Below are 115,343 nucleotides of genomic sequence, written 5' to 3' on the forward strand. Positions count from 1 at the left end.
ACGCGAGAAGGATTCATCTTTCAAACCGTGGATTTCGATCTATGCCGAACGCGATGAACAGTGCGTGCGCCTGTGGGTCGAGGACAACGGGGGCGGCATCGATCCGCGTTTGCTGGAGCGGATTTTCGAGCCGTTTTTCACCACCAAACCCATCGGCGTCGGCACCGGGCTGGGGCTGTCGGTGAGCTACGGCATCATCGACAACATGGGCGGCGAGTTGAGCGTGCGCAACTCGGTCGAGGGCGCGCGGTTCTGCATCGAGTTGCCGGTTGCCGTGGACGCCTAGATCACCAGATAGGCCTTGCCGGTCTGGCCGCAGGTCATGTTGGCACCGACGTCGACATCCATCAGGTTAATGCCCAGGCCTTTGAGCAGGTTGTTCAGCAGCGGGTCGAGCAACGGGCTGACCAGGTTGGTCACCACCGGCAGCAGTTTGCTGGTGACATCACTGATCAACGAGGCAACGCCGGTAACAACGGCCCCCAATGGATTGCTGCCCTGGGGTTTGTAGACGATTAGGTTGATCCCCGCGAGGGTGTTCGACAAGCTGCCGACGATGTTGTTGGTCGGTACGGCGGGCAGCACGCTCGGTAGCAATTTGAGGTTGGCCGGGGTGGCGAACGGTGTGCCGCTGGAGAACACCAGATCCTGGGTGTTTTGCGCGACGCTGGTGTCGAGCATGATCGCAATGCCGCCAGCGCCGTATTGAATATGGGTGGAGGGGTCGCAAGTTCCGATGCCCAGGATCTTGTGGCACGTGACGATTCCCAGGTCAACCAACGGTAATGGCGTGACAGTCGGTTCGGCGGCCGAGGAAAAGGCGTTGGCAGGGTCGATCTTGCCGAGTTTGAGGTCGGCAATGGATGTGATGGTGTGGGCAGTCAGGCTTTTCGTGCCTGTTGTCCCGGTTGGGCAGCTGTAATCGGTGACATAGCTTTTCGCGCCACCAGCATCCAGGCTGATGTCAATTTCGGGGGATGGCAATAGGAGTGGGTCGAGTTGCTGGCAACCGGCGCAGGCGACCGAACTCAGGACTGCTACCAGATTCAGACTCAGGACCGCATTGAGCGTCGGCGTCAGTCCCGCGACCAATCCCAACACCGCATTGGTCAGCCCCGTGACCCCGGACAGCACCGGCAGGCTCACCGACAACATCGTGCGCACCTGCGCCGTACGCACATAAATCCGGTCCGGCCCGGTCGGATTGACCTTGGCCCGCGCCGGATCGCCAATGGCGGAAAACTGCGGCGGCTCGATCACTTTCACCCGCACCGTGACATTCGCCAGCCCGAGCACGCTGATCGGCAACGTCGCCGCCACCGCACTCTTGCTGTTGGCCAGTTGCACCACGCCCTGAATCAGTTGCAGCAGTTGCAGATTGGCGTCCAGCCCTGCTGCCGTGGTCCCGGTCTGCAATTGCAGGATGTCACCCAGTTTGACCGGCGCCGCGTTGATCGCGGCCACCTGCAATTGGCCCAGCGCAGTGATCACCTGGGCGGTCGCACCATTGAGTTGCACCACCGTCGCGGCGGCCTGAATCAGTTGCGTCACCGTGGCCTGGGTATTGAGCAACTGCGTGTAGTTGCCGGCCGCGACGTTGAGATTGATCGCCAACTGATCAAGGTATTTCAGTAAGTTGATATCAGTGTTCAGCAGGCCGTCCCAGCCCAGTGCCGTGAGATTGACATTACCACCGAGCAGCCCGGAAAACAGCGGATTGAGGATGTTCGACTGGGCTGTATCGATGCTCGTCAGCGTGCTGCGAATATTCAGTTGGGCGACCGTTGGCTGCGGTTTGGCGGCAACCGCCGAGGCGTTCAGCGTGGTATTGAGACTGACCGGTGTGCCGCTGAACAAGGCCTGTACACCGCCGGCAAAACTGGTGACCACCGTGCGACCGGCGACGACTTTGACCGCAGCCATTTGCGTAGCATCCACGGCGAACGTGCGCAAACCGCTGGCGGCAGTCACCAGGGTGCCGCACGTGGTGGCGAGGGTGTTGCTGGCGTCGACAACGTAGCCGTTGCGCACGGCGCTTTGCCCGGCGTAACTGGCAGCGCTCAGGCCCGGCAGGCAATCGCCGCCACGACTGACGGCCTCGAGGGCGGCGTTGTCCACCACCCGCTGCAATTTGCGTTGCTCCATGTATAAGCGGCCGGTGTCGACCACCAACAGCAGCATCACCACCACCAGACTGAGGGTGGCTGCCGCCATCAAGCCAATCGCCCCGCGCTGCCGGGCCGGGCTGGTGAATCGCGAACGAGGCGACATGGCGCACTCCTTTGCCGCAAGCTCCATTGGTGCAACTGAGTGTAGACGCGCAATCCCCCGTAGGAGCTGCCGAAGGCTGCGATCTTTTGATCTTGGCCTCTAAAAAGCAAAATCAAATGATCGCAGCCTTCGGCAGCGCCTACAGGGGGTCGTCGCAGGGCCAAAAAAATGGGAGCTCAAGGGCTCCCGTTTTTCCTGAACAGATTCAGCGCGGTGGATAGTTGGCCAGAATCCGCCCGACCGTCTCGCGGATGGCATTGCTGCGATCCTGCGGATTCGGCCGGCTGGCGAGCATCTGCTCATCGCTGCCGCGCCACACCAGTTTGCCGTCCTTGCCGTCGAGCAGGTCGATCTGGATGGTCGCGACCTTGTAGGTGATGTTGCGCGTTTCGTTGTACATCGGTGCGCCCCAGTAACCATTCCACGGGCCACCCCAACCACCGCCGTAATTGGTCGTCACTTGTTGCTGACGATCTTCGACAATCAGATAGGTCTGCACACTCAAATCACCCTTGGCCCCCGCCGCCGCAGGACGCAAACCGCGCTGGTCGAGCTGATCGGCCACAGCCTGGCGGATGCGCTGTTCGGTCAGGTCGCTTTTGATTCGTGGATCATCGGGGCGATATTGCAGGGCGGGGTCTTTCCAGCTCCAGCTGCGATAGGCGGCAAAGTCGCGGCTGGCATCGAAGTCGTGGTTGACCTGGTTGGCGGCGCAGGCGCTGAGCAGCGCGGCCATGGCCAGTAGAGCGAGACGGCGGAACATGGTTTTTCTCCGGTTGAAGACATGAACCTGCGGCAGCTTCCCCGTTGGCAGAAAGCTAACTCGGAGGATACGCCGACATGGCCTTTTCCACAGCTTCGCGGATCGAATCGGTGCGATCGATTTCGCTGCCCTTGTTCGCGGTTTCGGCACTGGCACTCCAGACCGGTTGCCCGCTGCCGGCGTCGAACAGATTGACCTGCACTACCACGACCTGCTCCGAATACGTGCGCACGATCGGCACCGTGTTGTACATGCCGTAACCGCGGCCGTAGCGATCATAGCCGCCGTATCCGCCGCCGTAATAACCGTAGTCGTCCTGGACCTGCCGCAAACGCGTTTCCAGCCGCAGATCGGCGCTGACCAACAGGTCGGCCGGGCGGTTGTCGTGCAACGGTCGCAAACCGCGCTGATCGAGGGCATTGCTCACCGCTTCGGCCACTTGCGCCGAGTCCGCCCACGCCGTACCCGGCGGCAACTGCCCGTTGAGCCAGGCCCAACTGCGATAGCGTCCGTAGTCACGCGGTGGCGCCGGGTAAGCGCTACGGTCGAAGGTGGTGGCGGCTTGCGCTGGCGCCGGCGGCAGGGGCCGCGACTGCGCCACGTAGGGGTTGCTGCCCTGGCAGGCAGCCAACCCCAGACAGATCAGCAATAACCCGGATTGAGCTTTCATGTCGCGCTCCGATCAGATCGGCCGGCAGATCCAGTGCAAGTAGCGCCCAAGCCCGGCGAAGCTTGGGTGACGGCGGTGAGCGAGCTCCATCTCGAGCAAATCCGCGAGTTCGGCGCGGGCCTGGAATTCCACCGGCATGTAGTCGTGGAAAACCCGGATCCCGCTCTGGGTTTCGACCTGCCACAAGCCTTCGAGTTGCGTTGCCAATTCCCGCGGATCGAGGGGCTGTTGCGGGGTCAGGCTCTGCTTTTCCCCGGCCATGCTGTTCTTGCGCATTTTCTTGAAATGGCCTTTGAGCAGGTTGCGGTAGATCAGCGCGTCGCGATTGTAGAACGCCAGCGACAACCAGCCGTCGGGCTTGGTGAGTTGATGCAGCACCGGCAGGATCGCGTGAGGCTCGGCGAGCCATTCGAGCACGGCGTGGCAAATCACCAGATCGTAAGGTTCAGTGAGTTGCCCGAGCAGTTCCTGCCACGGCGCCTGGATGAATGTTGCGGTTTGCCCGGCGTCGGCGAAGCGCTGGCGCGCGCCGTCGAGCATCGGTGCGGCGGGCTCGGTGAAGGTTACGTCATGGCCGCGCTCGGCCAGCCACAGCGACATGTGGCCGAGGCCGCCGCCAATGTCGAGCACTCGCAACGGACGATCCGGCAGTGCCTCGATTAGGTCGGCCTGCAACACCGCGAGGCGAATCGCGCCTTTGGCACCGCCATAGATTTTTTCGGCGAACCGCGTCGCCAACTGATCGAAATGCCGGTCGCTCATCAGCTGAACCGCCGTTCGCTGTCGGCAAGCTTGGCGCGCACCACTTCATTCATGTCCAGGCCCAACTCGCTGCACAGCAGCAACAGATACAACACGATATCGCCGACTTCCTGCCCGGCGTGGGCGAGTTTGTCGGCGGGCAACTGGCGCGACTGGTCTTCAGTCAGCCACTGGAAGATTTCCACCAGTTCAGACATCTCAACGCTGGCGGCCATGGCGAGATTTTTCGGGCTGTGAAATTGCCGCCAGTCATTGCGGTCGCGAATGGCGTGCAGGCGTTCGGTCAGTTCAACAAGGTTCATCGGGCTCTCCTGAAGGCGTATAGCTTCGGGGGGATACCCACCAAAGGCAAGCGGCGCAGGTGATCTAATGTGGGAGCGAGCCTGCTCGCGAAAGCGGTGTGTCATTCAAACCCATCAGTTATCTGATCCACCGTATTCGCGAGCAGGCTCGCTCCCACACAGAATGGGTGCAAACCTTCTATCATGCAGGGAACTCGGCCACCCGCGTTGTGGCCCAAGGCTCAGCTCTTTCATCAGGATGCACACATGCAGGTAGAAAGCTTTTTCGAATGGCTCGGGCAGGCGCTCGGTTCGGTCATCCGGTTTATCGTCGATGGCCTCAGTGGCTTGTTCAACATTCTGAGCAATGCCGGTGGCAACTTTGTCGACGGGCTGGCCAAAACCCTGGGCATGGACACCTCGATCATCAGCATCATCGCCCTGATTGTCGGATTGATGCTGTTGTGGTCGGCGATTCGCGCGTTCATGAATGCGTCGATCATTGCCGGGATCATCTGGTTGTTGCTGGGGTTGTGGTTGCTTAGCTGGATTATTCATTAGCGCCACAAAACCTTGTAGGAGTGAGCCTGCTCGCGATAGCGGTGTGTCATTCGAAGCTGTTTTGACTGAACGGACGCTATCGCGAGCAGGCTCACTCCTACAGTGAATCGCGTTTCAGGCCAGAGGAATCGCTACAATGCCGCTCCCCAAGGAGCCCGCATGTCCACTCTGATCGCCGACTGGCGCGACCGCCCGACGCACCGCAAGGTCTGGGCACTCGCCGCGCCCATGATTCTGTCCAATATTTCCGTACCGTTGGTGGCGCTGGTCGACAGCACCGTCATCGGCCACTTGCCCCACGCCCATCAATTAGGCGCGGTGGCGGTCGGTGCCAGCCTGTACACCTTTCTCGCCTGGGCCATGGGCTTTCTGCGCATGGGCACCACCGGGTTTGCCGCGCAAGCCGCCGGGCGCAGCGACGGTGCGGCGTTGCGGCAGATTCTGTTGCAGGGCTTGCTGCTGGCGATGGGACTGGCGCTAGTGCTTGGCACTTTGGGTGTGCCGCTGAGTGGTGTTGCGTTGCACTTCATGCAACCGTCGGCGGAGCTGGATCAGCTCACTCGGGACTTCTTCCACACGCGGCTGTTCGGCCTGCCAGCGGCGCTGGCCAGTTATGCGCTGGTCGGCTGGTTCCTCGGCACACAGAACGCCCGGGCGCCGCTGGCGATTCTTCTGACCACCAACCTGATCAACATCGTCCTCAATCTGTGGTTCGTCATCGGCCTGGACTGGGGCGTGGTCGGTTCGGCGCGCGCCTCGGTGATCGCCGAATGGAGCGGCGCCCTGCTCGGCCTGCTACTGACCCGCAAGGCGCTGCGCGCGTACCCCGGGCACATCGCTTGGGCAGCGCTGAGAATCTGGCAGAGCTGGCGCCCGTTGCTGGCGGTCAACCGCGATATCTTTATACGCAGCCTGGCGCTGCAATCGGTGTTTTTCCTGATCACCGTGCAAGGCGCGCGACTGGGTGATTCGACGGTGGCCGCCAACGCGCTGCTGCTCAATGGCTTGCTGCTCACCGCGCATGCGCTGGATGGTCTGGCCCATGCCGTCGAAGCCTTGTGCGGACACGCCATCGGCGCCCGTGATCGTCTGGCCCTGCGTCGCTCGCTGGTGGTGGCAGGCGGCTGGTCACTGATCGCCAGCCTCGGCTTCGCCATGCTGTTCCTGCTGGCCGGGCACTTGTTCATCGAGATGCAGACTGACATCCAGAGCGTGCGCGACACCGCGCTCGTCTACCTGCCCTACCTCGCCGTGCTGCCGCTGATTGCAGTCTGGAGCTACCTGCTCGACGGTTTGTTCATCGGCGCCACCCGCGCGCGGGAAATGCGCAACGGCATGCTGATCACCGTGGTGCTGTTATTGCCGTTCGCCTGGGCGCTGCAAGGTCTGGGCAATCACGGGCTGTGGATATCTTTTCTGCTGTTCATGGTGTTGCGTAGCCTGACCCTCGGTGCGCAAGCCTGGTGGCTCAAGCGCAACGATGGCTGGTTCAGTGGCGGCGTTCACTGACTCGGCGTGTGGGCGATAAACCCGACCACCTGATCGAGCACCGGCGCCAGACGCCGCAACGGCCGCGACAGGGTCGCTACCAAGGTTATGTGGCTGGGCCGCGAGTAATACAAATCCTGCGCCGGCACACCGGCCTCGCGCAGCTTGCTCGCAAGGCCACCGGTGTTGCGCGTCGGGTTGACCAGATCATCCCGGCTTGCCGCAATCAACAGCGCAGGCGGTGCGCCGCGACTGACATGGTTGATCGGCTGCGACTGCGGCGGTGAATCCGGCCAGAAGAACACCGGACGCACCTCGGGATTCTTGATCGGCAGAAAATCATACGGCCCGGCCAGACCGATCCAGCCTTGTACATCCCTGGGCGACATGCCCACCGCCGCGAGCCATTCGCTGTCCAGCGCGAGCATTGCCGCGTTGTACCCGCCCGAGCTGTGTCCCATCAGATACAAGCGCTGCGGGTTGCCGGAAAACTCGTGGATATGCGCTTTGGTCCATGCCACCGCACGCGCGCCGTCTTGCAGGAACAGCGGATAGCGCACCTGTGGATACAAACGGTAATCCGCCACCACGGCAACAATCCCTCGGGATGCCAGCGCTTCGCCGACAAAGCGGTAGTCGACGCGCGAACCGCTGTTCCAGCTGCCGCCATAGAAAAACACCACCACCGGCGCGCCGGGCATCGGCTGATGCGGCACATACACGTCGAGCTTCTGCCGAGGATCGTCGCCATAGGCGATGCCCACGGTTTTGGCGTACGTGCTGTCCGGAGTCAACGCATTGAGCACCTGCACCGGCGAACAACCGCCCAGCACCAGCAGCAACACGATCCCCCACCCTTGCCGGAATAAACCTGCCATACGCGCCGAACCTCGCCTCAGGACTGATCGCTGCGCCACTGGCGCCGTACATGGTCAAGCCGCTGCTGCTGGGTCAGCCCCACCGGCGGTGGCACCAGCACGGCTCGCGGATGCAGCAAGCGTAGCCATAACCAGCCATCGAGCACGGTGCGGTCGCTGAATCCCAGCGTCAGGCCTTGATGCACATGGGAGGCCATCGTCGCGTAATCGGTTCCCAGCGATTGGCACCAGCGCCAGATATGCTGCTCCAGCAAGCAGGTTTGCAGGCGTTCGCGCTGGCGCCGGGTCAGGCTTTCTTCGATGCTCAGCGGCTCGACGGCTAGCCCCGGGTTGCGCAACTGCTGCCAGCCCAGACTGCCAATCGCCCGGTCGGCCCAAGTGCCACCGAACCAGCGCAGTTGACGGATCGGCCCGAGCCAGCGGCTCAGCTCAGCAGCATCGCAGGCATCGAAAAAATAGCTCGCGGTCTGCCGGTTGTAATAGCTGAGCAAAGCCCGGTGATTCAATCCAAACGACACCGTGAGCATGCGCTGCAAGTGACTCAGCAGTTGTTGCGCCGAAACCTCACTGCCCAGCAACAGCCCGCGCCAGGTGTTTGGGTCGCTGTGACACAACGCAGCCAATGCCGGGCAGTCACGCAGCTCGATCAACACCGGGCCATGCTCGCTGACCGGTTCGAACTCAGTGCCTTCGAACAGGCTGAAACACTGCACACCGGCAAAAGCCCGGTGCAGGGTCAGCAAGGCCTGCGGTGCATCCGGGCCATCGAGCAGCAGCCACTGCGCCATGGGCTCAAGCGCCGCGCCATTCATGTTGCGCCGCTCTGTTCAAGCGCGGTGACCAGTCGGCAACTGCACACCGATTGAGAGCAATGGTTGAAACTGCCGCCGCCGGGGATCAGGCACAACAGCAGCAACGGTTCACCGCAAGTCAGCAGTTGCTGCAAGCCGTCACTCACCAGGCTGTCGGGCAGAGGCAACGGCAGGTCATCATCGGTGTCGACAACGGCGGATGGCGGCTGCAGCACACCGCTGATCATCGGCTGATCCGGATCCCCCTCGAAGAAACTCACAACCACCTCGACACCCTCGCTCAGCGCCGCCATGGACACCTGCGCCAGGGACGGCGCAAGCGGTAGCCAACAATGACTCGGAGCGGCCCCTTCGCCCTGGTAGAGCCAGTCGAATTGCACCGCCACCGGGCGCATCCGGTCAGGCTGCGGTTCATCGACCGCCACCACCCAGGCCCGTTGCAGGCTGTGCATGCGTAGGCGCGATGGCGCTGTAGCCGATGTGTACGGCACTTGCACCGTGCCGAACAGGCGGTTGACGTAGGGAGGTTCACGGGATGGATCGGCGCGATGTTCAATGCGTGTCAGCAACCACGGCCGATTGCATTCAGCGAAGGGATGACCGGCCAACCGCAGCCAGTGACCGCTGCGCAACGCTGGCAGTTCACTCTGGCCTTCAGCCCGTTGCACACCCGATAAACTGGTCTCAATTGCACTTTGCAATTGCCATTGCCGCAACGCGGGAGACGTATCTTGCCCGTCGTCCCCGCGCGGATACTGCGCGGCACCGGCCACGGGTAACTGCGCCGGATCATCGGCGAACACCAGGCAATGCCGGTCGCGATCGTGTTCAAAGTAATAGTGAATCCGCGCCTGCGCGCACAAGCGCTGGAGCAGTTGCAGATCGGACTCGCGATACTGCGTGCAGAACGTCCGGGCCGGGTAGCCGCCAGACAGATCGAAGCGGCACTGGGCGCCGGCAATCCCGTGCTCCCTGAGCACTTGTTCGATGATCTGCGGCACCGAACGGCCACTGAAGATGCGTTGACTGAAGCGCAGCGCGAGGCAACCGAGTTTCGGCCCCAGACGGATCCGGCTCAATCTCGAGCCCTCTGCGTGTTCATGCTGGACAAGGCTCTGCAATTGCCCGTGCACGCCCTCCCCCGACGGCCCGAAACAGAGGAACGCCGAACGGTATAGCAGGCCGGCGAGATCCAGGTGCGGATCGTCGATCAACACATCGATCTCGAACGCAAAGGATTCGCTGAGGGCTTCGCTACCGGTAAAGGCCAGGACTTCGAAAGGGTCGGACAGGCCCGCTACATCGAGACGAAAGGACGACTCGTTGACTGGTTCGAACATGGGCGGATCTCTACAGGAGGGGCGGTCGGGGATTCTCGCCGAGAGCCATGGCCGAGTAGAGAGCTGAAGTACAACTTAGGAAATGACCTACGCGAAAAGCAGACCGGATGACTTTGCTGGCCAGGAATGCCATGGATTTCGCGAAGATTTTGGGAGATATCCCACCGGGTCATCCGAATTTTCCGCCACGCTCAGGAAAAATTCAGACAACCCGGCAAGATCGCCACCTGGCCTCAGGAAGACAGGTAGGAGGAGCGGGTCAGGCCCAGACGCAAGGCATCGAGAAATTGCGTGCGCTCGCTGGCACTGATGCGGGCACTGGCGCACTTGTCGCGGTAGTGAGTCATCAGTTCTTCCGGCGACAAGTGCACGTAACGCAGCATGTCTTCGATGGTGTCGTGGGTCTCGATACCGGCGTGGTACACGCTGCCATCGGCGTTCTGGTAGATGTTTACCGAGTCGGTGTCACCGAACAGGTTGTGCATGTCGCCGAGGATTTCCTGATAGGCGCCGACCAGGAACACGCCCAGCAGGTAGTCTTCACCTTCGTTCAAACCGTGTACCGGCAGGCTGGTCTCGATGCTCTGCTCGTCGACGTACTGATTGATCTTGCCGTCGGAGTCGCAGGTCAGGTCTTGCAGCACCGCGCGACGCAGCGGCTCTTCGTCGAGACGGTGCAACGGGATGATCGGCAGGACCTGATCAATCGCCCAGGTGTCCGGCAGGCTCTGGAACACCGAGAAGTTGCAGATGTACTTGTCGGCCAGCTTGTCGTTGAGTTCGTCGAGCACTTGGCGGTGCGAACGCTGACGGGCTTTCAGCGAGTTGTGCAGGCGACGGCAGACGGCGAAGTAGCACTGCTCGGCCAAGGCTTTTTCAGCCAGGGTCAGCTTGCCATCGGCGTATTGCGCGGCAACGTCGCTCATGTAGTGGGTGGCGCGCCAGTAGGTTTCGGTGACCATTTCGATGTCGGTCGGGCCGAGCAGGTCAACCAGCCACTGCACGGTTTCCGGCAGCGACTCTTTGTTTTCGATCTGCGGGATCTCGTCGTTGTGCTTCTCGACGTCGGTTACCTGCACCACCAGCATGGCGTGGTGCGCGGTCAGCGAGCGGCCGCTTTCGGAGAAAATGTGCGGATGCGGCAGGCTCTGCGCGTCGCAGAATTCCTTGAGCATGCCGACCACGACACCGGCGTAATCGTCCATGTCGTAGTTGATCGAGCTGGCGTTGCGCGAGTGCGTGCCGTCGTAGTCGACGCCCAGACCGCCGCCGACGTCGATGTGATCGACCGGCAGACCGAGATTGCGCAGCTCGCCGTAGTAACGGATCGCTTCCTTGAAGCCGTGCTGGTAGTCAGCCAGGTTGGCGATCTGAGAGCCCATGTGGAAGTGCAACAGGCGAATGCCCTGATCCAGGCCAGCCGCGCGGAAACGCTCGACCACCGACAGCAGTTGTGCTGCCGACAGACCGAATTTGGATTTCTCGCCACCGGTGTCCGCCCACTTCGACGACGCCAGCGACGACAGACGCACGCGCAGGCCGACCTGTGGCTTGACCTTGAGCGAGGCGGCTTCTTCGATCACCAGACCGACTTCGGATTCTTTCTCGATAACGATGAAGACATTGTGGCCGAGCTTCTGGCCCATCAGCGCCAGACGGATGAACTCGCGGTCCTTGTAACCGTTGCAGACGATGGTGCCGCCCTTCGGCGCCAGCGCCAGCACGGCCAGCAGCTCAGGCTTGGAGCCGGCTTCCAGACCGATGGAGACGTCCTGGGTGGCGATGATGTTCTCGATCACCGCTTCTTGCTGGTTAACCTTGATCGGGTACAGCGCGGTGTATTTGCTCTGGTATTCCAGGCGCTCGATGTTCGAATCGAAGGCACCGGTCAACTGACGGACGCGGTCTTGCAGAATGTCGGGGAAGCGAACCAGCAACGGCAAGGACAAACCGCTTTTGCGCAGTTGGTCGACTTGTTCGAACAGGTCGATAGGCGAGCTGCTCGGACCGTTCGGACGAACTTCGACGCGACCGGCGTCATTGATCGCGAAATACCCGGCCCCCCAATGGCGAATCCCGTAAACACTGCGGCTGTCCGCAACTGTCCATTGGCTGCCATCGTCTTTGCGTGTGCGTCGTACGGACATCGAAGTCCCCTATAAAGAAGTCATAGTGCGTCGCCTGATCTCAGGCCGGCGCATTCTAAAGAATGAAAATGACGGTTTGTCAGCGCGGCGGTAGACCGCACTGACTGCGTGGAGTTTAGAAACCGGTCATGAACAGGCTCTGTGAAAACCATGGAGACGACGCCGGATCTGAAGTGTTTCAGCGCCGGATCAAGCCGCAGGTGGTTTTCACAGAGGCTGCTAGCCGCCGGACTTCTTCGCTTTGAAACCGTGCTTGATCAGCTCAGCCAAGAGTAGCTCGACATGATCGCCCTGGATTTCGATGATCCCGTCTTTCAACGCGCCGCCGGTGCCGCAACGTTTCTTCAACGTTGTCGCCAGCTCCTTGAGCGCGTCTTCGGCCAGTGGCACGCCGGTGATGGTAGTCACCGTTTTGCCGCCACGGCCCTTGCTCTCGCGTCGCACGCGGGCAATGCCGTCGCCAGCCGGGATCACGGTTTGTTTGCAGATACAGGCGTCCACCGGCTTACTGCATTCCGGGCAATGACGACCTGCGTCGGTGGAAAATACCAGGCCGCCCAGGGCGGCGAAGGATGCGGCTTTTTTGGCCACCGGCAATCCTCTCGGGAGGACAAAGACTGATCGCGACCTTGGGCAAGGTCATCGACCGCGAAGCCCCACTCAGGCAGGGGCAGCGCTACTGCACCGATAAAGCGCCAAATGTAGGAGCTGTCGAATGAAACGAGGCTGCGATCTTTTGATTTCGACGCCAAAACAAAAAATCAAAAGATCGCAGCCTGCGGCAGCTCCTACAAAAAGCACTCGCGGTGCAGCTTGAAAAGGTCGCGCAGTGTAACGGCAAAAATCCCGATTGCTAAGTGCCAATCGGCGCCAATTTATGTGTTCTTTGCGACGTCGCTTTGTTGCGCCTTGAGATAGCGCTTCAATGCGGCCAGAGAGTCCGGGCAATAAGGCTTCTGCTGGATTTCCTGCAGCACCTGCTCGACCGGAATAAAGCGCGCTTCCAGCACCTCTTCCGGTTGCAGTTTCAACGGGCCGTCCCATACGGCAGAAAACGCCGAGCACCACAGGCGATTGCCGGTGTCCTCAAAATAGAAATGGTCATGAGCCTTCAGTTCGACGCCGCTGACGCCCAATTCCTCTTCCAGTTCACGGGCCGCTGACTCGGCGTAGGTTTCGTCTGCCTGGACCATGCCGCCCGCCGCGACGTCCCAGTAGCCGGGATAAATCGCCTTGCTCAAGGTGCGCCGGTGCACGCACAGCTCACCGGCGGAATTGAACAACATGATGTAGGTGCCACGGCCAATCAGTCCGCGCTCGCGCAAATCGGCGCGCACGAGCGCGCCGAGCAGGTTGTCCTGCTCATCGACCCAGGCGATCTGTTCGGCATCCGAGGCGGCGCGATGGGCCGCCTCTTTGGCGTTGTGGCTCATGAATCAGCCCTGATTGAGCAGTTGACGCAAATCGATCACCGCGGCGTTGGCCCGGGAAATATAGTTGGCCATGACCAGCGAGTGGTTGGCCAGCACGCCGAAGCCGCTGCCGTTAAGAATCATAGGACTCCAGACCGGCTCCTGCGAGGCTTCCAGTTCACGGATGATCTGACGCACGCTGACGGTGGCGTTCTTCTTCGCCAGCACATCGGCGAAATCGACTTCAATGGCGCGCAGCAGGTGCGACAGCGCCCAGGCCTGACCGCGGGCTTCGTAGAACACGTTGTCGATCTGCATCCACGGGGTCTCGACGACTTCTTCGTCAACCTGCGGCACTTCGCCGATCGCCGGCACTTCGGTTTTCAGCGCGGTATTGAGTTTGACCCGGCCTACGCTGGCCGACAGGCGTTGCGACAGCGAACCGAGACGGGTGCCGACATCGCCCAGCCAGTTGTTCAGGTTGTCGGCGCGAGCATAGAACAGCGCGTTTTTCTGGGTTGGATCAGACAGGCGCGCCTGATAACGACTCAGCGAGTTGATGCCCTCCTGATATTCCGACTCACTCGACGGCAGGATCCAGCTCTTGTTGTCGAAGTTGAAACGCGGCTCGGCCTTGGCCAGATCGGCATCTTCCGCCGACTGCGACTGCGAACGGGCAAAGTCTTTACGCAGGGCACGGGTCAGGTCACGCACCTGTACCAGCACGCCGTACTCCCAGCTTGGCGTGTTGTCCATCCACAGGCCCGGCGGGAAGCGGTCGTTGGAAATGTAGCCGCCCGGCTTGTTGAGCAAGGTGCCGGCAACGGTCTTCAGGGTTTCGACGGTGGTGTAGCCGATCACCATCTGCTTGCCTTCTTTCTCGGCCGCCACTTGCGCGTTTTGTGCGACCGGAAACAGCGCCGGCTCCTGGCTCCAGTACCAGCCAAGGCCAATGGTCACCAGCAGGTAGATGCCGATCAGCGTGGCCAATGCACGGCTGAACAGCAATCCGCCAACATAGCTGCGGGTGGCCGACTTGGGTTCGGCGGCACGTTCAGGCGCGCTGCCCGCGCGGTTTTTCCAGTCCAGCATGGCGATATCCTTTCAATCACTTGGGTTCAACGGTTCGACCACAACCATACAACAACGTGCCGAGGCCGGGCACCCGCGCGTAAAGATAAGCCGCAATTCGTATGGGCGAATGACGCTTCGACGATGACTAAGGGAATCCCCGATGCCCATGCTTCAGCCCATCGGATTGAAAACCATCGCAAAGGTCATTCACTGCACGGATAAAAGCACCACTGCCCCGTCATCCTGATCACCCAGCTTAGTCAGGGAGTGCGCGGCCGACGGGGACTTGTCAGACACTCAGGTCAAAAACAAAACCGTACGGTCAGAAACTGAATGGTGACGCATTGCAGATTATTGACGTACGACACTCGTGTAAGGGAAAAGAGGTGCTAGCATAGAGCCACCAGTCGATCTCAGCATGCAGCCTAACTAGTAGTCAGGATATGACCGAGCCAGAAGACCCCAGCCGTGAGCGTCTCAAGCACCACTTTGCCCAGCGGGTAATTCATCAGGCACGTCAGATTCTTGAGATATGGCAGCGCCTGCAACGCACTGAGTGGTCCAATGTCGATCTCGCCGAACTGAGCGAGGCCAACCTGCGCCTGCTGCGTTTTGCCGAGCGCTTCGAACAGCCCGAACACACGCAGCTTGCGCGCCATATCAGCCAATCGCTGGAAGCGGTGGACGCCAATCGCGGTCGCCTGAGCAGTGGCTTGATCACCGACCTCAATCGCTTGATGCAGCGCTTGTCACGCACCGGCCTGCGCCATGGCGATCAACTCGACCAGACTTTCCTGCCACCGCTGCGCAAACCGATCTATGTGATGCTGCAAGATCACGACCGCGCCGAACGCCTGGCCAAACAACTGGAATTCTTCGGTCTGAGCGCGCAGGCGCTGGACAGCGTTTCGGCGTTTCGCTCCTCGATGGTCGAGCGCCTGCCCGCGGCGATCGTCATGGACGTCGATTTCAGCGGCGCCGGCATCGGCCTGAAACTCGCCGCGGAGGCTCAGGTCGGTTTGGAAGAACCGCTGCCGCTGCTGTTCTTCAGCCTGCACGAAACCGACACGCCAACCCGTCTCGCCGCCGTGCGCGCCGGCGGCCAGGAGTTCCTCACCGGCACCCTCGAAGCGTCGAGCCTGCTGGAAAAGATAGAAGTCCTCACCTGCGTCGCCCAGTACGAACCTTATAAAGTGCTGATCATCGACGACTCGCGTGCGCAGGCCTTGCACACCGAGCGCCTGCTCAACAGCGCCGGCATCGTCACGCGTACCTTGATCGAACCGATTCAGGCGATGGCGGAACTGGCCGATTTCCAGCCCGACCTGATCATCCTCGACATGTACATGCCAGCCTGCACTGGCACCGAACTGGCCAAAGTGATTCGCCACAACGATCGCTATGTCAGCGTGCCGATCATTTACCTGTCTGCCGAGGACGATCTGGACAAGCAGCTCGACGCCATGAGCGAGGGCGGCGATGACTTCCTGACCAAACCGATCAAGCCGCGCCACCTGATCACCACCGTGCGCAACCGCGCCGCCCGCGCACGCAACCTCAAAGCACGGATGGTCCGCGACAGCCTCACCGGTCTGTACAACCACACGCACATTCTGCAATTGCTCGAAGACTGCTCGTTCCGCGCCCGCCGCGAGAACAAGCCATTGAGCTTTGCGATGCTCGACATCGACCATTTCAAACGGGTCAACGACAGCCACGGCCACCCGATGGGCGACCGGGTGATCAAGAGCCTCGCGCTGTTTCTCAAGCAGCGTTTGCGCAAGACCGATTTCATCGGCCGATACGGCGGCGAAGAGTTCGCCATCGTCATGCCCGACACTGATATAGAAGCCGCGCACAAAGTGCTCGACGAGATCCGCCAGCGCTTCGCTGAAATCCATTACCCGGCGCAGCCGCAGGATTTGTGGTGCACCTTCAGTGCCGGCGTGGTGGAAATGCACGATGACTGCGACAGCCTGATGATGGCCAGTCAGGCCGACGAAGCGCTGTACCGGGCCAAAGGTGCCGGGCGCAATCGCGTGCAGACCGCGCGCGAATCAAAGCAAAGTGCCACTTTTTCATCGGATTCCACTGATTCGGTCATAACCCTGTAACAGAACCGCAATAAATTCAGGCGCTTACCATTTCTGCCGTTGGTAGCCGTCATGCGCCTGAAGTTGCTCACCAATCTCAATACCCTGCTGTTGGTCGCCGTGTGTCTCGCACTCGGCGCGACGCTGTGGTGGTCGCAAAAAGCCCTTGAGCGCCCGTACCTGTTGATGGAGCGCTATCTCGGTCTGTCGCAACAATTTCAGAACGAGGTGGCACGCAACGTCGAGGATTACCTCGCCAGCGGCGACGCCTTGCGCCTGAGCAGTGCCAGTCAGGCCATCGACAATTTGCAGAAAGAACTCGGCGAATTGCCGCCAGCGCTGGCCGACACCCTGCGCCCGAGCCTGTCGGGCCTTGATGAATTCAGCAAGACCGACTTGCTCGCTGCCGGCAAACTGGCGGGCGACCCGCAGGCCTTGCTGTTGCAGGCAGAGCGCGAACTGAGCGCCAGCCTCGATCAGCTCAGCACTTACGCCAACGGCAACGCGGCTTATCTGACGCCGTTGCTCGTCGCCTCTCAGCACTTAGGCAAACTGTCACTGGCGCGGGACAAACTGGTCAGCAGCGGGCGCAGTGAACTGGCCGCCGATGTTGAGCGCGAAGTCACCAATATCCGCTCGCAAGCTCAGGTAATTGAGGCCCTGCCCTTGCTCGGTGTTGTCGCCAAAAGCGAATCGGGCAGTGATGACTTTGCGGCAATGATGGGCATCGAGAACAGCGAAAAAACCGTCGCCGAAGACGCTGGTGTCGGGCTCAAACGTGAGCTCAACAGCTTGCTCGGACGCTATCCGGCGGAGCTGGCACGCACACGAGATCAGATCCAGAAACGCACCGACCTCAGCACCGCCACCCACCAGAAAATCGCCGCCGTGCAGCAGGCCATCGCCGGACTTGAGCCGGTCGTGCGCGCGCAGCACGGGCAAATTCAAGGCGAAGTGCGGCTGATGCAAGGCGTGATGATCGGCTTGATTCTGCTGATTGCGTTGCTCATCGACACCTTGCAGCGGCGGCTGGCCCGCACGCTGACCAATCTCGCTCCGGCGCTGTCGAACTGGGCCGAAGGCGATTTCAGCCGCGACATTCATTTGGGCAAAACCAACCGTGAACTGCACGACATCGAGGCCTCGCTCAATCGCTTGCGTGCCTACCTGGTGGACTTGGTTGGGACAATTCGCGGCAATGCCGAACAAGTCGCAGGCAGCAGTCGCACGCTCGCCGAACTAAGCAACGACTTGCACAGCGGCGCCGAACATCAGGCCGGTGATACCGCGCTGATCCGCGATTCACTCGGCGAGTTGGAGGCGACGATTCAGCAGGTCGCTGGCGATGCGCAGCAGGCGGCGGATGCCAGCCGTCATGCCGGACTGGCGGTCGAGCATGGCCAGACGGTGATTGGCCAAAGCCTCACCGGCCTGCACGCGCTGGTCGGTGAGGTTCAGGGCAACGCGCAAATGATCGAGCATTTGGCCGAGGAGTCAGCGACCATTGGTGGCGTATTGACGGTGATTCGCTCGATTGCCGATCAAACCAACCTGCTGGCGCTTAACGCGGCGATCGAAGCGGCGCGTGCCGGGGAAATGGGTCGAGGATTTGCCGTGGTGGCTGAAGAAGTGCGCTCGCTGGCACAACGTACAGCCGGCGCAACTGCCGAAATTCAAACCCTGATCGCCGGCCTGCAAACCGCTGCTCGTCAATCGGTCGAAGGCATGCGCGCGCAGGTCGAGCACGCCGAAGCCACGGCCAATCAGGCGCAAGCGGCGGATGGCGCGCTGGATAAAATCGTCGGCGCGATCCAGACCATTTCCGACACGGCGATCCGCATTGCCGACGTCACGGCGCAGCAGAGCGGCGCGGTCAGCGAGATTCGCGATCACAGTGAGCGGATTCATCAGTTGGGTGGGGATAATCTGGTGCGGATCGGCCGTGGGCGCGAACAAGGCGAGAACTTGCTGGCATTGGGCGGGCAATTGCATACAGCCGTGCAGGCCTTCCGCGTCTGACGAAAATCCCTGTAGGAGCTGCCGAAGGCTGCGATCTTTTGATCTTGCTCTTGAAAATCAAAAGATCGCAGCCTGCGGCAGCTCCTACAGGGGGTTCACCACAAGTGACCGGATTAGGACCCTCAGTCACATATTTCGCGCAAACATCGGCCATCGTGCTGGCTATTGCATAGAACTGGACAGTCACAAAGTCTTTGCGGCATAGTCGCCGGGTTCTGACGATTGCTCATTCATAACAAGGACTACGCAGATGGCGACCCTCCTGGTGCTGCACGGCCCCAACCTGAACCTGCTCGGCACCCGCGAACCCGGCACTTACGGTTCAACGACCCTGGCGCAGATCAATCAGGATCTGGAGCGCCGCGCCCGTGAAGCCGGTCATCATCTGCTGTATCTGCAAAGCAATGCCGAGTACGAATTGATCGACCGCATCCACGCCGCGCGTGGCGAAGGGGTCGATTTCATTCTGATCAATCCAGCAGCTTTTACGCACACAAGTGTCGCATTACGTGACGCGTTGCTGGGAGTGAGCATCCCATTCATCGAAGTGCATTTGTCCAACGTGCACAAACGCGAACCTTTCCGCCATCACTCTTACTTCTCCGACGTAGCGGTGGGAGTGATCTGCGGCCTTGGCGCCAGCGGTTACCGACTGGCCCTGGAGGCTGCGCTAGAACAGCTTGAAACACAGGCAACGGCTTGAACTACAAGCGTTAAACGCCCCTGACCGACCCTTGGGAGTTGATGATTCATGGATATCCGTAAAGTTAAGAAACTGATCGAATTGCTGGAAGAGTCCGGCATCGACGAGCTCGAGATCAAGGAAGGCGAAGAGTCCGTACGCATCAGCCGTCACAGCAAGACCCCGGCTCAGCAGTACTACGCGCCGGCTCCGATGCACGCTCCGGCTGCCGCACCTGCCGCCGCTGCTGCTCCGGTTGCTGCCGCAGCCCCGGCTGCCGCTGCTGCACCAGCGCTGAACGGCACTGTTGCCCGTTCGCCGATGGTCGGTACCTTCTATCGCAAATCTTCGCCAACCTCGCCGTCCTTCGTTGAAGTCGGCCAGACCGTGAAGAAAGGCGACACTCTGTGCATCGTCGAAGCCATGAAGATGATGAACCACATCGAAGCTGAAACCAGCGGTGTGATCGAGTCCATCCTCGTCGAAGACGGCCAGCCGGTTGAGTACGACCAACCGCTGTTCACCATCGTTTGAACTGCGGAGAGCCTTTGATGACTGCGAAGTTGGAAAAAGTTCTGATCGCTAACCGCGGTGAGATCGCCCTGCGGATTCTGCGTGCCTGCAAAGAGATGGGCATCAAGACCGTCGCCGTTTACTCCAAGGCCGACAAAGAGCTGATGCACCTGGGTCTGGCAGACGAATCCGTCTGCATCGGCCCGGCTTCTGCCGCTCAGTCCTACCTGCACATCCCGGCCATCATCGCTGCCGCTGAAGTGACTGGCGCTACCGCCATTCACCCAGGCTACGGTTTCCTCGCGGAAAACGCCGATTTTGCCGAGCAGGTCGAGAACTCCGGCTTCGCGTTCATCGGCCCGAAAGCCGAAACCATTCGCCTGATGGGTGACAAGGTCTCGGCCAAGCACGCGATGATCGAAGCAGGCGTGCCAACCGTTCCAGGTTCCGACGGCCCGCTGCCGGAAGACGAAGAAACGGCATTGCGCATCGGTCGTGAAGTCGGCTACCCGGTGATCATCAAAGCCGCTGGCGGCGGTGGTGGTCGCGGCATGCGCGTGGTGCACAAGGAAGAAGACCTGATCGCCTCGGCGAAACTGACCCGCTCCGAAGCAGGCGCGGCGTTCGGCAACCCGATGGTCTATCTGGAAAAATTCCTGACCAATCCGCGTCACGTCGAAGTGCAGGTCCTGTCCGACGGCCAGGGCCACGCCATCCATCTGGGCGACCGCGATTGCTCGCTGCAACGCCGCCACCAGAAGGTTCTCGAAGAAGCGCCGGCACCGGGCATCGACGAGAAGGCTCGCGAAGAAGTGTTGGCTCGTTGCGTCAAGGCGTGCATCGACATCGGTTACCGTGGCGCCGGCACCTTCGAGTTCCTCTACGAAAACGGTCGCTTCTACTTCATCGAAATGAACACCCGTGTTCAGGTGGAGCACCCGGTTTCGGAAATGGTTACCGGTATCGACATCGTCAAGGAGATGCTCAGCATCGCCGCTGGCAACAAGCTGTCGTTCACTCAGGATGACGTGGTTATTCGTGGCCACTCGCTGGAATGCCGGATCAACGCTGAAGACCCGAAAACCTTCATGCCGAGTCCGGGCACGGTCAAGCATTTCCACGCACCAGGCGGCAACGGCGTTCGCGTCGATTCGCACCTGTACAGCGGTTATGCGGTTCCACCGAACTACGACTCGCTGATCGGCAAGCTGATCACTTACGGCGCGACCCGCGACGAAGCCATGGCCCGCATGCGCAATGCCCTGGACGAAATCGTGGTTGACGGGATCAAGACCAACATCCCGCTGCACCGTGACCTGGTTCGTGACGAAGGCTTCTGCAAAGGTGGCGTGAACATTCACTACCTCGAGCACAAGCTGGCCAAGCAGTCGTAAGACTGACCTGGCGTGGAAAAACCCGATCCCTGTGGATCGGGTTTTTTTATGCCTGCAACCAGCGCATCAGTTCATCGACACCAAGGTAAAAGCTTGCCCCTGAATCATTTCAGGGGTTGCCCGGCGCCCGTTCTGGTCGACTACAGCGCCAGAGGCATCTTGGTGCAATGGCTTTCGACGAAACCGCTCCATGAATACCTGTGCGCGTTTCGACACCGGATCGCTGGCATATCTGGCCCGCTGCAAAACCGGCGAATACAAGCGCTCAACCTGGCTGGCGGAAGTCTTGAACACCGTCGAAACACCGTTGTTCAGATTCAACGAAACAGCATAGGTATTACCCAGACAGGAAGAATACGACCAGTAATCCCATGTCGGCCTCAGCCCCTGTTGACGCAATACACTCCTGACCGGTCCACCGATGTCGGTGCCGGTCAGCCAGTCACCGCCCACCAGCGTGACCCGAACATCTTTGGGCGAGCCTCCCAGACGCGTCATCGCATCCTTGACGGTGTGGTTGATCAGCGAGCGAACGTTGTGATCGAAATGAATGACTGCGCCGACCTTTGTCGTCGGGTTGTACATCGAGGCAATCACGCAGGTCTGCGCATTCAGCGAAAACAGATAATTGTCCATAGACCCGGCGACAAACTTCGCCACCACAGCCTCGCCCTGCAACGCACCACGGTTCAGCACTGGCTCGACCCGGCCGGGAAACGCATTGCGCAGATTGTTCACTCGACCAAGATTACGTACCTGATCATTGCCGCCGCGCAGCCCGACCCGGTCATGCGTCCATTTGCCACTCGCAGTCAGACGTACGGGGCGCTGATAAATGGCTTCGGGGCGCCGGGCATCGATCAGGCTGAGCCCCCCGAAATGTGGGTTTTCCCTGACCTGGAAGTACTTGCCTCTGTTGCGGATGTAATAGGTCGGCTGGGGCTGTGCAGCACTGGGCGGACTGCGCCATGTGCCAAAAAAGACACCTTCTTCAGTGACCTGCTGCAAATTATCCGGCTTGTTGCTGACGGCCTGTCTGGCGTGAAAACGCACCTTGCGAACCGCCGGCAGCGCTTCCTTGCGAATCGGAGCCACGGTGCTCAAGCGTTCGGTGAGCAATGAGACCGGCCGCGTCGTGTGCTTCAGATTTCTGACCGTGCGCCCGAGTAACTTGACCGTACTGCCGGCGCCAACCATGGCAAACAGCGCGCCCCACGACGCCTCAAGCCAATGGCCGAGCGCGCCATCGACATCGCCTTCCAGATGCGCCGCGACGGCATCACCGGCACTGACAGCGATGAACACCACGTCCAACAACAAGGCGAAGGGCGGAAACACCATGCAGAATGGCGCGGCGGCGAACATCAGTCCCTTGACCACCTGTCTTTCGATCATTTTCGCGCGGCTGGTCGTGATGTCGTGCACATCCGTAACCGAGCGCTCGATGTAAGCGTTGAACTCAACCCGCGCGTCGCTCACTCGCTGCGCTTCGTACAGCGTATCGACGCGCTGATTTTTTACCGCTATCGCATGCAAGGAGAGCGAAACGGTTTTGCGTGCAGCAACCGCCGTGCGCGCCATCAAGTAGTCATGCAGCTCGCCGGCGATGTCGCCAAACAGTGAATGGTACGGGCGCACCGCAAGGCCGTCAGGAGCATCCGGGGTATACAACCACCAAGACGGCTCGGGATCGAAAGCGGTAAAAACATAAACCCCGAGTACGACATGACCACGCACAGTAAACCTGAATACGCCGTCAGTCGTGACCCTGCTGGCGCCCGGCAAATGGCCCCCTGACGTTGGCAATTGACTCAACAGCGAGACCTGGCGGACGAGCGCTGTATACACCGTGTCGCTTAGCCGTGCCTGACCTCGCGCAACCCGCAAGTCACGATCCATTGTCGACAGCAGCACATTGCGCCAGGCAAACCGGCGCGGCTCGTAGTCCGCATGGCGAGCGTCGAGATATTTGCCTCGGATCTCGCTGGCGTACTTCTCACCCAGCCAGGCCCCGCGCAGATACAACGCCAGATCGGCGCTGCGCACCTCGCTCAGATCCTGGCCAACGGATGAGCGCACGCCCTTTTTCGGATTGTCGATACCAGCGTTGTCGTCGTAGCCGTAGATCGCCAGATCGAGCAGGCTGGCTACCGACTGTTTCCTGCGATCGGCGATGCCGGCGTTGTAATCGATCAACACGGTGGCCGGATCAACCGGTTCCAGCACCTGTTTGCTGCGCATATAAGGCGCGATCTCTGCGGCCACCGTGCGTCTGGCAAAGTCGACAAAGACTTCGAAACCGCCCAGCAACTCATTGAAGACCTGCTGATGAACAACCAGCTCCTGATTCAGGCTGCTGAGGCGTCGACGCGCATCCAGGGTCAGCGTTGAGTTCCAGCGCAGTAAATTGTCCTCTTCGACCTGCTGCAGGTTTTTGGCCAGGCCCATTTTTACAGCCGCTTCGACGCACTGAGCGAACGGCAGGGGCGCACGCCGAATATCACTGCTCATACCCCAACGGCCAGGGTCGGCAGCCACGGCGACAAGATACTCCCGCGCTCGGCGATGGGCAGTGGGAGAAAGCTGCTGCAAAAGATATTCGCGACCGGACTCGCTCTGCGTCCAGCCCCAGACCTCTCCGGTCAATGCCGCCAGCGAAGGCAGGCGCACCCACTCCTGGCCGTCTGGCTTGTTTGGCGCGTACAGCAGCAGATCGCTCACCGCTGGTGCAGGCTCTTGCCGGTAAAACACCAGAAAGTCGGCACACTGCATGCCGTTGGGTAAAGCCAGTGCGGCGACGCGCAAAGATTCGCCCATGGCTTCCCCCGCCCACATCGATTCGAGACGATCATGATCGTCCACCGCCAGATGCCCCGCACAACGCGCAACGAACGCGCTTTGCTTGAGTCGCGCGACAAACCAGTCGATCAAGGCCTTTTGTACGTCCTCGCGCTCATACTGCCCGGCGAGGGCTCGCAGGTACCCGACCGGATAATCCTGGCAGGCCAGCATGTCGGCGATGAATGCCGGCTCCAGCGGCTGATTGCGTCGCGAAGGACCACTGGTGACTTCCAGAACGGCAGCGAAATCCGTACCGATCGGCCCCGCCGCGAGCAACTGGCTCAAACTGCGGTTCTGCGTCGGCTCGCCGACCGCTGAAAGCCACCTCAGGCGGACATCGATCCGGTCCGGTTCCACCTCCATGTCGAGTTTGAGCTGGATATAGTCAATCGCCTGTTGCCGGGCATAGGCGCGCAACGAGCCGTAGCCTTCCAGCAGATCATCGAGCGCTGCCTGGGCCTGCGACGTCTGTTCTTGATAACGGCGCAGCCTGGCACGCTCCGGTTCGTTCAGCACCCGCAGCCAATGCGGCAATTGCGCGTATGACTGCGCTTCGAGCCTCTTCTTTTCCGCACCCGTTGCCAGTGCGGTCAACCGATAGCGGCGAGCGCCTCGTTCCTGAACCTTTTCGATTTGCCTGCGCAATCGATCCGGCGTCAGTCGCACGAGCCGGTCAGTGTGGAACAGCGCGTCGATGTCATCGATATAACGCTGCAATTTGCGCAAAACCAACTGATCGAACGCAGCCTCCTGCCCCTTGGTTTCCCAATGTGTTCGCAGGTAGTTTTTGTATTGATCAAGGAAATGCTCAGAAACGCTCTCCACAGTCTGGATGACCGCTTGACGATGGCCGAGCGGAAATCCCCGGTCAGCAGCACCCGGCCAGCGGTACGGAGCGTCCTGAATCGCCAGGTACATCATCGGCTTGCCGTCGATGATTTTCTGCAGAATCGAATCGAGCAAAGCCAGCACAAAACCCGGATCGATATTGCCGTGCGGGTAATGATTGCGCAGCTCGGTCAACGCGAAAGCTTCCATGGCCTCCAATAAGGTCAGCTGACTGCTCAGGCGCTTGTCGATGAGTACCTGCCAACGCGTGATCCGCAGCAGAATCTCCTGGGCCGTTCCTGTGGGCGCAGCGGCTTCCGGTGGTTTTTCTTCTACAATCCCTTGTTCACTCGCCATATCGTCCAGCCCGCTTGCGTAGAAATGAGCTTTCACTCTATTTGCCGGCAACCGCGCTCCGGGGATACATATGTATATCGCGCCGGCGAATGTGTAACAGCCAAGAGGCGTGTCCACTTTGCCGGCGACCTGGCGTAAACTGCGCGCTTTTGCAGCTTCGGGCTGCCCCACAGATTTTCAAAGGTGCCCGCCATGCCTTGGCTGCAAGTCCGTCTCGCCATCACCCCCGAACAAGCCGAAACCTACGAGGACGCATTTCTCGAAGTCGGCGCCGTGTCGGTGACCTTCATGGACGCCGAAGACCAGCCGATCTTCGAACCGGAACTCAACACCACCCCATTGTGGTCGCACACCCACTTGCTGGCGTTGTTCGAAGGCGGCACCGAACCAGCCCCGGTACTGGCCCACCTGGAACTGCTGACCGGCAGCCCGCTACCCGAACACCACAGCGAAGTCATCGAAGATCAGGACTGGGAGCGCAGCTGGATGGACGGTTTCCAGCCGATGCGTTTCGGCCAGCGCCTGTGGATCGTGCCGAGCTGGCACGCCGCGCCGGAACCTGATGCGGTCAACCTGCTGCTGGATCCGGGCCTGGCGTTCGGCACCGGCACTCACCCGACCACCGCTTTGTGCCTGGAATGGCTCGACGGCCAGGACCTGAAAGACTGCGACGTGCTCGACTTCGGTTGCGGTTCGGGAATTCTGGCGATCGCCGCCCTGTTGCTCGGTGCGAAAGAAGCCGTTGGTACCGACATCGACGTGCAGGCACTGGAAGCCTCGCGCGACAACGCCGGTCGCAACAATATTGCCGACGAACTGTTCCCGCTGTACCTGCCGCAAGACTTGCCGCAGGTTCAAGCTGACGTGCTGGTCGCCAACATTCTTGCCGGTCCGCTGGTTTCGCTGGCGCCGCAACTGTCTGGCCTGGTCAAATCCGGCGGTCGTCTGGCCCTGTCGGGCATCCTCGCTGAACAAGGTGATGAAGTCGCTGCCGCTTATGCACAGGACTTCGATCTCGACCCGATCGCCAATCGCGATGGCTGGGTGCGCATCACCGGCCGTCGGCGCTAATATGTCCGCCTGCATAATCCGGATCGCCGCATGACTGACAGCTTCGTCACCCAGTGCCCGCATTGCCAAACCAGTTTCCGTGTCAGCCATGCTCAATTGAGCGTGGCCCGCGGGGTGGTTCGCTGCGGCTCCTGCCTGCAAGTGTTCAACGCCGCCAAACAGCTGCTGGAACAACACGCTGGCAAGGACGCGGTGACGCCGGTCGCGCCTTCGCTTGCCGAGCCACCGCCGATTGTCGAGTCGACGCCAGCCGTCGAACCCGTAGCCATCGTCGAGCCGCCGGCACCGCGCGCCATCAGCCAAAAGCAGTGGAGCGCCTCGGAGCTGGATCTCGACAGCCTCGATCTGGACCAGGAACTTGCCCGCCTCGAGCAACGGGAAATCCAGCCGACCACCGAATTCGGTCGTCCCCGCGAAGATTCCCTGAGCGCCCGGCGCGACATGCCTGAGCCGGACGAAACCGTCTGGCGCGACAGCCTGTTCAGCGAACATGCCGATGAGCACTCGATCGAGCCCGACGACGAGGCAGAAGTCTCGGAGATCGAACCGGCCAAAGCCGCGCGCACTGAGCCTTCGCTGACTTTGGAACCGGTAGATCTCGACGACGAGCCGGCGATCCCGCAACTGCGCCTTCACGACCCGATCGATCCGAACGCCCGTCGTGAACGATTTTCTGCCAGCGACGATATCGATGACGGCGACGAGTTGCCATCGATCGAGCCGCTGCGCAAAAAGCGCGAGCGCGCAGAACCCGGTGTACGTGCTGAAGTCCTGCAGGACCTGAGTGACGACCCGCTGCAACTGGACTGGCAGAAACGCCGCTCGCCGTGGGGACGCCGTTTGCTCTGGTTGCTGTTGGTGCTACTGGCGGCGGGCGGACTGGCTGCCCAATACATCGCCTATCATTTCGACGAACTGGCCCGCCAGGATCAATACCGTCCGTGGTTCCAGCAAATCTGCCCGCAGATCGGCTGCACGGTGCCGTCCAAGGTCGACATCGCCCGGATCAAGAGCAGCAATCTGGTGGTGCGCAGTCATCCGGAGTTCAACGGCGCATTGGTGGTCGACGCGATCATTTATAACCGCGCGACGTTCTCTCAGCCCTTTCCATTACTGGAACTGCGTTTCGCCGACCTCAATGGCCACTTGATCGCCAGTCGTCGCTTCAAACCCGGCGAGTACCTCAGAGGGGACCTCGAAGGTCTGGCGGAAATGCCGCCGCAAACGCCGATCCACATTGCGCTGGATATCCTCGACCCAGGCCCGAAAGCAGTGAATTACAGCCTGAGTTTCCACTCGCCCGAGTGAATCCCTGCGGCGGTTTGCAATTGACGGCGGTTTTCTGACTTTGCCACCCACAACCAAACCTGTGGCGATAACGGAATAACTGTTCAGATTTTGTTCAATTCAGCCTTTATCCAGTCATCGAGAGCGGGTATCATGCCAACCCTTTTTCGAACTCTCATGATCCGGCCCCACCTCAGGGAAGTCCTATGTCGGCGGTACGCATCGGCCCATACACATTGCAGAACGGCTTGATTCTCGCCCCGATGGCGGGCGTCACCGACCAGCCCTTTCGTCAGCTGTGCAAGCGTTTGGGCGCAGGGCTTGTAGTCTCGGAAATGGTCACCAGTGACATGAGCCTGTGGAACACCCGCAAGTCGCGCATGCGCATGATCCACGAAGGCGATCCCGAGCCCCGCTCGGTGCAGATTGCCGGTGGCGACGCGCAGATGCTGGCGGATGCGGCCCGGGCCAACGTCGAATTGGGCGCGCAGATTATTGATATCAACATGGGTTGCCCGGCAAAGAAGGTCTGCAACAAGGCCGCCGGTTCCGCGTTGTTGAAGGACGAAGCACTGGTGACCGAGATCCTGCAGGCCGTTGTGGCTGCGGTTGATGTGCCGGTCACCTTGAAGATCCGCACCGGATGGGATCGCGACAACAAGAACGGCCTGACCGTGGCGAAGATCGCCGAGCAGGCCGGGATCACCGCGCTGGCAGTGCATGGCCGCACTCGCGCCGATCTGTACACCGGTGAAGCCGAGTACGACACGATTGCCGCGATCAAGCAGGCGGTGTCGATGCCGGTGTTTGCCAATGGCGATATCGATTCGCCGGAAAAGGCCCGTTACGTGCTCGACGCGACCGGTGCCGATGGCCTGTTGGTAGGCCGCGCCGCCCAAGGGCGGCCATGGATTTTTCGCGAGATCGAACACTTCCTGCGTACCGGCGAGAAATTGCCGGCACCGGAACTGATCGAAGTGGAACACATTCTGCTGGAGCATCTGGCCGCCCTTCACGCTTTCTATGGGGATGTGATGGGCGTGCGCATTGCGCGCAAGCATGTGGGCTGGTATCTCGCAACCTTGCCGGGCGCCAGGGAGTTTCGCGCCCACTTCAATCGTTTGGATGGTACGGAAACACAATGCGCCAACGTTCGGGAGTTTTTCGCCGAGCGTTACAAGAGCCTGACAGGGGACGAAGAAGGGGTGGCCGCATGACGATGATGACCGAGACTTTAGTGAGTGGAACAGCACCCGTGAGCGACAACGTGAATTTGAAACAGCACCTCAATACCCCGAGCGAAGAAGGCCAGACCCTTCGCGGGAGTGTCGAGAAGGCGCTGCACAATTATTTCGCCCACCTTGAGGGCGCGTCCGTCACGGATGTGTACAACCTGGTGCTCTCCGAAGTCGAGGCTCCCCTGCTCGAAAGCGTGATGAACTACGTCAAGGGCAACCAGACCAAGGCCAGTGAGCTGCTCGGACTTAACCGCGGCACGCTGCGCAAGAAACTCAAGCAGTACGATCTGCTGTAAGCATTCAATCAAACCAGAAAGGCGCCCGCGTAAAAAACGGTCGCCTTTTTTGCTGACTTCCTTTGCTTTTGATGGAAATTGAGATGACCGACCAGACTACCCGCCTGCCGATCCGCCGCGCCTTGATCAGCGTTTCCGACAAGACCGGGATCCTCGAATTCGCCAAGGAGCTTGAAGCTCTGGGCGTCGAGATCCTCTCCACCGGCGGAACGTTCAAGCTGCTGCGCGACAACGGTGTTGCCGCAGTGGAAGTCGCGGATTACACCGGTTTCGCCGAAATGATGGACGGTCGGGTGAAAACCCTGCACCCGAAAATCCACGGCGGCATCCTCGGTCGTCGCGGTATCGACGACGCAATCATGAGCGAGCACGGCATCAAGCCGATCGATCTGGTGGCGGTCAACCTGTACCCGTTCGAAGCCACCATCAACAAGCCAGGCTGCGACCTGCCGACCGCCATCGAGAACATCGACATCGGCGGCCCGACCATGGTCCGTTCGGCAGCGAAAAACCATAAAGACGTAGCGATCGTGGTGAATGCCAGCGATTACGCCAGCGTCCTGGAAGGCCTGAAAGCCGGTGGCCTGACCTACGCGCAGCGTTTCGACCTGATGCTCAAGGCCTTCGAACACACGGCCGCCTACGACGGCATGATCGCCAACTACATGGGCACCGTGAATCAAGCGGCTGAAACCCTGAGCACTGAAGGCCGCAGCGAATTCCCGCGCACCTTCAACAGCCAGTTCATCAAGGCCCAGGAAATGCGCTACGGCGAGAACCCGCACCAGAGCGCGGCGTTCTACGTGGAAGCCAAGCCTGCCGAAGTCGGCATCGCTACCGCGACCCAACTGCAAGGCAAAGAACTGTCGTACAACAACGTGGCTGACACCGACGCCGCGCTGGAATGCGTGAAGAGCTTCGTCAAGCCAGCCTGCGTGATCGTCAAGCACGCCAACCCGTGCGGCGTGGCGGTCAGCCCGGACGCTGAAGGCGGCATCCGTCAGGCCTATGAACTGGCTTACGCCACCGATACCGAATCGGCGTTCGGCGGCATCATCGCCTTCAACCGTGAACTGGATGCCGAGACCGCCAAAGCGATCGTCGAGCGTCAGTTCGTTGAAGTGATCATCGCCCCAAGCGTCAGTGCAGAAGCCCGCGCCATCGTTGCGGCCAAAGCCAACGTGCGCCTGCTGGCCTGCGGCGAGTGGTCGGCAGACCGCGCAGCCGCGTGGGACTACAAGCGTGTCAATGGCGGACTGCTGGTACAGAGCCGCGACATCGGCATGATCAGCGCCGATGACCTGAAAGTCGTGACCAAACGCGCGCCGACCGAACAGGAAATCCATGACCTGATCTTCGCCTGGAAAGTGGCCAAGTACGTGAAGTCCAACGCCATCGTCTACGCCAAGAACCGTCAGACCATCGGTGTCGGCGCTGGCCAGATGAGCCGCGTAAACTCGGCACGTATCGCCGCGATCAAGGCTGAGCACGCCGGTCTGCAAGTAGCGGGTTCGGTGATGGCATCGGACGCGTTCTTCCCGTTCCGCGACGGCCTCGACAACGCGGCCAAGGTCGGCATCACTGCAGTGATCCAGCCGGGCGGCTCGATGCGTGATGCTGAAGTGATTGCTGCTGCCGATGAGGCTGGCATCGCCATGGTCTTTACGGGCATGCGTCACTTCCGTCACTGATTATTGCTTGATCGTACCCACGCTCTGCGTGGGCACGCAGCCCGGGACGCTCCGCGTCCCTTGGACGCAGAGCGTCCGTAGAGGCATTCCCACGCAGAGCGTGGGAACGATCAGCCCCCACAGAATTAGCGTCATCCGAGGTTTTTGAAATGAATGTTTTGATCATTGGCAGCGGTGGCCGTGAACACGCCCTGGCCTGGAAAGTGGCTCAGGATCCGCGCGTACAGAAGGTGTTCGTCGCGCCGGGCAACGCTGGCACCGCCATCGAAGCCAAGTGCGAGAACGTCGCCATCGACGTATTGGCTCTTGAGCAACTGGCCGACTTCGCCGAGAAAAACGTTTCCCTGACCATCGTCGGCCCGGAAGTGCCGCTGGTCGCTGGCGTTGTTGATCTGTTCCGCTCCCGTGGCCTGGACTGCTTCGGTCCGACCGCCGGCGCTGCGCAGCTGGAAGGTTCGAAGGCCTTCACCAAGGACTTCCTGGCTCGCCACAAGATCCCGACCGCCGACTACCAGAACTTCACCGAGATCGAGCCGGCCTTGGCTTATCTGCGTGAAAAAGGCGCACCGATCGTGATCAAGGCCGATGGCCTGGCGGCCGGTAAAGGCGTGATCGTCGCCATGACCCTGGCCGAAGCCGAAGACGCCGTGCGCGACATGCTTGCTGGCAATGCGTTCGGCGACGCCGGTTCGCGCGTGGTAATTGAAGAATTCCTCGACGGCGAAGAAGCCTCGTTCATCGTCATGGTCGATGGCAAAAACGTCCTGCCGATGGCCACCAGCCAGGACCACAAACGTGTTGGCGACGGCGACAGCGGCCCGAACACTGGCGGCATGGGTGCCTACTCCCCTGCCCCGGTGGTCACTGCCGACGTGCACCAGCGCGTGATGGATCTGGTGATCTGGCCGACCGTGCGTGGCATGGCTGAAGAAGGCAATGTCTACACCGGTTTCCTCTACGCCGGTCTGATGATCGACAAGGCTGGTAATCCAAAGGTTATCGAGTTCAACTGCCGCTTCGGCGACCCGGAAACCCAACCGGTGATGCTGCGTCTGCAATCGAGCCTGGTGCTGTTGGTTGAAGCCGCTCTGGCGCAAGCGCTGGACAAGGTTGAAGCACAGTGGGATCCACGCCCGAGCGTCGGCATCGTGCTGGCCGCTGGCGGCTACCCGGGCGACTACGCCAAGGGCGCGGCGATCAACGGTCTGGACGCAGCGGCGAGCCTGGAAGGCAAAGTCTTCCACGCCGGTACCGCGCTGAAGGATGGTCAGGTTGTCACTGCCGGTGGTCGCGTACTCTGCGCCACTGCAATGGGCGCCAGCGTCGGTGAAGCTCAGCAGCAAGCCTACAAGCTGGCAGCAGCCATCGACTGGGAAGGCTGCTTCTACCGCAAGGACATTGGCTACCGCGCCATTGCCCGTGAACGTGGCGAAACCCAGGAATAAGCTGTCGATCGAGCCCGGCGAGGGATACCGTTCCTCGCCGGGCTGTTCCGCCGCCGCGCATCGTTATATTCTGGCATCAACCTACGAAGGGATTTCGCCGTGCGCTGGCTCAGGATTGCCATAAGCTTCACCGTCACGTTGCTGACCTTGCTCTGCATGCTCCCGGCCCAGGCCGCGCAAGGCAGTGGCTGGTCGGTATTGCTTGACGATCAGGGCAGTCTGCAACTGAGCGATATCCGCTCCGCTCGCTACACCAATCAATTCAGCCCCATCGACCTCGACCGCCTCACTGCGGCCGAGCCCGATGGCGCCCTGTGGTTGCGCTTCAAACTGGCGCCGGGCAAGCACGAACAAGTGCTACGCATCTTTGCCCCCGACCTGTCACAGCTCAATCTCTACGTACTCGACGGTGACAAGCTGATCGAGCAACGCAACACCGGCACCGACCAGCCACAGGCCGAAAGGCCGTTGCCGAGCAGCGACTTCATGCTGCCGTTGCCACAGACCGACAAACCGCTCGATGTCTATCTGCGCCTGGTCTCCGATCACCAGTTGCGCCCGCACGTCACCCTACAATCGGCGGTGATGAGCGCGGCCAACCACAATCAGACGCTGATCTTCGGCTTGCTGTTCGGCTGTCTCGCCATGCTGCTGTTGCACAACCTTGTGCGCTACGCCTACTCCCGCTCGCGCAGCAGCCTGTGGCTGGCGGTCTGCGAGGGCCTGCTGGGCCTCAGTCTGTTGCTGCTGCTCAACCTCGCCGGCCCCTGGCTGCCGAACTGGCACGCGGTGCAGACCCCGGGCGCCTATCTGGCGTTGCTGCTGACCGCTCCCGCAGGATTGATGTTCGCCTATCGCTTCTTCGCGCCGCTCGGCCCGCACCCGCTGAACAAACTGTTGATTGGCGACATCCTGTTTATCGTCACCTGCAGCCTGTTGCTGCTGTTCGTCAATACCCTGCCGCTGAACATCATCACCTATGCCCTGGTGGCCCTGGCCGGCCTGAGCATGTTGTTTGTCGCCTTCTATCACTGGCAGAAGGGTTACCGCCCGGCGCGCCTGTTCGTCGCCGCAATGGTGGTGTTCAACATCGGCACCTTGATCATTCTTCCCGCGTTGCTGGGGCTGACACTGGTGTCGCCGCAGGGTCTGATCATGACCCTGATGGCATTCATCTGTATCAGTGGGCTGCTGATGAGCATCGCCCTCGGCGAGCGTCAGCGCAGCATCACCGAAAGTCGTTTCAGCGTCAGCCGCGACCTCGCCGCGAGCAATGCCGAGATCAACGCCAAAGCCGAGTTCCTCGCCAAGATCAGCCACGAAATCCGCACGCCGATGAACGGCGTGCTGGGCATGACCGAACTGCTGCTGGGCACGCCACTGTCGGTCAAGCAACGCGACTACGTGCAGACCATCCACAGCGCCGGCAACGAATTGCTGACGTTGATCAACGAGATTCTCGACATCTCCAAGCTCGAGTCCGGGCAGATCGAACTGGACGATGTGCAGTTCGACCTCAATGCCTTGATCGACGACTGCCTGAGCATCTACCGGGCCAAGGCCGAACAGCAGAACGTCGAACTGATCAGCTTTATCCAGCCGCAAGTACCGCGGGTGATCAGCGGCGACCCGACCCGCCTGCGCCAGACTCTGCTGAGCCTGCTGGAAAACGCCCTGAAGAAAACCGATGAAGGTGAAGTGCTGATCGTCGTCGCCCTCGACGAGCGCAGCAACAAACCGCGTCTGCGCATCGCCGTGCAGGACAGCGGTGAACCGATGGATCAGGAAGAGCGTGACGCACTGATGCACGCCGAACTGCACAGCAAGCACTTCCTTTCGGCCAATCGTCTGGGTGGCAACCTGGGGCTGGTGATCGCGCGACAACTGATCCGCTTGATGCATGGCGAGTTCGGCATCAAGAGCGGCGCCAATCAAGGCAGCACGTTATGGCTGACTTTGCCGCTGGACCCCGACCGCCTCGAACACCCGACCTCCGATCTCGACAGTCCGCTGCAGGGCGCGCGGGTCCTGGTGGTCGACGACAACGACACCTGCCGCAAAGTGCTGGTCCAGCAATGCAGTGCGTGGGGGCTGAATGTCAGCGCCGTACCTTCAGGCAAGGAAGCGTTGGCTCTCCTGCGGACCAAGGCGCACCTGCGTGATTACTTTGATGTGGTGTTGCTCGATCAGAACATGCCCGGCATGACCGGCATGCAGCTCGCGGCCAAGATCAAGGAAGACCCGAGTCTGAACCACGACATCCTGCTGATCATGCTCACCGGCATCAGCAATGCGCCGAGCAAGATCATCGCGCGCAACTCGGGGATCAAACGCATCCTCGCCAAACCGGTGGCCGGCTACACCCTCAAGACCACCCTGGCCGACGAGCTCAACCAGCGCAACAAAGGTCAGGTGGTGTTCCAGCCGCAAGTGGTCACCCCGGCCACGGCGGCGAAAGTGCCGAGCGATTTCCGCATCCTCGTCGCCGAAGACAACACGATTTCGACCAAAGTGATTCGCGGCATGCTCGGCAAGCTCAACCTGCAACCGGACACCGCCGCCAACGGCGAAGAAGCCCTGCAAGCGATGAAAGCCCAGCGTTACGATCTGGTGCTGATGGACTGCGAAATGCCGATCCTCGATGGCTTCTCGGCGACCCAGCAATTGCGCGCCTGGGAAGTCAGCAATCAACGCATTCGCACGCCGATCGTGGCGTTGACGGCGCATATTCTCGCCGAACACAAGGAGCGCGCGCGTCAGGCCGGGATGGATGGGCACATGTCCAAGCCGGTCGAGTTGTCACAATTGCGCGAGCTGATCGAGCACTGGGTAGCCGAGCGTGATCAGCAGAACCGTGCCACGACGCCCACCTCCTGAGCCGACAGACCCCGTAGCGCCTGATAGACTCCCCCACGAATTCCCTCGCCAGTGAGCTTGCACCATGCTCCATGTGTTGTTCAGCGTTTACCTGAAGATGCTGGTGCTCTACAGCCCGTTCTTCGTGCTGTCGTGCTTTATCAGCCTGACCCGCGGTTATTCGCGCAAGGAACAACGGCGGCTGGCCTGGAAAGTCGCCGTGGCCACGCTGGTCTCCAGCGTTTTACTGTATTTGTTCGGGCGGGTAATTTTCGATGTGTTCGGCATCACCGTGGATGCGTTTCGCATCGGCGCCGGCAGTGTGCTGTTCATTTCGGCACTGGGGATGGCGCAGGGCAAACCGGCGGTACAGGCCGACAATGTGCAGCAGGACGTCACCATCGTGCCGCTCACCATCCCGCTGACCGTCGGCCCGGGCACCATCGGTGCCTTGCTGGTGATGGGCGTCAGCCAGCCGCACTGGGACGACAAACTCACCGCGATCATGAGTATTGCCCTGGCCAGTTTTACCGTCGGCGTGGTGCTGTACCTGTCGAATCGTATCGAGCGGATTCTGGGCGATCAGGGCTTACAGATCGTCAGTCGTTTGATGGGATTGTTTGTTTGCGCTTTGGCGGCGCAGATCATTTTTACAGGGGTCAAAGGCTATTTGGTGCCCTGAACAAGCGCATCGAATACGTCCGTACACTTCTTGCAAAGGGCCGTGAATTTATTCTTCACGGCCCTTTTTGCTTCTACATCGGTTTTGAGTTCAAAGCGCTGCCTCAATCAGCACGTTCAGACTGACCACGGCGTTATCGCCCTGCAGCCGTGCAAAACGCTGCAACCAATCGGTAAGGGTAAACGTGCAGTGGAGCCGCTCATTGAGCCGGACTGTTATTTCCATTGGCGTGTTTTCCTCGCCGCCCTGCGGCTCGACATCCCGCACAATCAGCGTGCTTGCACTGTCCGGGTCGGCAATCACCAGATGCCCTTCAACCCGCGACATCAAAAGGCGCGCGCAATCAGCCATGTCGAGAAACAGCAGGTTCGTGCCCGAACCATCGTCGTCCGCTGCCAGCCGCGTATCGACCACGATGCAGTCCAGACGCTGCCAGGTTTCGTCGGTGATGCGATACCCGGTTTCCCGGGAACCGAAGGCCAGAATCAGTGTGTCGATGCCATCGGGCAATAATGCGCGGACATCGGTCACCTCATCGCTCAAGGACAGGGACAACACCTCGCCTTCGCGGTGCGCGTGGCAGCCCGGAATCCAGACAGGATCAGGATCGACCGGGCCTGCGCTGAAGACAAATCCGTCAATTGCGTCGAATAGCAGCGCAGCGGTGTTTTGGCGCGTGCCAAGAAACGTCGGCCACTGTCGCGCATGGCGGGCGGTGACCTCAAACAAGCGATCCGTTGCAGGCAGGTAATACGTGTAGCGCGTGCCGGTGTGCTCGACCGGCAGAACCTGCGCGTGGAGCTGTCCCGCGAGCAATGCTTTCAAGCGCGTACGCCACTGCTCGGCCGTCTGCCCCTGCACGTGCGACCAGCGATTCTCCACGCTGATGATCCGCGCTGGCTGCTGATCGTGCAGCTCGACATTGACCCCGTCGCGGGTTTGCCCGAGCAGACCTTGTCCATGCCTCAGCACGTGAACAAATGACCATTGCGGCCAGACCTTTTCTGCCATGGGCAACTGCCCGGGGTTCACGCGCTGCGGCCCAGCAGCAAACGCGACGCGCAATGCCTCGATGGCAATCGTCGGCTGGCGATAAAGCCGCCCGGTCGAACCCTCCAGCAACCATGCGGCCTGTTTGTCCGGCGTCAGTCCCAACGGCGTCAACTGCACTTCAGGACCGATGTTCGACACAACGAATTGCTCCTCGATGCACCACGCCGGCAGAAATGCATGACCCGCCCCATTGCCCAATCCGATGAGCGGAAAAGGTTCGGCTTTGTAGACTTTTGCCAGCGCCGGCAAAGCGTCCAGCCAGTCGGAGTTGAGCTGTAGCCAGCGCTGGCCGAGGCCGGCAAATTTCAGAATATTCGGTGTGGGAATGCCGCCCATCCACTGCTCATCTTTAAGGTTGGTGTCGACCTCGAAAAGGCGGCCGTCGGCCTTGGTGGCAATGTAGCTTCCGAACGTTTGGGTGACGTCGACAATATCGCGCTCGATGACCCGATTGATGAATTGCCCCACCCTCGGCTCCACCCCTTGACTGATGGTCTGCGCTTGCTTGCTGTAGAACAGCAGCGCACCGCTCTGCGGATCGGCCGGCATCAACATGACCATGTCCGCCTCACTGCCCAACCCCGCCGAAAAATAGTGGCCCGTGCGTTTGTTGACCCAGGCACGCCGGCGCAATCCTTCGAAGTAGTAGGTGCGCGCGTAAACGAACGATGCATATACCCAGGTGCTGATGGCATTGGCCATGCCCGGGGTTTCATCGTTATACGCGCCGAAGGTCGTGAAGTGATGCAAGTCGCCCTGCCCGGGGCGCGCGGTGGGTTCCTCGATAAACGACGACTTGATGCCCGTCAGGACCACGGCCGCATCGCTGAGGCGATACTCCAGTGTGGTTTCGGTTTCAGTTATCCGGGCGTCGATCAGCAAGCGTTGCAACACTCGCAAACTGCCATCGGCGTCCTGGACACAACCCATGATGTGCGACCCGCTCGCGGGGTTCATCAAGCGGTAGCGATGCACAACCGTGCCGGTGATCGTGTCGACACGCCAGACCGTCGCCCGTTGCGGATGGTAGAACCAGGCATGGCGGGCACCGGCGCCGCCCAACAGCAGCCCCTCGTTCACCGCGCTCGGCAGATTGCGTGCGTACAACAAACGATCACTGGTCGCGTCATACCAAGCGGTGGTCACCACCATGGCGGCGGGCACCCGGAATTTGTACAGCGCCACAGCATTTGCGACCAATCGGCCTTCGCGGGCGTGCTGGCGCAGCATCGCCAGTATTTGCGGCAGGCGGCTTTGCTCATCAAGGGTGACCGACTGCAAGCGAAGGCAGCGCTCCCACCCATCGACCCGGAACAGGCCCTCGGCCAGTTCGATCAAGCCATCGAAAACCGACAGCACCGTGCCATCAACCATCAGTTGGACTTCATCATCATTTTCCCGATCCGCGGCGGCAAATCTGACCTGCTCCAGGCAAGCCCAGGTCGCCTGCACGATCCACTTGGCAGGGCCATTAAATCTGACCGAGACGATGCCGGGTGCAAGCCTGATCCGGTATTGCCCCTCGGGTGCGCTGATTGCGTAGGAAATCCTGTTGTGCACCAGCGTTTCCAGGGTCGGCACCACCAACTGGCGTACCTGACTGTCCAGCACCACGCTGATGTCTGTCGGTTGATAGACCGGATGCAGCTTGTACAGAATGTGCGGCAGCGACGGGTTGCTGGTGAGATAAAAGCGCCGGTTTCCGTGTTGGTCATACTCCAGCGTGTCCGCCATGCGATCCGTCACTTGCGGGTAGCGGGTTTCAGCAGGGATGTCGCCAGCGTCCCCGACCTCGCCGGGAAGGGGGTCGTAGGTGTACCCGCCCAGCCCCTTCAACTGATACTCGTAACCGTAATGGCAGATCGGCGTGCACGGCAGCACCAGCGTCTCAAGCCTATCGGTTTCGTCACGGTAAAGATGAACAACCTCGGGCAGCCCCAGTGCCTGGCGGATATCGAGGGACAGGTGAATAGCCTGCGGGTCATCGTTGTACTGCGGCAGTTCCAGTGGCCCGCCCGTCCAGGGGTAAAACTTCTGGCTGTCGAAGCGCACGTCATTGGTTTGCAGGTTCAGCCTGACGATGACCGCCTCTGCGGGAAATTGCAGCACGCCATCCTTCAAGGTGTAGGCACCGCGCCGGTAAGCATGACCGATCGCACGCAGATGATTGCCCACCGCCGTCGCCTTGTCCCTGATCTGTCCCAGGTTGCTGGCAATCGCCGTCACCCCAATGCCGACACCCAGCAGCGGCACCGAGAGAACGGCCGCTGCCGTGCCCACCGCCCCGCCAGCCGCCAAAGCAACAACATCCACCCCCAATGCTGCAACGTTGAACACCAGTGATGTGGAGAACCGCGAGCGTTGCTCGTGGTTCTCGGCCACCGACAGGTTGTGGAGATCGAAGCCGATGTTGGCGAGCGAAAATACCAATCCGCCTGCCGTGGTGGCACGCCCCAGCACACGCCCGGACAACGACGACTGACCAAGCGTCAATGCCCGTTCGCTGGCCGCCACCTGACGCACCAGATTGATCGTCTGGGCCGTGTCGCTCAATACGCCGAAACCCAACTGCGCATAGTTGAAATAGACCTGCACTTGCAGGGCTATCGACAAAACCGGCGCCCGCTCGCCATCAGCCTGATAGTCACGATGGCGCATTTCAGTGACCAACGCCTGGATCGCGAAGGCGAAACTCAGACGACTGCCGCCGTCGGCTTCGACCGCGGTACTCGGCTTGCCCGTCAATGTGACAACCAAACGTTGAAGGTGTTTTTTAAGCCTGTCGAACCGCGCATCGGCGGTGCCGACTGTCAGTGATCTGGCCGGGTTCTGCACATCCACCAGCGTCAGCGAATAACCCGCGTCCGGGTTTGCCTTGAGCGTTTCCAGCAGCGGCAGATAGTCGCGACCCAATGTGTGTTCAGCGCGCAATTGCCGGGTCGCCTGATCAAATTCCTGCGCCCAGTAACGCGCGTCCAACTGCGCGAGGCTAGCCCCCAGCCGCGCGTTTTCACTGAGTGAGCGCGTGCGTGCGACAGCTTGCCTGGCCCAGACCGAAGCCGCCTGAGGGTCGGCGATAGCTGCGGTTTGCAAAAAACTCTCGACGCGCAACCCGGACGACAATGTCCGCTCGGCGAGCGCTACGGTGTCCAGTTCGATTACATCGAACTGCGCAGTGCCGATGTCAGTCAGGCCGTACAACTTCGCCAAAGTGTTGCCGTCGTCACTTAAATAGCGTGCCAAGCCCTGCTTCATTTCTGCGCTTGCGGCAAATCCATAAATCGCAAAATTGGGATCATAAAAGCGATAGAACGTTTGCTCATCCACTTGCACTTTAGCCACCAGCAAAGCGTGATTGCCTGTGTCGAGCAGCAGGGCGCCGGGGGCGGTTTTCGCTTCCAGTGTCTGCATCACGCTGTCGAGATTTTGCCGGCCACGAGCCTGTCCGATCGCACGCCCGGAGACCTCGCCCAGCTCATCCAGCGCACTGAGCAACGCCCGCGAATCAACGTCTTCCGGCCTCAGGCTGGCATTCGCCACACGTCCGATCAGTGCACGCTCGGCCAACCCGCCAGCCGCCACGGCGGCGCCCATCAACAACGCCAGCGGATAGCAACGGCGTCCCGGGTCGCCCGTGCTGCGCCTCAACAAATCCTGCGGCAGTTGCCTGACGGACACGGCGCCGGACTGGAACAACGCCTCCCGCACCTGGCCACCCCGCTTGAAAATATGCCTGTGGTATTCACGCTGTGCCGTGCGATTGATCTGTCCGATGTGCTCGCCCCACTGTTTCAGCGTCAGCGGTTCGCTCATCGCCAACGCCTTGAGTTCGCGCGCCGTGTGCGTGCCGTGGATGCTCGCGCCGGCAAGCCCCGCCTTGAAGTTCGGCGCCGCCTGCTGAATCAGGGCCTTTTCGATCGCGTGGTAACGGGCGAACAAACCACCCTCAGCGGTTCCCCGAGCGATGTCCATAACGCTCTGCCAGACCGGGGCAAACCCGGCGGCATCCAGACTGTTTGCCCCCAACATCCCGCCGAGGATGACGCGTTGCAACGGACTGAGTTGCTCAACCGCCAGCGAGCCATGGGCAACGAGGGTGAACAACTCATTGAGATTGCGGGTAGGCTCCGCGCCATGGGAAAGCGGAATCGCACGGACTGTTTGCGCGCGAATCTGCTCACGGCTGTCGAAACCGATGGAGATCGCTGAATTGAACGTCATGTCGCCGCTCAACTTCTCCTGCATCGCGCGCAGGAACGGCTCGCCCAGATCGTCCATCAGCGGCTGCAATACCGAGGTCAACATCACCGGTTGGCCTTCGATGACCGGCCAGCCCTGCTTGAAGGTTAGCGTGTGCGCTTTCAGCAGATCCGCCAGTTGGCCGACGTAGCGCGATTTCAGTTTGCCGTTCTGCCACTTCTCCCGCTCTTTGAGCAACCATTGCTCGGCCTTACCGTCGACGGTCCAGCCGGAGATCATCTCCTCCTCGGTGTGGGTGTTGTAGCCTTCGAGCAACTTCAGGCGCTCACGGATCTGCACATGTCGATCGGGTTGCAGGTGCTGCTCTATGTATTTGAGCAGCGCGGCCGCGGCGGCCCCTGGGCCCGTCAGGGTGATGGTGCCGCGGGCTTCAAGGCGAATGCCATCGCGGTAATAGGTAAAAATCGCGTCGATCAGTCTGGAGCGGAACACCTCGCCTTGCGCTTCAGGCAGTTTGCCCTGCGCCTGAGCTTCGTTGACCACATTCTCGACCACATCAAACATCCGCGCCTGATCCGTCGCGTCGATGCCGGCGAGCGCCGCACGCCGCTCCACTTCCAGCAGGCAGTCATAATTGAGGCGGATCATCTGCATGTACGCCAGGGTCATGGCACTGCCGGGATGGGCCAGCATATGCGCATTCATTTCCGCCCAGTCCGGCAAGCCATAGGCCGTGCCCAAACGCATCGCGTCCTGCGGCACCGCGTGATCTTGCGGTGCGACAAAGATCTCACTTAGCGGGTGTTGCTCACGGGCAAACGCCGTCAATGCCTCGAGGTGTTCGGGCGGGATTTTGTCAGTGCGGTCGAGATAACGCTGGCGGTCGCGTCCCGGCATCAAGGCTTCATTGTGGTTCAACAGCAACTGCAAAACGCCGATTCGGCCTTCTTCGCCGACGCTGAGAATATCGACACCGGCCAGCGTGTCCGCCAGTGGCGGCAAGTAATCCATATCACTGTAACGGCCACCTTCGAGGTATTCGGCCTGCAGGCGCACGACATCGCTCGCCGCGGCAAAATTGCCGCGCATGGCCACCTCGCGCTGATAGACATCCTGCAAAAAGTGCCCGGCAAATTCGTCGCCGACATCGCGCAATTGCAGGTCCGCTCCGAGCATCGCCTGATGCGTCTGCAGGCAGCGCTGGCGAAAGGCTTCAAGCGTCGCCCGATCCTTGCCGTAGGCACGCACCATCAAGTCGATACGCGCTTCGTCGGCTCGCCCCCGCCACTGTGCTTGCTGAAGGTGGGCGAACATCTGCTGCTTCAACACCCGCGCACGGTCCTCGATCATCTGCGACAACTGAAAAGCCTTGCTGACCTTGTCACCGCCCGACTCCAGCGCATCCACTCTGGCGCTGTCGAGGATCACCCGGTTCATTTCAAAGGCCAGCAACGCATCACTGTCGTACCAGAGGTTGAAGCGGTAACCCTGCGGCTCCAGCACCTGGCGCCAGATGTTCATGTAGTCGCGCTGATTGGCCCCGACTTCACTGCCGCCCACCCAGACAAAGTGCATGATTTTCGCCACGGGCCTGGCCACGCCATGGAGCATGGCGTGTGTGTCCTCCAGCCTGGCGACAGACTTGACCAGATCCGATCTGATCTGGCTGATGGCTTCGGAAACGGGCTGAGTCCTGCGTTGGAGCAACGACTCCAGGGCCTCCTGAAACAGCTTGATCAACAGCAGTCGCTGCGGGTCATCAGCGGCTTGTCTGGCCAGTTCATAGTGCGACAGCAACGCCTTGTATTCAGCGCTGCCGGCAAACTCGCTCAGCGCCCGCTGCAGTTGCGAGAAGTCTTTGACGGAAAGGATTTCGTACGGCTTGTTGGTTTTCATCGTGGCACTTCTTCCATAACGGCTTCGTTCGCCACGAAACTATTGAACTGGAGTACCACGCTCAAACCCGAACAAACTCAAACGATGTCCAGTGAAACAGCCAATAACACTCGGGGTTTGTGCTTGAACCATGTGGCAATGAATTGCCTGTTTTCTTACCTGCGCACAAACGCACAAGGCCGCCAATCCAGAAGATTGGCGGCCTTGTGTTCGAGCGGAATGATTCAATCCGAAGCGTTAACCGGATATCACGTCTCACGCAGTTGCTTACAACTGCGCTTGACGCTCAACACGACTTTCTCACGCCCCGGGTTTTTCACCGTACCAGCGCGGGGTGTAAACCCAGACGCCGCCGTCACCGCGCGGGAAGGTGCAGGTAGTCGAAGAACCAATCAACACCATGGTGCGCATATCCACTTGCTCGGGGGTTAAGGCGCCGAGTGTCGTGGTGCGCAGGGTCTGGCCCGGACGGCCGATGTCGCGACCCAACACCACGGGGGTTTCAGGTGCGCGATGCTGCGCGACAATCTCCAGCGCCCGGCCCAGTTGCCACGGACGCGCCCGGGAGATCGGGTTGTAGAACGCCAACGCCAGATCCGCTTCAGCGGCCAGATCCAGACGTTTTTCGATGATCGACCAAGGCTTGAGATTGTCCGACAGCGACATCACGCAGAAGTCATGGCCCAGTGGCGCCCCGGCCTGTGCGGCGGTGGCCAGCGAAGCGGAAACACCCGGGAGAATTTCCAGGTCGATGCTGTGCCACGCCGGGTCCGTCGACTCGTGCAAGGCTTCGAGCACCGCCGCCGCCATGGCGAACACGCCGGGATCACCCGAGGACACGACAATCACCGAGCGCCCTTCGGCAGCCAGCCGGAAGGCGTGACGGGCGCGCTGCATCTCTTCGCGGTTGTCGGTGCAGTGCTGCACTTGATCGTCGCGAAACGGCCCGGCCATGCGTACGTAGGTTTCGTAGCCGAGCACATCGGTGGCGCGGGCCAGTTCGGCCTTCACCGCTGGCACCATCAGTTCGGCAGCGCCGGGGCCGAGGCCGATCACGGCGAGACGGCCGCGTGGCCGGCCAATGCTGGAAACATCCAACGGCTGTTCGGCGACCGCGATTGCCATGCCGTGGCTGACCACAACTTTAGCCTCAGGCACTGCGGCACGTGCCAGAGTTTCGATGTCGCTTTGCGCCGCAACGAAGCGCAGCGGCACACCCAGCTCAAGCGCCGCTTCACGCAAAAGTGGCGAAGCCATTTGCGTCTCGCTGGCCAACAGACAGGCCAGCGACTGCAAGGCGATTTTCGCCTGCTGCAACGCGCGGCGAACGGCATTCGCCAGGTCAGCTGTTTCGGCACTCACCGCCACCGCGACGCTGCGTGGATAGATCAGCAACTCACTGGCACTCGCCTCACGCGCGGCACTGCCGACATGAATCGAGCGCTGCGCCTGCGGATCTTCCGGCAATTGCGCCTGATCCAGCCACGGCGCCGCGCCTTCGATGCGCACGCTGTGACCGGCCAACAGGTCGGAGACAAAACACTTGCCCAGTTCCAGATCGCCCAGGGCATAACCGCTCGGAGGGTTGAGCAGGCACGTGCCAAAACGCAACTCGCCACTGGTGGTGATCGCGGCTGCGACTTGCAGCCCGGCAGCGATGTCGCGCGCCATGACATTCACCCCGCCGAGGCCACCCAACAGCGGCACCACGGCGCTGCCGTCTTCGGCCACGGCGAGTACCGCAGGCTCGGCGCCCTTTTCCAGCAACAGCGGCGCCAGCGTACGGATGACGATGCCGGCCGCGCACAGAGCAATGATCGGCGTGTCCTGCTGATACAGCGCACGCAGGGTCGCGCCGAACTCCTGATAGGTGCAATCGGCGCCTTCGACGCGCCCGGCGAGGCCGTGGATCTGCGCCGCCGGATAGACCTGCTGAATGCGCCGTGCGGTGGCCAGGCTACCCTGGCCGAGAATGACGATGGCTGGCGTAGATTGAGTCATCAGCCTTGCCACCGTTCGCCCGGCACAATGATCAGCGAGAAGTACGGCGACGACATCGGCTCGACCTGATCCATCGGCACGATCTTCTGATTGGCCATGGTCGCACGCTCGACATACAGCGCGCGTTCGGCCAGACCCAGTTCTTCGAGGACCTGACGCACTTTGGGGAAATTGCGCCCCAACTTCATTATCACCGCCGCGTCGGCATCGGCCAGACGCCGCTTCAACTCTTCATGGGGCAACACGCCCGAGAGCACCGACAGGCTCTGATTGCGATACACCAGCGGCGCGCCGAGCACCGAAGCGCCACCCAGCATCGAGCACACGCCCGGCACCACTTGGGCTTCATAACGAGTGGCGAGGCGATCGTGCAGGTACATGTAGGAGCCGTAGAAGAACGGATCACCTTCACAAATCACCGCCACATCGCGACCGGCATCCAGGTGTGCGGCGAGCGTCTCGGCGGCTTCGTCGTAGAAATCGCTGATGACCTGCTCATAGGACAGCGGCGCCGGCAGCGCTTCTGTGGTCACCGGATAGACCAACGGCAACAGGTTCTGCGCCTGTTGCAGATGCGCTTCGATGATGCCGAACGCGTTGCCCTTTTTGCCCTTGGCGACGAAGTACGCCACCACCGGCGATTCGCGCAGCAGGCGCAGGGCTTTGACGGTAATCAGCTCCGGATCCCCCGGGCCGACGCCCAGGCCAAGCAAACGTCCTTTGGCCTGCATCATTCGATCTCCGTGGCGAGGGCGTTAACGGCGGCGGCGGCCATGGCGCTGCCACCGAGGCGGCCTTGCATGATCACGAACGGCACGCCACGGCTGTCGGCGGCCAGGGCGGCTTTCGACTCGGCGGCACCGACGAAGCCGACCGGGAAGCCGAGGATCAGCGCCGGTTTCGGTGCGCCGGCGTCAAGCATTTCCAGCAGATAAAACAGTGCGGTCGGCGCGTTGCCGATTACCACGACGCTGCCTTCCAGATGCGGACGCCACAGCTCCAGTGCGGCGGCGGAACGGGTGTTGCCCAGCTCGCGCGCCAGCTCCGGCACGCTCTCGTCACGCAAGGTGCAGATCACTTCGTTGTTGGCCGGCAGGCGCGCACGTGTCACACCTTCGGAGACCATCCGCGCATCGCAGAGGATCGGCGCACCGGCGGCGAGCGCATCGCGCCCGGCCTTGCCCGCACCTTCGGAGAACTGCAGACCGTCAATAGCCTCGACCATGCCGCAGGCGTGAATCACCCGCACCGCGAGTTTTTCCAGATCGGCCGGGATGCGCGCCAGATTGGCCTCGCGGCGAATGATCGCGAAGGAGTTGCGATAAATCTCCTGACCATCGCGGATGTAATCAAGCATCAAAGGGACTCCGAGAGCGGGCGGCGAGCAGGGTCGCGGCCGCTTCAATAGTAAGGTTGCGTGCGTGCAGCGCGCCGAAACCCGGCAGCGTCGCATCGCGAAAATAGAGGTCGTAATGACCGGCACTGACGGCCAGCAACGTCGCCGGGGCACAGTGGGCGGCAGCGCAAGAGCGCGTGCAGCCACTGAGGTGGACGTTGAGGGCCGAGGGCAGCAACGTCGCCAGATGGCGGGCGTCCTGCTTGGTGTCGGCCAGGCCTTTGCCGCAGCCACTGGCACCGGTGCAAGCGATCAGGCGTGAGAGGGGCTCGGTAGCGCGGGTCAACAGGTTCAGTTGCTCAAGACCTTCCAGCACCTGAGCCGCATCACTTGCTTTGACGCCCGGCACCAGCAGGCTTTGCCAAGGCGTAAAACGCAGGCTGCCATTGCCGAACTGGCGGGCCAGTTGCGCAGCCCCGCGCAGCATCGCCGGATCGAGACGGCCCAGCGCCGGCACCGCACCGATATACACCTGACCCGCAGTGTTTTGCGGATGAACTCCGATGTGCAGATTGTCCGCCACGGCGGTGCGCTGCCAATCGCTGATCGGCTTGATCGGCAAACGTGCGCTCAGTTGTTGCAGAAACGCCGGCATCGGCAATTCATCGAGCAAATGACGCATGCGCGTCTGCTCGGGACGTGCCAACGCCAGGAACAACTCCAGCACCGCCACCACCAACGCATGGCCGTGCTCCAGCGCCACCGCGCCGACCGCGCGATCCGTCGGGCACCCGGCCAGGCCGAACGCCAGCCAGGTTTTACCGTCACGCGCGAACGCCGACAACCACAGGTCGTGGGGATGTTCGAGCATCGCCAGCGCTTCACCGCCATCCAGTTGCACGGCGAATTTGGCGCTCAGCTCGTGGAACCGTGGATGGCTTTGCAAAGTATCGAGGATCTGCCCGGCGAGGCCGCGCGTGTCGATCTGCATCTGCCGATCAATGCCGGCAGCGGGGCTGAGCATCAGGTTGCGCACATCGTCACCGGCCGCCGTGCGCGGGCCGAGACCGGCGGCGAGCAAGCGTTCGATCAGTGCCGCAGATTGCTCACCGATCCCGCGAATCTGCAGATTGGCACGGTTGGTCGCCTCGATCGCCGCGCCGAACTGTTCGGCGGCATCGGCCACCGCGTCGGCCTGATCGACGCTGATCGAACCGCCATTGAGCTTGATCCGGCAGATGCCGCCGTCCAGTGCCTGGACGATACGCAGTAACCCCGGGCAGGCCGAGGGGCGTAAGGCGGTGGACATCGGGCGTTCGTTCAAGGGGCTGACCGGCTGCGTGGGAAAGGCGCTTCGCGGGCGAAGGCGCGGTATTATGCCTGCTTTGTCCGCTGGCATGAAAAGACTGCCCGTCGGAACGGCGTGTTTAGAGGAATATAGATGTCACCCTGGCTGACGGTAGTGGGAATCGGTGAAGACGGCTTCAAGGGCCTGGGCAAAAACGCCCGGCGTGCCCTGCTGGGCGCCTCGCGGATCGTCGGTGGCCAGCGTCAACTGGATTTGCTGCCGGTGTGTATTCGCGGCGAACGCCAGTTGTGGCCGAGCCCGTTCTCCCTCGCGCCGGTGCTGGAACAGCGTGGCGAAGCAGTTTGCGTATTGGCCAGCGGTGACCCGATGTTCTACGGCGTCGGTGCCAGCCTCGCCCGCCAGGTGCCAAGCGAAGAGATGCTGATCCTGCCCGCCCCGTCGTCCTGCGCGCTGGCCGCCGCCCGCCTCGGCTGGCCGTTGCAGGAGGTGGTGACGCTGTCGCTGGTGGCCCGACCGCTGGCGGCGCTCAATGCGCAATTGTTCAGCGGCGTGCGCCTGTTGTTGCTGAGCAACGATGGCCAGAGCCCGGCAGCGGTGGCGCAATTGCTCGGCGAGCGCGGCTTCGGTTCGAGTCGCATGAGCGTGCTTGAGCATCTTGGCGGTGACGCCGAACGGCGCATCGACAGCACCGCCAATGCTTGGAATGCCGCGTCCGTGGCCGACCTCAATGTCATCGCCATCGAATGTCTGGCCGACGCACAGGCCCCGCGCCTTTCGCGTCTCGCCGGACTGCCGGATTCGGCCTTCCAGCACGACGGCCAGTTGACCAAACGCGACGTGCGCGCCATCACCCTCGCCCGCCTCGCCCCGACCCCCGGCGAATTGCTTTGGGATGTCGGCGCCGGCAGCGGTTCGATCGGTATCGAGTGGATGCGTACGCATCCGAGCTGCCGCGCCTTGGCCATCGAAGCCGATGATGGTCGCCAGCAATTGATCGAGCACAACCGCGATGCACTGGGCGTGCCCGGTTTGCAACTGATTCGTGGCAAGGCACCGCAGGCACTCGCGGGACTGGAACGCCCGGACGCCATCTTCATCGGCGGCGGCGTCACCCGTGAGGGCGTATTCGAAACCTGCTGGGAACAGCTCAAACCCGGTGGCCGTCTGGTCGCCAACGCGGTGACGCTGCAAAGCGAAATGGCCCTGATGAACTGGCGCGAACGCTTCGGCGGCGAGCTGACGCGTATCCATGTCGCCCAGGCGCAGCCGCTCGGCGAGTTCGACACCTGGCGCCAGGCACTGCCGATCACCCTGCTCGATCTGGTCAAACCCCTCGATGCGTGACGAAACCGCGGAACAACCCGCGCCCCTGCGCAGCGGCCTGACCACCGGTAGCTGTGCCACCGCGACCAGCCTGGCCGCCGCGCGCCTGTTGCTCAGCGGACTGGCGGCCGATGCGGTGCAGATCGTCTTACCCAAAGGCAAACAGGTGCAGATGCGTCTGGAGTTCTGCCGCTTGACCGATGATGGCGCCGAGGCCGGGACGATCAAGGATGCTGGCGACGACCCCGACGTGACTCACGGCGCGTTGCTCTATTCGCGTGTTCGGCTGCTGAGTGAACCGGGGATTCGTTTCAATGCCGGCGCCGGCGTGGGCACCGTAACGCGGCCGGGACTGGTGCTGGGTGTCGGCGAGCCGGCAATCAACCCGGTGCCACGCAAGATGATCAGTGATCACCTGACACTGCTTGCCACCGAAACCGGTTATGCCGGCGGCTTCGACGTCACGGTCAACGTCGAGGGCGGCGAAGCGCTGGCGCTGAAAACCATGAATCCACGGCTGGGCATTCTTGGCGGTTTGTCGATCCTCGGCACCAGCGGCATCGTCCGGCCATTTTCCTGCGCGGCTTACATCGCCTCGATCCATCAAGGCATCGATGTGGCGAAAACCAATGGTTATCTGCACATCGCCGCGTGCACCGGCAATGCCAGCGAAGACACCATGCGCCGGGTCTACAACCTGCCGGAAATCGCCCTGATCGAAATGGGCGACTTCGTCGGCGCGGTGCTCAAGCATCTGCGCAAAGTGCCTGTGGATAAACTCAGCCTGTGCGGCGGCTTCGGCAAGATCAGCAAACTGGCCGCCGGGCACATGGACCTGCACTCGCGGCATTCGAGCATCGACCTGCCGCAACTGGCTGACTGGGCCGCGGCGATTGGCGCCGACGAGGCATTGCAGCAAGGCATTCGTGAGGCCAATACCAGTCAGCAGGCGCTGGCCATGGCCAGTGCGGCGGGGGTTGGCCTCGGTGATGAGGTCTGCCGCCATGCCTTGAATTTCGCTCGCAGCGTGGTGCCCGCGCAGGTGCAGGTCGAGGTGTTTGCAATTGATCGTCAGGGCGGGATTGTCGGGCATGCCGGAGGTTTTGCATGAAGCGGATTTTGCTGCTCGGCGGCGTCACTGAGGCACTGGCGATTGCCCGCACGCTTGGGCCAGAACATATCTACAGCCTCGCCGGTGTTGGTCGGGTGCCGACGGATCTGACCTGTCAGGTCCGCGTCGGTGGTTACGGTGGCGCTGAGGGTCTGGCGCAATTCATTCGTGACGCAGGCATCGAGCTGTTGCTCGACGCCACGCATCCCTATGCCGCACAGATCAGCCAGAACGCCGCGACCGCCGCGCGACTGACCGACATCCCCTGCTGGGCGCTGCGCCGTCCGGCCTGGCAGCCGCAGCCCGGTGATGACTGGCGCGAAGTCAGCGACTGGGCCGAGTTGATCACTGCCCTCAAGCCGTTTCGCCGACCGCTGTTCACCCTCGGCCGCGAACCGCTGCAGCACCTCAATGAAATCCCTCAGGACCAGTTCTGGACTCTGCGCGCCCTCGACGTCTACCCGGGCAATGAACGCTGCGAAGTGATCGGTGCGCGTGGGCCGTTTCTGCTTGGGGATGAGCGCGCACTGTTCGAGCGGCGGCAGATCGATGTGTTGATCAGCAAGAACAGCGGCAGCACCGCGACCGAGCCGAAGCTTGAAGTGGCGCGCGAACGTGGGGTGCCGGTGATTGTGTTGAAGCGTCCGGGGTTGCCGGGGGTTGATCGGGAGTTTCGATCAGCGTCTGAAGTCCTTGAAGCCCTGACGTCGTAAGACTTTTCATCATTTCGTATTTATCTGTGAATTTACCTGCAAATTTTGAGGACGCAGCCGACTGTTCTTCACTACACCCTCACTCCAATACTTCGGTTCCTTTAATCCCTACAAGCAGCCAGCCGAGAAAAGCGGCTTGCCAGCTTGTATCCCAAGGAATACGATCCCGACATGATCTCTTTTGAACGATCCCGCATATTTTCCGAATGGCTCGACTCCTTAAAAGACATCAAAGGGAAAGGCCGAATCATCTCCAGGATTAAAACAGCCGAACATGGCAACTTCGGCGATTGCGGCTTCGTCGGTGACACCGTTTATGAAATGCGTGTTCATTACGGCCCTGGTTACAGAATGTACTTCACACGTAAAGGCGAAGTGATTTATCTGCTGTTGATCGGGGGCGACAAATCGACACAAAAGAGAGATATCAAACGCGCCGTGCAAATGGCTCATAACATCGGAAATGAGGAGTAAATCATGACCGAAGAATTCACCCGTTTTGACGCCGTCGAGTACCTTAAGACTCCCGAGGATATGGCGGCATATCTGGATGCCTGTTTTGACGACGATGAAGGCGATGGCGTTCTGATTCGTGCAGCACTCAATGACATCGCCCGAGCTCAAGGCATGACACAAGTGGCGCGGGATGCAGGTTTGGGCCGCGAAAGTCTTTATAAAGCGCTCAGTAGCACTGGCAATCCCGAATTCGCAACTATCATGAAAGTCATGAAGGCTCTGGGTTTGCGATTGCATGCCGTAACACTGTGAAGGCGCTGCGACACCAAACCGCACGACGCTTTTTTACTTATCGGCCCTGATCAGGCTAAATAGCCGCGCCTGATCGCCCACCCAATGGATCTGTCCCATGAACCGACACCGGCTAGCAATTGCCTGGATCGCCTGCTTTGCAGTGCTGTTCAACATGCTCGCCATGCCGATGACCGGGGCGATGGCGCAGGCGGCCAATTCACCGGCCGAGCAATTGCTCTGGAGCAGTTTCTGCACCGGCAGCGGGACCAAGATGGTGGCGATCAACATCGGCACCACCGAGCAAAAAGCCCCGACCAACGATACACATTCGAACATGCAGCATTGCTGGTGCTGCTCAGGCTCGGCGCCATTGGTCGCGTTGCCGGGACATTCGCCGCAGTTGTATTTCGCTCGCTATGAAAGCAATCGCAGTGTGGCGCCGGCCTCCCTGCAAACACCTACTCCGCGCCAGCAATGGCCAAGTCTCAATCCCCGTGCATCCCCTCTGGTTTGATTTGTTCGCGCAATTGACCTGCGTTTCAAATCGTTCTGGAGAACTGCCATGTTGAACAAACTCATCATCGTCGCTGCGCTGCTGTTGCCGGCGTGCTTTGCCCATGCTCACGAATACAAAGCTGGGGAACTTGAGATCGCCCATCCGTGGTCGCAAGAGTTGCCGCCGAATGCACCGACGGTCGCCGCCTATTTCATCATTCACAACGCCGGCAAGACGGACGACCGCCTGCTCAGCGTCGACTCGCCCATTGCCCCCGAAGCGCAACTGCACGAACACGTGATGCAGGGCGATCTGATGAAGATGCAGCAGGTGCCGAGCGTGGAAATTCCCGCTGGCGGCAACGTGACGTTTGCGCCGATGGCCTATCACGTGATGCTGCTTAACCCGACCGATCGCAGCCTGCTCAGCGACGGCAAGCGCTTCGCGCTGACACTGCATTTCGAGAAGGCTGGTGACGTCACCGTCGAAGTCTCGGTGCAGAAGAAGCCGCCGGAAACCACGCAGGCCCACGCGCACGCCCAGTAAGCCTTCCGGCAGACTCCGCCCATGCGCCCGCTGAGCGTCAGGCCGCCAATGCAACGCCGTCAGACTCAACACCTGACTCGCGGCAGCTGGATCGCCCTGTTCGCCATGTTGATGATCTTCATCGGCCCACTGATTTCTCAGTCGATGCCGATGGATCAACACGCCTCGACATCGATGCCGATGAGCATGGACATGTCGATGGACATGCCGGGCATGGATCACGCGGGCCATGATGCAAAACCGAGCGCCGAACACTGCCCACCGCAATCCTCGCACCACGTGCTGTGGGAAAAATGTGGCTATTGCAGCCTGCTGTTCAACTGCCCGGCGCTGACTGGGGGCGGTGATTTCGTCGCCTTCAACATCCCGCCGCTGAACACCTTCACCCCGCCCTCCCCGCGCCTGGGCCACGCCCGGCAGACCTTCTTCCCCGGCGCCCGCACCCGCGCCCCGCCCATCGCAGCGTAAACACGCACCTTTGATTGCACACGGTTGAGAAGACAGCTTCAGGCTGCCGGCCGTGTCGTTTACGACTGCTTGATGGAAATTGTCATGTCCAGGTTTACTGCTGTTCCACGCTCGGGCGTTGCCCCGGCGTCCTTCGCTCTGAACGAATCGCGGGTTCGTTTCAGGCACGCTACCGCCGTCCTTTGCGGCGTCCTGCTGTCCCCGCTGGTGCTGGCCGATGATCACGCCGGTCACAACGAAGAACTCAGCCCGACAGTGATCACCGCGATCGCCCCGAGCTCACCGCTGACCATCGTCACCAACCCCAAAGACCCGCGCCAACCGGTGCCGGCCAGTGATGGCGGCGATTATCTGAAGACCATTCCGGGCTTTGCGCTGGTGCGCAATGGCGGCACCAACGGCGATCCGGTACTGCGCGGCATGTTCGGTTCGCGCCTGAACATCCTCACCAACGGCAGCATGATGCTCGGCGCCTGCCCCGGCCGAATGGACGCGCCGACTTCGTATATCTCGCCGGAAACCTACGACAAACTCACCGTGATCAAAGGCCCGCAAACGGTGCTTTACGGCCCCGGCGCGTCGGCGGGTACGGTGCTGTTCGATCGTGAGCCAGAGAGCTTCGGCGAACTCGGCACCCGCGTGAACGCAAGCATTCTGGCCGGCTCCCACGGACGTTTTGACAAGGTTGTCGACGCCGCTGCCGGCGGCCCGTTGGGCTACGTGCGCGTGATCGGCAACACCGCGCATTCCGACGATTACCGCGATGGCAACAACGACATCGTCGCCTCACGCTACGACAAGTGGAACGGCGACATCGCAGTGGGCTGGACCCCGGACGCCGATACCCTGATCGAACTCACCGCCGGCAAGGGCGACGGCGAAGCGCGCTATGCCGGACGCGGCATGGACGGCTCGCAATTCCTGCGCGAAAGCCTCGGCCTGCGTTTCGAAAAATCCAACATCACTGACGTGCTGGAGAAACTCGAAGCGCAGGTCTACTACAACTACGCCGACCACGTGATGGACAACTACACCCTGCGCACGCCGTCCGGCACCGGAATGATGTCGGGGCCAATGGCGTCCAACGTCGACCGACGCACCCTCGGCGCACGGATCAAGGCCACCTGGCGCTGGGCTGATTTTCAGCTGATCACCGGCCTCGACGCGCAGACCAACGAACACCGCCAGCGCAGCGGCATGGGCATCGATACCTACAAGGATCAGCCGTACAGCAAGGACGCCGATTTCCATAACTACGGCGTGTTCAGCGAAATGACCTGGTACGCCGCCGACCGTGATCGGCTGATCAGCGGCGCCCGCATCGACCGCGCCTCGGCCAAGGATTATCGACAGGCCACTGGCTCGGGAATGATGACTCGCCCCAACCCGACCGCCGACGATACCCGCGCCGACACCCTACCCAGCGGGTTCATCCGCTACGAGCATGACCTCGCCGCCAGTCCGACCACGCTCTATGCGGGCCTCGGTCACGCGCAACGCTTCCCGGATTACTGGGAGCTGTTTTCGCCCAAATCCGGCCCGGCAGGATCGGTCAACGCGTTCGATTCGATCAAACCGGAAAAGACCACTCAGTTCGACTTTGGCGTGAACTACAAGAGCGCCGAACTCGAAGCCTGGGCCTCGGGTTATATCGGCGTAGTGCGCGATTACATCCTCTTCGACTACACCCCGGCAATGATGGGCATGAGCACCTCGCGCGCCGAGAACATTGACGCGCGAATCATGGGCGGTGAACTCGGTGCCGCGTACAGACTCACCGACCACTGGAAAGCCGATGCGACCCTGGCCTACGCCTGGGGCAAGAACAGCAGTGACGGCAAGGCTCTGCCGCAGATGCCGCCGCTGGATGCGCGTTTCGGCCTGACCTATACCGAAGACAACTGGAGCGCCGGTGCACTGTGGAGGGTGGTTGCCGCGCAAAATCGTATCGATCAGAACAAGGGCAACGTGGTCGGCAAGGATTACGACAAGAGTTCGGGCTTCGGCGTGTTCTCACTCAACGGTGCCTACCGGATCAACAAGAACTGGAAGGTCAGCAGCGGCGTCGACAACCTGTTCGGCAAGGCTTACGCCGAACACCTGAACCTGGCGGGCAACGCCGGATTCGGCTACCCGGCCAATGACCCGCAAGCGATCAATGAACCGGGGCGCACGCTCTGGACCAAGGTCGACATGAGTTTCTAACAAGAAAAGTCAAAAGATCGCAGGCTTCGCCAGCTCCTACATGGGAGCGCATACCCCCTATCGGAGTTGCCGAAGGCTGCGATCTCTTGATCTAAAAAATTCGCCAAGCGGAGCACACGTGATGAAACAGCCCAAACCGAATTTCTACAACCTGGCCTGGCGTTGGCATTTTTACGCCGGTCTCTTCGTCGCCCCGTTCATGGTGATGCTGGCCCTGACCGGCATCATTTATCTGTTCAAACCGCAGCTCGATTCGCTGATGTACAGCAGCTTGCTCAATGTCCCCGCCGGCCATCACACCGTCCCGGCCGAGGACTTGCTGCAACGGGTGAAAAGCGCTTATCCACAAGGCCAGATCACCCAGTATCTGCCGCCGGTGAACGCCGAGCGCAGCGCACAGTTTGTGGTGAAGAACGCCGGCCACGAACTCAACGTATTCGTCGATCCATACCACGGCGATATCCTCGGCGAACAGGATGCCAAACAGAACCTGCAAGCCATCGCCCGCGCCATCCACGGTGAATTGATGATTGGCACCGTCGGTGATCGGCTCATCGAAATGGCCGCCGGGTGGGGCGTGGTGCTGGTGGTGTCGGGACTTTTCCTGTGGTGGCCACGCGGTCAGGCCGCGGGGATTTTATGGCCACGGCTGAACAGTCGCGGCCGCGTATTGTGGCGTGATCTGCACGCGGTCACCGGGTTCTGGGGTGCAACACTGTTGCTGGTGATGTTGCTCAGTGGCATGACCTGGACCGGTTTCTGGGGCAAGCAATACGCCCAGGTGTGGAACGTCTTTCCAGCGGCGATGTGGGACAACGTGCCGACCTCCGATGTCGAGGCGCGCAGCCTTAACAGCGCCACCCGCCAGACCGTGCCATGGGCGATGGAAAACACGCCGATGCCAATGTCCGGCGACCACGCCGAACACATGAACCACGGCGCCAGCAACGCCGGCCCCGCAGCACCCGACATCCGCCTGCAAGACGTGCAAAACATTGCTACCCAACGCAAGGTCGAGCCGGGCTACAGCATCACCCTGCCGACCACCGCCACCGGTGTGTTCACCATCGCTGTGTTCGCCGATGACCCGCGCAACGATGCGACCCTGCATGTCGATCAGTACACCGGCAAGGTCCTCGCCGATGTGCGTTTCGAACATTACGGCACTGTGGCGCGGGCCACGGAAATCGGCGTGATGCTCCACGAAGGCAAGATGTTCGGCACCTTCAACCAGATCGTCGTGCTGCTGATCTGCCTGATGATTCTGCTCAGTGCCGTCAGCGGGGTGGTGATCTGGTGGAAGCGCCGGCCACAGGGCAAATTCGGCGTACCGCCGCTGCGTCATGACTTGCCGAAATGGAAAACCGGCGTGGTAATCATGTTGGCGCTGGCGGTGGTGTTCCCGTTGGTGGGGGCTTCGCTGGTGGTCGTCTGGTTGCTGGATCGATTGCTGCTATCGCGCTTTGACCGGCAACCTGAGTCTGCCTCGACGTAAATCCGACTCAATGTGGAGTGGCCGCCGACGGCGGCACACTCCTGCCGTGTTGCCGCTGGTTCGAGCGTTACAACTCGTCCCTGACTCGCGCACCACCCTCCGTTACAGGCTGCTGGCGACGCACTCTCCAGCCGGCGCCCATTCGTCCGGTCTGACGCCAGTAATGCCCGGCGAGCAGCACCCTGAATTCACCCAGTTCCATGAGTTGTGAAACAAACTCGCCCGGACTCAGCCGGCTGACCCAGCGCCCCGCTTCGAAATCCACAGGCCGGGCCAGCAGCAAATCCCTCTCGGCCTGCGAGTAAACGGGTGTGTACCTGATCAACACGTGGTTCGGCGTTGAGTAGTAATAATCCTGAATGTCGAAACCCTGGTTCTTCAGTTCATGCGTGTGCGCATGCACCCGCGCAGGCGAAGCGAAATTTGCTCTGACATCATCAGTGTCCGGTGCGAGCGTGGTATTGCCCGACAGATGGAACTGGTGGCTGGCCACGAGTGTGTAGCCATTGGGGTAACGCGCCGCCGGATTGCGCCAACTGATCGTCGGATCACTCGACGAGCGAAATATCCGCAGGACAGGGTCCTCGGCATGGGCAGACCAGACTATTGGCTCGAGCGGAACAAATCGACTGCTGGTCGACCGCGCCAGGATCGCGCCTTCGTAGCCGGTTTCACTGTGACCGGAATCGTCCGTGCGTTGTTGCGCATAGCGGGCGGCATCGTCAGGGTGATGAAAAATCGGTCCCAGCGCCGGCACCGGGCTATCTCGCCATCGCTGCTCGTTGGAAGTATCGGCCATACGCGGTTGCCAATGCTCATCCACTTGACCCTGCCGCGACCAGTAATCGCTGGTTTCAATCACGTCGAGCCGGCCGGCCTTGGCCATCCGGTGCACGTAGTCTTTAAATCTGAATCGGCCACTGGCAATGTCACGTTCATCGATCGCTGCCTGTTCACGCGATACAAACGCATTGGGGCGCAACTCAACCTGCCCGAAAGCGTCGTAGAACACGCCGGGTTCAAACGCATGCAATTGCAGCTTCAACAATGCGTCATCGGCACAGGAGATATAGATCGGTCTGTACCCCCGCGGCGTACTGGCCTGTCGGCAGGCTTGCTGAACATCGTTGGGAAGTACAAAGACATTTCGCATATCGTCAGGCCGTGCGCCGAGCGGAGGCAGCGCTGCGCGCAGATAAATCGAATCCTGTTCAAACCCTGAAGGCAGTCTTGCCTGTTCGAATACTCGATCCACAGCCAGGCCAGAGCGTTGCACATCAACGGGCAGGCTGGCGAGGAACAAGCCATCCCGAGAGCGCAGTATGAATCCGAACGTCTGGGTGTCCCTGCTCACCGAGACTTCATGAACATACCGGGCAACAGCATCTGCTTGAACGAACACTGGGCTGCAAAGTGGTGCGCTCGCGGCTCTGGTGTAATCCATTAGAGGCTGCAGATCAGCAAAGAAAGGAACCCAGCGACTGATCTGGCGGGGCAAACCCCAGATTTCACTGCCGATGACAATTTGCAAGTAACCGGCCTTTGCCAAGGCGTCGACCCATTCACTCGGTTTCAGCTTGGCGCTACGTATGTTCTGTTTTATCGCATCGCCATCAAGGGACGCAGGAAGCGTTTTGTAATCCGTCAGAGCTGCCAAGAGATCTGCGCGCAGACGATCCCATATTCCTGGCTGATAGCGGATCAACGAACCGTCGGGTCCGAACAGGTATTCATCCCATGCCAGTCTTGGTAGCCGCTTGAAGGATGAGTACACGGTGTCGACAGACAGCATGTTCAGATAGATCTGCTTCTCAATACGAGAAAAAATGACCGACAGCTCCCTGGCCACTCTGGATCGATAACGCGCCGTGATACTGCAGCCAGCAGGAAATACCCCGGCGCCATTGCTTTCATCCGGAAAAATCTCGGTGATGTCGAAATCCTCCCGCGACACCTTGATGGGCGCAGAGGCTACGTAAAGGCCGTCGGGGCGTTTCAGAATGACGCCGCCAAAAGGTTTGTCCGTGACCAGCGGCAAGCTCGATCTGGCAAACGCTGCGGCATCGTCAGCACTCTGAAAAACCGGGCCGAGCCAGCGCCGCTGCAGATTCGCGTAGGGCTGCCACGTTGGCCTGACCATTCCTGACCGATCCCAGCACGCGCTTGTTCGCAACACCGAGAGTTCGCCGCTTTCAGCGACCGTATGGACGAAATCCGTCGGCAGCCACTCGCCGGACGCGAGCCCTCGCTTGATCGAGTCGAGTGTTGTCTGAGACGTGTCGTCATGGAACAACTTGCTTGCCTGACTCCTCGTATACTTGAGCAGAGCACCGTCCCGAGTGGCAAGATAAAACGCGGCGGGGCTTGAAGCGATTACAGGCCGACGGCGACCGTAGTACATGGCTGTTGTCAGGATGTCTGGCGAAACAAAATACTGCGCCAGCCAGTCTTCAGGGCTGCTCGAAGATGCTTCTACTTTCTGATGCGCATAAAAGCTCCCATACATGTCGAAGCCTTCCGGGTATTGATGCCACGGCGCCGACCGTCGAGAGGCGAACACCAACGCCTGCCGAAAAAGATTGCTGTCTTGACCGCTGACTGGAAACAGTTCCGTGCCGATGTATTCCTCCCGATCCTTGTGCTTGAGGATGAATCCGAACCAGGCACGGTTCTCATCGTGCAAACGCCTGTCGCCAGCAAACAGATACTGTGCCGCATCGTCCGCCGAAGAACAGACAGGACCGTACATGACGAACTCAGGCCGCTTCCATGGCAAAGGCCGAGGAGAAGATGGCCGGGGCGAAGACGACGAAGGATACGGGGGCAGCGACGGCTGAGGCAGGGACGGCGTAGGGAGTGCAGGTATGGGGTGACGTCGGTTCTGCGGAGGTTGACCCGGCGGATTCTGACATGCTCCAGCCCGGTAATATTTGGCCGCGATGGCCCCACAACTCGTTGTCCGTCAGGTTGAACAGCCAGCCGGCGGCGGCCTGCTCCCTGATGAAGTCTTGCGGTCGCTTGCTGCCCTTGTCCAGACCTAGAGCCAATGGACCGGGATGCACGCGTGTTCCCAGGCGTCGCGCCAGATCCTTCGAAGCCGGGGTTGCGTAAGGTGCAAACCTGACCAGACTGTTCATGGCAGCAGAGCAATACAGAACGGTGTTATCGAGCAATACCTGCCGGACCTCTTCTACACTCAACATTTGCAGGCTTAGTAACGCCTCCTGGAGCGTCCACTGCCGGGAACTGATATTGACCGGCTCAAGCTGCGTGAGCGCGACGTGGGAGACATATCGGGCATGCACCACGTGGTCGTCAGGGAAAACCGGACGCCCTCGATTATCCCGAGGATAAAGTCGCCCCTGGTCCAGCACATCGATATCCCCTTCCAACGGCTCGGTGACCACAAAGCGTGTGTCGCTGCGCTGAAATACATAGCCTGCGTACTGGCGGTCACGGCGAATGCCGACTTGTTCGTGGGCATACCGAACGGCGTCATCGGCGGATAAAAACGCCTGACTCAAGGGCGGCCAAGGGAAGTTCGCGAAGGGTATCCATTCCAGGCCCACCCTCCCCAAACGTGCCCAGAGCGCGCTGCCCCGCAACACCTCAAGCCGGCCCGCCAGTATCAGCATCGAGACAAATTCCCGTGGCGACAATGCTCCAGTCAGCAACCTGGATTGCACCCCGGCGTCGGTGATCGACCCGTCGGAATGCTCGACGCTCAGTGCCGCTTCTATCTCGCTGCCGCTGAAGCTGTACTTCAACATGGACGCATCGCTGGCCTGCATGTACAGCGACAAAGGTCGACCGGCCACAGCCAATTGCTGACTCCTCTTGTGACACGAAATGGCCAGAGCAATGTCCTGTGGCGTGAAGAAATTCTCGTAGAGCCACGGCTGAGCAGGAGTGAGCCGCGAAGGGTCAGGACGGGAGGCGTAGTAAAAACCTTCCAGCCTATAGCCTTCAGGCAACCGTAATTGACCGTCATCACCCGCCGCAAAGTTCTTCGCTGGATCCCATGACGCGAGCCCGAACGGGCGTGCATGGGTCGCGACATACTCATTGCCAGCAGTCTTCTTCAGCAGTAACCCCGAGTCCTGTGCACCTCTTGATTTCAGTGCAGCGAGTACCGCCCGCTCGACAGTGGAGCAAATGCGGGTCATCAAAGGTAATTCGGTCACCCTGCCCGTTGAAAAACCCTGGCCTGGTTGCCAGTCCGGCGGTACGACACCCACCGAATGCCCCCAGTCTGCACTTGAAACGAGGACTTTCAGTTCACCGACAGATGCAAGCTTATTGATGATGCTCATCACGTCACGAGTCCACGGCTCACGCCCTGGTCGTGCACCTGCCTCGTGCCAACGGTAGTAATCGAGTTCCGCTTTCGAACCACTGGGCGAATACTTGAGCAATGTTCCATCGGGGCCGGAGAGGTATGAACTACGAAAATAGGCGCGCCCATCCACATCCCCCATGAAATCGCTACTGGAGAAGAAGTTGATGAAGAGTCGCAGGTTCATTTCATCCAGTTCTGGATAGGCCTCACCTACGACATCGTGAAGAGCGGCATGGCTGTGAATGTTTGCAGCAAACCGATACCCCTTGGGCGGCTCCAGCTCTCCCAGCGCATCAAAGTCGATGATGGTGCTCAAATCAAAGGTGGTGGCCTCTCCGGGTATCGGTGAAGTGGCCACGAATTTCCCATCCGGCCGCAGCAAAATCACGCTGCCATATTCCATTTCCGGCTTTGGCGGTATGCGCGTATGAACCCAATACGCAGCATCCTCCTCTGACAGAAACGGCGGACTCAGGGGAGGTAGCCTGGATTTTCGGGACTCGGTTGCGGCACGTCTGGATCGGACTGAACTATTACTCATGATAGAAACCTGCGAAGAACAATCGGGATAACGATCAAATGAGTGTGTTGCTGCACGCGCCGTGAGCCGAGGTACATGTTTATCGTTTATGTATCTTCATCTTCCCGCTCAGTAGTGCGCCCCAATCTGGCGCGCCCGGACGCACCAGCGCCCGCCAGATGTCCTCTACTGGTGCGCGCCCCCACCTTACAACCGCTCTAACACGACATTTTCCTACCCGATCCCGACCGGGCACAGCCCTTGCAAAACACACCTTCAGTCGTCCGCATCTGCCAACCAGAAAAATTAAATGTTCATGGAGATCGCACAATGAAGCGTCGCAGTTTGATCAAGGCTTTCACACTCACGGCATCCATTGCCGCGATGGGCATGACCTGGACTGTCCAGGCTGCCGAGACCATCAAGGTCGGGATTCTGCATTCGTTGTCCGGCACCATGGCGATCTCCGAAACGTCGCTCAAAGACATGGCGCTGATGACCATCGACGAAATCAACGCCAAGGGCGGTGTGAACGGCAAGATGCTTGAGCCAGTGGTGGTTGACCCTGCATCCAACTGGCCGCTGTTCGCCGAAAAGGGCCGACAGTTGCTGACCCAGGACAAGGTCGCCGTGGTGTTCGGCTGCTGGACTTCGGTGTCGCGTAAATCGGTGTTGCCGGTGTTCGAAGAGCTCAACGGTCTGCTGTTCTACCCGGTGCAATACGAAGGCGAAGAAATGTCACCGAACGTCTTCTACACCGGCGCTGCGCCGAACCAGCAAGCGATCCCGGCGGTTGAATATCTGATGAGTGAAGAAGGCGGCAGCGCCAAGCGCTACTTCCTGCTCGGCACCGACTATGTCTACCCGCGCACCACCAACAAGATCCTGCGTTCGTTCCTGCACTCCAAAGGCGTGGCCGACAAGGACATCGAAGAGGTCTACACGCCGTTCGGTCACAGCGACTATCAAACCATCGTCGCCAACATCAAAAAATTCTCCGCCGGTGGCAAGACTGCGGTCATCTCGACGGTCAACGGCGACTCCAACGTGCCGTTCTATAAAGAGCTGGCCAACCAGGGTCTGAAAGCCACCGACGTGCCGGTGGTAGCGTTCTCGGTCGGTGAAGAAGAACTGCGCGGCATCGATACCAAACCACTGGTGGGCAACCTCGCGGCCTGGAACTACTTCGAGTCCGTGGAGAATCCGGTGAACAAGAAGTTCGTCGATGACTGGAAGGCTTACGCGAAGAAACACAACCTGCCGGGTGCCGACAAAGCCGTGACCAACGACCCGATGGAAGCCACTTACGTCGGTATCCACATGTGGGCGCAGGCGGTCGAGAAAGCCAAATCCACTGACGTCGACAAAGTCCGCGAAGCCCTCGCCGGCCAGACCTTTGCCGCGCCGTCGGGTTACACGCTGACCATGGACAAGACCAACCACCACCTGCACAAGCCGGTGATGATCGGCGAGATCCAGAGCGACGGTCAGTTCAACGTCGTGTGGCAGACCGAAGGGCCGATTCGCGCACAACCGTGGAGCCCGTTCATTCAGGGCAACGACAAGAAGCCGGATTATGCGGTGAAGAGCAACTGAGTTATCCCGCTCAACCTGATCGTTCCCACGCTCTGCGTGGGAATGCCTCAACGGACGCTCTGCGTCCGCTTTGGGGACGCGGAGCGTCCCGGGCTGCATTCCCACGCGGAGCGTGGGAACGATCACTACGCAAGGCCACGCATATGCGCACTGCCCTCTACCGCTTGCTTCTAGCCATCGCACTATTGCTGCCGATGGTGGCCCATGCCGGCGATGCCGAAGACTTCGTCGCGGCCAATCCCGTGCAACAAGCCAAACTGTTGGAAACCTGGGCCGCGCAGCCCGATCCGGCGCGTATCGAACTGATCAACACCCTGCAACAAGGCGAGTTGACCATCGACGGCCAACCCAAAACTCTGCGCCTGAACAATCGCCTGCGGGGTCTGATCGATACCGCCATGGCCAGCCACCAATTGCTCGCCGCCGACGCCAAAATCCGTCTGACTGCCGCGCAGCAATTGCAGAAAAGCGCGAAACCCGCGCAGCTGAAATTCCTCGACCAGCAACTCGCTGGCGAAAAAGACGAAAGCGTCCATGCCGCTCTGAGCCTGGCGCTGGCCAATCTGCAACTGGTCGATAGCGACCCGGCGGTGCGCCTCGCCGCCGTACGCCTGCTCGGCGAAACCGGCGACCCACTGGCGCGTACGCGCCTTGAAGGCTTGCTTGAACCCGGCGTCGAGAGCGATGCCGGCGTACGCACCGCCGCCGAAACCAGCCGCGCGCAAGTCAAACGCAAACTGCTGATCGGCGAGATCCTCGGCCAGGCGTTCAGCGGCATGTCGCTCGGCTCGATCCTGCTGTTGGCCGCGCTCGGTCTGGCGATCACGTTCGGCCTGCTCGGCGTGATCAACATGGCCCACGGCGAAATGCTGATGCTCGGCGCCTACTCGACGTACGTAGTGCAGTTGATGTTCCAGCGCTACGCACCGCAAGCCATCGAGTTCTACCCGCTGATCGCCCTGCCGGTGGCGTTTTTTGTCACGGCGGCAATCGGCATGGCCCTGGAGCGCACGGTAATTCGCCACCTCTACGGCCGGCCACTGGAAACCCTGCTCGCCACCTGGGGCATCAGCCTGATGCTGATTCAGCTTGTGCGTTTGTTGTTCGGCGCGCAGAACGTTGAAGTCGCCAACCCGGCATGGCTGTCGGGCGGGATTCAGGTTTTGCCGAATCTGGTTCTGCCATACAACCGCATCGTCATCATCGCCTTCGCCTTGTTCGTCGTCGTGCTGACTTGGCTGCTGCTGAACAAGACCCGCCTCGGCCTCAACGTTCGCGCCGTCACTCAGAACCGCAACATGGCCGCCTGCTGCGGCGTGCCGACCGGGCGCGTCGATATGCTCGCCTTCGGCCTCGGCTCGGGCATCGCCGGCCTCGGCGGCGTGGCGCTGAGCCAGATCGGTAACGTCGGCCCGGACCTCGGCCAGAGCTACATCATCGACTCGTTCCTGGTGGTGGTGCTCGGCGGCGTCGGCCAGTTGGCCGGTAGCGTGTTCGCGGCGTTCGGCCTGGGCATCGCCAACAAGATTCTTGAACCGCAGATCGGTGCGGTGCTTGGCAAGATCCTGATCCTCGCGCTGATCATTCTGTTTATCCAGAAACGTCCGCAAGGCCTCTTCGCACTGAAAGGACGGGTGATCGACTGATGAACCAGCCTCTGTTAGTCACGGCCACACAAAAGGCCGGACCGAAAATCACGATCGCGGTCGGCGCGGTGATCCTCGCGCTGCTGATTGCCTTGCCGCTGCTGTCGTTGTTGCCGGCGGAAAATGCCCTGTCGGTCTCGGCATACACGCTGACGCTGGTCGGCAAAATTCTCTGCTACGCCATCGTCGCGTTAGCGCTGGATCTAGTCTGGGGCTATGCCGGATTGCTGTCACTGGGCCACGGTCTGTTCTTCGCCCTCGGCGGTTATGCGATGGGCATGTACCTGATGCGTCAGGCCGCCGGTGATGGCTTGCCGGCGTTCATGACCTTCCTGTCGTGGAGCGAATTACCGTGGTACTGGACCGGAACCAGCAGTTTCCTCTGGGCGATGTGTCTGGTGGTGCTGGCGCCGGGATTGCTGGCGCTGGTGTTCGGTTTCTTCGCCTTCCGTTCGCGAATCAAAGGCGTGTATTTCTCGATCATGACCCAGGCCCTGACGTTCGCCGGCATGCTCCTGTTTTTCCGCAACGAGACCGGGTTTGGCGGCAACAACGGCTTCACCAATTTCCGCACGATTCTCGGTTTCGGCATCACCGAACCGGGCACCCGCGCGGTGCTGTTTCTGGCCACGGTGTTGCTGCTGGTGGCAAGTCTGTTCATCGGCTGGCGCCTGGCGCAGAGCAAGTTCGGCCGGGTGTTGACAGCGTTGCGCGATGCAGAAAACCGCTTGATGTTCTGCGGCTACGACCCACGCGGTTTCAAGTTGTTCGTGTGGGTGTTGAGTGCGGTGTTGTGTGGCCTGGCCGGGGCGTTGTATGTGCCGCAAGTCGGGATCATCAATCCGAGCGAAATGTCGCCGACCAACTCCATTGAGGCGGCGGTATGGGTCGCCCTTGGTGGTCGCGGCACGCTGATCGGGCCGCTGCTCGGCGCCGGTGTGGTCAATGGCATGAAGAGTTGGTTCACCGTGGCGTTCCCGGAATACTGGCTGTTCTTCCTCGGCGCGCTGTTCATCGTCGTGACGCTGTACTTGCCCAAAGGCGTGATCGGTCTGCTGAAGAAACGAGGTGAACAATGAGAGTCACGGCGAGCGCTGAATTCATGTTAGAACCGGCCTTTTTCCCCGTCGAACCGAACAAGGACGAGGGCACCAGTCGCGACTCGATCGGCCTCGGCCAGCGCGTCGGCCCGGGTCTGGATACCCGCCACGGCACGATCCTCACTCTGGAAGACATCAGCGTCAGCTTCGATGGCTTTCGCGCACTGAACAATCTCAACTTGTACATCGGCGTCGGTGAGTTGCGCTGCATCATCGGCCCCAACGGCGCGGGCAAGACCACGCTGATGGACGTGATCACCGGCAAGACTCGCCCCAGTCACGGCAAGGCCTGGTTCGGTGAAACCCTCGACCTGACGCAGATGAGCGAAGTGCAAATCGCTCAGGCCGGCATCGGTCGCAAGTTTCAGAAGCCGACCGTTTTCGAAGCGCTGAGCGTGTTTGAAAACCTGGAACTGGCGCAGAAAACCGACAAGTCGGTGTGGGCCAGTCTGCGTGCGCGCCTCAGTGGCGAGCAGAAGGACCGGATCAGCGAAGTGCTGGAGACGATTCGCCTGACCACCTCGGTCAATCGTCAGGCCGGGTTGCTCTCTCATGGTCAGAAGCAGTTTCTCGAGATCGGCATGTTGCTGATGCAGGACCCGCAATTGCTCCTGCTCGATGAGCCGGTGGCGGGCATGACCGATGCAGAAACCGAGTTCACCGCTGAACTGTTCAAGTCGCTGGCGGGAAAGCATTCGCTGATGGTGGTGGAGCATGACATGGGCTTTGTCGGCTCGATTGCCGACCACGTCACCGTGTTGCATCAGGGCAGCGTGCTGGCCGAAGGGTCACTGGAGCAGGTGCAGGAAAACGAGCGCGTCATCGAGGTCTACCTCGGCCGCTGAACATTGCGAATACAAAACCTGTGGGAGCGAGCCTGCTCGCGAAAGCGGCGCATCAGGCGATGAACATGCTGAATGTCACACCGCATTCGCGAGCAGGCTCGCTCCCACAGGGTTCTGTGTGCAACAGGGAGATTTTGAACATGCTGCAAGTCGACAAGCTGCACCAGTACTACGGCGGTAGCCACATCCTCCGGGGCCTGTCTTTCGACGTGAAGGTCGGCGAAGTCACCTGCCTGCTTGGCCGTAACGGCGTGGGCAAGACCACCCTGCTCAAATGCCTGATGGGCTTGCTGCCGGCCAAGGAAGGTGCGGTGAACTGGGAAGGCAAACCGATCACCGCGTTCAAGCCGCACCAGCGTGTCCACGCCGGCATCGCCTACGTACCACAGGGCCGCGAGATCTTCGGACGCCTGACCGTGGAAGAGAATCTGTTGATGGGCCTGTCGCGGTTTCCCGGCAGTGAAGCCAAAGAAGTCCCAGGTTTCATCTACGAACTGTTCCCGGTGCTGCTACAAATGAAGCAGCGTCGCGGCGGTGACCTCTCTGGCGGTCAGCAACAGCAGTTAGCGATCGGGCGAGCATTGGCCAGCCGCCCACGTTTACTGATCCTCGACGAACCCACCGAAGGCATTCAACCCTCGGTGATCAAAGAGATCGGCGCGGTCATCAAGAAACTTGCGGCGCGCGGTGACATGGCGATTTTGCTGGTGGAGCAGTTCTACGATTTCGCCGCAGAACTGGCCGATCAGTACCTGGTGATGTCCCGGGGCGAGATCGTCCAGCAAGGTCGCGGCGAAAATATGGAGGCCGAAGGTGTACGCGGGCTGGTAACGATCTAGTACAACGAACTAATCTGTAGCTTCCTAACGATAATTACAAACCATGAATTCGACTGTTTCACCTGCCCTGTTTACCCCGAGCTGGCACGCCGAGCTGGAACTCGCTTACGCCCGTTTCGGTGACTGCACGCGTCCGGTCATGCGCCGGCACCTCGGCCCGCTGCGTGTGCAAAAGCACCTTTACGCAGAAGGCCCCGAGGTCTGCCAGCACATCATCGTTCATCCTCCGGGCGGGATTGCCGGCGGCGACCGACTGGACATCAGCGCGCGCGTCGAACAACACGCCTGGGCGCAGATCACCAGCCCCGGCGCGGCGAAGTGGTATCGCGCGGGTGGGCCGGCGTATCAAAAACTGGATTTGAAAGTGGCAGCCGGCGGGACGCTGGAATGGCTGCCGCAGGAAACCATCGTCTACAGCGCCGCGCAGGCTGAGCTGAGCACTTCGATTGATCTTGAAGGCGATGCGCGGCTGTTCTACTGGGACGTGGTCGCACTGGGTCGCCCCGCCAGTGGCGAGCGTTTTGACCGTGGGCATTTTCAGGCGCATCTGGATATTCGCCGTGATGGTCGATTGCTCTGGCACGAGCGCCAGCGCGTTGTCGGCGGTGATGGTTTGCTTGATTCGCCGATCGGGCTGGATGGCAATCCGGTGTTTGCGACGTTGTTGGTCACTGGCGAGATTGAGGCTGAATTGCTTGAGCGCTGCCGCTCGCTGGGCCACGAAGTGCGTGGGGATTTGACGCAGTTGCCGGGGCTTTTGGTGGCTCGTTGTCTGGCCAGTGAAGCGTTGCTCGCCCGCGCCTGGCTCATCGATTTATGGCGTTTGCTCAGACCCGCCCTGCTGGGTCGCGACGCGGTATCCCCCAGAATATGGAGCACCTGAAAAGCGACCCTCACCCCCCGCCCTCTCCCGGAGGGAGAGGGAGCCTGACCGGGTCGTTTGAAATGAATTTACTGCCTGAACGAATACTGCTGACTGAACCGGCCATTGAAAACAACCGAGATCAGTCCCCTCTCCCTTGGGAGAGGGCTAGGGTGAGGGGTTGCTCCAACGGGCACCCCGCGCCCGCAAGAACCTCACAAATCTGCCCTGATGGAACCCCACAATGGACCTGACCCCACGCGAAAAAGACAAGCTGCTGATCTTCACCGCCGGCCTCGTCGCCGAGCGGCGTCTGGCCCGCGGCGTGAAACTCAATTACCCGGAAGCCATGGCCTACATCTCCGCCGCGCTGCTCGAAGGCGCGCGTGACGGCCAGACCGTGGCCGAGCTGATGCACTTCGGCACCACCCTGCTCAGCCGCGAACAAGTGATGGAAGGCATCCCGGAAATGATCCCGGAGATCCAGGTTGAAGCGACGTTTCCCGACGGCACCAAACTGGTCACCGTCCACCAGCCGATCGTCTGAGGCCGCGCCATGACTTACACCATTCGCGATGCGCTGCACGCCGACCTGCCGGCGATCCGTGACATCTACAACGACGCCGTGCTCAACACCACGGCGATCTGGAATGAACAAGCCGTCGATCTCGGCAACCGCCAGGCATGGTTCAGCGCGCGCCAGGCCCAGGCTTATCCGATTCTGCTGATCGTCGACGCCGACAACAGCGTGCTCGGCTACGCTTCCTTCGGTGACTGGCGACCGTTCGACGGCTTTCGCCACACCGTCGAGCACTCGGTTTATGTGCGCAGCGACCAGCGCGGCAATGGCCTCGGCCCACAATTGATGGCAGCGCTGATCGAGCGCGCCAGAACCTGCGGCAAACACGTCATGGTCGCCGCCATAGAAAGCGGCAACGCTGCCTCGATTCGTTTGCATGAGCGCGCCGGTTTCAAAATTACCGGGCAGATGCCGCAAGTCGGCACCAAATTCGGCCGCTGGCTCGACCTGACCTTCATGCAGCTGACCCTCAACCCTGGCGCGGAGCCGCCTGACGCCAACAAGGAGTGACACCGATGAACGCCGCCCAACTGCGCCGCGTCAATGCTGAAAGTTTTGCGCATTACCGTCAGGGTCTGATTGATCTGCTGCTCGATGCCGTGGGTTACGGCGCCAGCGTCGGTTTCATGGCCGACCTCGATGCGGCTCAGGCGCGCGCGTATTTCGATGAGGTGCAGGACAACGTCAACAAGGGCAGCGTGCTGCTCTGGGTGGTGGTCAAGGACGAGCAGGTACTGGCCAGTGTGCAACTGGGCCTGTGCCAGAAGGCCAACGGCCTCAATCGTGCCGAGGTGCAGAAACTGCTGGTGCGCGAACACGCACGACGTCGCGGCCTCGGCCAGCAACTGATGAGTGCGCTGGAACTCGAAGCGCCCAAGCACAAGCGCGGCATGCTTTACCTCGACACCGAGGCCGGCTCGCCCGCCGAAGATTTCTACAAGGCGTTGGGCTACAGCCGCGCAGGCGAAATCCCTGATTACGCTTGCGATCCGAACGGCACCTATCGGCCGACCGCCCTCTATTACAAGATTCTGCAAGGAGCCCAGTGATGATTCCTGGCGAGTACCAGATCCAGCCCGGCGACATCGAACTCAACGTCGGCCGCCGCACTATCAGCCTGAAAGTCGCCAACAGCGGCGACCGGCCAATTCAGGTCGGTTCGCACTATCACTTTTTTGAAACCAACGACGCGCTGACCTTCGATCGCGCCGCCAGCCGTGGCATGCGCCTGAATATTCCGGCGGGCACGGCGGTGCGCTTTGAGCCGGGGCAGAGCCGTGAGGTTGAGCTGGTCGATTACGCCGGGCATCGGCGGGTGTTCGGATTTGCCGGACGGATCATGGGCAACCTCGACTGACTGATCGTTCCCACGCTCTGCGTGGGAATGCATCCCGTGACGCTCCGCGTCACATAACGGCGGACGCAGAGCGTCCATGGCGGCATTCCCACGCAGAGCGTGGGAACGATCAACTAAGGCAGACACATGAAAATCTCCAGACAAGCCTACGCCGACATGTTCGGCCCCACCGTCGGCGACAAGGTGCGCCTGGCCGACACCGAGCTGTGGATCGAAGTCGAACACGACTTCACCACCTACGGCGAAGAAGTGAAATTCGGTGGCGGCAAAGTCATCCGCGACGGCCAGGGCCAAAGCCAGTTGCTGGCTGCCGAAGTGGTCGACACGCTGATCACCAACGCGCTGATCATCGACCACTGGGGCATCGTCAAAGCCGACGTCGGCCTCAAGGACGGGCGCATCGCCGCAATCGGCAAGGCCGGCAACCCCGACGTGCAGCCCAACGTGACCATCGCCATTGGCGCAGGCACCGAAGTAATCGCCGGCGAAGGCATGATCCTCACCGCTGGTGGCATCGACACACACATCCATTTCATCTGCCCGCAGCAGATCGAAGAAGCGCTGATGAGCGGCGTCACCACCATGATCGGCGGCGGCACCGGCCCAGCCACTGGCACCAACGCCACCACTTGCACCTCCGGCCCGTGGCACTTGGCGCGCATGCTTCAGGCCGCTGACGCGTTCCCGATGAACATTGGCCTCACCGGCAAAGGCAACGCCAGCCTGCCGGAGCCGCTGATCGAGCAGGTCAAGGCCGGCGCCATCGGGCTCAAGCTGCACGAAGACTGGGGCACCACGCCGGCGAGCATCGACAACTGCCTGAGCGTCGCCGATCAATTCGACGTGCAGGTGGCGATCCACACCGACACCCTCAACGAGTCCGGTTTCGTCGAAACCACCCTCGGCGCGTTCAAGGGCCGCACCATTCACACCTATCACACCGAAGGTGCCGGTGGCGGTCACGCACCGGACATCATCAAAGCTTGCGGCTTCCCTAACGTGCTGCCGAGCTCGACCAACCCGACCCGGCCGTTCACCCGCAACACCATCGATGAACATCTCGACATGCTGATGGTCTGCCACCACCTCGACCCGAGCATTGCCGAAGACGTTGCCTTCGCCGAAAGCCGGATCCGCCGCGAAACGATTGCCGCCGAAGACATCCTTCACGATCTCGGCGCGTTCTCGATGATCAGCTCCGACAGCCAGGCCATGGGCCGTGTCGGCGAAGTCATCACGCGCACCTGGCAGACCGCCGACAAGATGAAAAAGCAGCGCGGCCCGCTGCCGCAGGATGGCGCAGGCAACGACAACTTCCGCGCCAAACGCTACATCGCCAAGTACACGATCAACCCGGCGATCACCCATGGCATCAGCCATGAAGTCGGCTCGATCGAAGTCGGCAAGTGGGCGGATCTGGTGCTCTGGCGCCCGGCATTCTTCGGCGTAAAACCGACGTTGATCCTCAAGGGCGGCGCGATTGCCGCGAGCCTGATGGGCGATGCCAACGCCTCGATCCCGACGCCGCAACCGGTGCACTACCGCCCGATGTTCGCCAGCTACGGCGGCTCGCTGCATGCCACCAGCCTGACCTTTATCAGTCAGGCGGCGCAGGAAGCCGGGCTGCCTGAAGCACTGGGTTTGAAGAAGAAAATCGGCGTAGTCAAAGGCTGCCGTGATGTGCAGAAAACCGACCTGATCCACAACGACTATCTGCCGAATATCGATGTCGATCCGCAGACCTATCAGGTCAAGGCGGATGGCGTTCTGCTGTGGTGTGAACCGGCAGAAACCCTGCCAATGGCCCAGCGGTATTTCCTGTTCTGACGCAGCCGCCACGCTGTAGAAAGGCCTCGGGACCGCGCCTTGCGCACAGTCTCGGGGCCTTTTTCGTGCTGGTATGAAACCACCACGCAAACAGTCGTGTAATTCTCGCCAAAGGAACTACTATTCGATTCGCTCCACCTCTTTTCAGGAACTGCCCATGCGTCTATCCGAGTTCATCCAGGCGAATATCGAGCCTATCGTCGATGAGTGGGAACAGTTCGCCGCAACTATCACGCCGGCCGCCGACTACCTTGATTCCACGGCTCTGCGCGATCACGCCAGCGCCATTCTGCGGGCCGCGGCCCGCGACATGAGCAAGCCGCAGAGCCCTGCCGAACAGGCCGCCAAAGCCAAGGGCGAAGGCCCGGAAAAGACCCCGAGTCTGGACGAGGCCGGCGCCAGTCATGGCGAGTTGCGCCACACCGTGGGTTTTGACCTGGTGCAGATGACCTCCGAGTTCCGTCATCTGCGCGCTTGCGTGATCCGCCTGTGGGTCGACAGCCTCAAAGCCCCGGACATGGCCTATTTTCAGGACATGATCCGCTTCAACGAAGCCATCGACGAAGCACTGGCCGAATCGACTGCGGCCTACGCCGAACAGGTCAATCGCTCGCGGGACATCTTCCTCGCCATTCTCGGCCATGACCTGCGTGCGCCGCTGCAAGCGGTGAGCATGTCCATCGAGTTGCTGCTGCGCAAATCCAGCCTCGAGGGCGATGCGCTGGCCTGCGCCCTGCACATCAAGCGTGGCGCGCGGCACATGGCGGCGATGGTCAGCGACTTGCTGGAACTGGTGCGCAGTCGACTGGGCAGAAGCCTGCCGATCGAACCGACGCCGATGGACCTGGCCGATGCCGCACGGGCGGCGATTGCCGAGGCGTGCGCCGGCAATCCGGAGTGCGATCCGAAGCTCAATGTTAACGGCGACCCGCACGGTACCTGGGATGCCGGACGAATCGATCAGTTACTGCAGAACCTGATTGGCAATGCCTTGCAGCACGGAGCCAAAAAGCGCGATGTCACTCTCGATATCGATGGCATGGGCGAAAACGTCTGCCTATCGGTGCACAACTACGGCACGCCGATTCCCGAAGAGGCGCTCGGCACGATTTTCGACCCGCTGGTGCGCAGCGCCGACGAAGAACTCGGACAGCCGTCAACCAGCCTCGGGTTGGGCCTGTTTATCGTCAAGGAAGTGGTGAGTGCCCATGGCGGCACCATCGAAGTCAGCTCGAACGAGACTGACGGGACGCGGTTCAACGTGGTGTTGCCCAGAACGGTTTAAGCAGGATCACCGCGTTATCGTTCTTCGCGAGCAAGCTCGCTCCCACAGGAGACCGTGCTCACATGTGGGAGCGGGCTTGCTCGCGAAGAGGCGCGATCAAGCAAATGATAAACATCAGGCAGACTACTCGACCACCAGCCGCGCCAAACGCTGGCGCAACATGCGGTTCTCGGCCCGCAGCTCCTGCACTTCTTCAAGCAGATCGAGTGCCAGCGCGACGCCCTCCCACTCAAGCTCCAGCTCGCGCCGCAACTTGGCGGCGCGCTTGGCTAGACTCAGTTCGTAGTCGGTGAAACGCCATTCCCGGGGCTGCGCGCCCTGAGGTTCGAGGATGCCGTGTTCGACGATTTCGAACACGTAGACGTCCGACAGATCGGCCGCCTCACAGAATTCTGCCAGGTCCAGTTGAACGATCAGGGGGCTGCTCATGATGGGCTACTCCGTCGTCGGGTTCAGAAGTTCTCTCGCGGATTGAAGGCGGCTTTCTTCGCCAGTTCCTGCCACAGCGCCTTGACCTCGTCGTCAGCAGCTTTCGGCATCACGGCCTTGAGCTGGACGAACAGGTAACCACGTTCGCCTGCCTTGTTTTTCAGGCCATGACCTTTGGCGCGCATGCGTTGGCCGTTCTGGCTGCCGGCCGGCACCTTCAAGTTGATCTTGCCGGTCAGCGTCGGCACCGCCACTTCGGCACCCAGCGCCAATTCCCACGGTGCCAGCGGCAAGGTGATGATGAGGTTTTCGCCTTCAACATCGAATTTCGGGTGCGGCGCAAAACGAATGGTCAGGTACAGGTCGCCATTCGCCCCGCCACCGACGCCCGGTGCGCCCTGCCCCTTGAGGCGGATGCGCTCGCCGTCGGTCACGCCTGCCGGGATCTTCACGTTCAGGCTCTTGCTGGTGTTGCTGACGTGCTGGCCGTTGGCGTTGTATTGCGGCACCTGGAAGGTGACCTTCTTCGATTCGTTCGAAAGCGTTTCTTCGAGGAAGATTGGCAGTTCCATTTCCACGTCTTGTCCCCGGCGCCCTGCACTGCGTTGTTGCCGACCTTCGCCGCCACCGAAACCGGGGCCGCGATTGCCGAAAATCGAACTGAAGAAGTCCGAGAAGTCACCGGTGTCACCACCGCCACCGCCAAAGCCGCCGCGGCTCTGCCAGCCCGGTGGGCCCTGGAACGGTTGACCGTGCTGACCATAACGGCGCAGCTCGTCGTATTCAGCGCGTTTGTCGGCGCTTTTCAGCGCTTCATAGGCTTCCGAGGCGTCTTTGAATTTGGCCTCGGCGTCTTTTTCCTTGCTGACATCGGGGTGGTATTTGCGCGCCAGCTTACGATAGGCAGCCTTGATTGCCTTGTCGTCTGCTGTCGGCTCCACGCCGAGTATCTTGTAATAGTCTTTGAAGTCCATCGAAGGAGTCACCGTCCGTTATCGATTTCGCGCCGATGCCAGCATGCGCCGATTCGCGCGTGCCGGGTTGACCGATCTCAAGGTTGTGACCGGGTGGCGCAGCAGAAGTTTATCGGCAGTGGACGGCGGTTCTTGCGACCGCCGGTGGTTCTGCCGGCCCATGCCAGCAAGTTTGGGGCAAAGCTTGAGGTTTCAAGGCAGTTTAGTCGTGAAATAGCAGATGACCGGCCTTCGAATCTGGCGCGCACTGACATACACTGCGCGGCCGTTTTTTGACCGGAACCGAAAGACATGAAAGACGCCTCTCCAGCCCGTGCCTGCGGCATCGACTTCGGCACGTCCAACTCCACCGTCGGCTGGCTGCGCCCCGGCATGGAAACGATGATCGCGCTGGAAGACGACAAGATCACCCTGCCGTCGGTGGTCTTCTTCAACATCGAGGAACGCCGCCCGGTTTACGGTCGTCTGGCCCTGCACGAGTACCTGGAAGGCTACGAAGGCCGCCTGATGCGCTCGCTGAAAAGCCTGCTCGGTTCCAAGCTGATCAAGCACGACACCAGCGTGCTCGGCACGGCGATGCCGTTCAAGGACTTGCTCGGCCTGTTCATCGGCCAGTTGAAGAGCCGTGCGGAAACCGCCGCTGGTCGGGAATTCGAGCAAGTGGTACTTGGCCGTCCGGTGTTCTTCGTCGATGACGATCCGCTGGCTGACCAGGAAGCCGAAGACACCCTGGTCGAAGTGGCGCGCAAGATCGGCTTCAAAGAGGTCTCGTTCCAGTACGAACCGATTGCGGCGGCCTTCGACTACGAGTCGACCATCGAGAAAGAAGAGCTGGTACTGATCGTCGACATCGGCGGTGGTACCTCCGACTTCTCGCTGGTGCGCCTGTCGCCCGAGCGCCGTGGCCTGGATAACCGCCACGATGACATCCTCGCCACCGGCGGCGTGCACATCGGCGGGACCGACTTCGACAAACAGTTGAGCCTGCAAGGCCTGATGCCGCTATTCGGCTACGGCAGCCGCATGAAGAGCGGCGCCTACATGCCGACCAGCCACCACATGAACCTGGCGACCTGGCACACCATCAACTCGGTGTACTCGCAGAAATCCAGCCTGGCGCTGGGCAGCATGCGTTACGACATCGAAGACACTGGCGGCATTGATCGCCTGTTCAAGCTGATCGAACAACGCGCCGGGCACTGGCTGGCGATGGAAGTCGAAGAAACCAAGATTCAGCTGACTCATACCGACAGCCGCCATGTGCCGCTGGACCGCATCGAGGCCGGGCTGAGCGTGGAACTGACGCGCGCGCTGTTCGAGTCGGCGATCGACGCCTTGCTGGAGCGGGTACGCGGCAGCGTTACGCAACTGTTGAACGATGCCGGTGTGGCAGTGGAACAGGTCGACACGGTGTTCTTCACCGGTGGTTCGAGCGGCATTCCGGCACTGCGCAATAGCGTCTCGGCGATGCTGCCGAATGCGCGGCATGTCGAAGGGAATATCTTTGGCAGCATTGGTAGCGGTTTGGCGATTGACGCGATGAAACGCTACGGTTCGATGGCCTGATGATCGTTCCCACGCTCCGCGTGGGAATGCCGCCATGGACGCTCTGCGTCCGCTGTTGAGGCTGTGACGCGGAGCGTCACGGGATGCTTTCCCACGCAGAGCGTGGGAACGATCACCGGGTGGTTACACCATCCCGCCCAGCTTCAACTCACTCTTCAGGTACGCATAATAAATCGGCCCCGCCACCACCCCCGGCAGGCCGAACGCGGCCTCGAACACCAGCATCGCCAGCAGCAACTCCCACGACTTGGCACTGATCTGCCCGCCGACAATCCGCGCGTTGAGGAAGTACTCGAGCTTGTGGATAAAAATCAGATAGCCCAGCGCGGCAATCGCCACCCAGATCGATAGCGACAGGCCGACGATGGTGATCAGCGTGTTCGACATCAGGTTGCCGATCACCGGCAGCAGGCCGAGCAGGAAGGTCAGCACGATCAGGGTTTTGGTCAGCGGCAACTTGATGCCGAACATCGGCAGGATCACCGCGAGGAAGATCCCGGTGAAGAAAGTGTTGAGCAGGGAAATCTTGATTTGCGCGAAGACGATGTTGCGGAAGGCCTGCACCAGCAAGTGCAAGCGATCAAACAGGGCCGCCGCCAGCGGTTTGCGTTTGGTCACGTCGGGGATGCGCTGCAAGGCAATGATCGCGCCGAGCACCATGCCGATCAGCAGCGTCACGAACATGTGCGCGGCGTCTTTGCCGACCAGTTGCAGGTCGGACAGGTGCTTGCCCATCCACTCGCCAATCGCTACGCGAAATTCCGCAGCACTGGCCGGCAGATAGGCGTCGATGAACGGCGGCAATTGCCCCCGCGCGCGGTCGACCACGCCCATGAACTTGTCCAGTGAGGCGCCGGGGTTTTCCGCTTCATGCAATAAGAAGCTGATGGCGCCGGCGAAGATCAACGCCAGCACACTCACCACCAACGTGCCCAGCAACGCCACCGCCAGCCAACGCGCGCGGCGACCTTCGATCAGCCGTTGCAGTTGCGGGGTGAGCATGTTGACCAGTTCAAATACCAGCAGCCCGGCCAGCAGGCTCGGCAACAAGCGCAGCGGCAGCACCAGCAGCAAACCGCCGAAAATGATGATGCAACTGACCCAGAACACTACATGACGCTCAGAAAACGTTGGCATACAGCCTCAAAACGAACGGCGTAAAAGGATTGGCAGTCTGCCAGCGTTCCGGGGTGAGCACTAGAAATATGCGGAGCTTCAGCTTTTGGTGCCCGGCTTCAGATCCAGCCCTCACCCTAGCCCTCTCCCAGAAGGAGAGGGAACCGATTGGGGGATGCTCTGGATATCCAGTGACCTGAGACAGCGCCATGGAATCCATAATCGCCCGTTTTTTTCAGGTCGACGAATGTCTTGAAACACCGCGGTCAGTCCCTCGCCCTCCGGGAGAGGGAACCGATCGAGGAATGGCGAAGAAATCCGGCGACCTGCCAGTCCTGTATTGAATCCAGAATCGGCCAGATAGTTCAGGTCGATGGATATCTGAAAACAACACGGTCAGCCCCCTCTCCCTCTGGGTGTATGTACCGGAGACATGGTGGACACATGTTCGGAGACATGGTGGACGGTTTTAGATCTTCTTACCTGCCGTCACGATCTGCAAGTTCAAGTCGATTCGGGCGATACGATGTCTACTCCAGTAGACATCGTGGATGCCGTCCTCCGTCGTTTCCCGGATAGCTACTGATCTTCCGTAAAAAGCCTTTCCGACCGTGTATTCACGATTCCCCCAGTAAATCTCGCCTTTCACCTGAACCTTTCTGACCACATCACCCTCGTCGTACTCCGGGGCCGCAGGTTGCTCCTGATATTCCCGTGGGCTGCTGCTGTAACGAGTAGCAGGAACCTGCATGTCCAGCGCTTGATGCGGGCGCTTCTGGTTATAGATATCACGCCAGATATCAAACGCCCGTTGCGCGTCGTTGAGATCGATAAAATGCCGGTCTCGCAGGACTTCATTTTTCAGGCTGCGGTGGAAGCGCTCCAGCTTTCCTTGGGTTTGCGGGTGATAAGGTCGGGAGTGGCCGACCTTGATGCCCTGGCTCATCAGCCAGACCTCCAGTGCGGTATAAACACCTGTCTGATCACCCCATGGCGAACCGTTGTCCATCGTCATGCGTAAAGGCAGGCCGAAACGCCGAAAGGTCCTGATTAGATGCTCCTGAACGGTTTGGCGCTGCTCATTAATGCATGCCGCGATGCACAGCGAAAACCGTGAATGATCGTCCAATATCGTCAACGGATGGCAACGCCCCTGAGCCAGGCTGATATGTCCCTTGAAGTCCATCTGCCAAAGATCGTTGGGCGCTTCATGCTCGAACCGGATAAACGGTTTGATCTCAGCGGCCTTTGGATCAACGCGCGAATGACGCTGTAAAACCGCATGCACGGTACTGACCGAAGGCATCACTTTGCCGTCGTCTTCCAGCACACGCTTGAGCTTGCGAGCGCCCCAAGCGGCGTACTCCTGACTCACGGTCAGAATCTGCTGCTCAACATCGTCAGCGCAACGTTTGGGTGATGTCTTTGGTTGTCGAGACTGATCGATCAATCCCTCTGCACCTGAGGTCTCAAACCTGTTGAGCCATTTGTAGGCAGTGCTTGGGCTGATATTGAATCGACGGCAAAGCTGCCGAACATTGGCCCCTTCTTGCCGAGCCAACAGCACGAATTCTGAACGAAGCTGCACGGTGGACACCTCTTCCCAAGACACAGGCCATCTCCTTCGCGATGAGCAATGTGTCTATTAAAATGTGTCCACCATGTCTCCGAACACCTGTCCACCATGTCTCCGGTACATACACTGGGAGAGGGTCAGGGTGAGGGCGGCCCCCCACAGAACCGGGTTATTTTTTCTTCAGGCAATCACTCATGAACGTCTTGCGCGCATCGCCGGTCAGGGCTTTGGTGGCGGCATCGGCGTTGCAGGTTTTCATTTTCTGCTGCTGCGGCGTCAGGGCCTTGGCATCGTTGGCCGCTGGCGCTGCCTTGAGGCAAGTGCTCATGAATGTTTTGCGCTCATCGCCTTTCAGACTCTTGGCGGTCGCATCGGCATTGCAGGTGGTCATCTTGTTCTGTTGCGCCGTGGCGGCAAAACCTTGGGAACACAGGAGCAAACCAATCATCAACAAAGGGACACGCAACATCTTCATGGAGTTTTCTCCTTGTCGCCGCACCGATGGGAACGGCCTCTGCTGGAGTGTAGCCAAATCTTGTTACACCTTCCTGCCTTCCAGATGGCTACGGCGATACTGCTCTGGCGTACACCCGGCCTGCCGCGCGAACATGGCGATGAACGCCGAGCCACTGCTATAACCGAGATCGAAGGCGATTTCCTGCACGCTGCGGTTAGTTTCCAGCGCCTCGATCGCGGCGAGATAGCGCAAGCGCTGACGCCACTCGCCAAAACTCATCCCCAGCTCCCGAACGAATTGCCGGGCCAGCGTGCGTTCGCTGACATGCACCTGCAGCGCCCAATGCGCCAGCGGCTGATTGTTGCCCGGCTCGGCCTGCAAGGTTTCGAGAATCGCCAGCAGCCCCGGACTGCTCGCGTACGGCAGATAGCATTCATGCACTGGTGCCTGTTGCAGTTGATCGACGAGAACCTGAGCCAGACGCTGATCGGCATCGAGTTCAGGAATCTTCACGTCACGGGCGGCGAAGTCTTTGAGAATCGCCTTGAGAATGTCGCTGATCGCCAGGGTACAGGCGCGCTTGGGCAGTTCGGCGCAGACCTTGGGGTCGAGGCACACCGCGCGATAGTTGACCGGTTGATGGCTGTAGAAACTGTGCTCGACCTGCGGCGGCACCCACACCGCGTACTGCGGCGGCGACATGAAACGGCTGCCGTCGACGTCCATGTGCAGCACGCCATGAGCGGCGTACTCCAGCGTGCCCCACGGATGCCGATGCGGCGCGGCGAATTCATGGGCATTGAAGTCGGCGTAGCGGAAGTACACCGCTGACGGCAGTTCGCTGAAATCCAGCAGATCGATGTGTTTGCTGTTCATGCTGTCCGGTTTCAGAGGCAGGTTGTCCGGTTCGCAGTATAGGCCTGCATCCAGACAAGGGATAATTGCCCTTCATCAATGTACTGGTTTCGACTCATGCAATACGCGTTTCCGCTGCTGGCGATTTTTATCTGGGCCGGCAATACCGTGATCAACAAACTGGCGGTCGGGGCGATTTTCCCCGCCGAGATCGGTTTCTACCGCTGGCTGCTCGCCGGTTTGCTGTTCACCCCGTTCATGCTCAAAGCCGTAATCGCGCACTGGCCGCAGATCCGTCCGAATCTGAGCAGGATTTTCGTTCTTGGCGTACTCGGCATGGCGGTCTATCAGAGCCTCGCCTACTTCGCCGCAACCCTGACCACGGCGACCAACATGGGCATCATCCTCTCGCTGATGCCGTTGATGTCGCTGGCCATGGCGATCATCAGTCTCGGCCAACGCCTGACCGCCGGTGCGCTGGTCGGTGCGGTTCTGTCGTTTGCCGGCGTATTGGTCGTGGTCTCGTCCGGCAGCCTCGGCGCGTTGCTGCAGCACGGCGTGAACATGGGTGATGCGATGATGCTGATCGCCACACTGGCCTATGCGATCTACAGCACTTTGCTGAAAAAATGGCAGCTGCGCCTGCCGCCGCTGGTGTTGCTGTATTTGCAGGTGCTGGTGGCGATTGTCGTGTTGTTTCCGCTGTATGCCGCTTCGCCGAAGACTGGTTTGACCCTGCAGAACATTCCGCTGGTGCTATATGCGTGCCTGCTCGCGTCAATGCTCGCGCCACTGGCGTGGATGCAGGCGGTGCAGCGCCTGGGGCCGAGTCGCACGACGTTGTTTTTTAACTTGCTGCCGTTGATTACCGCGCTGATTGCAGCAGGGGTGTTGAAGGAGCAGTTGGCGATGTATCACCTGGTGGGTGGCTTGTTGACCTTGGGCGGGGTGATTCTGTCCGAGCGTTGGACCACCGTGTTGGGCCGCCGGGCCAGCGTTGCCTGATGGAAAAGATCGCAGCCTGCGGCAGCTCCTACATGAGCTCGAGGCGTTCACAAAATTTGTGTGCGACACCGAACCTGTAGGAGCTGCCGCAGGCTGCGATCTTTTGATCCTAAAGGCCGGCAGCCTTTAGCCGCGCCGCATGCTCGACAAACAGCCGCACCGGATCCGCGCCCTTGCCGACCAGCCCCAGCGACTGATTGACGATGTCGAAGTGATCCAGCGGATAGTCATCGCCAATCACCGTGCCCAGATGCGAGCTGTAGCGCCCGACCATCCCATCACACTGCCCCGGCTCACGCACGAAGGTTTTCGCAAACAAGCGACAGCTGCGATTGGTGCCGTCGAACAGATTACCGCCACGATCAGTCTTGCCCGGTTGCAACGTCCCTGACCATGAGTAATAACGCACACCATTGACCTCCTCCGGCCCGTGCCCACCCCAAGTTTCAGGCAAGCCCTGTGGATAACGCTGATTGAACAGCGCAACACCCTCAGTCGTCAGCGATTGGTGCGAGGCATGAATATCCACCGGCAGTTTCGGCCCGTGGTAACCGGTCTCCAGCAGCGCCATCAGCCAGCCGACAAAACGCAGCAATGCTTCAAGCAGACGGCCCTTGGCGCTGTCCGCCGGGTAGTGTTTTTGCAGATAGTCGGCCAGTTCCGAGCCATGATTCGGCCCGGCCACCGACGTCACCGAGGCCACCAGATCCGGCCGTTTCGCCGCCGCATAGCGCGCCGTCAGCGAACCCTGACTGTGGCCGAACAGGTTGACCTTGTGCGCCCCGGTCTCGCGCAAGATCTCGTCAATCCGCGCCAGCAACTGCTCGCCGCGCACCTCCGTCGAATGCAGCGGCGACACCTGTACAGCAATCACCGTCGCCCCACCACGGCGCAGCGCCTTGATGATGCCGTACCAGTACGGATAGAGAACCAGCCGGATAAACCCGAGCATGCCGGGCACCAGCACCAGTGGATAACGCGTCGACATGGGCAAACATCCTTGTGGTCGGTGAGTGGATGCCAAGCGTGCAAAACGCCCGCCAAGCATCCTCCTTGATGATGACAACTCGACGACCAGCCTACTTCAGGCCCACCACCCCCGCCACAATCAGCCCGACTGACAGCAGTTTGACCAGCGTCAGGCTCTCGCCCAACAGGGCGAAACCGAGGAACACCGTGCCGAGTGAGCCAATCGCGGTCCAGATCGGGTAGGCGATGCTCACCGGCAACTCGCGCATTGCCAGTGTCAGGAAGTAGATCCCGCCGACCGCCGCAATCACCGTGATCAACGACGGCCAGAGCCGGGTGAAGCCTTCGGCGTATTTCATGCCCATGGCGAACGTCACTTCAAATCCGGCGGCGATCAGCAGGAACAGCCAGGCCATTTAGAACTCCCGGGCAAGGCTGAGCAAACGCTGCTCGGCCTCGGCCAACGACACCGCGAAGGTGCGTTCGGCGGACTCTTCGCCCTCGGCCGCGACAACGCTGACGTCGTTGATGCCGATGAACCCCAGCGCCGTGCGCAACCACGGATCGGCGTGGTTCAAGGCTTCCAGTTCACCACCCGGGCCGAAACCGAAACCGCCGCGACTGGTGACGATCAGCGCCTTCTTGCCCTGCAACAGCGGGGTGTATTGGGCGACACCGTTGTCCAGTGTGTGGTCGAAGGTCAGGCCCAGCCGCACGATCTGATCGACCCAGGCCTTAAGGCCGCTGGGTACGCTGAAGTTGTACATCGGCGTAGAAATCAACAGCAGGTCGTGGTCGAACAACTCGCCAACCAGTTGATCGCTCAGGGCCAGATCGGCCTGCATCGACAGTGGGCGTGCTTCAGGCTGTGGATAAAACGCGGCGGCGACAAAGGCTTCGTTAACCGCCGGAATCAACGCCCGACCGACCTCCCGGCGAGTCACTTGCGCCTGCGGATGACGCACCTGCCAGGCACTGAGAAAACTTTCCGCCAGACGCCGCGAGTGGGAACGGTCGCCGCGTGGGCTGGCATGAATCGCAAGAATTCTACTCATCTGTAAATCCTCCGGACTAGAATCAAACTGCTTGTGGCTTGCAGCTTGAAGCTCGCCACTGCTTCTTCTCAAATGAGCAAAAATCACTCGGGATGAATTGATTTCATCCGTGGAGCTTTCAATGTTTGCCTCGTTGCCTCTCACCGCTCTGCGCGCCTTTGAATCGGCATCACGCCTGCTGAGCTTCAAGGCTGCCGCCGAAGAGCTGTCAGTCACACCCACGGCGATTTCCCACCAGATTCGCTCGCTGGAAGACTGGCTCGGCGTCGCGTTGTTCGAGCGTCTGCCGCGCCAGGTACGTCTGACCGAGGGCGGTGAACGCCTGTTTCGCAGCCTGCACGGCGCATTGCTGGAGGTGGCGCAAAGCGTCGACACCCTGCGCCCGCAACGCAACGCCAGCACGCTGACGCTGTCGACCACCGCCGCGTTTGCTGCGCTGTGGCTGGTGCCGCGCCTCGGGCGCTTTTATGCCCAGCATCCGAACATCAACGTGCGCCTCGATACTCACTGTGAAGTCATCGATCTGCATCAGGACGCCAGCGTCGATCTGGTGTTGCGCTACAGCCTCGACGACTACCCGAACCTTTATGGCCTGTGCCTGTTCGATGAATCATTCGGTGTTTACGGCTCGCCCGAGCAAGTGGCGCTGGCCGCGCGGCGCACACCGACGTTGATCAGCGTGCGCTGGCACAACTCCAAGCTTTACGCCCATGGCTGGGAAGCGTGGTGTGCGAAGGCCGGCGAAAACTGGTTGAACCCGCAGCCGGCCATCCGCGAATACGATGAAGAGCATTACGCCCTGCAAGCGGCGATTGCCGGGCAAGGACTGGTGCTGGCGAGCAATATTCTGGTGTCGGAGAGTGTCGCCAGCGGTTTGCTGGTGCCGTTCATGGGCCAGGTTCAGGTCGATGGCGCCGGGTACAGTGCGTTGTGTGTGCCAGGGCGCGAGCGGCATCCGCCGGTGCGGGCGTTTTTTGCCTGGTTGCGCGAGGAGGCAGTTTTGTCCGGGCTGGCGCCAAGATCGCAGCCTTCGGCAGCTCCTACTGGGGTTGCGTAAACCGATAAAACTTTTTGCAACGCTCACGACTCACAGCTTAGGTAGCGACCGCGTCCGCAGAACGTGGCGACAATCGGATTAGCCTCCAGGAGATCGAAATGAGCGACGACCTGCATCTGTCAGATGTTCAAACCTTGCGCGAACGTGCGCGCCAACACGTCGAGAACGGCGCCGTCACCGAGGGCTACAGCGCCGACCGTGAAGAGGTGCTGCGCTTGCTCAATGAATCGCTGGCCACCGAACTGGTCTGCGTGTTGCGCTACAAGCGCCACTACTTCATGGCCAATGGTGTGAAAGCCCATGTGGCCGCCGAAGAGTTTCTCGAACACGCCACCCAGGAAGCCCAGCACGCTGACCGTCTGGCCGAGCGCATTGTGCAATTGGGTGGCGAGCCCGAGTTCAACCCCGACATGCTGTCGAAGATGTCCCACGCGCAATACGTGGCCGGCAACACCCTCAAAGAGATGGTCTACGAAGACCTCGTTGCCGAGCGGATCGCCATCGACAGCTATCGCGAAATCATCCAGTACATCGGCGAAAAAGACCCGACTACGCGGCGTATCTTCGAAGATATCCTGGCGCAGGAAGAAGAGCATGCCGATGACATGGCTGACATCCTGAACGACCTGTAACCCTTCAAAACCGCCTTCGCGAGCAGGCTCGCTCCCACATTGGAATGCATTTCAAAGTGGGAGCGAACCTGCTCGCGAAGGGGCCCTTTTGGGCACCGACTATTTAGTGGGTTTGACGGTAACCGGCGCCTTGCCCGCCTTCATCTGCTCCAACAACGGCGCACACTGATTCGGCTCACCGCCACTCGGTGCCACCAGCGCCAACAGCCCCGCCGCCGGCGCAGCTATCACACCCAGCGCAACCATCCCCGCCCCGCGCAACATCAGCGGCACGGCCTTCACGCCGGCATCCGGCTTGATGAATTTGCCGCGTACATACAGCGGCGAACGCAAGGAAATCAACCGCCAGCCCTTGGATTCCGGGGTCACCGTCAGGTCGAGTTGCTCGGTGGCCATGTTCGCCGTGCCGTCGATATAGATGATCGCGTTCTCGGTATCGAAGACAAACAGCTGCGTGGTCGCCAGACCGGTCTTGATGTCGAAGTCTGCCGCTGCGCAGTTGATCTTCACTTCCTTGTCGCCAAAGATCTTGCCGACCACATAGTTGCCGACGTTGAGCCCGGCCAGTTCCATCAGCTCACGGCTGATCGCGCCGTCGTTGATCACCATCTTCAATTTGCCGTTGGCGCCGCCCAGTAGCTTGGCCACCGAGTTGCCGCGACCAGTGATATCGGCGTCGCCGTTGAGTTCACCGAAACTGGTCTTCATTGGCTCGAACGTCGGGAACAGTTCCTTGAGTTTGAACCTGCGAGCGGTCAATTTGGCGCGACCTTCCAGCGGTTCGGTGCGGCCGTTGAGGCGGATCTGTGCATCGAGATTACCGCCAGCGACGCCGAAGCGCAGTGGCTCCAGGCTGAGTTCACCGTCATTGAGTTTCAGGTGGGTATAGAGGTCGTTGAACGGCAGTTTCTCGCTGTGGACGATGCGCTTGCCGGTGAACTCGACGTCGGCATCCATCGCGCGCCAGCGATCAGTCTTGAACTCTTCCACCGGCAGCACTTTATCGGCTGGCTGTTTGCTTTCGCCGCCGCGCGCCTTCTGCTTGTCATTGGAGTCAGCGCCGATCAGCGGTGCGAGGTCAGCGAACAACAGTTGATTGGAAAGCAACGAGCCGCTGAGTTTCGGCCGTGGCTGGCTGGCGACGTAGGTAAGGTCGCCATGGATGTCGCTGCTGCCGATCTTGCCGTTGAACTGCTCGTAGGTAAATTTCGCCCCGGCCTCATCGTGCAGTTTGGCGATCAAGTGACCGTCGGTGGAATACGGTGGGGTGTCCGGCAGGGTCACGCCAGTCAGCGGATAAAGATTGCCGAGGCTCGCGCCGGCCAGTTTCAAGCGCAGATCGAGGGCGCCGAGGTTGAGCGGATCAGTCAGCGTGCCGGCCAGGTCGATGCGAGTGTCGCCGATCTTCGCTTGGGCCTGCAGCGGGAATGGCTTGCGCGCATCCTGCAAGGCGAGCAGCCCGCCGATCTTGCCTTGGCCGGAGAGGTTCTGACCGTGGTATTGGCCTTTGACCTTCAAGGCAAATGCATAATCCTGCGGCGCACCACCCTTGTCCTGCGCAGTCTTCGCCGCTTTGGCTCCGACGATGTCGCTGTAGGGGATGGGTTTGCCCAGCGGATCGATCAGCACATCAAGATTGGTTTTGAGCGTTTGATCGTCGAGGGTGACATGGCCCTTGTCAAAACCGATGGCGCCGATGTCGACCACCCAGCTCGAGGGTTCAGCGTTCGGATCTTTCGGGTCAAACTTGAACGTCCAGTTGGCGCGGCCATCGGCCAGACGCTGCAACTCGGCATTGGGTTCGGTCAGGTCGATGCGCGGAATCACCACGCGTTGCGCCAGCAATGCCAGCGGCGAGATACGCAGCTCAACGCGTTTGAGCGTGACCATCTGCTGCTTTTTCGACCAGTCCGGGTTGCCCAGGCTCAAATCCTCAGCGACCACGTGCGGCCACGGCACCCAGGCGCGCCAGCCGCCCTCGTCCGGCTCGCGCTGCCAGATCACCGCGAGGTTGCCGTTAATAGCAAACGGTCGGTGCAGTTCTTCCGAGACTTTGGCGTTGAGCGGCGGTTTGATCCGGTTCCAGTCGAAGAACACGATGATCAATACCAGCACAGCCAGTAGCAGCACGAGGATGGCGAAGGTCCAGCTGAAGATTTTTCCAGTGCGCGTCATGCACAAAGCTCCTGATCACGACCGCACGCAAAGACTGCGGCGTACGGCTGAAACGGCGGGCCAAAGCGGCCCTCATGAAGTCTACGACTGGCAAACCAGCCGCAGGTTTAATCGAAAGGCCGATTGGCGCGTAAAAAGTCGCGCGAAATCTGACCAATCAGTCGAACAGTGTTACCGCGACCCGCACGTTTGCGAGGCGCGAGTGAGTCGGAAATACCCACCTCGGTGCAAAACCGTCGCCCGGAAAGCCGCGATCTAGAGCCTCCCGGCAGAACAATCAATTCTGTTGATTATTACCATTGCGTTTATGAACTTTTATATCGACTTATCGAGAGTAGCATTGCCCTCGTACCCACTTTATCGCCCTCCCAAGGAGCAACCCATCATGAAACGCCAATTACTGCTCAGCCTTACCCTGTCGATGCTAGCCAGCACTGCTTTCGCCCTGCCCGCTGCCGATCAGGCTACCCCGCAAGTGAAATCCAGCCACTCGGTATTCAGCCAGACCGTAGCAGCTGATGGTTCGGACCGTACCCCACAAGGCCAGACCCTGGCTGAAGGCGGCCGTGATCGCCTGGAAGAGAAAGGCCTGGTTCAGGACGGCTACGACAAGACCCCACAAGGCCAGACCCTGGCTTCCGACGGCAGCGACCGCACTCCACAAGGCCAAACTCTGGCTTCCGACGGCAGCGACCGCACCCCACAAGGCCAGACTCTGGCTTCCGACGGCAGCGACCGCACCCCACAAGGCCAGACTCTGGCTTCCGACGGTAGCGACCGCACCCCACAAGGTCAGACCCTGGCTGACGACGGTTTCGATAAAACCCCACTGGGTCAAGCACTCGCCGAAGGTGGTGGTGACCGTGTGATCGAACGCAACAGTGCCTTGAGCTAAGCCCATGGCGGCCTCGAAAAAAAGCCCAATCACCGGATTGGGCTTTTGACTTTTCTGGCCGGTGAAATCTTCTGCTCCATGTCCTCTCGTTCGACGCCGACAAAGCCGATTTGCTAGAGTGCGGCGCTTGTCCTGCCAAAGAACACACCCTGCGATGCTGCCCCGCGCCGAACAGAAACAACAGACCCGCAACGCCTTGATGGACGCTGCCCGCCACCTCATGGAAAGCGGCCGAGGATTCGGCAGCCTGAGCCTGCGCGAAGTGACCAAAACCGCCGGGATTGTGCCCACCGGTTTCTACCGGCATTTTGCCGATATGGATGAGCTCGGCCTGGTGCTGGTCAGTGAAGTCGGCCAGACCTTCCGCGAAACCATCCGTCTGGTGCGCCACAACGAATTCGTCATGGGCGGCATCATCGATGCCTCGGTGCGGATCTTCCTCGACGTGGTCAGCGCCAATCGCTCGCAATTCCTGTTTCTCGCCCGTGAACAGTACGGCGGTTCGCTGCCGGTGCGTCAGGCAATCGGCCGGTTGCGCGAGAACATCAGCTCCGACCTGGCGGCCGACCTGACGATGATGCCCAAGCTTCAGCACCTGGACGCCGCCGGTTTGAGCGTGATGGCTGACCTGATCGTCAAATCGGTCTTCGCTACCCTCCCCGACATCATCGATCCGCCGGCCGAAGCCCTGCCGGAGCATCTGACGCCGCAGGCGAAGATCACCCAGCAACTGCGCTTTATCTTTATTGGGCTCAAGCACTGGCAAGGGCTGGGCAGTACCGAATAACTCCCCTCTTCCCGCCACACCACAAATCCCCTGTAGGAGTGAGCCTGCTCGCGATAGCGGTCTACCAGTCAAATAGTTGCTGACTGACACACTGCTATCGCGAGCAGGCTCACTCCTACAAAGGTGCGCCGCGTCAGCCTCCATTTGGTGCATAAAAAAATCTTCACGCACCAAAACCTTCCATATTCCCGCAACATCTTGAAACATCCACTACGCTCCGACAGGGATTTCCTACATCTCGTCCGATTGGCAAGGCCCTTGCTCTAGCCTGAGTATTGTCCATAGTTGGAAGCTTTCCGATGCTGGTGATTCACCGCAGAATCGACCCTCAACCCGTCTGGGCCGCCGAGTTGCACCTGACCTTCGAAGCGCGGAGCAAAAGCCGTTTGCGCTGTTTCAGTGCCGAGGGCGAAGACGTCGGGTTGTTTTTGGAGCGCGGTCAGCCGCCGCTATATGACGGCGAATGCCTACAAGCTGAAGACGGCCGCATCGTCCGCGTCTGCGCCCGCCCCGAGCAATTGCTGCACGTCACCTGCGCCAACGCCTTCGAACTGACCCGCGCCGCCTATCACCTGGGTAACCGCCACGTCGCCCTGCAAGTCGGCGATGGCTGGCTGCGTCTGCTCGACGATTACGTGCTCAAGGCGATGCTCGAACAGCTTGGTGCGCAGGTAGAAGCAATCGAAGCGCCATTCCAGCCCGAGCACGGCGCTTATGGCGGCGGCCATCACCATTCTCGACACGGCGACGAAGACTTCAACTACGCGCCGAAACTCCATCAGTTCGGCGTACGCCTGTGAATCCGGCCTGGGCGCTGCTGCGCCTGGCCAGTCCGCAATTGCCGATTGGCGGCTACAGCTACTCGCAAGGCCTGGAAATGGCCGTGGATAACGGCCGCGTGAACAACCCGGACAGTGCCCGGCGCTGGATCAGCGATCAGTTACTGCTCAACCTCGCCCGGTTCGAGGCGCCACTGCTGCTCGCCCATTGCCAGGCAGCCGCCGATGAACAATGGGCGGAGTTGCTGGGCCTCTGCGAAAGCCATCGGGCCAGCCGCGAGACACGCGAGTTGCATCTGGAGAGCCGGCAGATGGGCTATTCGTTACAGCAACTGCTCAATGGTTTGCCGGAACTCGACACGCACGCCCGCGACTTTCTCGATCAATGTCCCGAACCGCATCTGGCCCTGTGCTGGGCGCTGGCCGCGCGCGCTTGGGGCATCAGCCCGCAAGACGCCCTCGCCGCGTGGTTGTGGAGCTGGCTGGAAAACCAGCTCGCCGTATTGATGAAAACCCTGCCGCTGGGCCAGCAAGCCGCGCAACGCCTGACCAGCGAACTGCTGCCGCTGCTGCAACAAGCGCAGCAGGACGCCAGCCGAATCAATCCCGACCACATGGGCAGCGCCGCGTTCGGCCTGTCCTTGGCGTGCATGGCCCACGAGCGCCAGTACAGCCGCCTCTTCCGCTCTTAGGAGAAACAACCATGAACACACAACCCCTGCGCGTCGGCATCGGCGGCCCGGTCGGTTCCGGTAAAACCGCGTTGACCCTGGCTCTGTGCCTGGCCCTGCGCGAGCGCTACAACCTCGCCGTGGTCACCAACGATATCTACACCCGCGAAGACGCCGATTTTCTCGTGCGCAACGAAGCCCTCGCACCGGAGCGGATCATCGGCGTGGAAACCGGTGGCTGTCCGCACACTGCGATCCGCGAAGACGCCTCGATCAACCTTGAAGCAGTGGATCAACTGAACCGGCGCTTTCCGGGACTGGATCTGATTCTGGTGGAATCCGGCGGCGACAACCTGTCGGCGACCTTCAGCCCGGAACTGTCCGACCTGACCATCTACGTGATCGACGTCTCAGCGGGCGACAAATTGCCGCGCAAGGGCGGGCCGGGGATCTGCAAATCCGATCTGCTGGTCATCAACAAGATCGACCTCGCACCGCTGGTGGGCGCCTCGCTGGAGATGATGGACAGCGACACAAAACGCATGCGCAACGGCAAGCCGTTCGTCTTCAGCAACCAGAAAACCGGTCAGGGCCTTGAGCAAATCATCGCCTTCATCGAACGCCAGGGCCTGCTGACTGCAGCCTGATTCACTTATCAACAAGGAAGCTTATTCATGACACTCAAACGCATTCTTGGCGCTGTGGCGCTGCTGCTGACTCCGGCATTAGCCTTCGCTCACCCGGGGCATGGCGACAGCGGCCTGGTCGCCGGTATCAGCCACCCGATTGGCGGCCTCGACCATTTGCTGGCGATGCTGGCTGTCGGTTTGTGGGCCGCGCAGCAGCGGGGCGCCGCGCGCTGGGCGCTGCCGTGCACGTTTGTCGGCACCATGCTGATCGGCGGCATGCTCGGTTTTGAAGGGCTGGAATTGCCAGCGCTGGAAAGCGGGATTGCCGCGTCGGTGCTGGCGCTGGGTCTGGCAGTAGCCTTGGCGGTGCGTCCGCCGTTGGTCATGGCGGTGGTGGCGACGGCGGTGTTTGCGTTGTTCCATGGCGTGGCGCATGGTTTGGAACTGCCGGACATGAGCAGTCCTTGGGCGTATGCGGCGGGTTTCGTCGCCGCGACGGCTGCACTGCATGCGGCGGGTTATGGCGTGGCGCGTTTCCTGCCTCAGGCTGCTGCACCGTTGGTGCGCCTTGCAGGTGCTGCCTCAGCAATAACAGGCGCCTGGCTGCTGGCAGGCTAATCTCCATCGCCTGTACCGGCCTCATCGCTGGCAAGCCAGCTCCCACAAGGATATTTGGTGTTCACACAATTGTGGACTTACCCAATCACCTGTGGGAGCTGGCTTGCCAGCGATGACGGCCGATCAGACACCAAGACTCTAACGGCCGCCGCTCTGCTACCATGTCGCGCAATCGCCCCAGCCGTGACGACGTCCGCCCATGCCCCACGCTTCTTGCTCCACCTCCCTGCCCGAATTGACCGCCCTGTTCGGCGCTGTGCAGCAGCATTTCGTCAACGTGATCGTGCCGCTCTGGCAAGGCCCGGGCTGGAACGCCGACATGGCGTTGCCCTACGAGGCGCTGGACGCCGCGCATCAGCCGCTGCCACCGCAGCGCTATCGGGCGATGGCCTGTGCACGGCAGCTGTATCTGTTTTCCAGTCTGATCGGGGTTGTGGATAACGCTGAAGTGCGTGCAGCGGCACTGTTCCGCTCCTTGCAACGGCACTTTCATGATGCCGAGCATGGCGGCTGGTTCTACAGCATCGACGCCCAAGGCAAACCGCTGGACCAGCGCAAGGATCTCTACACCCACGCTTTTATCCTGTTTGCCTGCGCGCATTACTGGGCAAAATCCGGCGATCCGCTGGTCGAGTCGACGTTGAATGCGGCGCTGGAAATCATCGGCCGGCGCTTCGCCACCGGCGATGGCCTGTACGAAGCCTGCCTGGAACGCGACTGGATCACCCTGCAAACCGGTCCACTGCAAAACCCGTTGATGCACCTGGCCGAAGCATTCCTCGCCACCCTTGCCGTGCGCGAAGATGCCCAGACGCAGAAAGCGTTGCTGGAGTTATGCACAGCCATGCACAAGCAGTTCGTCGATCCGCAATATGGCGTGTTGATGGAAAAACCGCTCGGGGCTGTGGATAACTGGTATGAGCCGGGGCATCAGTTCGAATGGTATTTCCTGCTCGAATCGTCGCCGTTATTGCGTGGTTCGAAACTGCATGCGGCGCTTGACCGGGCGTTTGCCTTCACCGAGCAATACGGTGTGGTGCAGCCATCCGGCGCAGTACGGGCGATGCTCGATCTGGAAACGGACGGACGCCCGCGAGACTCGACCCAGCGGATCTGGGCGCAGGCGGAATATCTGCGCGCACTGACCTTGCGTCAGGGCAGTGAAGCGGTGGTGCTGCGCCAGTTACAGGCGTTGCAGCAGCGGTTTCTGCATGCCGGTGGCTGGCATGAGTGCCGGGATGAGTTGGGCGAGGTGAGCCGTAAGGACATGCCTTCAACTACGCCGTATCACTTGGCGACTTGCTATAGCGGCCTGGCTGAATATCTGCGCTGACGGATAAATGGCTGTCGCGAGCAGGCTCACTCCTACAGAGGAACGCATTCCAAATGTAGGAGCGAGCCTGTTCGCGAATGGCCGTTATAAGGTCGCTATGCGATCCACTTCTTGTCACCGGTAAAGCTGATGGTCAACCAGCGCGCCGCATCCGGCTTGCCCAGCTTCGCCGATATCTCTTCGCGTAACGCGTCCAGCTGTCCGACATTGCTCAACGCATAATCCGCCGGCAACACCACATGAATCTCGATAAACCGCGCCCGCCCGTGCTTCTGCACGTACGACACGTAATCGTCGAAACCATGCTCGATTTTCGCCGCGTCCATCACCTGTCGCACCTGATCATCCAGCGTGTCCGGCGCGATCCCCAGCACATCGCGTAAGGCCGGGCCAAGGATCTTGAACGCCGGCGGCAACATGGTCAGGGCCAGCACGATCAGGATCAGCGGGTCGACATACACCGCCCACTGCCCATAGCCTTGGGACTTGAGCAGCAGCGCCGCGAGGAAACTGATCAAAAGGCCCACGGACAGCATCGCGTCCACCAGCCAACTGATGTTATCGAACTGGATCAGGCTGGATTTGAGCTTGCGGTTACGGTGCCGGACGTAGAAAAAGTAGGCGAACTCGACAACGGTAAACACCGCGGCATAAATGATCACCAGTCCTAACTCGATGTCGCGGCCACCGTTGATGATGCCGAACACGCCGTTGAGAAACGCGTAGATCGCGATCAGCATCAGGAAACTGCCTTCGATCAGCAGCACCATCGGCTCCAGATGCCAGAAACCGAACTGGAAACGGTGGTTGCTTTGCTTGGCGATCAGCTTGGCAGTGATCAGCATCAGGACTTTGATGAAGGTTGCGATCAGCGAGAAAAAACCATCAAACAGGATGGATTGGGAACCTGAAACAAAACCGGTGACGATCCCGGCAATCGCCACAGCCAACATCAGAATGGTCGATTGTTTGAGCAGTGCCTGCTCACCTCGGTTACTCACTTTGACTCCTCGAAAAACCTTGAAAACCGCGGGGTGCGGTTGGGTTGTTGCGAGAGGAGTTTACCTTATCGGGATTTATTGCCTGTGCTGGCCTCATCGCTGGCAAGCCAGCTCCCACAAGTACCGAGTCGCTCACAAGATTCGTGTGCACCGATAACCCTGTGGGAGCTGGCTTGCCAGCGATTGGCCGTGACGCGGTGTCAGGCCTTGTTACGCTCAATGGCAAAACCCGCCCAGGTCTGGCTCACCGGCATCAATTCCAGACTGTTGATGTTGATGTGCGCCGGCGCGTTCATCACCCAGAAAATCGTCTCGGCAATGTCCTGCGGCTGGATCGGCTCGGCACCAGCGTAGGTCGCGTTGTAACGCTCCTGATCGCCGGCAAAACGCACCAGCGAGAACTCGCTCTCGCACAGCCCCGGCTCAATGTTACTGACCCGCACGCCCGTGCCTTGCAAGTCGCAACGCAGGTTCAGCGAGAACTGTTTAACGAACGCCTTGGTCGCGCCATACACGTGGCTGCCCGGATACGGATAGTTGCCAGCAATGGAGCCAAGGTTGACGATGCCGGCGCCACGGCCATGGGCGATCAGGCGCGGCAGCAGCAAGCGGGTGGCGTACATCAGGCCTTTGACGTTGGTGTCGACCATGGTGTCCCAATCGTCGAGATCGCACTTCGGCGCCGGATCCACGCCCAGCGCCAAACCTGCGTTGTTGATCAACCCGCGAAGCTTTGCGAACGACGGCGGTAGATTGGCAATCGCCTCCTCCATGGCCTTGCGGTCACGCACATCAAGCACCAGACCGTGCACTTCGGTCTGTTTCGACAATTCGGCGCACAACGCATTGAGGCGTTCTTCACGACGGCCGGTCAGCACCAGTTTCCAGCCAGCCTCGGCAAAACGGCGGGCACAGGCTTCACCAAATCCGGACGTCGCGCCGGTGATAAACAGGGTGTTGGACATCGTGTTCTCCTTGCTTCGGCCGCCGGGGCAGCCCTTGGAATAGAAAATCAGCAGGCAGCATGCCCGCCCGCGCATTCACGGGCAACACCCACAAGCTGTACAAAAAACAACCAGACATGCCAACGCCATAGCGACCGTGGCCTGTAGCCATGTGCACGCATGTTATCCACAGTCCCTTCCACAGTTTCCGGGGGCAACTGGAAACGCGCAAAGCCGCGCCACACAAGGCTTTGCGGGCGAAATAGAAAGTTTTTTGCTTGACCCTGAAGTGGCGGATGTGCGGGAGATGGCATTTTGCACGAACGGACGTTTAGCACAGTGATTGCGCGAGGCCAGTAATTACGGCGCTCAGCGCGGTCTTTCCAGAGTTTAATCACAGACTTATCCACAGCCTTGTTCACCTGGAACCGGCCGATTGGCAATGTCTAGAAAAAGATTGACAACGACGTCTTCAGCCCTCTCAAAAACGCCTGATCAAAAAACAACCACACACTTGCAAGCCACGGTTTACAAGGCGTCCAGCCAGATACACCCACGTTATTCACAGCCAGCTCCACAGTAACCGGGGACAAGTCAAAACTGTGGAAAAACAGCCATTTGCAGCGTCTATATGTCGCGCTTTGGCAGCTTGGGGAATTTGTTTTCCACAATTCCACGCAACACTTGAAATCACTGATCAATTCCCTGTAGGAGCTGCCGAAGGCTGCGATCTCCTGATCTTTAAAGACAACATCAAAAGATCGCAGCCTTCGGCAGCTCCTACACAGGCGTGCGGTATGTTTGAGGAATGAAAAAGCCCCGGGACTTGCGTCGCCGGGGCTGTGCATAACGTCGAGGAATCAGTGCCCGCCCAGATAGGCGTTACGCACTTCCTCATTCACCAGCAACTCTTTACCCGTGCCCGTCAGGCGAATCTCGCCGTTGACCATCACATATGCGCGGTCCGAAAGCTTCAGCGCATGGTTGGCGTTCTGCTCAACCAGGAAAATGGTCATGCCGGTTTTCGCCAATTCCCGCAGGGTCGCGAAAATCTGCTTCACCACAATCGGCGCCAGGCCCAGGCTCGGCTCATCGAGCAGCAACAACTTTGGTCGGCTCATCAAGGCACGGGCAATGGCGAGCATTTGCTGTTCACCACCAGACATGGTCATCGCCCGTTGGTTACGTCGCTCTTCCAGCCGTGGAAACAGCGTAAACATACGCTGCATGTCCTCTTTGGCGTACTTGTCGCCAATCGGGATGGTGCCCATCAGCAGGTTTTCCTCGACGGTCATGTCGGGGAACACTCGCCGCCCTTCCGGCGATTGCGCGATGCCGTTGGAGGCGATGTAGTGCGAGGACTTGTGGGTAATGTCGACGCCTTGATAAAGGATCTGCCCGCCTGCCGCCCGTGGCTGGCCGAAGATCGACATCAGCAACGTCGATTTGCCGGCACCGTTGGAGCCGATCAGGCTGACGGTTTCCCCTTCGTTGATCTGCAGCGAAACACCTTTGAGGGCCTGGATCGGGCCATAGAAGACGTCGAGGTCTTTGAGTTCGAGGATCGGTTGCGTCATACCAGCTCCTCTTCGTCGGCGCCCAAATAGGCTGCGATCACCTTCGGGTCGTTGCGGATCGCTTCAGGCCCGCCTTCGGCGATGACGATGCCGTGGTCCAGCACCACGATGTGGTCGGAAATGCTCATAACCATGCCCATGTCGTGTTCGATCAGCACCACGGTCAGATCGTGCTCGTCGCGCAGCAGCCGGATCATCGCGCTGAGCGCTTCGGTTTCCTGAGGGTTGAGGCCGGCGGCCGGTTCGTCGAGGCAGATGATCTGCGGCCGCGTGCACATGGCCCGGGCAATTTCCAGACGACGCTGTTGGCCGTAGGAAAGCTCACCGGCGAGCCGGTTGGCGCAGTCCACCAGATCGACCACTTCCAGCCAATAGAACGCGCAATCCAGCGCGTCACTTTCGGCCTTGCGGTAGCCCTTGGTGTTGAGGATGCCGGCAAGCATGTTGCGGTTGACCCACATGTGCTGGGCCACCAGCAGGTTTTCCAGTACCGACATTTCCTTGAACAGGCGAATGTTCTGGAACGTCCGCGCCAGGCCTGCCCGGTTCACCAAGTGCGTACCGCCGAACATTTTGTAGTACATGCGGCTGAGGAAAGATTTCGGCGAAACGAAGTCGGTCGGTTTGAACGACTCGCCGAGCAACTGGATGACGTTGGTCTGCTGGCCGCGCACGTTGAGTTCGATCTTGCCACCCGAGGCCTTGTAGAACCCGGTCAGGCAGTTGAACACCGTGGTCTTGCCAGCACCGTTGGGGCCGATCAGGGCGAAGATCGAGTTGCGTTTGACCTTCAGGCTGACATCGCTCAAGGCCTTGATGCCACCGAAATGCATCATCAGTTTTTCAACAGAGAGTACGACTTCACTCATGGCGCAGTCCTCTCATAGTGAATGGCACCTTTGCGTGGAGTGACCCCGGTCCGGCTGATGCGGATCAGCCCGCGTGGTCGCCAGATCATCATCAACACCATCAGGATGCCGAACAGCAGCACGCGGTATTCTGCGAAGCCGCGCAGCAATTCCGGAGCAACCGTCAGCACGAACGCGGCGATCACCACACCGATGGTCGAGCCCATACCGCCGAGCACGACGATAGCGAGGATCAGCGCCGATTCGAAGAAGGTGAACGAGGTCGGGTTGACGAAGCCTTGATAGGTCGCGAAGAACACACCGGCAAGACCGGCGGTCGATGCACCGATGGTGAACGCCGAGAGCTTGACCAACACGTGGTTGAGGCCCATCGAGCGGCAGGCGATTTCATCTTCACGCAAGGCTTCCCAGGCGCGACCGACCGGCATTTTCACCAGACGATGCTTGATGTACAACACGGCCAACACCACGAGGAACAGCACCGCGTAGATGAAGTAGTACTTCACATCCGGGTTGTAGGCGATGCCGAAGAACTCGTGAAACGGCACCCCGCCATCCTTCGCCCGCTTACCGAACTCCAGACCGAAGAACGTCGGCAATGGCGCCGGCATGCCGTTCGGGCCGCCGGTCAGTGACAACCAGTTGTTGAGGACCAGGCGAATGATTTCACCGAAGCCCAGGGTCACGATTGCCAGGTAGTCGCCGTGCAGGCGCAGCACCGGGAAACCGAGGATGCAGCCGGCCAGCCCGGCCGTGATCGCCGCCAATGGCAACACCGTCCAGAAGCCCAGGCCGAGGTACTGATAACCCAGCGCCAGACCGTAGGCGCCGATGGCGTAGAACGCCACGTAACCGAGGTCGAGCAGACCGGCCAGACCGACCACGATGTTCAGCCCCAGCCCCAGCAGCACGTAGATCAAGCCGAGGATGACCACGCCGAGCAGATAGGAGTTGGAGACAAACGGCACGATGACGGCCAGCACAATCAGCAGCGGGATGATCCAGCGCAGCGAGGATTTGTGATCGGCAGGCAGCACGTGCACCCCAGAGCCAGTACTCTCGAATCCGTCGAGAATTTTCAGGCCCTTGGGCGTTTGCAGGAACAGGCTGAGGGCAAAGCGGCCGATCATGACAATGCCGATGATCCAGGCCACCCGGGTCGGTTCGAGGTTGAAGCTGTAACCCTCGAGCACGACGCCGACAATCGGACCGAAAACGATCAGGGCAATCAGGCCGGCAAGAATCGCCTCAACCAGGCTTTTTTTGATATCGATGGATTTTTGAGTGGTTGAAGACATCGCTTACACCTTCGACACAAGAGGACGGCCCAACAGGCCCTGCGGCCGGAAGACCAGAACAAGTACGAGCAGCGAGAAGCTGAACACGTCTTTGTAGTCGGAGTTGACCAGGCCGGAGAACAGCGACTCGGAGATGCCGAGGATGATCCCGCCGAGCATTGCCCCAGGCAGTGAACCGATCCCGCCAAGCACCGCAGCGGTGAACGCCTTGATGCCGATAATGAAGCCGGCATAGAAGTCGAAAGTGCCGTAGTTCATGGTGATCAGTACGCCGGCCAGCGCCGCCATGGCTGCACCGATGATGAACACATAGGAAATGACCCGATCGGTATTGATGCCGAGGATCGAAGCCATCTTGCGGTCTTGCTGGGTCGCACGGCACATGCGTCCGAGCTTGGTGTACTTGATGACGTAGGTCAGCAGGCCCATGCCGACGAATGCGGCCACCAGAATGAAGACTTTGGTGTAGGTGAGTTGCACGAAGCCGGTACCGATTTCAACACGCCACGCACCGCTCAGCAGGGTAGGTACGCCCTGTTGTTTGGCGCCCTGGGCGATCTGTGCATAGTTTTGCAGGATCAGCGAGATACCGATGGCGCTGATCAACGGTGCCAGGCGGGTGGAGTTGCGCAGGGGTTTGTAAGCGACACGCTCGATGACCCAGCCATACACCGCCGTGACGACGATGGTGAAGATCAGCGTGCCGAGCATCAGCAGTGGGAAAGATTCGATACCGAAGTACGCCAGCAGAGCCAGACTGATTGCCGCCAGGTAAGCAGAAATCATGTAAACCTCGCCGTGGGCGAAGTTGATCATGCCGATGATGCCGTAGACCATTGTGTAGCCGATGGCGATCAGGCCATAGACCGACCCGAGGGTCAGGCCGTTGACCAGTTGCTGCAGGAAAATACCATCCATAACGCAATCTCACGCAGTGAGAACCTGCACACCTGTGGAGTGCGGTTCTTCTAGGAAAAATACAGATTTACGTCGGAGCAATGTCAGAGCGCGAACGGTTCGATCACCACAGGACCTTGTGGGAGCTGGCTTGCCAGCGATAGCGGTAGAACATTCAACACAGTTGTCGACTGTCAGGCCGTCATCGCGGGCAAGCCCGCTCCCACAGGGCTTTGCGGAGTTCAAAGGGTCGCGTCAGCCCTTACTTCTGTTTTTCCAGCTGGTGATATTTGCCGTCCTTGTCCCACTGGTAAACCACGTAGTCGGAGACTTTCAGGTCGCCCTTGGAGTCCCAGGTTTTTTCACCCATCACGGTTTTCACCGGATTTTTCTTCAGCCAAGCCGCAGCCTCTTCGCCCTTGTTGGACTTGGCGCCGTTGAACGCGGCAGCCAGGGTTTGCACCGAAGCGTAGGCGTACAGGGTGTAGCCTTCAGGCTCGGTACCGGCCTTGCGGAAAGCGTCCACTACGGTCTTGCTCTCTGGCAACAGACGCGGGTCGGCGCCGAAGGTCATTAGCACGCCATCGGTGAATTGCGGGCCACCGGCGGTGGTCACCAGCTCGTCAGTCACGATGCCGTCATCGGACATGAACTTGACGTCTTTCAGGCCTTGTTCACGCAGTTGGCGAACCAGCGGGCCGGCTTCCGGGTGCAGACCGCCGAAGTAGACGACGTCGGCGCCAGCGCCACGGATCTTGGTAACGATGGTGCTGAAGTCTTTTTCGCCACGGGTCAGGCCTTCGTACAACACAGGCGTCACGCCGCGCTTGACCAGTTGGGCTTTGGTGGCATCCGCCAGGCCTTGGCCGTAGGTGTCTTTGTCGTGCAGTACGACGACTTTCTTGCCCTTGAGCACGTCGACGATGTAGTCGCCGGCCACAATGCCTTGCTGGTCGTCACGCCCGCACATACGGAACATGGCGCTGAGGCCACGCTCGGTGACTTGTGGGTTGGTCGAACCCGGGGTGATCGCGATGATCCCGGCTTCGTCGTAGATTTCCGACGCTGGAATGGTCGAAGAGGAGCAGAAATGACCGACCACGCCGGCGACTTTCTGGTTGGTGAGGTCCTTGGCGACCGTCACGGCCTGCTTCGGTTCGCAGGCGTCATCGCCTTTGACCAGTACGATTTTCTCCCCGTTGACGCCGCCTGCCGCGTTGACTGCGTCAGCCGCTGCCTGTGCACCCTTCATGTACTGCTCGCCAAATGCCGCGTTGGCGCCCGTCATTGGACCCGCTACACCGATTTTCACATCAGCTTGAGCAAACGCAGAAACACCCAACGCAGTAGCCACTGCGAGGGCCAGAAAGCCTTTCTTGTAAAACGTCTGGGACATGAGGTGGTGCTCCAAGGTTTTTTTTAGTTGGCACTGCGACTTCACTTCACTGATTGCTCTGAGCAAGGGCCGTGCCATCGGTTTTTTATTCTTCAAAAAGTCGCTGCTTTCTTGTTATTTCGACTGTTTCGTTCCCATTTTCATTGGGCGTGCAACCGTCTAAACCGCGGAAGGTGAAACCATTTATTTTTTCAGGCGCAACCCGCACGCGCCATCATTGCAACCGCGGCGCCAAACGACGTGCAACCAGCCTGTAACAACCCGCGTCACCGAACTGCACACTGCTGGTGCGGGACTGCTACAACCCGCACCATTACAGGCTAGTCGCTACGTGAAAAAGCGCCGCGCCCGGCAACATATTTCAACACTCAAATCACAATGCGCAGGCACTGGCCCGCGTGATACAGCGAGAACCCGGCCTCGTACAGGCAACTGCGCAAGCCCACACCGGTCAGGGGCTGCATCGGTGCGAAGGGAATCGGCAGCGCTTGAGGATTTCCGTTACACAGGTAATCAGCGAAAGCCTTGCCGACCACGGTGCCGGTGGTGACGCCACGGCCGTTGTAACCGGTGACGGCCACCAGCCCCGGCGCCGGCTCGAACAGGCGCATGAGGTGATCTGGCGTAAAAGCTATACGCCCGGTCCAGGTGCATTCCCACTCGACCGGTTTCAGATTGGGGAAATAATGCTGCTGCACGCGATCGGCCCAGGCCTTGAGAAACCAGGTCGGTTTTTGATTGCCGTTGCCCAGGCTGCCGAGCAACAACCGCCCTTCTTTGTCACGGCGGATGCTGCTCAGCACCTGCCGCGTATCCCATGAACCCTGCCCGCCCGGGAGAATTTCCTGCGCGGCGTCCTCGGTCAGCGGCACCGAAGCGACCTGATAGTAGTAACCGGGGAAGAAGTTGCGCTTGAGTTCGGTCCAGTCGCCCTCGGTGTAGGCGTTGGAGGCGATGACCACTTGCTCGGCCAGCACTGAACCGTGTTCGGTCTGCACCGACCACTTCGCGCCCTGACGCTCAAGGCGAGTGACCGGCGAATGATCAAACATTTGCCCGCCGAGACCGCTCACCGCGTTGGCCAGCCCGGTGACATAAGCCATCGGGTTGAGCGTGCCGGCGCGGCGATCGAGCAAAGCCGCGGCAATCTTTTGCGTGCCGGTGGCTTGCTCGCAGGCCTTGCCGGTCAGCAGTTCAACCGGTGCGCCGCGACGTTTCCATTGTTGCTCGCGGCTGCGCAAATCCGCCTCGCCCTTGGCGTTGTGCGCCATGTGCAACGTGCCTTCGCGGCGCAACTGGCAATCGATGTTGTACTTGTCCACAAGGCTGAACACCAGCGCCGGTGCGCCCCCGAGCATGCGATTGAGCTGGCTGCCCACCGCTTCGCCGAAACCGGCTTCGATCTCGTCCGGCGGGATCCACATGCCGGCGTTGACCAGTCCGACGTTACGCCCGGAACCACCGTGCCCCGCGCGATGAGCCTCCAGCACGCAGACGCTTTTGCCTTTTTCCAACAGATGCAGCGCCGCCGACAACCCGGTGAACCCGGCGCCGATCACGCAGACATCGACTTTGACTTCGACTTTGAGCGCGGTTTTATCCGGCCTTTGTGGCGTGAGCTTTTCCCACAGACATTCTTCGCGTAACGGCATTGCCAGACTCCAACAGAAACCTGCCAAACACAGTGCTGATCCTGTGGGAGCGAGCCTGCTCGCGAAAGGGGCGTATCAGCCAACATCAATGTCGACTGACCCACCGTATTCGCGAGCAGGCTCGCTCCCACAAGGAGGGATCTCCACCTGTCAGTCGAATGTGATGCCCTGCGCCAGCGGCAACTCCAGCGAGTAGTTCACGGTGTTGGTCTGCCGGCGCATATAGGCGCGCCACGCGTCCGAGCCGGACTCACGCCCGCCACCGGTCTCTTTCTCGCCACCAAACGCGCCGCCAATTTCGGCACCGCTCGGGCCGATGTTGACGTTGGCGATGCCGCAGTCGCTACCGACTGCCGACATGAACTGCTCGGCCTCGCGCACATCGGTGGTGAAGATGCACGACGACAAACCTTGTGGCACCGCGTTGTTCAGGCGCAGCGCTTCCTGGAAATCGCTGTAGCCGACTACATAAAGAATCGGTGCGAAGGTCTCACTGCAAACCACATCACTTTGCTCGGGCATTTCAACGATCGCCGGCGAAACGTAGTAGGCGTTGGGGAATTGATCCTCAAGCTGACGCTTGCCGCCGAACACACGACCGCCCTCGCTCAACGCCTGCTCCAGCGCGTCCTGCATGTTTTCGAAGCTGTGCTTGTCGATCAGCGGGCCGACCAGATTGCCTTCCAGCGGATTGCCGATGCGCACTTTCGAGTACGCAGCTTTGAGGCGAGTAACGATTTCTTCTTTCACAGATTCGTGGGCAATCAGTCGACGCAGGGTGGTGCAACGCTGCCCGGCAGTACCGACGGCGCTGAACAGAATCGCCCGTACCGCCATGTCCAGATCGGCGCTCGGGCCGAGGATCATCGCGTTGTTACCGCCCAGTTCCAGAATGCTGCGGGCGAAACGCGCGGCGACTTTCGGCGCGACTTCACGGCCCATGCGCGTGCTGCCGGTGGCGCTGATCAGTGCGACACGCGGGTCATCGACCAGCGCTTCGCCGGCATCGCGACCACCGATGATCACTTGGCAAAGGTTCGCTGGCGCATCGGTAAAATTCTTCACCACGCGGTCGAACAATGCCTGGCAGGCCAGTGCGGTCAGCGGGGTTTTCTCCGATGGTTTCCACACCACCGGGTTGCCGCAAACCAGTGCCAGCGTGGTGTTCCATGCCCACACCGCAACCGGGAAGTTGAACGCGCTGATCACCCCGACCACGCCCAGCGGATGCCAGGTTTCACGCATATGGTGGCCCGGACGCTCGGAGGCAATGGTCAAACCGTACAGCTGGCGGGACAGGCCGACGGCAAAATCGCAGATGTCGATCATCTCCTGCACTTCACCCAAGCCTTCCTGAGTGATCTTGCCCGCCTCCCAGGAAACCAGTTCGCCGAGATCAGCCTTGTATTCGCGCAGTACTTCACCGAATTGACGCACCAGCTCGCCACGACGCGGAGCCGGCACCTTGCGCCACTGCTCGAACGCATGATCTGCGCGACTGATGTGCTGCTCGACTTCGGCCGGGCCTTCCCAGTTCACGGCGGCAATGCGGCTGCCGTCGATCGGCGAATGCACCGGCACTTTGCCGTTCTGATAAAGGGCCGGGTTCACACCAAGACGATCAAGCAATGCGGCAACCATGGGTCACTCCTCAAGCAAAAAACTGAATGTGTGCGGACGCTTTTTCGCGACCGGGCAGGCCTTTAGTTGTAGCGTCACAATGGCAAGGCAACAAACGACCTTTACGCGAGATATCATTCCGTTTATTCATGCTGCGCTAGAAAGACAAGAAAAGGATCGGCCATGCTGAACAAACGCCACTTGCCCTCGATCACCGCCCTGCAGTGTTTCGAGGCCGTGACCCGGCACCTCAGTTTCACTCGCGCCGCTGAGGAACTGAATCTGACCCAGAGTGCGGTGAGCAAACAGGTCGCGCAGCTTGAAGAGCTGTTGCAGCATTTATTGTTTCGCCGCGTGCGTCGACGTTTGCAGATGACCCCGGCAGGGGATTTGTACTTGGTTGAAGTACGAAAAATCCTCACACAAGTGGAGATGTCGACGCATTACCTGCGTTCCTACGGCGGCGAGACCGAAGTCCTGCGCGTCTCGACGCCCTCGACCTTCGGCGCGCGCTGGCTGGTGCCGCGCCTGAAAGGCTGGCGGCTACGCCATCCGTCGATTCATCTGGACTTGTGCAACGAGCAGGAAGCGGATGATCTGCTGCAAGGGCGCAGCGATCTGGCGTTCTACTTCGGCCAAGGTTCACGGCCCGGCACTGAATGCCTGAAGTTGTTCGGCGAAGAGTTGGTGCCGGTGTGCGCGCCGGGTAGCCTGCCTGATAAGCCGTTTACTGATCCGACGCAACTCACCGATCTGGTCCTGTTGCAAAATGCCTCGCGCCCGCAGGCCTGGCACGACTGGTTCGACAGTCAGGGTTACCAGACCGAACACAGCTATCACGGGCCGCGTTTCGAAACCTTTTATATGTGCATCCGTGCCGCGCAGGTTGGCTGCGGTGTGGCGTTGTTGCCGCGATTTCTGGTGGAAGAGGAATTAGCCGACGGCAAACTGGTCATTCCTTTTGAGCATGCCATGCCCAGCACCGATGCCTATTACCTGGCATACCCGGAGCATGCGGCAGAAGTGCCGAAGGTACGGGATTTCGTGAAATGGATGCTGGAGCAGATCGATAGCCCGAATGACTGATCCGATTGAAAAATGTGGGAGCGAGCCTGCTCGCGAAGAGGCCGGCACATTCAATACCCATTTCGACTGAAATGACGCCTTCGCGAGCAGGCTCGCTCCCACAAGGGTTCTGCGGTGATCTAAAAAATTGCTGGCAATCTTCGTCCCTGATATGCGCCACTAGCGCCATCGAATGAGACCGCGCACAGGCGCGGCGCACCTGGAGACCCAGTTATGAGCGAGAGCGTGTTTGCCGATCGCATCGTGCAGAACCTGCTCGACACCGACTTCTACAAATTGACGATGATGCAGGCGGTGCTGCACAACTATCCCAACGTCGAAGTCGAATGGGAGTTTCGTTGCCGTAATAGCGAAGATCTGCGCCCGTATCTGGCCGAGATCCGTTTTCAGATCGAGCGTCTGGCCGAACTGAGCCTGAGCGCCGATCAACTGAGCTTTCTCGAGCGCATCAGTTTCCTCAAGCCGGACTTCCTGCGCTTTCTCGGGCTGTTCCGCTTTAACCTGCGGTATCTGCACACCGGCATCGAAAACGGCGAGCTGTTCATCCGTCTGCGCGGGCCGTGGCTGCATGTGATTCTCTACGAAGTGCCGCTGCTGGCGATCGTCAGCGAAGTGCGCAACCGCTATCGCTACCGCGAAACCGTGCTGGAACAAGCGCGCGAACAGCTCTATCGCAAGTTCGACTGGCTGACCGCCAACGCCTCGGCCGACGAGTTGTCGCAACTGCAGGTCGCCGATTTCGGCACCCGCCGCCGCTTTTCGTATGGCGTGCAGGCTGAAGTGGTGAATGTACTCAAACACGACTTCCCCGGGCGTTTCGTCGGCACCAGCAACGTACACCTGTCCCGCGAGCTGGACATGAAACCGCTGGGCACCATGGCCCACGAGTGGATCATGGCGCACCAGCAACTCGGTCCACGGCTGATCGACAGCCAGATCGCCGCGCTTGATTGCTGGGTTCGCGAATACCGTGGCCTGCTCGGGATCGCGCTCACCGATTGCATCACCACCGATGCGTTCCTCGGCGACTTCGACCTGTTCTTCGCCAAGCTGTTTGACGGCCTGCGCCATGACTCCGGCGATCCTGTGGCGTGGGGCGAAAAATGCATCGCGCACTATCACAAACTCGGCATCGATCCGATGAGCAAGACCCTGGTGTTCTCCGACAGCCTGACCCTGCCCAAGTCGCTGGAGATCTTCCGTGCGCTGCACGGGCGGATCAACGTCAGCTTCGGCATCGGTACCAACCTCACCTGTGACATTCCGGGTGTCGAACCGATGAGCATCGTGCTTAAAATGACCGCCTGCAACGGCCAACCGGTGGCAAAGATCTCCGACGAGCCAGGCAAGACCCACTGTAAAGACCCGAATTTTGTCGCCTATTTGCGGCACGTTTTCCAGGTTCCTGCCGATTCCAGTCTATCTAGCAAGGAGTGAATTCATGCAAGCCGTACAGCGTGAGATTGCTGAACAGCTCAAGGTGCAACCGCCGTTCGCCGACCACAAGGCCCTGCAGGCCGAAGTCGCCCGGCGCATCACCTTTATTCAGGATTGCCTGGTCAATTCCGGGCTCAAGACGCTGGTGCTGGGCATCAGTGGCGGCGTCGATTCGTTGACCGCCGGCCTGCTGGCCCAACGGGCGATGCGCGAGTTGCGTGACCAGACCGGCGACAACAGCTACAAATTCATCGCCGTGCGTCTGCCTTACGAAACCCAGTTTGACGAACACGACGCCCAGGCCTCGGTGGATTTCATCGCGCCGGACGAGCGCCATACCGTAAATATCGGCCCGGCGGTGAAGTCGCTGGCCAGTGAAGTGGCGGCGTTTGAAGGCAAGCACGCGGTGTCGGTGGATTTCGTACTGGGCAACACCAAGGCGCGGATGCGCATGGTTGCTCAGTACACCATCGCCGGCGCGGCGCACGGTCTGGTGATCGGTACCGATCACGCAGCAGAAGCAGTGATGGGTTTCTTCACCAAGTTCGGTGACGGTGCCTGTGATCTGGCACCGCTCAGTGGTCTGGTGAAAAATCAGGTTCGTGCGATTGCGCGCAGCTTTGGTGCGCCGGAGTCGCTGGTCGAGAAAGTGCCCACGGCGGACCTTGAGGATTTGTCGCCGGGCAAACCTGATGAGGCTTCGCATGGCGTGACGTATGCCGAGATCGATGCGTTCCTGCACGGCGAACCGGTGCGTCAGGAAGCGTTCGACATCATCGTTGCGACCTACAACAAGACCCATCACAAGCGCGTGATGCCGTTTGCGCCGTAAGCGCTGATGGAATGAAAAAGCCCGCTGAGGAGTGATCCTCAGCGGGCTTTTCTTTGGCCCAGACATCAGTTGATGCAGATGGCCCCTTCGCGAGTAGGCTCGCTCCCACATTGACGGCGCAAACCTGTGGGAGCGAGCCTGCTGGCGAAGAACGATAACGCGGTGGTCCTGATTACTTGACAGTAATCGTGCCTTTCATCATCGAGATGTGGCCAGGGAACGAGCAGAAGAAGCCGTAGCCGCCATCAGCAATCTTCGCTACGTCAAAGGTCAGCGAATCGGTTTCCTTGGCGCCGATGATCTTGGTGTGAGCGATGATGCGTGCGTCACCTTCCGGCAGGTAGTTCTTGTCGATACCGGCGGCCAGGCCAGCGGTGGCGATTGGCTGCATGTCAGCTTCTTTGCTGATCACCAGGTTATGGCCCATGACGTTCTTCGGCAGGTTGCCGGAGTGAGTCAGTTCGATAGTGAAAGTCTTGCAGCTCTTGTCGATTTCGATGGCTTTGGTGCTGAAGGACATCTGATCGGTGGAGTCAACGGTGGTTTTGCACTCAGCAGCCATCAATTGGCTGCTGGCCAACGCCAGCAGGGATACCGCAACAACTTTGGAAAACATGGTGAATCTCCAAGGCAGGGTTAACAAAAACACGAATGATGGAAAGACTGCCTGAAATCTTCGCAAGTTCCTATGACTTGAGTCAAAAATTGTATACAACTTTCAGGCTATGACATTCATCGAAACAATCTAACGGCCAGATGCAACGGCCGGCCGTATGATCGGCGCATCTACTGAGACGGAGTGCCTATCATGTTCTTTAACGGTCTTTTGTGCAGTTTGCTCGCCGCCTACGCCTGTGGCGCCAGCGGTACCTTTGAATCGCCTGAACGCGAAGTTTAGGCCTTGGATCGAGGCTTGCCAGCCATTACCCTGTGACGGATTGACCCAGGAGGAAGGCATGTCTCTGAAATCCGTGTGTGTATTTTGCGGTGCCAACGCCGGCACTGTTCCGGCCTACACCGAAGCCGCCGTCGCCCTTGGCCGGGCCTTGGCCGAACGTAAATTGACCCTGGTCTACGGCGGTGGCGCCGTGGGTTTGATGGGAATTGTCGCCGATGCCGCGCTGGCTGCTGGCGGTGAAGTCATCGGGATCATCCCGCAGAGCCTGATGGACAAGGAAATCGGCCATAAAAGCCTGACGCGCCTGGAAGTGGTCGACGGCATGCACGCGCGCAAGGCACGCATGGCCGAGCTGAGCGACGCCTTCATCGCCCTGCCCGGCGGCCTCGGCACGCTGGAAGAACTATTCGAAGTCTGGACCTGGGGCCAGCTCGGCTACCACGGCAAGCCGTTGGGTTTGCTGGAAGTGAACGGTTTCTACAGCAAACTCACCGCATTTCTTGACCATATCGTCGGCGAAGGCTTCGTTCGCGCGCCACACCGTGACATGCTGCAAGTGAGTGAATCAGCGCAAACGCTGCTCGATGCCCTGGATAACTGGAAGCCGACCGTCACGCCAAAATGGGTCGACCAAAAACCCGGCTAACCACGAGGCACCGATACAAGGCAGAATATGCGCCGCTCAACCTCACCTTCGACCCAAGAGGATCGCCCATGGCCAAACCCAATTACTCCTTCGCCAAACGTCAACGAGACCTGGCAAAGGAACAGAAGAAAGAGGAAAAGCTTCAGCGCAAGAAACAAACCGCTGAGGAAGCGGCACTGAACCCTGACGGTGAAGTGGCGACGCAAGATGATGTTGATGCAACCGAAGCGACTGAAACACCGAAAGATCAGGCGCCCGACGCCTGAACCCCACCGGGTTTGATCATCGAATCAGACCCTGCGGATTTGTGACGGGGCTGGCGGTTCCACTGCCGGCCCTCACAGCCCTTCCCCTCCCCAATACACCAAAATCCCCTGTGGGAGCGAGCCTGCTCGCGAAAGCGGTGTATCAGTGTAAATATTTGCTGCTGACACACCGCTATCGCGAGCAGGCTCACTCCTACAGTTTCATCGTCGTTAATCCAGGGGCATCACGGTGACGCGCACTTCCGGGTCATGATTGCCGCCGCCCAGAATCACCCCGCGCAACGGTGACACATCGGAAAAATCCCTCCCCCACGCCAGCGTGATGTGTTCCTGCGCCGGCTGCACATTGTTGGTCGGATCGAAATCCACCCAGCCCAGCACCGGACAAAACACCGACACCCAGGCGTGCGACGCATCAGCGCCGATCAGGCGTGGTTGCCCCGGCGGTGGCTGGGTCAGCAGATAGCCGCTGATATAACGCGCTGCCAGCCCTCGCGAGCGCACGCACGCCAGCATCAGGTGAGCGAAGTCCTGACAGACCCCGCGCCGCCGTTCCAGCACTTCCACCAGCGGTGTCGCCACCTGGGTCGCCTCGGCATCAAAGGTGAATTCACTGAAGATCTTCTGCATCAAGTCCTGCACACCCAGCAGCAACGGCCTGCCCGGCGGAAAACAATTTTGCGAAAACTCGACGAAGCTGCTTTTCAAATGCACGTAAGGGGACTGGAACCGGTAGCGACAAGCTTCGAGCAACTCAGCGGAAAGCGGTTGACTGCTGTAGGTCAGCGCATCGCGGGTCAGCTCCCAGGCGGGCGACTGACTGAAGTCCAGCACCGGCCGCGCCAGCACCTCAACAGTCAGCCGAGCATTGACCTGCAATTCATCGTGAGGCCGTTCGAAGGCCAGCCGGGTCAGCGGATTGCCAAACACGTCGAGTTCATCACGGCGGGCTGTCGGGTCCGGGCTGATCAGCAATTGCTGTTCGGTGCAACGCTGCCAGGCACATTCACGCGGCCACAAGTGCGCCAGTTGCTGCGCCAGGGACACCGGACTGTCGTAGTGGTAACAGGTGTCGTGGAGGATCTGGTAGCGAGCATTCATCAAACGGACACCGTGCGCTGGCTGACATCATCGACATGGGCGAAATGGCGCAGGGCCAGACGATCCGACACCTGCCCGCTGGCCTCGGCAATGTCCTGCAGCAGATCCGCCAGACCATTCAGAGCGGCTCGTACGCTGGATTCCCCGAACAGCGGATTCTCCAGACATCCCAGATCAAACCGCGCCAGACGCTCGACCAGTTGCGACAATGCCGCTTCCCGCGGCGCCGCGAAATCATCGTTCAAACGTTTCAAGGTGCGGGTCACCAGTTTCAACTGAAACAACACCGCGTGCGGGTTCTGCTCGTCGAGCAACAACAGGTCGAGCACCGGAATCAATTGCGCCACGGCCAGATAACGCGAACGGTAGGTGATACTGCTGTTGCCCAGTTCCAGCAGCCATTCGAGGCCCGCTTGATCGAACGCCCCGGCGCCGCGCAGAAATGCCGCCAGACTGCTGCTGAGAAACTGCAGACGCTCAATGCGCCGGCCGATCATCAGAAAGCGCCAGCCTTCGTCGCGGGTCATGTCGTCGAGGGCAAACCCGGAAAGCGCCGCCAGCGACATCACCAGCCGGTTGAGGAAGTCCAGCAGTTCGCCAAAGTCGGGTTCGTCGGTATCCAGTTCCATCGCTTCGCGCTGCAACTCCACCAGCGCCTGCCAGTTCTCCCGCGAAAGCTTGCCACGCACCTGCGAGGCCGCCCACTGCAAACGCTGCAGGTTGGCGCGCAGGCTGAACGACCAGTCTTCACCGAGCAATGCAGCGAGCAAGCGCTCGGGAAGTTCTCCTTCATCCGGCAACAACGTCAACCGCTCACCGAGATCGACCGCCGCCTGCAACGCTTGCGGGTCGTCGCCGTCGACATACCGCGCGAGCATGATGCGCAGCAACCGCGCACTGTCATCACAGCGCTCGCAGTATCGGCCGAACCAGAACAGGTTCTCCACCACCCGTGAGGGCAGATACGGGTCGCGCCGTACCAGATCATGGACCCCAACGCTGCGCTGACTCTTCCACTGCTCGCCACTGGGCGGACGATCACCGAGTATCCAAGTGTCTTTGCTCGCCCCACCGCGCTGCATCGACACTACTTCGGCATCAGCCTCGGCGGCCACCCGGGTCAGACCACCGGGCAGCACGCGATAACCGTCAGCACCCGCCACGGCGTACATGCGCATGCCGATCGCCCGTGGTTGCAGTTGACCATTTTCCGCCTGCCAGATCGGTGCCTGGGACAGTTGAGCCAATTCTTGCGCCACATAAGCATAAGGACGCGCCTGCATGCGCTCGGCAAGCGCCTGACGCTGTTTTTCACTCAGATCACGGCCAAAGACCGGCGCGAAGCTCTGCGAAGGAAATGCTGGTTTGATCAGCAGTTCGGGCAGTTTTTCCAGGGCTTGGGCCAACACCGGCGCCTCACCGCACCACCACGTCGCGATCGACGGCAAAATCAGTTCTTCGCCAAACAGGTATTGGTTGATCTTCGGCAGAAAGCCCAGCAATCCCGGCGACTCCAGCACGCCGCTACCCAGCGCATTGGCGACCAGAACGCGCCCTTGGCGTACTGCCTCAAGCAACCCGGGAACGCCGAGTGCCGAGTCCGTGCGCAACTCCAGCGGATCGCAGAAATCATCATCGAGCCGGCGCATGATCGCATGCACCCGACGCAAACCACTGAGGGTTTTCAGGTAGACCGTGGCGTCGCGCACCGTCAGGTCACCGCCCTCGACCAGCGGATAACCAAGTTGCCGAGCCAGATACAAATGTTCGAAATAGCTTTCATTGAAGCGCCCCGGCGTGAGCAACACCACCAGCGGCGCGTCATCGTCACTGGGCGCTTGTCGCGCGAGGGTTTCCTGCAATGTGCGGAAGAAGCCGGCCAGATGCTGCACCTTCAGATCCCGGTACAACTCGGGAAAGGCGCGCGACACGATGGTGCGGTTTTCCAAGGCATAGCCGGCGCCGGATGGCGCTTGCGTACGATCGGCGGTGACCCACCAGCGCCCGTCCGGTGTACGCGCCAGATCCACGGCGTACAGGTGCAGAAACGTCTCTTCCGGCAGCGCGACATGCTGACACGGCCAGAGAAAATTGTTGTGGCCGAACACCAGCTCTGCCGGCAACAAGCCTTCGCAGATCAGCCGCTGCGGCCCATACAAATCGGCCAGCACCGCATTGAGCAGTCGCGCACGCTGGGCGATACCTGCCGACAGTTGCTGCCATTCATCCGCAGCAATCACGTGGGGCAGCAGATCCAGCTCCCACGGCCGATCAGCGCCCTTGGGATCGGCATAGACGTTATAGGTGACGCCGTTTTCCTGAATCTGCCGCGCCAGCAGTGCCTGACGCTGCACCAGTTGCGCCGGCGTGCTGCGCTGCAACTGATCGAACAAACGCCGCCAGTGCGGGCGCACCGCGCCACTGCCGTCGAGCAGTTCGTGATAAGTGCCCGCCGTAAGCGGGTAGCGGTCTAGCAGGTCAGGCATGGAAAGCTCGGCAGACAGCAAGGAACGGTCAGACTAACGCAGCCACATGACGCGCGGATATACGAAAAATCCGCGTGTCGCGTAGGCCTTAGAAACGTCGCAAATCGATTGTCATCGGTAGCTCGTCACTGATTTCTATATTCGGTACAGGAAGTTTCCCCGGCGTGTGTCCGACGCGGAAGAATCGCGCCATCCGCCGGCTCTCGGCTTCGTTGGCATTGACCGGCAACGTCTCGTAATTGCGCCCGCCCGGATGCGCGACGTGGTACTGACAACCGCCCAGCGAGCGGCCCATCCAGGTGTCGAGCAGGTCGAACACCAGCGGTGCGTGCACGGGGATGGTCGGTTGCAAGCAGTTGGCCGGCTGCCATGCGCGGTAACGCACACCCGCGACAAACTCGCCAACCCGTCCGGTCGGATGCAACGGCACGGCGATGCCGTTACAGGTCAGCATATAGCGCTGCGGCGGCAGGCCTTTGAGCTTGACCTGCAAACGCTCCAGCGATGAGTCGACATAACGCACCGTGCCGCCAGCCGCGCCCTCCTCGCCCAGGACATGCCACGGTTCCAGCGCCTGACGCAGCTCCAGTTCGATGCCGTTGACGGCGTAATCGCCGACCTTGGGAAAACGAAACTCCAGATGCGCTGCGAACCATTCCGCGCGCAGCGGATAACCGGCGTTGTTCAGTTCGACGATGACATCGGCGAAATCCTGTTCGATAAAGTGCGGCAGCAGGAAACGGTCGTGCAGTTCAGTGCCCCAGCGCGCCAGTTTCGGCGGCGCATAAGGTTCGCGCCAGAAACGCGCGACCAGCGCCCGCAGCAACAACTGCTGGGCCAGGCTCATGCGCGCATGGGGCGGCATTTCAAAGGCACGCAGCTCAAGCAAGCCGAGACGCCCGGTGGCGCCGTCCGGTGAATACAGTTTGTCGATGCAGAACTCGGCACGGTGCGTATTGCCGGTGACGTCGATCAGCAGGTTGCGCAGCAGTCGATCAACCAGCCACGGCGCGCATTCCTCGCCCGGCTCCGGCATCTGCGCAAAAGCGATTTCCAGTTCATATAAAGCATCATTACGCGCCTCATCGACACGCGGCGCCTGAGACGTCGGGCCAATGAACAAGCCGGAAAACAGATACGACAACGATGGATGGTTGTGCCAGTAACTGATCAGGCTGCGCAGCAGATCCGGGCGGCGCAGAAACGGTGAGTCCGCCGGCGTCGCCCCACCGAGAACGAAATGGTTACCACCGCCGGTGCCGGTGTGACGACCGTCGATCATGAATTTCTCGGTGGTCAGGCGGGTCTGGCGCGCCTCTTCATAGAGAAATTCGGTGCGTTCGACCAACTCGTCCCAAGTCGCCGACGGCTGCACATTGACCTCGATCACACCCGGGTCCGGGGTGATGCGGAAATTGCTCAGACGCGGATCGCTTGGCGGCTCATAGCCTTCCAGCAGCACCGGGCAATGCAGCTCTTCGGCGGTGGCTTCGATGGCGGCCACCAGTTCCAGATAATCCTCAACCCGCTCCAGCGGCGGCATGAACAGGTACAAACGCCCCTCGCGGGCCTCGGCGCAAAACGCGGTGCGGGTCAGCCAGTCGGCGGATTCGTCGATTTTCGGCACGCGTTCGTCTGTCGTGGCAGGTTCGCCATGACTGTTGAGCTGCGCGGTTTCCGGCAACTCAGGGAAGTCTTGATTCGGATCCTGAGGATGAATGAACGGATACTCGGCGGCCTTCACCCACGGCTGCGACCCCAACGGCAGGCGATAGCCCAACGGCGAATCCCCCGGCACCAGTCGGCAATGCTCGTCACGCAGGTACCAGCGCCCGCTCTGCCATTGATCACCCTTGGCGGTGCGCGCCAGCGGCAATACCTGGCCGATCACCTTGTTCAGGCCCTGACTGAACACCTTGCGCAAGCGTGCGCGCTCAAGCGGTTCCTCAAGACGTGAATCTTCGGCGCTGACATTGCTCGGCAACGTGCCCTCGCGCCAGAGGTAGTAGAAATTGTCTTCGTAGGCCGGGAAGACAAAACGTGTAGGCAATTTCAGGCGCTCGGCGACACTGGCGAGGAAGCGTCCGGCCAACTCGCCATCCGCTCCGTAGTCCTGCTGCTCATCGGCGATCAGTGCGTTGTTGTGCCAGATCGGCACACCGTCGCGACGCCAATAGCAATTGAGCGACCAGCGCGGCAGTTGCTCGCCGGGATACCACTTGCCCTGGCCGAAATGCACCAGACCCTGCGGCGCGTAATGCTTGCGCATGCGCTGGAACAGTTCAGCGGAAAGTCGCCGCTTGGCCGGC

97 protein-coding genes (2 of these 97 cut by a window edge) are annotated in these 115,343 nt (G+C 60.5%); 54 read left to right on the forward strand and 43 right to left on the reverse strand.

Features of this window, described 5'->3' with window-relative positions:
• Positions 1-286, forward strand: partial view of a PAS domain-containing sensor histidine kinase gene (locus tag CKW14_RS21435; protein ID WP_095126103.1) — the end only. Its footprint begins 2,468 nt before the window's first position; only the last 286 of its 2,754 coding nucleotides appear in the window; its start codon lies off the left edge, out of view; its stop codon occupies positions 284-286.
• On the opposite strand, the gene CKW14_RS21440 is transcribed toward CKW14_RS21435, so the two are convergent.
• From CKW14_RS21440 to CKW14_RS21460, 5 genes are all read right to left on the reverse strand, one after another.
• Complete coding sequence (locus CKW14_RS21440; protein WP_095126104.1) at positions 283-2,271, reverse strand: pilus assembly protein TadG-related protein; 1,989 nt, start codon at positions 2,269-2,271, stop codon at positions 283-285. The genes CKW14_RS21435 and CKW14_RS21440 overlap by 4 nt on opposite strands.
• A gap of 205 nt (positions 2,272-2,476) precedes the next feature.
• Complete coding sequence (locus tag CKW14_RS21445) at positions 2,477-3,034, reverse strand: DUF4136 domain-containing protein (RefSeq protein ID WP_095047367.1); 558 nt, start codon at positions 3,032-3,034, stop codon at positions 2,477-2,479.
• A gap of 55 nt (positions 3,035-3,089) precedes the next feature.
• Positions 3,090-3,704 carry a DUF4136 domain-containing protein gene (locus CKW14_RS21450; protein ID WP_095047366.1) on the reverse strand — a complete coding sequence of 205 codons (615 nt, stop codon included), beginning with the start codon at positions 3,702-3,704 and terminating at the stop codon, positions 3,090-3,092.
• 12 nt (positions 3,705-3,716) lie between these two features.
• Positions 3,717-4,466, reverse strand: coding sequence for a methyltransferase domain-containing protein (locus CKW14_RS21455; protein ID WP_095047365.1), 750 nt, complete (start codon positions 4,464-4,466; stop codon positions 3,717-3,719).
• Positions 4,466-4,768 carry a MazG-like family protein gene (locus tag CKW14_RS21460; protein WP_007914625.1) on the reverse strand — a complete coding sequence of 101 codons (303 nt, stop codon included), beginning with the start codon at positions 4,766-4,768 and terminating at the stop codon, positions 4,466-4,468. Before CKW14_RS21460 ends, CKW14_RS21455 begins: the two co-directional genes overlap by 1 nt.
• 246 nt (positions 4,769-5,014) lie before the next feature.
• Between CKW14_RS21460 and CKW14_RS21465 the strand changes: the two genes are divergently transcribed.
• Positions 5,015-5,308, forward strand: coding sequence for a hypothetical protein (locus tag CKW14_RS21465; RefSeq protein ID WP_007914623.1), 294 nt, complete (start codon positions 5,015-5,017; stop codon positions 5,306-5,308).
• A 159-nt stretch (positions 5,309-5,467) separates the two neighbouring features.
• The gene (locus tag CKW14_RS21470; protein ID WP_095126105.1) at positions 5,468-6,817 is read left to right on the forward strand and encodes an MATE family efflux transporter; all 1,350 of its coding nucleotides are present in this window, start codon (positions 5,468-5,470) and stop codon (positions 6,815-6,817) included.
• On the opposite strand, the gene CKW14_RS21475 is transcribed toward CKW14_RS21470, so the two are convergent.
• The 7 genes from CKW14_RS21475 to CKW14_RS21505 form a co-directional block, all read right to left on the reverse strand.
• Positions 6,811-7,674, reverse strand: coding sequence for an alpha/beta hydrolase (locus tag CKW14_RS21475; RefSeq protein ID WP_095047363.1), 864 nt, complete (start codon positions 7,672-7,674; stop codon positions 6,811-6,813). The two genes, CKW14_RS21470 and CKW14_RS21475, sit on opposite strands and share 7 nt — an antisense overlap.
• Positions 7,675-7,691: 17 nt before the next feature.
• Positions 7,692-8,486, reverse strand: a complete 795-nt coding sequence (locus CKW14_RS21480; RefSeq protein WP_095047362.1) for a DUF4123 domain-containing protein — start codon at positions 8,484-8,486, stop codon at positions 7,692-7,694.
• Positions 8,483-9,826 (reverse strand): type VI secretion system Vgr family protein, encoded by a 1,344-nt coding sequence (locus CKW14_RS21485; RefSeq protein WP_095126106.1) that lies wholly within the window; start codon positions 9,824-9,826, stop codon positions 8,483-8,485. The genes CKW14_RS21480 and CKW14_RS21485 overlap by 4 nt, the downstream gene beginning before the upstream one ends.
• Before the next feature lie 233 nt (positions 9,827-10,059).
• Positions 10,060-11,973: an arginine decarboxylase gene (gene speA, locus CKW14_RS21490; protein ID WP_038360569.1), complete on the reverse strand. Its 1,914-nt coding sequence runs from the start codon at positions 11,971-11,973 to the stop codon at positions 10,060-10,062.
• Between the two features lie 219 nt (positions 11,974-12,192).
• Positions 12,193-12,564, reverse strand: coding sequence for a translation initiation factor Sui1 (locus tag CKW14_RS21495; protein ID WP_007914613.1), 372 nt, complete (start codon positions 12,562-12,564; stop codon positions 12,193-12,195).
• Positions 12,565-12,848: 284 nt separating this feature from the next.
• Positions 12,849-13,406, reverse strand: a complete 558-nt coding sequence (locus CKW14_RS21500; protein ID WP_095126107.1) for an NUDIX hydrolase — start codon at positions 13,404-13,406, stop codon at positions 12,849-12,851.
• Between the two features lie 3 nt (positions 13,407-13,409).
• Positions 13,410-14,477 carry a DUF2333 family protein gene (locus CKW14_RS21505; protein ID WP_016984927.1) on the reverse strand — a complete coding sequence of 356 codons (1,068 nt, stop codon included), beginning with the start codon at positions 14,475-14,477 and terminating at the stop codon, positions 13,410-13,412.
• A gap of 425 nt (positions 14,478-14,902) precedes the next feature.
• Between CKW14_RS21505 and gcbA the strand changes: the two genes are divergently transcribed.
• The 5 genes from gcbA (at position 14,903) to accC (ending at position 21,160) form a co-directional block, all read left to right on the forward strand.
• Positions 14,903-16,573 carry a diguanylate cyclase GcbA gene (gene gcbA / locus CKW14_RS21510; RefSeq protein WP_095047359.1) on the forward strand — a complete coding sequence of 557 codons (1,671 nt, stop codon included), beginning with the start codon at positions 14,903-14,905 and terminating at the stop codon, positions 16,571-16,573.
• A gap of 954 nt (positions 16,574-17,527) precedes the next feature.
• The gene (locus CKW14_RS30530) at positions 17,528-18,571 is read left to right on the forward strand and encodes a methyl-accepting chemotaxis protein (protein WP_371857760.1); all 1,044 of its coding nucleotides are present in this window, start codon (positions 17,528-17,530) and stop codon (positions 18,569-18,571) included.
• 250 nt (positions 18,572-18,821) lie between these two features.
• Positions 18,822-19,274: a type II 3-dehydroquinate dehydratase gene (gene aroQ, locus CKW14_RS21520; protein WP_093430249.1), complete on the forward strand. Its 453-nt coding sequence runs from the start codon at positions 18,822-18,824 to the stop codon at positions 19,272-19,274.
• 48 nt (positions 19,275-19,322) lie between these two features.
• Positions 19,323-19,787, forward strand: coding sequence for an acetyl-CoA carboxylase biotin carboxyl carrier protein (accB, locus tag CKW14_RS21525; RefSeq protein ID WP_093430248.1), 465 nt, complete (start codon positions 19,323-19,325; stop codon positions 19,785-19,787).
• Positions 19,788-19,804: 17 nt separating this feature from the next.
• Entirely contained in the window at positions 19,805-21,160 is a 1,356-nt protein-coding gene (gene accC, locus CKW14_RS21530; protein WP_095126109.1) for an acetyl-CoA carboxylase biotin carboxylase subunit, read from the forward strand.
• 66 nt (positions 21,161-21,226) lie between these two features.
• Here accC and CKW14_RS21535 read toward each other — a convergent pair whose 3' ends face one another.
• A complete protein-coding gene (locus CKW14_RS21535) occupies positions 21,227-25,186 on the reverse strand; it encodes a type III effector 1 (protein WP_141231815.1) in 3,960 nt (1,319 codons plus the stop codon).
• A 192-nt stretch (positions 25,187-25,378) separates the two neighbouring features.
• Between CKW14_RS21535 and prmA the strand changes: the two genes are divergently transcribed.
• The 8 genes from prmA to CKW14_RS21575 all read left to right on the forward strand — a co-directional run bounded on the left by prmA (position 25,379) and on the right by CKW14_RS21575 (position 35,752).
• A complete protein-coding gene (gene prmA / locus CKW14_RS21540) occupies positions 25,379-26,257 on the forward strand; it encodes a 50S ribosomal protein L11 methyltransferase (protein ID WP_093430245.1) in 879 nt (292 codons plus the stop codon).
• A 30-nt stretch (positions 26,258-26,287) separates the two neighbouring features.
• Positions 26,288-27,565: a DUF3426 domain-containing protein gene (locus CKW14_RS21545; RefSeq protein WP_095126111.1), complete on the forward strand. Its 1,278-nt coding sequence runs from the start codon at positions 26,288-26,290 to the stop codon at positions 27,563-27,565.
• 185 nt (positions 27,566-27,750) lie between these two features.
• Complete coding sequence (gene dusB, locus CKW14_RS21550) at positions 27,751-28,761, forward strand: tRNA dihydrouridine synthase DusB (protein WP_093430243.1); 1,011 nt, start codon at positions 27,751-27,753, stop codon at positions 28,759-28,761.
• Positions 28,758-29,078 carry a DNA-binding transcriptional regulator Fis gene (gene fis, locus CKW14_RS21555; RefSeq protein WP_003221275.1) on the forward strand — a complete coding sequence of 107 codons (321 nt, stop codon included), beginning with the start codon at positions 28,758-28,760 and terminating at the stop codon, positions 29,076-29,078. Before dusB ends, fis begins: the two co-directional genes overlap by 4 nt.
• Positions 29,079-29,161: 83 nt before the next feature.
• Entirely contained in the window at positions 29,162-30,769 is a 1,608-nt protein-coding gene (purH, locus tag CKW14_RS21560; protein ID WP_095047355.1) for a bifunctional phosphoribosylaminoimidazolecarboxamide formyltransferase/IMP cyclohydrolase, read from the forward strand.
• 149 nt (positions 30,770-30,918) lie between these two features.
• Positions 30,919-32,214 (forward strand): phosphoribosylamine--glycine ligase, encoded by a 1,296-nt coding sequence (gene purD / locus CKW14_RS21565; protein ID WP_095047354.1) that lies wholly within the window; start codon positions 30,919-30,921, stop codon positions 32,212-32,214.
• A gap of 99 nt (positions 32,215-32,313) precedes the next feature.
• Positions 32,314-35,091: a hybrid sensor histidine kinase/response regulator gene (locus CKW14_RS21570; protein ID WP_095126112.1), complete on the forward strand. Its 2,778-nt coding sequence runs from the start codon at positions 32,314-32,316 to the stop codon at positions 35,089-35,091.
• A gap of 64 nt (positions 35,092-35,155) precedes the next feature.
• Entirely contained in the window at positions 35,156-35,752 is a 597-nt protein-coding gene (locus tag CKW14_RS21575) for a MarC family protein (RefSeq protein ID WP_025111770.1), read from the forward strand.
• Between the two features lie 90 nt (positions 35,753-35,842).
• Here the strand turns inward: CKW14_RS21575 and CKW14_RS21580 are convergent, their stop codons facing one another.
• The 5 genes from CKW14_RS21580 to cobG all read right to left on the reverse strand — a co-directional run bounded on the left by CKW14_RS21580 (position 35,843) and on the right by cobG (position 47,547).
• Positions 35,843-42,901 carry a TcdA/TcdB catalytic glycosyltransferase domain-containing protein gene (locus CKW14_RS21580; RefSeq protein ID WP_095126113.1) on the reverse strand — a complete coding sequence of 2,353 codons (7,059 nt, stop codon included), beginning with the start codon at positions 42,899-42,901 and terminating at the stop codon, positions 35,843-35,845.
• A 300-nt stretch (positions 42,902-43,201) separates the two neighbouring features.
• The gene (gene cobJ, locus CKW14_RS21585) at positions 43,202-44,902 is read right to left on the reverse strand and encodes a precorrin-3B C(17)-methyltransferase (protein WP_095126114.1); all 1,701 of its coding nucleotides are present in this window, start codon (positions 44,900-44,902) and stop codon (positions 43,202-43,204) included.
• Entirely contained in the window at positions 44,902-45,636 is a 735-nt protein-coding gene (locus CKW14_RS21590) for a precorrin-2 C(20)-methyltransferase (RefSeq protein WP_371857758.1), read from the reverse strand. Before CKW14_RS21590 ends, cobJ begins: the two co-directional genes overlap by 1 nt.
• The gene (locus tag CKW14_RS21595; protein ID WP_093430238.1) at positions 45,633-46,259 is read right to left on the reverse strand and encodes a precorrin-8X methylmutase; all 627 of its coding nucleotides are present in this window, start codon (positions 46,257-46,259) and stop codon (positions 45,633-45,635) included. Before CKW14_RS21595 ends, CKW14_RS21590 begins: the two co-directional genes overlap by 4 nt.
• The gene (cobG, locus tag CKW14_RS21600; protein ID WP_305885173.1) at positions 46,252-47,547 is read right to left on the reverse strand and encodes a precorrin-3B synthase; all 1,296 of its coding nucleotides are present in this window, start codon (positions 47,545-47,547) and stop codon (positions 46,252-46,254) included. The genes CKW14_RS21595 and cobG overlap by 8 nt, the downstream gene beginning before the upstream one ends.
• A 132-nt stretch (positions 47,548-47,679) precedes the next feature.
• Here cobG and cbiE point away from each other — a divergent pair, with 132 nt between their 5' ends.
• The 10 genes from cbiE (at position 47,680) to CKW14_RS21650 (ending at position 56,654) form a co-directional block, all read left to right on the forward strand.
• On the forward strand, positions 47,680-48,891 hold the full coding sequence (gene cbiE / locus CKW14_RS21605) for a precorrin-6y C5,15-methyltransferase (decarboxylating) subunit CbiE (protein WP_095126116.1): 1,212 nt from the start codon (positions 47,680-47,682) through the stop codon (positions 48,889-48,891).
• Positions 48,884-49,981, forward strand: coding sequence for a cobalt-precorrin-5B (C(1))-methyltransferase (locus CKW14_RS21610; RefSeq protein ID WP_095047347.1), 1,098 nt, complete (start codon positions 48,884-48,886; stop codon positions 49,979-49,981). Before cbiE ends, CKW14_RS21610 begins: the two co-directional genes overlap by 8 nt.
• Entirely contained in the window at positions 49,978-50,694 is a 717-nt protein-coding gene (locus tag CKW14_RS21615) for a cobalt-precorrin-6A reductase (RefSeq protein WP_095126117.1), read from the forward strand. Before CKW14_RS21610 ends, CKW14_RS21615 begins: the two co-directional genes overlap by 4 nt.
• Before the next feature lie 171 nt (positions 50,695-50,865).
• On the forward strand, positions 50,866-51,168 hold the full coding sequence (locus CKW14_RS21620) for a type II toxin-antitoxin system RelE/ParE family toxin (protein ID WP_095126118.1): 303 nt from the start codon (positions 50,866-50,868) through the stop codon (positions 51,166-51,168).
• 3 nt (positions 51,169-51,171) lie between these two features.
• Positions 51,172-51,462, forward strand: a complete 291-nt coding sequence (locus tag CKW14_RS21625; RefSeq protein ID WP_095126119.1) for an addiction module antidote protein — start codon at positions 51,172-51,174, stop codon at positions 51,460-51,462.
• 97 nt (positions 51,463-51,559) lie between these two features.
• Positions 51,560-51,958, forward strand: coding sequence for a DUF2946 domain-containing protein (locus CKW14_RS21630; protein WP_095047345.1), 399 nt, complete (start codon positions 51,560-51,562; stop codon positions 51,956-51,958).
• 48 nt (positions 51,959-52,006) lie between these two features.
• The gene (locus CKW14_RS21635; protein ID WP_095047344.1) at positions 52,007-52,486 is read left to right on the forward strand and encodes a copper chaperone PCu(A)C; all 480 of its coding nucleotides are present in this window, start codon (positions 52,007-52,009) and stop codon (positions 52,484-52,486) included.
• A gap of 21 nt (positions 52,487-52,507) precedes the next feature.
• Entirely contained in the window at positions 52,508-52,954 is a 447-nt protein-coding gene (locus CKW14_RS21640) for a DUF2946 domain-containing protein (RefSeq protein WP_095047343.1), read from the forward strand.
• 84 nt (positions 52,955-53,038) lie between these two features.
• Positions 53,039-55,159: a TonB-dependent copper receptor gene (locus tag CKW14_RS21645; RefSeq protein WP_095126120.1), complete on the forward strand. Its 2,121-nt coding sequence runs from the start codon at positions 53,039-53,041 to the stop codon at positions 55,157-55,159.
• A 121-nt stretch (positions 55,160-55,280) separates the two neighbouring features.
• Entirely contained in the window at positions 55,281-56,654 is a 1,374-nt protein-coding gene (locus CKW14_RS21650) for a PepSY domain-containing protein (protein ID WP_095126121.1), read from the forward strand.
• Positions 56,655-56,721: 67 nt separating this feature from the next.
• Here CKW14_RS21650 and CKW14_RS21655 read toward each other — a convergent pair whose 3' ends face one another.
• A complete protein-coding gene (locus CKW14_RS21655; RefSeq protein ID WP_095126122.1) occupies positions 56,722-59,403 on the reverse strand; it encodes a hypothetical protein in 2,682 nt (893 codons plus the stop codon).
• A 7-nt stretch (positions 59,404-59,410) separates the two neighbouring features.
• A complete protein-coding gene (locus CKW14_RS21660; protein ID WP_176471319.1) occupies positions 59,411-61,396 on the reverse strand; it encodes a DUF4329 domain-containing protein in 1,986 nt (661 codons plus the stop codon).
• A gap of 447 nt (positions 61,397-61,843) precedes the next feature.
• Between CKW14_RS21660 and urtA the strand changes: the two genes are divergently transcribed.
• The 12 genes from urtA to CKW14_RS21720 all read left to right on the forward strand — a co-directional run bounded on the left by urtA (position 61,844) and on the right by CKW14_RS21720 (position 73,450).
• On the forward strand, positions 61,844-63,109 hold the full coding sequence (urtA, locus tag CKW14_RS21665; RefSeq protein WP_095047339.1) for an urea ABC transporter substrate-binding protein: 1,266 nt from the start codon (positions 61,844-61,846) through the stop codon (positions 63,107-63,109).
• A gap of 143 nt (positions 63,110-63,252) precedes the next feature.
• On the forward strand, positions 63,253-64,755 hold the full coding sequence (gene urtB / locus CKW14_RS21670; RefSeq protein WP_095126124.1) for an urea ABC transporter permease subunit UrtB: 1,503 nt from the start codon (positions 63,253-63,255) through the stop codon (positions 64,753-64,755).
• A complete protein-coding gene (gene urtC, locus CKW14_RS21675) occupies positions 64,755-65,834 on the forward strand; it encodes an urea ABC transporter permease subunit UrtC (protein WP_095126125.1) in 1,080 nt (359 codons plus the stop codon). Before urtB ends, urtC begins: the two co-directional genes overlap by 1 nt.
• A complete protein-coding gene (gene urtD / locus CKW14_RS21680) occupies positions 65,831-66,700 on the forward strand; it encodes an urea ABC transporter ATP-binding protein UrtD (protein WP_095047336.1) in 870 nt (289 codons plus the stop codon). The genes urtC and urtD overlap by 4 nt, the downstream gene beginning before the upstream one ends.
• 140 nt (positions 66,701-66,840) lie before the next feature.
• Positions 66,841-67,539 (forward strand): urea ABC transporter ATP-binding subunit UrtE, encoded by a 699-nt coding sequence (urtE, locus tag CKW14_RS21685; RefSeq protein WP_095047335.1) that lies wholly within the window; start codon positions 66,841-66,843, stop codon positions 67,537-67,539.
• A gap of 43 nt (positions 67,540-67,582) precedes the next feature.
• Entirely contained in the window at positions 67,583-68,422 is an 840-nt protein-coding gene (locus tag CKW14_RS21690; protein WP_095047334.1) for an urease accessory protein UreD, read from the forward strand.
• A 223-nt stretch (positions 68,423-68,645) separates the two neighbouring features.
• The gene (gene ureA, locus CKW14_RS21695) at positions 68,646-68,948 is read left to right on the forward strand and encodes an urease subunit gamma (RefSeq protein WP_007915951.1); all 303 of its coding nucleotides are present in this window, start codon (positions 68,646-68,648) and stop codon (positions 68,946-68,948) included.
• A gap of 9 nt (positions 68,949-68,957) precedes the next feature.
• Positions 68,958-69,491 (forward strand): GNAT family N-acetyltransferase, encoded by a 534-nt coding sequence (locus CKW14_RS21700; protein ID WP_095047333.1) that lies wholly within the window; start codon positions 68,958-68,960, stop codon positions 69,489-69,491.
• Positions 69,492-69,496: 5 nt separating this feature from the next.
• Positions 69,497-70,030 (forward strand): GNAT family N-acetyltransferase, encoded by a 534-nt coding sequence (locus CKW14_RS21705; RefSeq protein ID WP_093430218.1) that lies wholly within the window; start codon positions 69,497-69,499, stop codon positions 70,028-70,030.
• Positions 70,030-70,338 carry an urease subunit beta gene (locus CKW14_RS21710; RefSeq protein WP_095047332.1) on the forward strand — a complete coding sequence of 103 codons (309 nt, stop codon included), beginning with the start codon at positions 70,030-70,032 and terminating at the stop codon, positions 70,336-70,338. Before CKW14_RS21705 ends, CKW14_RS21710 begins: the two co-directional genes overlap by 1 nt.
• Positions 70,339-70,464: 126 nt before the next feature.
• Positions 70,465-72,165, forward strand: coding sequence for an urease subunit alpha (gene ureC, locus CKW14_RS21715; RefSeq protein ID WP_095047331.1), 1,701 nt, complete (start codon positions 70,465-70,467; stop codon positions 72,163-72,165).
• Between the two features lie 157 nt (positions 72,166-72,322).
• Positions 72,323-73,450, forward strand: coding sequence for a sensor histidine kinase KdpD (locus tag CKW14_RS21720; RefSeq protein WP_095126126.1), 1,128 nt, complete (start codon positions 72,323-72,325; stop codon positions 73,448-73,450).
• A 123-nt stretch (positions 73,451-73,573) separates the two neighbouring features.
• Here CKW14_RS21720 and CKW14_RS21725 read toward each other — a convergent pair whose 3' ends face one another.
• Together CKW14_RS21725 and CKW14_RS21730 are read right to left on the reverse strand one after the other, a co-directional pair.
• Positions 73,574-73,879, reverse strand: coding sequence for a chaperone modulator CbpM (locus CKW14_RS21725; RefSeq protein ID WP_095047329.1), 306 nt, complete (start codon positions 73,877-73,879; stop codon positions 73,574-73,576).
• Positions 73,880-73,902: 23 nt separating this feature from the next.
• Positions 73,903-74,853: a DnaJ C-terminal domain-containing protein gene (locus CKW14_RS21730; protein WP_095126127.1), complete on the reverse strand. Its 951-nt coding sequence runs from the start codon at positions 74,851-74,853 to the stop codon at positions 73,903-73,905.
• 291 nt (positions 74,854-75,144) lie between these two features.
• On the opposite strand from CKW14_RS21730, the gene CKW14_RS21735 reads away from it, so the two are divergent.
• Positions 75,145-76,419 carry an Hsp70 family protein gene (locus tag CKW14_RS21735; protein ID WP_095047327.1) on the forward strand — a complete coding sequence of 425 codons (1,275 nt, stop codon included), beginning with the start codon at positions 75,145-75,147 and terminating at the stop codon, positions 76,417-76,419.
• Between the two features lie 123 nt (positions 76,420-76,542).
• Here CKW14_RS21735 and CKW14_RS21740 read toward each other — a convergent pair whose 3' ends face one another.
• The 4 genes from CKW14_RS21740 to CKW14_RS21755 form a co-directional block, all read right to left on the reverse strand.
• The gene (locus tag CKW14_RS21740) at positions 76,543-77,556 is read right to left on the reverse strand and encodes an AI-2E family transporter (RefSeq protein WP_093430211.1); all 1,014 of its coding nucleotides are present in this window, start codon (positions 77,554-77,556) and stop codon (positions 76,543-76,545) included.
• A 448-nt stretch (positions 77,557-78,004) separates the two neighbouring features.
• Complete coding sequence (locus CKW14_RS21745) at positions 78,005-79,147, reverse strand: IS481 family transposase (RefSeq protein ID WP_095126128.1); 1,143 nt, start codon at positions 79,145-79,147, stop codon at positions 78,005-78,007.
• Between the two features lie 133 nt (positions 79,148-79,280).
• Positions 79,281-79,586 (reverse strand): PsiF family protein, encoded by a 306-nt coding sequence (locus CKW14_RS21750; RefSeq protein ID WP_077570711.1) that lies wholly within the window; start codon positions 79,584-79,586, stop codon positions 79,281-79,283.
• A 63-nt stretch (positions 79,587-79,649) separates the two neighbouring features.
• The gene (locus CKW14_RS21755; protein ID WP_095047326.1) at positions 79,650-80,444 is read right to left on the reverse strand and encodes a helix-turn-helix transcriptional regulator; all 795 of its coding nucleotides are present in this window, start codon (positions 80,442-80,444) and stop codon (positions 79,650-79,652) included.
• Positions 80,445-80,540: 96 nt separating this feature from the next.
• Between CKW14_RS21755 and CKW14_RS21760 the strand changes: the two genes are divergently transcribed.
• Positions 80,541-81,428: a DMT family transporter gene (locus CKW14_RS21760; RefSeq protein ID WP_095047325.1), complete on the forward strand. Its 888-nt coding sequence runs from the start codon at positions 80,541-80,543 to the stop codon at positions 81,426-81,428.
• A 109-nt stretch (positions 81,429-81,537) separates the two neighbouring features.
• Here CKW14_RS21760 and CKW14_RS21765 read toward each other — a convergent pair whose 3' ends face one another.
• The 3 genes from CKW14_RS21765 to CKW14_RS21775 form a co-directional block, all read right to left on the reverse strand.
• The gene (locus CKW14_RS21765; RefSeq protein ID WP_095047324.1) at positions 81,538-82,416 is read right to left on the reverse strand and encodes a triacylglycerol lipase; all 879 of its coding nucleotides are present in this window, start codon (positions 82,414-82,416) and stop codon (positions 81,538-81,540) included.
• A gap of 91 nt (positions 82,417-82,507) precedes the next feature.
• Positions 82,508-82,813: a multidrug efflux SMR transporter gene (locus CKW14_RS21770; protein ID WP_016985399.1), complete on the reverse strand. Its 306-nt coding sequence runs from the start codon at positions 82,811-82,813 to the stop codon at positions 82,508-82,510.
• Positions 82,814-83,452 (reverse strand): FMN-dependent NADH-azoreductase, encoded by a 639-nt coding sequence (locus CKW14_RS21775; protein ID WP_095126129.1) that lies wholly within the window; start codon positions 83,450-83,452, stop codon positions 82,814-82,816.
• A gap of 109 nt (positions 83,453-83,561) precedes the next feature.
• Here CKW14_RS21775 and CKW14_RS21780 point away from each other — a divergent pair, with 109 nt between their 5' ends.
• Positions 83,562-84,509 (forward strand): LysR substrate-binding domain-containing protein, encoded by a 948-nt coding sequence (locus CKW14_RS21780; RefSeq protein WP_176471321.1) that lies wholly within the window; start codon positions 83,562-83,564, stop codon positions 84,507-84,509.
• 98 nt (positions 84,510-84,607) lie between these two features.
• Positions 84,608-85,141, forward strand: a complete 534-nt coding sequence (locus CKW14_RS21785) for a bacterioferritin (RefSeq protein ID WP_093430205.1) — start codon at positions 84,608-84,610, stop codon at positions 85,139-85,141.
• Positions 85,142-85,240: 99 nt separating this feature from the next.
• On the opposite strand, the gene CKW14_RS21790 is transcribed toward CKW14_RS21785, so the two are convergent.
• Positions 85,241-87,316, reverse strand: a complete 2,076-nt coding sequence (locus tag CKW14_RS21790) for an AsmA family protein (protein ID WP_095126130.1) — start codon at positions 87,314-87,316, stop codon at positions 85,241-85,243.
• Positions 87,317-87,701: 385 nt separating this feature from the next.
• Between CKW14_RS21790 and CKW14_RS21795 the strand changes: the two genes are divergently transcribed.
• The 7 genes from CKW14_RS21795 to CKW14_RS21825 all read left to right on the forward strand — a co-directional run bounded on the left by CKW14_RS21795 (position 87,702) and on the right by CKW14_RS21825 (position 93,028).
• On the forward strand, positions 87,702-88,211 hold the full coding sequence (locus tag CKW14_RS21795; RefSeq protein WP_095047320.1) for a hypothetical protein: 510 nt from the start codon (positions 87,702-87,704) through the stop codon (positions 88,209-88,211).
• A gap of 154 nt (positions 88,212-88,365) precedes the next feature.
• Complete coding sequence (locus CKW14_RS21800; protein ID WP_007915913.1) at positions 88,366-88,998, forward strand: TetR family transcriptional regulator; 633 nt, start codon at positions 88,366-88,368, stop codon at positions 88,996-88,998.
• 299 nt (positions 88,999-89,297) lie between these two features.
• Positions 89,298-89,798 (forward strand): urease accessory protein UreE, encoded by a 501-nt coding sequence (gene ureE / locus CKW14_RS21805; protein WP_008087160.1) that lies wholly within the window; start codon positions 89,298-89,300, stop codon positions 89,796-89,798.
• On the forward strand, positions 89,795-90,469 hold the full coding sequence (locus CKW14_RS21810; protein WP_095047319.1) for an urease accessory protein UreF: 675 nt from the start codon (positions 89,795-89,797) through the stop codon (positions 90,467-90,469). Before ureE ends, CKW14_RS21810 begins: the two co-directional genes overlap by 4 nt.
• Before the next feature lie 11 nt (positions 90,470-90,480).
• The gene (gene ureG, locus CKW14_RS21815; RefSeq protein ID WP_007915910.1) at positions 90,481-91,095 is read left to right on the forward strand and encodes an urease accessory protein UreG; all 615 of its coding nucleotides are present in this window, start codon (positions 90,481-90,483) and stop codon (positions 91,093-91,095) included.
• 27 nt (positions 91,096-91,122) lie between these two features.
• Entirely contained in the window at positions 91,123-91,695 is a 573-nt protein-coding gene (locus tag CKW14_RS21820; protein ID WP_095126131.1) for a HupE/UreJ family protein, read from the forward strand.
• Positions 91,696-91,894: 199 nt separating this feature from the next.
• Positions 91,895-93,028, forward strand: coding sequence for an AGE family epimerase/isomerase (locus tag CKW14_RS21825; RefSeq protein ID WP_095126132.1), 1,134 nt, complete (start codon positions 91,895-91,897; stop codon positions 93,026-93,028).
• 95 nt (positions 93,029-93,123) lie between these two features.
• On the opposite strand, the gene CKW14_RS21830 is transcribed toward CKW14_RS21825, so the two are convergent.
• From CKW14_RS21830 to CKW14_RS21875, 9 genes are all read right to left on the reverse strand, one after another.
• On the reverse strand, positions 93,124-94,029 hold the full coding sequence (locus tag CKW14_RS21830) for a cation diffusion facilitator family transporter (protein ID WP_095047316.1): 906 nt from the start codon (positions 94,027-94,029) through the stop codon (positions 93,124-93,126).
• Between the two features lie 200 nt (positions 94,030-94,229).
• Positions 94,230-94,994 carry an SDR family oxidoreductase gene (locus tag CKW14_RS21835; protein WP_007915905.1) on the reverse strand — a complete coding sequence of 255 codons (765 nt, stop codon included), beginning with the start codon at positions 94,992-94,994 and terminating at the stop codon, positions 94,230-94,232.
• 839 nt (positions 94,995-95,833) lie between these two features.
• Entirely contained in the window at positions 95,834-96,550 is a 717-nt protein-coding gene (locus CKW14_RS21845) for an ABC transporter ATP-binding protein (protein WP_007915900.1), read from the reverse strand.
• Positions 96,547-97,419 carry an ABC transporter ATP-binding protein gene (locus CKW14_RS21850; RefSeq protein WP_016985385.1) on the reverse strand — a complete coding sequence of 291 codons (873 nt, stop codon included), beginning with the start codon at positions 97,417-97,419 and terminating at the stop codon, positions 96,547-96,549. The genes CKW14_RS21845 and CKW14_RS21850 overlap by 4 nt, the downstream gene beginning before the upstream one ends.
• The gene (gene livM / locus CKW14_RS21855) at positions 97,416-98,717 is read right to left on the reverse strand and encodes a high-affinity branched-chain amino acid ABC transporter permease LivM (protein ID WP_095047315.1); all 1,302 of its coding nucleotides are present in this window, start codon (positions 98,715-98,717) and stop codon (positions 97,416-97,418) included. The genes CKW14_RS21850 and livM overlap by 4 nt, the downstream gene beginning before the upstream one ends.
• Positions 98,718-98,720: 3 nt before the next feature.
• Positions 98,721-99,635, reverse strand: coding sequence for a branched-chain amino acid ABC transporter permease LivH (locus CKW14_RS21860; protein WP_095047314.1), 915 nt, complete (start codon positions 99,633-99,635; stop codon positions 98,721-98,723).
• 241 nt (positions 99,636-99,876) lie between these two features.
• Entirely contained in the window at positions 99,877-101,010 is a 1,134-nt protein-coding gene (locus CKW14_RS21865; RefSeq protein WP_038360427.1) for an ABC transporter substrate-binding protein, read from the reverse strand.
• Between the two features lie 368 nt (positions 101,011-101,378).
• A complete protein-coding gene (locus CKW14_RS21870; RefSeq protein WP_095126133.1) occupies positions 101,379-102,662 on the reverse strand; it encodes an FAD-binding oxidoreductase in 1,284 nt (427 codons plus the stop codon).
• Between the two features lie 150 nt (positions 102,663-102,812).
• Positions 102,813-104,303, reverse strand: coding sequence for an aldehyde dehydrogenase family protein (locus CKW14_RS21875; protein WP_007915887.1), 1,491 nt, complete (start codon positions 104,301-104,303; stop codon positions 102,813-102,815).
• A 162-nt stretch (positions 104,304-104,465) separates the two neighbouring features.
• On the opposite strand from CKW14_RS21875, the gene CKW14_RS21880 reads away from it, so the two are divergent.
• From CKW14_RS21880 to nadE, 3 genes are all read left to right on the forward strand, one after another.
• The gene (locus CKW14_RS21880) at positions 104,466-105,368 is read left to right on the forward strand and encodes a LysR family transcriptional regulator (protein WP_095047312.1); all 903 of its coding nucleotides are present in this window, start codon (positions 104,466-104,468) and stop codon (positions 105,366-105,368) included.
• A gap of 213 nt (positions 105,369-105,581) precedes the next feature.
• A complete protein-coding gene (pncB, locus tag CKW14_RS21885; RefSeq protein WP_093430192.1) occupies positions 105,582-106,805 on the forward strand; it encodes a nicotinate phosphoribosyltransferase in 1,224 nt (407 codons plus the stop codon).
• Between the two features lie 4 nt (positions 106,806-106,809).
• Positions 106,810-107,637 carry an ammonia-dependent NAD(+) synthetase gene (gene nadE / locus CKW14_RS21890; protein ID WP_093430191.1) on the forward strand — a complete coding sequence of 276 codons (828 nt, stop codon included), beginning with the start codon at positions 106,810-106,812 and terminating at the stop codon, positions 107,635-107,637.
• Positions 107,638-107,809: 172 nt separating this feature from the next.
• Here the strand turns inward: nadE and azu are convergent, their stop codons facing one another.
• Entirely contained in the window at positions 107,810-108,253 is a 444-nt protein-coding gene (gene azu / locus CKW14_RS21895) for an azurin (RefSeq protein WP_095047311.1), read from the reverse strand.
• Between the two features lie 340 nt (positions 108,254-108,593).
• Here azu and CKW14_RS21900 point away from each other — a divergent pair, with 340 nt between their 5' ends.
• Both CKW14_RS21900 and CKW14_RS21905 read left to right on the forward strand, forming a co-directional pair.
• Complete coding sequence (locus CKW14_RS21900; RefSeq protein WP_093430190.1) at positions 108,594-109,181, forward strand: TIGR00730 family Rossman fold protein; 588 nt, start codon at positions 108,594-108,596, stop codon at positions 109,179-109,181.
• Between the two features lie 68 nt (positions 109,182-109,249).
• Positions 109,250-109,447 (forward strand): hypothetical protein, encoded by a 198-nt coding sequence (locus CKW14_RS21905; protein ID WP_095047310.1) that lies wholly within the window; start codon positions 109,250-109,252, stop codon positions 109,445-109,447.
• A gap of 210 nt (positions 109,448-109,657) precedes the next feature.
• On the opposite strand, the gene CKW14_RS21910 is transcribed toward CKW14_RS21905, so the two are convergent.
• The 3 genes from CKW14_RS21910 to CKW14_RS21920 all read right to left on the reverse strand — a co-directional run.
• Positions 109,658-110,548, reverse strand: a complete 891-nt coding sequence (locus CKW14_RS21910; RefSeq protein ID WP_095126134.1) for a transglutaminase family protein — start codon at positions 110,546-110,548, stop codon at positions 109,658-109,660.
• Positions 110,548-113,034 carry a circularly permuted type 2 ATP-grasp protein gene (locus CKW14_RS21915; RefSeq protein WP_095047308.1) on the reverse strand — a complete coding sequence of 829 codons (2,487 nt, stop codon included), beginning with the start codon at positions 113,032-113,034 and terminating at the stop codon, positions 110,548-110,550. The genes CKW14_RS21910 and CKW14_RS21915 overlap by 1 nt, the downstream gene beginning before the upstream one ends.
• Before the next feature lie 88 nt (positions 113,035-113,122).
• Positions 113,123-115,343: the 3' portion of a DUF2126 domain-containing protein gene (locus CKW14_RS21920; protein ID WP_095047307.1), read on the reverse strand. Its footprint extends 1,055 nt past the window's final position; only the last 2,221 of its 3,276 coding nucleotides appear in the window; its start codon lies off the right edge, out of view; its stop codon occupies positions 113,123-113,125.

Source organism: Pseudomonas sp. Irchel s3a12 (assembly GCF_900187485.1).
GTDB lineage: Bacteria > Pseudomonadota > Gammaproteobacteria > Pseudomonadales > Pseudomonadaceae > Aquipseudomonas > Aquipseudomonas neuropathica.

Excerpts from the sequence above, each read along its gene's own strand:
- ureE (WP_008087160.1), top strand. The coding sequence starts at position 89,298 with ATGCTGGTGATTCACCGCAGAATCGACCCTCAACCCGTCTGGGCCGCC.
- accB (WP_093430248.1), top strand. The coding sequence starts at position 19,323 with ATGGATATCCGTAAAGTTAAGAAACTGATCGAATTGCTGGAAGAGTCC.
- CKW14_RS21640 (WP_095047343.1), top strand. The coding sequence starts at position 52,508 with ATGCGCCCGCTGAGCGTCAGGCCGCCAATGCAACGCCGTCAGACTCAA.
- cbiE (WP_095126116.1), top strand. The coding sequence starts at position 47,680 with ATGTCACCCTGGCTGACGGTAGTGGGAATCGGTGAAGACGGCTTCAAG.
- CKW14_RS21735 (WP_095047327.1), top strand. The coding sequence starts at position 75,145 with ATGAAAGACGCCTCTCCAGCCCGTGCCTGCGGCATCGACTTCGGCACG.
- CKW14_RS21440 (WP_095126104.1), bottom strand. The coding sequence starts at position 2,271 with ATGTCGCCTCGTTCGCGATTCACCAGCCCGGCCCGGCAGCGCGGGGCG.
- urtE (WP_095047335.1), top strand. The coding sequence starts at position 66,841 with ATGCTGCAAGTCGACAAGCTGCACCAGTACTACGGCGGTAGCCACATC.
- CKW14_RS21910 (WP_095126134.1), bottom strand. The coding sequence starts at position 110,548 with ATGAATGCTCGCTACCAGATCCTCCACGACACCTGTTACCACTACGAC.
- CKW14_RS21740 (WP_093430211.1), bottom strand. The coding sequence starts at position 77,556 with ATGCCAACGTTTTCTGAGCGTCATGTAGTGTTCTGGGTCAGTTGCATC.
- CKW14_RS21705 (WP_093430218.1), top strand. The coding sequence starts at position 69,497 with ATGAACGCCGCCCAACTGCGCCGCGTCAATGCTGAAAGTTTTGCGCAT.
- ureA (WP_007915951.1), top strand. The coding sequence starts at position 68,646 with ATGGACCTGACCCCACGCGAAAAAGACAAGCTGCTGATCTTCACCGCC.
- azu (WP_095047311.1), bottom strand. The coding sequence starts at position 108,253 with ATGTTTTCCAAAGTTGTTGCGGTATCCCTGCTGGCGTTGGCCAGCAGC.
- CKW14_RS21785 (WP_093430205.1), top strand. The coding sequence starts at position 84,608 with ATGAGCGACGACCTGCATCTGTCAGATGTTCAAACCTTGCGCGAACGT.
- ureG (WP_007915910.1), top strand. The coding sequence starts at position 90,481 with ATGAACACACAACCCCTGCGCGTCGGCATCGGCGGCCCGGTCGGTTCC.
- CKW14_RS21500 (WP_095126107.1), bottom strand. The coding sequence starts at position 13,406 with ATGAGCCACAACGCCAAAGAGGCGGCCCATCGCGCCGCCTCGGATGCC.
- CKW14_RS21765 (WP_095047324.1), bottom strand. The coding sequence starts at position 82,416 with ATGTCGACGCGTTATCCACTGGTGCTGGTGCCCGGCATGCTCGGGTTT.
- CKW14_RS21480 (WP_095047362.1), bottom strand. The coding sequence starts at position 8,486 with ATGAATGGCGCGGCGCTTGAGCCCATGGCGCAGTGGCTGCTGCTCGAT.
- CKW14_RS21460 (WP_007914625.1), bottom strand. The coding sequence starts at position 4,768 with ATGAACCTTGTTGAACTGACCGAACGCCTGCACGCCATTCGCGACCGC.
- dusB (WP_093430243.1), top strand. The coding sequence starts at position 27,751 with ATGTCGGCGGTACGCATCGGCCCATACACATTGCAGAACGGCTTGATT.
- ureC (WP_095047331.1), top strand. The coding sequence starts at position 70,465 with ATGAAAATCTCCAGACAAGCCTACGCCGACATGTTCGGCCCCACCGTC.
- CKW14_RS21580 (WP_095126113.1), bottom strand. The coding sequence starts at position 42,901 with ATGAAAACCAACAAGCCGTACGAAATCCTTTCCGTCAAAGACTTCTCG.
- CKW14_RS21870 (WP_095126133.1), bottom strand. The coding sequence starts at position 102,662 with ATGCCGTTACGCGAAGAATGTCTGTGGGAAAAGCTCACGCCACAAAGG.
- CKW14_RS21610 (WP_095047347.1), top strand. The coding sequence starts at position 48,884 with ATGCGTGACGAAACCGCGGAACAACCCGCGCCCCTGCGCAGCGGCCTG.
- CKW14_RS21825 (WP_095126132.1), top strand. The coding sequence starts at position 91,895 with ATGCCCCACGCTTCTTGCTCCACCTCCCTGCCCGAATTGACCGCCCTG.
- CKW14_RS21645 (WP_095126120.1), top strand. The coding sequence starts at position 53,039 with ATGTCCAGGTTTACTGCTGTTCCACGCTCGGGCGTTGCCCCGGCGTCC.
- CKW14_RS21650 (WP_095126121.1), top strand. The coding sequence starts at position 55,281 with ATGAAACAGCCCAAACCGAATTTCTACAACCTGGCCTGGCGTTGGCAT.
- CKW14_RS30530 (WP_371857760.1), top strand. The coding sequence starts at position 17,528 with ATGATCGGCTTGATTCTGCTGATTGCGTTGCTCATCGACACCTTGCAG.
- CKW14_RS21860 (WP_095047314.1), bottom strand. The coding sequence starts at position 99,635 with ATGGATGGTATTTTCCTGCAGCAACTGGTCAACGGCCTGACCCTCGGG.
- CKW14_RS21455 (WP_095047365.1), bottom strand. The coding sequence starts at position 4,466 with ATGAGCGACCGGCATTTCGATCAGTTGGCGACGCGGTTCGCCGAAAAA.
- CKW14_RS21505 (WP_016984927.1), bottom strand. The coding sequence starts at position 14,477 with ATGCTGGACTGGAAAAACCGCGCGGGCAGCGCGCCTGAACGTGCCGCC.
- CKW14_RS21875 (WP_007915887.1), bottom strand. The coding sequence starts at position 104,303 with ATGGTTGCCGCATTGCTTGATCGTCTTGGTGTGAACCCGGCCCTTTAT.
- CKW14_RS21915 (WP_095047308.1), bottom strand. The coding sequence starts at position 113,034 with ATGCCTGACCTGCTAGACCGCTACCCGCTTACGGCGGGCACTTATCAC.
- fis (WP_003221275.1), top strand. The coding sequence starts at position 28,758 with ATGACGATGATGACCGAGACTTTAGTGAGTGGAACAGCACCCGTGAGC.
- CKW14_RS21620 (WP_095126118.1), top strand. The coding sequence starts at position 50,866 with ATGATCTCTTTTGAACGATCCCGCATATTTTCCGAATGGCTCGACTCC.
- purD (WP_095047354.1), top strand. The coding sequence starts at position 30,919 with ATGAATGTTTTGATCATTGGCAGCGGTGGCCGTGAACACGCCCTGGCC.
- CKW14_RS21730 (WP_095126127.1), bottom strand. The coding sequence starts at position 74,853 with ATGGACTTCAAAGACTATTACAAGATACTCGGCGTGGAGCCGACAGCA.
- CKW14_RS21820 (WP_095126131.1), top strand. The coding sequence starts at position 91,123 with ATGACACTCAAACGCATTCTTGGCGCTGTGGCGCTGCTGCTGACTCCG.
- CKW14_RS21465 (WP_007914623.1), top strand. The coding sequence starts at position 5,015 with ATGCAGGTAGAAAGCTTTTTCGAATGGCTCGGGCAGGCGCTCGGTTCG.
- urtA (WP_095047339.1), top strand. The coding sequence starts at position 61,844 with ATGAAGCGTCGCAGTTTGATCAAGGCTTTCACACTCACGGCATCCATT.
- CKW14_RS21535 (WP_141231815.1), bottom strand. The coding sequence starts at position 25,186 with ATGGCGAGTGAACAAGGGATTGTAGAAGAAAAACCACCGGAAGCCGCT.
- CKW14_RS21545 (WP_095126111.1), top strand. The coding sequence starts at position 26,288 with ATGACTGACAGCTTCGTCACCCAGTGCCCGCATTGCCAAACCAGTTTC.
- CKW14_RS21800 (WP_007915913.1), top strand. The coding sequence starts at position 88,366 with ATGCTGCCCCGCGCCGAACAGAAACAACAGACCCGCAACGCCTTGATG.
- urtD (WP_095047336.1), top strand. The coding sequence starts at position 65,831 with ATGAGAGTCACGGCGAGCGCTGAATTCATGTTAGAACCGGCCTTTTTC.
- CKW14_RS21770 (WP_016985399.1), bottom strand. The coding sequence starts at position 82,813 with ATGGCCTGGCTGTTCCTGCTGATCGCCGCCGGATTTGAAGTGACGTTC.
- CKW14_RS21755 (WP_095047326.1), bottom strand. The coding sequence starts at position 80,444 with ATGAACAGCAAACACATCGATCTGCTGGATTTCAGCGAACTGCCGTCA.
- CKW14_RS21635 (WP_095047344.1), top strand. The coding sequence starts at position 52,007 with ATGTTGAACAAACTCATCATCGTCGCTGCGCTGCTGTTGCCGGCGTGC.
- prmA (WP_093430245.1), top strand. The coding sequence starts at position 25,379 with ATGCCTTGGCTGCAAGTCCGTCTCGCCATCACCCCCGAACAAGCCGAA.
- purH (WP_095047355.1), top strand. The coding sequence starts at position 29,162 with ATGACCGACCAGACTACCCGCCTGCCGATCCGCCGCGCCTTGATCAGC.
- CKW14_RS21485 (WP_095126106.1), bottom strand. The coding sequence starts at position 9,826 with ATGTTCGAACCAGTCAACGAGTCGTCCTTTCGTCTCGATGTAGCGGGC.
- CKW14_RS21725 (WP_095047329.1), bottom strand. The coding sequence starts at position 73,879 with ATGAGCAGCCCCCTGATCGTTCAACTGGACCTGGCAGAATTCTGTGAG.
- CKW14_RS21710 (WP_095047332.1), top strand. The coding sequence starts at position 70,030 with ATGATTCCTGGCGAGTACCAGATCCAGCCCGGCGACATCGAACTCAAC.
- CKW14_RS21595 (WP_093430238.1), bottom strand. The coding sequence starts at position 46,259 with ATGCTTGATTACATCCGCGATGGTCAGGAGATTTATCGCAACTCCTTC.
- CKW14_RS21850 (WP_016985385.1), bottom strand. The coding sequence starts at position 97,419 with ATGAGTGAAGTCGTACTCTCTGTTGAAAAACTGATGATGCATTTCGGT.
- speA (WP_038360569.1), bottom strand. The coding sequence starts at position 11,973 with ATGTCCGTACGACGCACACGCAAAGACGATGGCAGCCAATGGACAGTT.
- CKW14_RS21690 (WP_095047334.1), top strand. The coding sequence starts at position 67,583 with ATGAATTCGACTGTTTCACCTGCCCTGTTTACCCCGAGCTGGCACGCC.
- CKW14_RS21445 (WP_095047367.1), bottom strand. The coding sequence starts at position 3,034 with ATGTTCCGCCGTCTCGCTCTACTGGCCATGGCCGCGCTGCTCAGCGCC.
- CKW14_RS21700 (WP_095047333.1), top strand. The coding sequence starts at position 68,958 with ATGACTTACACCATTCGCGATGCGCTGCACGCCGACCTGCCGGCGATC.
- CKW14_RS21450 (WP_095047366.1), bottom strand. The coding sequence starts at position 3,704 with ATGAAAGCTCAATCCGGGTTATTGCTGATCTGTCTGGGGTTGGCTGCC.
- cobG (WP_305885173.1), bottom strand. The coding sequence starts at position 47,547 with ATGTCCACCGCCTTACGCCCCTCGGCCTGCCCGGGGTTACTGCGTATC.
- CKW14_RS21630 (WP_095047345.1), top strand. The coding sequence starts at position 51,560 with ATGAACCGACACCGGCTAGCAATTGCCTGGATCGCCTGCTTTGCAGTG.
- CKW14_RS21660 (WP_176471319.1), bottom strand. The coding sequence starts at position 61,396 with ATGGAATATGGCAGCGTGATTTTGCTGCGGCCGGATGGGAAATTCGTG.
- CKW14_RS21750 (WP_077570711.1), bottom strand. The coding sequence starts at position 79,586 with ATGAAGATGTTGCGTGTCCCTTTGTTGATGATTGGTTTGCTCCTGTGT.
- CKW14_RS21625 (WP_095126119.1), top strand. The coding sequence starts at position 51,172 with ATGACCGAAGAATTCACCCGTTTTGACGCCGTCGAGTACCTTAAGACT.
- CKW14_RS21475 (WP_095047363.1), bottom strand. The coding sequence starts at position 7,674 with ATGGCAGGTTTATTCCGGCAAGGGTGGGGGATCGTGTTGCTGCTGGTG.
- CKW14_RS21590 (WP_371857758.1), bottom strand. The coding sequence starts at position 45,636 with ATGATGCAGGCCAAAGGACGTTTGCTTGGCCTGGGCGTCGGCCCGGGG.
- urtC (WP_095126125.1), top strand. The coding sequence starts at position 64,755 with ATGAACCAGCCTCTGTTAGTCACGGCCACACAAAAGGCCGGACCGAAA.
- CKW14_RS21795 (WP_095047320.1), top strand. The coding sequence starts at position 87,702 with ATGAAACGCCAATTACTGCTCAGCCTTACCCTGTCGATGCTAGCCAGC.
- urtB (WP_095126124.1), top strand. The coding sequence starts at position 63,253 with ATGCGCACTGCCCTCTACCGCTTGCTTCTAGCCATCGCACTATTGCTG.
- CKW14_RS21760 (WP_095047325.1), top strand. The coding sequence starts at position 80,541 with ATGCAATACGCGTTTCCGCTGCTGGCGATTTTTATCTGGGCCGGCAAT.
- CKW14_RS21900 (WP_093430190.1), top strand. The coding sequence starts at position 108,594 with ATGTCTCTGAAATCCGTGTGTGTATTTTGCGGTGCCAACGCCGGCACT.
- aroQ (WP_093430249.1), top strand. The coding sequence starts at position 18,822 with ATGGCGACCCTCCTGGTGCTGCACGGCCCCAACCTGAACCTGCTCGGC.
- CKW14_RS21835 (WP_007915905.1), bottom strand. The coding sequence starts at position 94,994 with ATGTCCAACACCCTGTTTATCACCGGCGCGACGTCCGGATTTGGTGAA.
- cobJ (WP_095126114.1), bottom strand. The coding sequence starts at position 44,902 with ATGACTCAATCTACGCCAGCCATCGTCATTCTCGGCCAGGGTAGCCTG.
- livM (WP_095047315.1), bottom strand. The coding sequence starts at position 98,717 with ATGTCTTCAACCACTCAAAAATCCATCGATATCAAAAAAAGCCTGGTT.
- CKW14_RS21790 (WP_095126130.1), bottom strand. The coding sequence starts at position 87,316 with ATGACGCGCACTGGAAAAATCTTCAGCTGGACCTTCGCCATCCTCGTG.
- CKW14_RS21880 (WP_095047312.1), top strand. The coding sequence starts at position 104,466 with ATGCTGAACAAACGCCACTTGCCCTCGATCACCGCCCTGCAGTGTTTC.
- CKW14_RS21775 (WP_095126129.1), bottom strand. The coding sequence starts at position 83,452 with ATGAGTAGAATTCTTGCGATTCATGCCAGCCCACGCGGCGACCGTTCC.
- pncB (WP_093430192.1), top strand. The coding sequence starts at position 105,582 with ATGAGCGAGAGCGTGTTTGCCGATCGCATCGTGCAGAACCTGCTCGAC.
- accC (WP_095126109.1), top strand. The coding sequence starts at position 19,805 with ATGACTGCGAAGTTGGAAAAAGTTCTGATCGCTAACCGCGGTGAGATC.
- CKW14_RS21720 (WP_095126126.1), top strand. The coding sequence starts at position 72,323 with ATGCGTCTATCCGAGTTCATCCAGGCGAATATCGAGCCTATCGTCGAT.
- CKW14_RS21655 (WP_095126122.1), bottom strand. The coding sequence starts at position 59,403 with ATGTACGGTCCTGTCTGTTCTTCGGCGGACGATGCGGCACAGTATCTG.
- CKW14_RS21845 (WP_007915900.1), bottom strand. The coding sequence starts at position 96,550 with ATGACGCAACCGATCCTCGAACTCAAAGACCTCGACGTCTTCTATGGC.
- CKW14_RS21615 (WP_095126117.1), top strand. The coding sequence starts at position 49,978 with ATGAAGCGGATTTTGCTGCTCGGCGGCGTCACTGAGGCACTGGCGATT.
- gcbA (WP_095047359.1), top strand. The coding sequence starts at position 14,903 with ATGACCGAGCCAGAAGACCCCAGCCGTGAGCGTCTCAAGCACCACTTT.
- CKW14_RS21865 (WP_038360427.1), bottom strand. The coding sequence starts at position 101,010 with ATGTCCCAGACGTTTTACAAGAAAGGCTTTCTGGCCCTCGCAGTGGCT.
- CKW14_RS21470 (WP_095126105.1), top strand. The coding sequence starts at position 5,468 with ATGTCCACTCTGATCGCCGACTGGCGCGACCGCCCGACGCACCGCAAG.
- CKW14_RS21575 (WP_025111770.1), top strand. The coding sequence starts at position 35,156 with ATGCTCCATGTGTTGTTCAGCGTTTACCTGAAGATGCTGGTGCTCTAC.
- nadE (WP_093430191.1), top strand. The coding sequence starts at position 106,810 with ATGCAAGCCGTACAGCGTGAGATTGCTGAACAGCTCAAGGTGCAACCG.
- CKW14_RS21905 (WP_095047310.1), top strand. The coding sequence starts at position 109,250 with ATGGCCAAACCCAATTACTCCTTCGCCAAACGTCAACGAGACCTGGCA.